The organism is Segatella intestinalis (assembly GCF_029348455.1).
Classification (GTDB): Bacteria; Bacteroidota; Bacteroidia; order Bacteroidales; family Bacteroidaceae; genus Prevotella.
The window spans coordinates 115,344-221,296 of sequence record NZ_JARJVV010000004.1 but is presented as its reverse complement, the minus strand read 5'-3'; the positions used below and the strand labels follow the sequence as shown (position 1 = coordinate 221,296).

101 protein-coding genes, 2 tRNA genes and 3 pseudogenes (1 of these 106 only partly in view) are annotated in these 105,953 nt (G+C 43.7%); 33 read left to right on the top strand and 73 right to left on the bottom strand.

All coding sequences use genetic code 11. The features are described 5' to 3' along the window. Positions 1 to 219 precede the first annotated feature (219 nt). Both P3T48_RS04165 and P3T48_RS04160 read left to right on the top strand, forming a co-directional pair. A tRNA-His gene (locus tag P3T48_RS04165) sits at positions 220 to 292 on the top strand. A 5-nt stretch (positions 293 to 297) separates the two neighbouring features. After that, positions 298 to 372 (top strand) — tRNA-Thr (locus P3T48_RS04160). Positions 373 to 613: 241 nt separating this feature from the next. On the opposite strand, the pseudogene P3T48_RS04155 reads toward P3T48_RS04160, so the two are convergent. Next, positions 614 to 893: pseudogene (locus P3T48_RS04155) on the bottom strand (hypothetical protein); the annotation flags it as partial. 2,117 nt (positions 894 to 3,010) lie between these two features. On the opposite strand from P3T48_RS04155, the gene P3T48_RS04150 reads away from it, so the two are divergent. The 5 genes from P3T48_RS04150 to P3T48_RS04130 all read left to right on the top strand — a co-directional run bounded on the left by P3T48_RS04150 (position 3,011) and on the right by P3T48_RS04130 (position 7,806). Next, entirely contained in the window at positions 3,011 to 3,388 is a 378-nt protein-coding gene (locus tag P3T48_RS04150; protein WP_118120397.1) for a DUF2958 domain-containing protein, read from the top strand. A gap of 64 nt (positions 3,389 to 3,452) precedes the next feature. Beyond that, complete coding sequence (locus P3T48_RS04145) at positions 3,453 to 4,034, top strand: type I phosphoribosyltransferase (RefSeq protein WP_118081691.1); 582 nt, start codon at positions 3,453 to 3,455, stop codon at positions 4,032 to 4,034. After that, a complete protein-coding gene (locus tag P3T48_RS04140) occupies positions 4,031 to 4,528 on the top strand; it encodes an SLOG family protein (RefSeq protein ID WP_276505753.1) in 498 nt (165 codons plus the stop codon). Before P3T48_RS04145 ends, P3T48_RS04140 begins: the two co-directional genes overlap by 4 nt. A 266-nt stretch (positions 4,529 to 4,794) precedes the next feature. Next, positions 4,795 to 6,195, top strand: a complete 1,401-nt coding sequence (locus P3T48_RS04135) for an alpha/beta hydrolase-fold protein (protein WP_276505752.1) — start codon at positions 4,795 to 4,797, stop codon at positions 6,193 to 6,195. Between the two features lie 45 nt (positions 6,196 to 6,240). Next, positions 6,241 to 7,806 (top strand): alpha/beta hydrolase family protein, encoded by a 1,566-nt coding sequence (locus tag P3T48_RS04130; protein ID WP_276505751.1) that lies wholly within the window; start codon positions 6,241 to 6,243, stop codon positions 7,804 to 7,806. A gap of 210 nt (positions 7,807 to 8,016) precedes the next feature. Here the strand turns inward: P3T48_RS04130 and P3T48_RS04125 are convergent, their stop codons facing one another. Beyond that, on the bottom strand, positions 8,017 to 8,259 hold the full coding sequence (locus P3T48_RS04125) for a hypothetical protein (RefSeq protein ID WP_276505750.1): 243 nt from the start codon (positions 8,257 to 8,259) through the stop codon (positions 8,017 to 8,019). A 163-nt stretch (positions 8,260 to 8,422) separates the two neighbouring features. Here P3T48_RS04125 and P3T48_RS14370 point away from each other — a divergent pair. Next, positions 8,423 to 8,548, top strand: a pseudogene (locus tag P3T48_RS14370) (IS110 family RNA-guided transposase); the annotation flags it as partial. A 24-nt stretch (positions 8,549 to 8,572) separates the two neighbouring features. Here P3T48_RS14370 and P3T48_RS04120 read toward each other — a convergent pair. Beyond that, positions 8,573 to 9,334 carry an MBL fold metallo-hydrolase gene (locus P3T48_RS04120; RefSeq protein WP_153081427.1) on the bottom strand — a complete coding sequence of 254 codons (762 nt, stop codon included), beginning with the start codon at positions 9,332 to 9,334 and terminating at the stop codon, positions 8,573 to 8,575. Between the two features lie 143 nt (positions 9,335 to 9,477). Here P3T48_RS04120 and P3T48_RS04115 point away from each other — a divergent pair, with 143 nt between their 5' ends. Continuing rightward, positions 9,478 to 10,371, top strand: a complete 894-nt coding sequence (locus P3T48_RS04115) for an AraC family transcriptional regulator (protein ID WP_218486631.1) — start codon at positions 9,478 to 9,480, stop codon at positions 10,369 to 10,371. Positions 10,372 to 10,628: 257 nt separating this feature from the next. After that, positions 10,629 to 11,471, top strand: coding sequence for an aldo/keto reductase (locus tag P3T48_RS04110; RefSeq protein WP_276505749.1), 843 nt, complete (start codon positions 10,629 to 10,631; stop codon positions 11,469 to 11,471). A gap of 114 nt (positions 11,472 to 11,585) precedes the next feature. On the opposite strand, the gene P3T48_RS04105 is transcribed toward P3T48_RS04110, so the two are convergent. The 15 genes from P3T48_RS04105 to P3T48_RS04035 form a co-directional block, all read right to left on the bottom strand. Continuing rightward, positions 11,586 to 11,792, bottom strand: a complete 207-nt coding sequence (locus P3T48_RS04105; protein WP_119227930.1) for a DUF3791 domain-containing protein — start codon at positions 11,790 to 11,792, stop codon at positions 11,586 to 11,588. Then, entirely contained in the window at positions 11,789 to 12,022 is a 234-nt protein-coding gene (locus tag P3T48_RS04100; RefSeq protein ID WP_119227931.1) for a DUF3791 domain-containing protein, read from the bottom strand. The genes P3T48_RS04105 and P3T48_RS04100 overlap by 4 nt, the downstream gene beginning before the upstream one ends. Positions 12,023 to 12,318: 296 nt before the next feature. Beyond that, positions 12,319 to 12,759, bottom strand: coding sequence for a M14 family metallopeptidase (locus P3T48_RS04095; RefSeq protein WP_276505748.1), 441 nt, complete (start codon positions 12,757 to 12,759; stop codon positions 12,319 to 12,321). A 13-nt stretch (positions 12,760 to 12,772) separates the two neighbouring features. Beyond that, positions 12,773 to 13,336, bottom strand: coding sequence for a type IV toxin-antitoxin system AbiEi family antitoxin domain-containing protein (locus P3T48_RS04090; protein WP_276505747.1), 564 nt, complete (start codon positions 13,334 to 13,336; stop codon positions 12,773 to 12,775). A 122-nt stretch (positions 13,337 to 13,458) separates the two neighbouring features. Next, a complete protein-coding gene (locus P3T48_RS04085) occupies positions 13,459 to 14,139 on the bottom strand; it encodes a DNA alkylation repair protein (protein WP_276505746.1) in 681 nt (226 codons plus the stop codon). Between the two features lie 45 nt (positions 14,140 to 14,184). Next, positions 14,185 to 15,045: an aldo/keto reductase gene (locus tag P3T48_RS04080; protein WP_276505745.1), complete on the bottom strand. Its 861-nt coding sequence runs from the start codon at positions 15,043 to 15,045 to the stop codon at positions 14,185 to 14,187. 23 nt (positions 15,046 to 15,068) lie between these two features. Continuing rightward, on the bottom strand, positions 15,069 to 15,584 hold the full coding sequence (locus P3T48_RS04075) for a pyridoxamine 5'-phosphate oxidase family protein (protein ID WP_276505744.1): 516 nt from the start codon (positions 15,582 to 15,584) through the stop codon (positions 15,069 to 15,071). Between the two features lie 2 nt (positions 15,585 to 15,586). Next, complete coding sequence (locus tag P3T48_RS04070) at positions 15,587 to 16,255, bottom strand: AlkZ-related protein (RefSeq protein ID WP_276505761.1); 669 nt, start codon at positions 16,253 to 16,255, stop codon at positions 15,587 to 15,589. Between the two features lie 40 nt (positions 16,256 to 16,295). Next, positions 16,296 to 17,039, bottom strand: coding sequence for a YczE/YyaS/YitT family protein (locus P3T48_RS04065; protein ID WP_276505743.1), 744 nt, complete (start codon positions 17,037 to 17,039; stop codon positions 16,296 to 16,298). Beyond that, complete coding sequence (locus P3T48_RS04060) at positions 17,039 to 18,079, bottom strand: winged helix DNA-binding domain-containing protein (RefSeq protein ID WP_276505742.1); 1,041 nt, start codon at positions 18,077 to 18,079, stop codon at positions 17,039 to 17,041. The genes P3T48_RS04065 and P3T48_RS04060 overlap by 1 nt, the downstream gene beginning before the upstream one ends. Positions 18,080 to 18,102: 23 nt before the next feature. Then, the gene (locus P3T48_RS04055; RefSeq protein ID WP_218486624.1) at positions 18,103 to 18,378 is read right to left on the bottom strand and encodes a DUF1294 domain-containing protein; all 276 of its coding nucleotides are present in this window, start codon (positions 18,376 to 18,378) and stop codon (positions 18,103 to 18,105) included. A 27-nt stretch (positions 18,379 to 18,405) separates the two neighbouring features. Beyond that, positions 18,406 to 18,783 (bottom strand): YccF domain-containing protein, encoded by a 378-nt coding sequence (locus P3T48_RS04050; RefSeq protein WP_276505740.1) that lies wholly within the window; start codon positions 18,781 to 18,783, stop codon positions 18,406 to 18,408. A 4-nt stretch (positions 18,784 to 18,787) separates the two neighbouring features. Next, on the bottom strand, positions 18,788 to 19,423 hold the full coding sequence (locus P3T48_RS04045) for an HAD-IA family hydrolase (RefSeq protein WP_276505739.1): 636 nt from the start codon (positions 19,421 to 19,423) through the stop codon (positions 18,788 to 18,790). 16 nt (positions 19,424 to 19,439) lie between these two features. Continuing rightward, positions 19,440 to 20,243: a YqiA/YcfP family alpha/beta fold hydrolase gene (locus P3T48_RS04040; RefSeq protein ID WP_276505738.1), complete on the bottom strand. Its 804-nt coding sequence runs from the start codon at positions 20,241 to 20,243 to the stop codon at positions 19,440 to 19,442. 22 nt (positions 20,244 to 20,265) lie between these two features. Then, the gene (locus tag P3T48_RS04035) at positions 20,266 to 20,895 is read right to left on the bottom strand and encodes a recombinase family protein (protein WP_118192252.1); all 630 of its coding nucleotides are present in this window, start codon (positions 20,893 to 20,895) and stop codon (positions 20,266 to 20,268) included. A 547-nt stretch (positions 20,896 to 21,442) separates the two neighbouring features. Between P3T48_RS04035 and P3T48_RS04030 the strand changes: the two genes are divergently transcribed. From P3T48_RS04030 to P3T48_RS03980, 11 genes are all read left to right on the top strand, one after another. After that, positions 21,443 to 22,321: a hypothetical protein gene (locus P3T48_RS04030; RefSeq protein ID WP_259323042.1), complete on the top strand. Its 879-nt coding sequence runs from the start codon at positions 21,443 to 21,445 to the stop codon at positions 22,319 to 22,321. Between the two features lie 12 nt (positions 22,322 to 22,333). Beyond that, positions 22,334 to 22,789 (top strand): hypothetical protein, encoded by a 456-nt coding sequence (locus P3T48_RS04025; RefSeq protein WP_094880475.1) that lies wholly within the window; start codon positions 22,334 to 22,336, stop codon positions 22,787 to 22,789. Further along, on the top strand, positions 22,790 to 23,152 hold the full coding sequence (locus P3T48_RS04020) for a hypothetical protein (RefSeq protein ID WP_118192254.1): 363 nt from the start codon (positions 22,790 to 22,792) through the stop codon (positions 23,150 to 23,152). Then, positions 23,142 to 23,552 carry a hypothetical protein gene (locus tag P3T48_RS04015; protein WP_118192256.1) on the top strand — a complete coding sequence of 137 codons (411 nt, stop codon included), beginning with the start codon at positions 23,142 to 23,144 and terminating at the stop codon, positions 23,550 to 23,552. The genes P3T48_RS04020 and P3T48_RS04015 overlap by 11 nt, the downstream gene beginning before the upstream one ends. 13 nt (positions 23,553 to 23,565) lie before the next feature. After that, positions 23,566 to 24,063, top strand: a complete 498-nt coding sequence (locus P3T48_RS04010; protein ID WP_118192258.1) for a hypothetical protein — start codon at positions 23,566 to 23,568, stop codon at positions 24,061 to 24,063. Positions 24,064 to 24,130: 67 nt separating this feature from the next. After that, positions 24,131 to 25,036, top strand: a complete 906-nt coding sequence (locus P3T48_RS04005) for a hypothetical protein (protein WP_276505737.1) — start codon at positions 24,131 to 24,133, stop codon at positions 25,034 to 25,036. A 266-nt stretch (positions 25,037 to 25,302) separates the two neighbouring features. Continuing rightward, positions 25,303 to 26,760: a MobV family relaxase gene (gene mobV / locus P3T48_RS04000; protein ID WP_276505736.1), complete on the top strand. Its 1,458-nt coding sequence runs from the start codon at positions 25,303 to 25,305 to the stop codon at positions 26,758 to 26,760. 49 nt (positions 26,761 to 26,809) lie between these two features. Then, positions 26,810 to 28,150, top strand: coding sequence for an OmpA family protein (locus P3T48_RS03995; RefSeq protein WP_276505735.1), 1,341 nt, complete (start codon positions 26,810 to 26,812; stop codon positions 28,148 to 28,150). 122 nt (positions 28,151 to 28,272) lie between these two features. Next, positions 28,273 to 29,355 (top strand): hypothetical protein, encoded by a 1,083-nt coding sequence (locus P3T48_RS03990; RefSeq protein ID WP_144153319.1) that lies wholly within the window; start codon positions 28,273 to 28,275, stop codon positions 29,353 to 29,355. Beyond that, positions 29,349 to 30,125: a hypothetical protein gene (locus P3T48_RS03985; RefSeq protein ID WP_094880467.1), complete on the top strand. Its 777-nt coding sequence runs from the start codon at positions 29,349 to 29,351 to the stop codon at positions 30,123 to 30,125. Before P3T48_RS03990 ends, P3T48_RS03985 begins: the two co-directional genes overlap by 7 nt. Before the next feature lie 2 nt (positions 30,126 to 30,127). After that, a complete protein-coding gene (locus P3T48_RS03980) occupies positions 30,128 to 30,910 on the top strand; it encodes a metallophosphoesterase (protein WP_144153317.1) in 783 nt (260 codons plus the stop codon). A gap of 117 nt (positions 30,911 to 31,027) precedes the next feature. Here P3T48_RS03980 and P3T48_RS03975 read toward each other — a convergent pair whose 3' ends face one another. From P3T48_RS03975 to P3T48_RS03900, 16 genes are all read right to left on the bottom strand, one after another. Further along, positions 31,028 to 32,536, bottom strand: a complete 1,509-nt coding sequence (locus tag P3T48_RS03975) for a zincin-like metallopeptidase domain-containing protein (protein WP_276505734.1) — start codon at positions 32,534 to 32,536, stop codon at positions 31,028 to 31,030. A 9-nt stretch (positions 32,537 to 32,545) separates the two neighbouring features. Next, positions 32,546 to 33,160 (bottom strand): hypothetical protein, encoded by a 615-nt coding sequence (locus P3T48_RS03970; protein ID WP_117695426.1) that lies wholly within the window; start codon positions 33,158 to 33,160, stop codon positions 32,546 to 32,548. 28 nt (positions 33,161 to 33,188) lie between these two features. After that, positions 33,189 to 34,781 carry a glucosaminidase domain-containing protein gene (locus P3T48_RS03965; RefSeq protein WP_276505733.1) on the bottom strand — a complete coding sequence of 531 codons (1,593 nt, stop codon included), beginning with the start codon at positions 34,779 to 34,781 and terminating at the stop codon, positions 33,189 to 33,191. 12 nt (positions 34,782 to 34,793) lie between these two features. Further along, the gene (locus tag P3T48_RS03960; protein WP_276505732.1) at positions 34,794 to 37,241 is read right to left on the bottom strand and encodes a MutS N-terminal domain-containing protein; all 2,448 of its coding nucleotides are present in this window, start codon (positions 37,239 to 37,241) and stop codon (positions 34,794 to 34,796) included. A 19-nt stretch (positions 37,242 to 37,260) separates the two neighbouring features. Beyond that, on the bottom strand, positions 37,261 to 37,701 hold the full coding sequence (locus P3T48_RS03955; protein ID WP_117695423.1) for a DUF4494 domain-containing protein: 441 nt from the start codon (positions 37,699 to 37,701) through the stop codon (positions 37,261 to 37,263). Positions 37,702 to 37,713: 12 nt separating this feature from the next. Beyond that, positions 37,714 to 39,105, bottom strand: coding sequence for a hypothetical protein (locus tag P3T48_RS03950; protein ID WP_443217164.1), 1,392 nt, complete (start codon positions 39,103 to 39,105; stop codon positions 37,714 to 37,716). A 10-nt stretch (positions 39,106 to 39,115) separates the two neighbouring features. Further along, positions 39,116 to 39,397, bottom strand: a complete 282-nt coding sequence (locus tag P3T48_RS03945; RefSeq protein WP_094880505.1) for a hypothetical protein — start codon at positions 39,395 to 39,397, stop codon at positions 39,116 to 39,118. Between the two features lie 23 nt (positions 39,398 to 39,420). Further along, on the bottom strand, positions 39,421 to 40,251 hold the full coding sequence (locus P3T48_RS03940; RefSeq protein ID WP_276505730.1) for a M23 family metallopeptidase: 831 nt from the start codon (positions 40,249 to 40,251) through the stop codon (positions 39,421 to 39,423). 26 nt (positions 40,252 to 40,277) lie between these two features. Next, positions 40,278 to 40,955, bottom strand: a complete 678-nt coding sequence (locus tag P3T48_RS03935; RefSeq protein WP_276505729.1) for a hypothetical protein — start codon at positions 40,953 to 40,955, stop codon at positions 40,278 to 40,280. A 63-nt stretch (positions 40,956 to 41,018) separates the two neighbouring features. Further along, positions 41,019 to 41,717: a hypothetical protein gene (locus P3T48_RS03930; RefSeq protein WP_276505728.1), complete on the bottom strand. Its 699-nt coding sequence runs from the start codon at positions 41,715 to 41,717 to the stop codon at positions 41,019 to 41,021. Positions 41,718 to 41,742: 25 nt separating this feature from the next. Next, a complete protein-coding gene (locus tag P3T48_RS03925; protein ID WP_276505727.1) occupies positions 41,743 to 42,456 on the bottom strand; it encodes a hypothetical protein in 714 nt (237 codons plus the stop codon). After that, on the bottom strand, positions 42,437 to 42,928 hold the full coding sequence (locus P3T48_RS03920; RefSeq protein WP_276505726.1) for a PH domain-containing protein: 492 nt from the start codon (positions 42,926 to 42,928) through the stop codon (positions 42,437 to 42,439). Before P3T48_RS03920 ends, P3T48_RS03925 begins: the two co-directional genes overlap by 20 nt. A gap of 5 nt (positions 42,929 to 42,933) precedes the next feature. Next, entirely contained in the window at positions 42,934 to 44,406 is a 1,473-nt protein-coding gene (locus P3T48_RS03915) for a toprim domain-containing protein (RefSeq protein ID WP_276505725.1), read from the bottom strand. Between the two features lie 21 nt (positions 44,407 to 44,427). Then, entirely contained in the window at positions 44,428 to 46,065 is a 1,638-nt protein-coding gene (locus P3T48_RS03910) for a hypothetical protein (protein WP_276505724.1), read from the bottom strand. Positions 46,066 to 46,100: 35 nt separating this feature from the next. Next, positions 46,101 to 46,310 (bottom strand): hypothetical protein, encoded by a 210-nt coding sequence (locus tag P3T48_RS03905; protein WP_117695413.1) that lies wholly within the window; start codon positions 46,308 to 46,310, stop codon positions 46,101 to 46,103. 31 nt (positions 46,311 to 46,341) lie between these two features. Beyond that, a complete protein-coding gene (locus tag P3T48_RS03900; protein ID WP_218486598.1) occupies positions 46,342 to 47,094 on the bottom strand; it encodes a DUF4099 domain-containing protein in 753 nt (250 codons plus the stop codon). Positions 47,095 to 47,365: 271 nt separating this feature from the next. Between P3T48_RS03900 and P3T48_RS03895 the strand changes: the two genes are divergently transcribed. Then, on the top strand, positions 47,366 to 47,977 hold the full coding sequence (locus P3T48_RS03895) for a M23 family metallopeptidase (RefSeq protein WP_276505723.1): 612 nt from the start codon (positions 47,366 to 47,368) through the stop codon (positions 47,975 to 47,977). Positions 47,978 to 47,990: 13 nt separating this feature from the next. Here the strand turns inward: P3T48_RS03895 and P3T48_RS03890 are convergent, their stop codons facing one another. The 16 genes from P3T48_RS03890 to P3T48_RS03815 form a co-directional block, all read right to left on the bottom strand. Next, positions 47,991 to 48,389: a lipocalin-like domain-containing protein gene (locus P3T48_RS03890; RefSeq protein ID WP_276505722.1), complete on the bottom strand. Its 399-nt coding sequence runs from the start codon at positions 48,387 to 48,389 to the stop codon at positions 47,991 to 47,993. 21 nt (positions 48,390 to 48,410) lie between these two features. Continuing rightward, on the bottom strand, positions 48,411 to 49,094 hold the full coding sequence (locus P3T48_RS03885) for a DUF4468 domain-containing protein (RefSeq protein ID WP_144153291.1): 684 nt from the start codon (positions 49,092 to 49,094) through the stop codon (positions 48,411 to 48,413). 32 nt (positions 49,095 to 49,126) lie between these two features. Continuing rightward, positions 49,127 to 49,702, bottom strand: coding sequence for an outer membrane beta-barrel protein (locus P3T48_RS03880; RefSeq protein ID WP_144153289.1), 576 nt, complete (start codon positions 49,700 to 49,702; stop codon positions 49,127 to 49,129). A gap of 45 nt (positions 49,703 to 49,747) precedes the next feature. Beyond that, positions 49,748 to 49,996 (bottom strand): hypothetical protein, encoded by a 249-nt coding sequence (locus tag P3T48_RS03875; RefSeq protein ID WP_217745562.1) that lies wholly within the window; start codon positions 49,994 to 49,996, stop codon positions 49,748 to 49,750. Between the two features lie 147 nt (positions 49,997 to 50,143). Continuing rightward, entirely contained in the window at positions 50,144 to 51,472 is a 1,329-nt protein-coding gene (locus P3T48_RS03870; RefSeq protein WP_276505721.1) for an McrC family protein, read from the bottom strand. Beyond that, entirely contained in the window at positions 51,462 to 53,453 is a 1,992-nt protein-coding gene (locus P3T48_RS03865) for an AAA family ATPase (protein WP_276505720.1), read from the bottom strand. Before P3T48_RS03865 ends, P3T48_RS03870 begins: the two co-directional genes overlap by 11 nt. Positions 53,454 to 53,574: 121 nt before the next feature. After that, a complete protein-coding gene (brxL, locus tag P3T48_RS03860) occupies positions 53,575 to 55,653 on the bottom strand; it encodes a BREX system Lon protease-like protein BrxL (RefSeq protein WP_276505719.1) in 2,079 nt (692 codons plus the stop codon). Between the two features lie 12 nt (positions 55,654 to 55,665). Continuing rightward, positions 55,666 to 58,206 carry a PglZ domain-containing protein gene (locus tag P3T48_RS03855; RefSeq protein WP_276505718.1) on the bottom strand — a complete coding sequence of 847 codons (2,541 nt, stop codon included), beginning with the start codon at positions 58,204 to 58,206 and terminating at the stop codon, positions 55,666 to 55,668. 4 nt (positions 58,207 to 58,210) lie between these two features. Further along, positions 58,211 to 61,042, bottom strand: coding sequence for an SIR2 family protein (locus P3T48_RS03850; RefSeq protein ID WP_276505717.1), 2,832 nt, complete (start codon positions 61,040 to 61,042; stop codon positions 58,211 to 58,213). A 14-nt stretch (positions 61,043 to 61,056) separates the two neighbouring features. Further along, a complete protein-coding gene (gene pglX / locus P3T48_RS03845) occupies positions 61,057 to 64,773 on the bottom strand; it encodes a BREX-1 system adenine-specific DNA-methyltransferase PglX (protein WP_276505716.1) in 3,717 nt (1,238 codons plus the stop codon). A gap of 13 nt (positions 64,774 to 64,786) precedes the next feature. Beyond that, positions 64,787 to 68,410 (bottom strand): BREX-1 system adenine-specific DNA-methyltransferase PglX, encoded by a 3,624-nt coding sequence (gene pglX, locus P3T48_RS03840; protein ID WP_276505715.1) that lies wholly within the window; start codon positions 68,408 to 68,410, stop codon positions 64,787 to 64,789. 23 nt (positions 68,411 to 68,433) lie between these two features. Continuing rightward, positions 68,434 to 72,057 carry a BREX system P-loop protein BrxC gene (gene brxC, locus P3T48_RS03835; RefSeq protein ID WP_276505714.1) on the bottom strand — a complete coding sequence of 1,208 codons (3,624 nt, stop codon included), beginning with the start codon at positions 72,055 to 72,057 and terminating at the stop codon, positions 68,434 to 68,436. Positions 72,058 to 72,060: 3 nt separating this feature from the next. Then, positions 72,061 to 72,672: a BREX protein BrxB domain-containing protein gene (locus P3T48_RS03830; protein WP_276505713.1), complete on the bottom strand. Its 612-nt coding sequence runs from the start codon at positions 72,670 to 72,672 to the stop codon at positions 72,061 to 72,063. Position 72,673: 1 nt separating this feature from the next. Next, positions 72,674 to 73,297 carry a BrxA family protein gene (locus tag P3T48_RS03825; RefSeq protein WP_276505712.1) on the bottom strand — a complete coding sequence of 208 codons (624 nt, stop codon included), beginning with the start codon at positions 73,295 to 73,297 and terminating at the stop codon, positions 72,674 to 72,676. Positions 73,298 to 73,326: 29 nt separating this feature from the next. Beyond that, entirely contained in the window at positions 73,327 to 74,361 is a 1,035-nt protein-coding gene (locus tag P3T48_RS03820; RefSeq protein ID WP_276505711.1) for a helix-turn-helix transcriptional regulator, read from the bottom strand. Between the two features lie 17 nt (positions 74,362 to 74,378). Further along, on the bottom strand, positions 74,379 to 74,576 hold the full coding sequence (locus tag P3T48_RS03815; protein WP_094881851.1) for a helix-turn-helix transcriptional regulator: 198 nt from the start codon (positions 74,574 to 74,576) through the stop codon (positions 74,379 to 74,381). Between the two features lie 262 nt (positions 74,577 to 74,838). Between P3T48_RS03815 and P3T48_RS03810 the strand changes: the two genes are divergently transcribed. From P3T48_RS03810 to P3T48_RS03780, 7 genes are all read left to right on the top strand, one after another. Next, positions 74,839 to 75,510: a hypothetical protein gene (locus tag P3T48_RS03810; protein ID WP_276505710.1), complete on the top strand. Its 672-nt coding sequence runs from the start codon at positions 74,839 to 74,841 to the stop codon at positions 75,508 to 75,510. Between the two features lie 2 nt (positions 75,511 to 75,512). After that, the gene (locus P3T48_RS03805; RefSeq protein WP_276505709.1) at positions 75,513 to 76,211 is read left to right on the top strand and encodes an exodeoxyribonuclease X C-terminal domain-containing protein; all 699 of its coding nucleotides are present in this window, start codon (positions 75,513 to 75,515) and stop codon (positions 76,209 to 76,211) included. Between the two features lie 25 nt (positions 76,212 to 76,236). Next, positions 76,237 to 77,859, top strand: coding sequence for an A1S_2505 family phage non-structural protein (locus P3T48_RS03800; RefSeq protein ID WP_276505708.1), 1,623 nt, complete (start codon positions 76,237 to 76,239; stop codon positions 77,857 to 77,859). Positions 77,860 to 77,865: 6 nt separating this feature from the next. Then, entirely contained in the window at positions 77,866 to 78,537 is a 672-nt protein-coding gene (locus P3T48_RS03795; protein WP_276505707.1) for a radical SAM protein, read from the top strand. A 6-nt stretch (positions 78,538 to 78,543) separates the two neighbouring features. Continuing rightward, positions 78,544 to 79,749 (top strand): HIRAN domain-containing protein, encoded by a 1,206-nt coding sequence (locus tag P3T48_RS03790; RefSeq protein ID WP_276505706.1) that lies wholly within the window; start codon positions 78,544 to 78,546, stop codon positions 79,747 to 79,749. A 61-nt stretch (positions 79,750 to 79,810) separates the two neighbouring features. Next, positions 79,811 to 80,377, top strand: coding sequence for a DUF6642 family protein (locus tag P3T48_RS03785; RefSeq protein WP_094881626.1), 567 nt, complete (start codon positions 79,811 to 79,813; stop codon positions 80,375 to 80,377). A 32-nt stretch (positions 80,378 to 80,409) separates the two neighbouring features. Beyond that, on the top strand, positions 80,410 to 80,979 hold the full coding sequence (locus P3T48_RS03780; protein ID WP_141241336.1) for a hypothetical protein: 570 nt from the start codon (positions 80,410 to 80,412) through the stop codon (positions 80,977 to 80,979). A gap of 268 nt (positions 80,980 to 81,247) precedes the next feature. Here P3T48_RS03780 and P3T48_RS03775 read toward each other — a convergent pair whose 3' ends face one another. From P3T48_RS03775 to P3T48_RS03700, 16 genes and pseudogenes are all read right to left on the bottom strand, one after another. Further along, the gene (locus P3T48_RS03775) at positions 81,248 to 81,769 is read right to left on the bottom strand and encodes a phosphoribosyltransferase (protein WP_276505705.1); all 522 of its coding nucleotides are present in this window, start codon (positions 81,767 to 81,769) and stop codon (positions 81,248 to 81,250) included. After that, entirely contained in the window at positions 81,766 to 82,299 is a 534-nt protein-coding gene (locus P3T48_RS03770; RefSeq protein ID WP_276505704.1) for a glycoside hydrolase family protein, read from the bottom strand. Before P3T48_RS03770 ends, P3T48_RS03775 begins: the two co-directional genes overlap by 4 nt. Continuing rightward, on the bottom strand, positions 82,296 to 84,482 hold the full coding sequence (locus P3T48_RS03765) for a type IV secretory system conjugative DNA transfer family protein (RefSeq protein WP_276505703.1): 2,187 nt from the start codon (positions 84,480 to 84,482) through the stop codon (positions 82,296 to 82,298). The genes P3T48_RS03770 and P3T48_RS03765 overlap by 4 nt, the downstream gene beginning before the upstream one ends. Before the next feature lie 36 nt (positions 84,483 to 84,518). Beyond that, complete coding sequence (locus tag P3T48_RS03760; protein ID WP_276505702.1) at positions 84,519 to 85,166, bottom strand: Lcl C-terminal domain-containing protein; 648 nt, start codon at positions 85,164 to 85,166, stop codon at positions 84,519 to 84,521. 5 nt (positions 85,167 to 85,171) lie between these two features. Further along, positions 85,172 to 85,687, bottom strand: coding sequence for a hypothetical protein (locus tag P3T48_RS03755; protein WP_276505701.1), 516 nt, complete (start codon positions 85,685 to 85,687; stop codon positions 85,172 to 85,174). Between the two features lie 4 nt (positions 85,688 to 85,691). After that, a complete protein-coding gene (gene traN, locus P3T48_RS03750) occupies positions 85,692 to 86,543 on the bottom strand; it encodes a conjugative transposon protein TraN (RefSeq protein ID WP_276505700.1) in 852 nt (283 codons plus the stop codon). A gap of 17 nt (positions 86,544 to 86,560) precedes the next feature. After that, on the bottom strand, positions 86,561 to 87,760 hold the full coding sequence (traM, locus tag P3T48_RS03745) for a conjugative transposon protein TraM (protein WP_276505699.1): 1,200 nt from the start codon (positions 87,758 to 87,760) through the stop codon (positions 86,561 to 86,563). Beyond that, positions 87,738 to 88,160, bottom strand: coding sequence for a hypothetical protein (locus P3T48_RS03740; RefSeq protein ID WP_118191483.1), 423 nt, complete (start codon positions 88,158 to 88,160; stop codon positions 87,738 to 87,740). Before P3T48_RS03740 ends, traM begins: the two co-directional genes overlap by 23 nt. A gap of 1 nt (position 88,161) precedes the next feature. Continuing rightward, on the bottom strand, positions 88,162 to 88,776 hold the full coding sequence (gene traK / locus P3T48_RS03735) for a conjugative transposon protein TraK (RefSeq protein ID WP_118079520.1): 615 nt from the start codon (positions 88,774 to 88,776) through the stop codon (positions 88,162 to 88,164). Between the two features lie 28 nt (positions 88,777 to 88,804). Further along, positions 88,805 to 89,935 (bottom strand): hypothetical protein, encoded by a 1,131-nt coding sequence (locus P3T48_RS03730; RefSeq protein ID WP_118191485.1) that lies wholly within the window; start codon positions 89,933 to 89,935, stop codon positions 88,805 to 88,807. Positions 89,936 to 89,938: 3 nt separating this feature from the next. Next, positions 89,939 to 90,718 carry a DUF5045 domain-containing protein gene (locus P3T48_RS03725; RefSeq protein WP_276505698.1) on the bottom strand — a complete coding sequence of 260 codons (780 nt, stop codon included), beginning with the start codon at positions 90,716 to 90,718 and terminating at the stop codon, positions 89,939 to 89,941. A 26-nt stretch (positions 90,719 to 90,744) separates the two neighbouring features. Further along, entirely contained in the window at positions 90,745 to 91,488 is a 744-nt protein-coding gene (locus tag P3T48_RS03720; protein WP_276505697.1) for a hypothetical protein, read from the bottom strand. Continuing rightward, positions 91,466 to 94,027 carry a hypothetical protein gene (locus P3T48_RS03715; protein ID WP_276505696.1) on the bottom strand — a complete coding sequence of 854 codons (2,562 nt, stop codon included), beginning with the start codon at positions 94,025 to 94,027 and terminating at the stop codon, positions 91,466 to 91,468. Before P3T48_RS03715 ends, P3T48_RS03720 begins: the two co-directional genes overlap by 23 nt. A 27-nt stretch (positions 94,028 to 94,054) precedes the next feature. Then, positions 94,055 to 96,625: a TraG family conjugative transposon ATPase gene (locus P3T48_RS03710; RefSeq protein WP_276505695.1), complete on the bottom strand. Its 2,571-nt coding sequence runs from the start codon at positions 96,623 to 96,625 to the stop codon at positions 94,055 to 94,057. Between the two features lie 121 nt (positions 96,626 to 96,746). After that, positions 96,747 to 97,049: a DUF4133 domain-containing protein gene (locus P3T48_RS03705; RefSeq protein ID WP_228113653.1), complete on the bottom strand. Its 303-nt coding sequence runs from the start codon at positions 97,047 to 97,049 to the stop codon at positions 96,747 to 96,749. 29 nt (positions 97,050 to 97,078) lie between these two features. Further along, positions 97,079 to 97,168 (bottom strand): annotated as a pseudogene (locus P3T48_RS03700) (DUF4134 family protein); the annotation flags it as partial. 362 nt (positions 97,169 to 97,530) lie between these two features. On the opposite strand from P3T48_RS03700, the gene P3T48_RS03695 reads away from it, so the two are divergent. Genes P3T48_RS03695 through P3T48_RS03680 form a run of 4 tightly spaced genes read left to right on the top strand, consistent with a single transcriptional unit; the run spans position 97,531 to position 100,917 of the window. Next, complete coding sequence (locus P3T48_RS03695; protein WP_217348435.1) at positions 97,531 to 97,728, top strand: helix-turn-helix transcriptional regulator; 198 nt, start codon at positions 97,531 to 97,533, stop codon at positions 97,726 to 97,728. A 2-nt stretch (positions 97,729 to 97,730) separates the two neighbouring features. Continuing rightward, positions 97,731 to 98,846 (top strand): DNA cytosine methyltransferase, encoded by a 1,116-nt coding sequence (locus tag P3T48_RS03690; protein WP_217348434.1) that lies wholly within the window; start codon positions 97,731 to 97,733, stop codon positions 98,844 to 98,846. Position 98,847: 1 nt separating this feature from the next. Next, on the top strand, positions 98,848 to 99,927 hold the full coding sequence (locus tag P3T48_RS03685; RefSeq protein ID WP_276505694.1) for a restriction endonuclease, SacI family: 1,080 nt from the start codon (positions 98,848 to 98,850) through the stop codon (positions 99,925 to 99,927). A 6-nt stretch (positions 99,928 to 99,933) separates the two neighbouring features. Further along, entirely contained in the window at positions 99,934 to 100,917 is a 984-nt protein-coding gene (locus P3T48_RS03680) for a DUF4238 domain-containing protein (protein WP_276505693.1), read from the top strand. A 46-nt stretch (positions 100,918 to 100,963) separates the two neighbouring features. Here the strand turns inward: P3T48_RS03680 and P3T48_RS03675 are convergent, their stop codons facing one another. The 7 genes from P3T48_RS03675 to P3T48_RS03645 all read right to left on the bottom strand — a co-directional run. Continuing rightward, positions 100,964 to 101,569, bottom strand: a complete 606-nt coding sequence (locus tag P3T48_RS03675) for a hypothetical protein (protein WP_276505692.1) — start codon at positions 101,567 to 101,569, stop codon at positions 100,964 to 100,966. 12 nt (positions 101,570 to 101,581) lie between these two features. Further along, positions 101,582 to 102,814, bottom strand: a complete 1,233-nt coding sequence (locus P3T48_RS03670; protein WP_276505691.1) for a relaxase family protein — start codon at positions 102,812 to 102,814, stop codon at positions 101,582 to 101,584. Positions 102,815 to 102,816: 2 nt separating this feature from the next. Then, positions 102,817 to 103,206, bottom strand: coding sequence for a plasmid mobilization protein (locus P3T48_RS03665; RefSeq protein ID WP_276505690.1), 390 nt, complete (start codon positions 103,204 to 103,206; stop codon positions 102,817 to 102,819). Between the two features lie 310 nt (positions 103,207 to 103,516). Next, on the bottom strand, positions 103,517 to 104,317 hold the full coding sequence (locus P3T48_RS03660; RefSeq protein ID WP_276505689.1) for a hypothetical protein: 801 nt from the start codon (positions 104,315 to 104,317) through the stop codon (positions 103,517 to 103,519). A gap of 64 nt (positions 104,318 to 104,381) precedes the next feature. Continuing rightward, complete coding sequence (locus tag P3T48_RS03655) at positions 104,382 to 104,693, bottom strand: hypothetical protein (RefSeq protein ID WP_276505688.1); 312 nt, start codon at positions 104,691 to 104,693, stop codon at positions 104,382 to 104,384. Positions 104,694 to 104,701: 8 nt separating this feature from the next. Continuing rightward, the gene (locus P3T48_RS03650) at positions 104,702 to 105,019 is read right to left on the bottom strand and encodes a helix-turn-helix domain-containing protein (RefSeq protein WP_004302115.1); all 318 of its coding nucleotides are present in this window, start codon (positions 105,017 to 105,019) and stop codon (positions 104,702 to 104,704) included. 140 nt (positions 105,020 to 105,159) lie between these two features. Beyond that, positions 105,160 to 105,953 carry the 3' portion of a site-specific integrase gene (locus tag P3T48_RS03645; RefSeq protein WP_276505687.1) on the bottom strand. Its footprint extends 475 nt past the window's final position, so 794 of the gene's 1,269 nt are visible here — the last part of the coding sequence; the start codon falls outside the window, past its right edge; the stop codon is at positions 105,160 to 105,162.

The following is a 105,953-nucleotide window of genomic DNA, read 5'->3' as shown; positions in this document are numbered from 1 at the left end:
AGTCATTTTAATTTGACTGCAAAGTTACGAAATCAAGTCCGTTTCATTCCCAAACACCACCTAATAGACTGTATTTCAATTAATTCAAAGAGCGATTAGTCCACTTTAACGGGACAGTAGTGGGGCGACAAGTTAAAAAAACAACTCCATGGTGTAATTGGTAGCATACCAGATTTCAGATCTGGAGGTGGTGGTTCGAATCCATCTGGAGTTTATATGGAGTTTGTAGCTCAGTTGGTAGAGTGCCAGGTTGTGGCTCTGGTGGTCATGGGTTCGATCCCCATCAAACTCCCAAATGCTTCAATAGCACAGTGGTAGTGCAGCTCCCTTGTAATGAGCAGGTCGTAGGTTCGAATCCTACTTGAAGCTCCACATAAAAAAGGCTTCTCTTCAGGCAGTTTTGCTTGAAAAGAAGCCTTTTAGCTTTCTTGTAAGACGATGTCTCGTTGATGTTCATTCATATTTTTCCTCCTTTATCCTTACACAAAGTTCAGAATAGATTTGAGTCTGTCCTGTACCTTGTTGAGCACCTGGATGGTGTCTTCGTTGTTCTTATCCTTCTTGTTTTCAAGAAGAATGATAGCCTTCTTTATCAGCTTGCAGTCCTCTATGGATAAAGGCATTTCAGTGATAGAGTAGTCTGGATCAGCGTATCTGTAGTATATTCTATCATAAACCTCGATAGGAGCATTGTAGCCCAGTTTGTCAGATCTCATAATCTGTATGTCCATCTGTACAGTTCTGGCGCATACTCCTTTGGTGATTCCCTCCATGTCGTAGAGAGCATCGCTGCATGCTTCCACGAGATCATCGAGAGTCCATCTTCTGTATCTGTTTCTTAAACAGTTGTCTATAGTTTTGTACCTTATTAAGGCATTCTTATTTGCTGGCATAGTTCTTTCATTTAAACGTAAAAAATGGTTGGATTTCATCCAACTTTTTCTCGTCATGTCAGAGCAGATGCAAGCAGTTGACTAAAAGAAAAAGTTGGATTCTCCCGGCAAGGAAACTCCAACTCTTTCGTATTATCTTTGTTCTCTGTGGGGCACGCTGCTACGATGCCCGATAGAAATAACTATGCGAATAATGATGTGGGAATCCTATACCGGCTGTATCTGATGTACTTGATGTATGTACATAACTATTCCGTTCAAAGCGTCGATAGCTCTGAACGAATGATTGTGATGTTATGTGCATATTTAAATTCATTTCCGTATAGGATTTTTATATTTTTACTTTTTATTTGTCTAATTCGGGTGCAAAGATACAAAAATAGTGCGAAATCTTTTTGCGTAGCAGCAAAAAAATGGTATAAACATGCGGATTTTAAGCAAAAAGAGCAGTTCTGATAGTGATAATCGACTGATTTCCCTGATAATGCTTCGCCCCACACCATGAAGAATGCTACTGGAGTTCCACCTGATAGACTTTGCATTTATGTCAGCAAAGCATGACGTAAGTGCAAAGTCCCTCAGTCGGAAGGTGCCCACGAAACGACATCCGGTAGCTTACAAACTGAGTAGGTGGGACGCAAGCGATTCCCACTTAATCAGTTTGACACTACTGCATGTCCATTCGTCGAGAAGGGCACTGGCTCACAGCATCAACCTTCATTTTCCCTCCCTTCCACCTTATTATAATATAATGGTATTCCTCTTTTAAAATGTATTCATGTGGACGTGAATACATATATACATGGATAGGTGTGTACGTGTACACATGAATACAACTTGAAGCCCTCATACCATGATGAGTAGCAGGCCTTTATAGATTTGCATTTTTATAAACAAGATGATAATGCTTCGCCCCACACCATGAAGGATGCTACTGGAGTTCCACCTAATAGACTTTGCATTTATGTCAGCAGAGCATGATGTAAGTGCAAAGTCCCTCAGTCGGAAGGTGCCCACGAAACGACATCCGGTAGCTTACAAACTGAGTAGGTGGGACGCAAGCGATTCCCACTTAATCAGTTTGCCACTACTGCATGTCCATTCGTCGAGAAGGGCACTGGCTCACAGCATCCACTTTCATTTTCCCTCCCTTCCACCTTATTATAATATAATGCATTTCGTTTTTATAGGCATTCTGTCATTTCTCCTTCTAATATGTATTCATGTGGACGTGAATACATATATACATGGATAGGTGTGTACGTGTACACATGAATACACCTTAAACCCTCATACCATGATGAGTAGCAGGCCTTTATAGATTTGCATTTTTATAAACAAGATGATAATGCTTCGCCCCACACCATGAAGGATGCTACTGGAGTTCCACCTGATAGACCTTGCATTTAGGTCAGCAGAGCATGACGTAAGTGCAAGGTCCTTCAGTCGGAAGGTGCCCACGAAACGACATCCGGTAGCTTATAAACTGAGTAGGTGGGACGCAAGCGATTCCCACTTATTCAGTTTGACACTACTGCATGTCCATTCGTCGAGAAGGGCACTGGCTCACAGCATCAACCTTCATTTTCCCTCCCTTCCACCTATTATACTATCCTGGTCTTCCTCTTTATAAGCATTCTGTCTTTCCTTATAAATCTTTCGGTTTTCCTTCTTTATAATCTTCGCCCACGCCATAGTCCAGTAAGCATGAACAGTTAGCCAGGGTGTTGTTCTTTCGCAGGCCGATTATATCGACTTACGAAGGAACAACACGCTGGCTTTTTAAACTGTTGATACTTGCTTGGACTATTCCCACCCGGCTTTTCTATCCCTGCAGTCATTCCCTGTTATACTTTTTCTTCTTACTGAAACCAGAAGTCTTTGATTCCGTATCGTCTTTGGGATTTCGGGATTCTTTTTCTGCAAAGTTATCGCGTATCTGGCAAATAGCAAGTCGTGATTCGGTAACAATCTTCCTTTTCCATGAAACATGCAAAAGAGTATTCTTCCCATCAGACTTGCCTTATTGCCTTGTACGCACTTTGAAAAGCAGAAAAAGCTTCCCGATCCCAAGTCCGAAAGGACTTAACGAAAGGGAGAAAATAAATTTAGAGACTATGGCAAAAGATTTCAACAACCGCCTGATTACTCCAGAATTGGAGAAGGCAATGCAGGACTATCCGCTTTATTCTCAGGATAGTAAGAAGAAGGATGCAGTTTGCATCGCAGTGTTTTTCATCGGCAATGCTCGCTGGTACATTCTTGAAGGACAGCGAGAGAATGATGATTTTGTGCTCTTTGGCATCGTTGTAGGTCTGGCTGAGACTGAGTACAGCTACATTTCTGCCAATGAAATGGCAAGTGTGGAGTTGGATGCAACCAAGTTCGGACTCGGCAAGGTCAGAGTGGAGCAGAGAAAGCCATTCCAACCATGTCAGCTTTCTGAAATCATCGACAGAGAGTTGCAGTCTTTCCTCAGCAGACTTTACGATTGAAAACATTTTTCTCGGTGGGTAGAGGCTGATGGCTGCTACCTCCCATGTAACAACAATTAAAGCAATGAACATGGTACAGGTTTACATCAAGGGACAGGAGGATAAGGAGTTGAGCAGCTTTTTGCGCTATTATCCGGTACGTATCAAGAACATCGGTATGGATGCATTCTTCGACCGCCAGGTTATCTATGATTTCAAGGATGGTCGAAACCATGCTGATGTGGCGAAGTGCGTGGCAAAGATGCTTGTCAAGAAGTTTGGTCGCAAGGTTCGCAGCGTAGTCTTCTCTTGTGTTCCTGCAAGCAGTCAGGAGCGTAACGAGGCACGCAACAAGAACTTCTCTGAACTTGTCTGCAAGTTTTCTGGAGCAATCAATGGCTTTTCCCATGTCAAGGTTGTTGGCGAACGTACTGCTGTTCATGGCACTAAGGTCAAGAAGGATGAGCGAGAAAAGCGCTTGAAGGAAAAGAATAATATTGAGGTGGATGCGAACTTCTTCAAAAACAAGATAGTCTGCATTTGGGACGATGTGGTCACTACCGGCACTTCATTCTGTGCCTACACCGCACAATTGGAACAAGTAGGGGCGCACGTAACAAACGGCATTTTCCTCGGCAAGACATCATATAAATATGTACAGCAATGAAAAGAAAGAACATGACAAAGTTTGACAAGGCTGTTTCGGCAGCCTTTACAGGTCATCGCTTTTACAACTTCTCTCAGCAGGAGGTCATAAGAGAGCAATTGACCAAAGCCATTCTCGAAGCTTACGAGCATGGCATCAGTAATTTTATTTCGGGATTCGCCATCGGTATTGACTTGATGGCAGCCGAGATTGTGCAGTCGCTGAAACCTTCCTGCCCAGGAATGACGCTTTCCGCAGCCATTCCTTTCAGAGGTCAGGCAGATAGGTTCAAGCCCAGTAATAGGGTGGTTTATGATGGATTGATGGCTTCTGCAGATGAGGTGATCATCCTTTCAGAATACTATTACAACCGATGTTTCCTTGACCGAGACGAGTTCATGGTTGAGAATGCGTCCCTTCTCATTGCCTTCTATGATGGGAGAGAGAAGGGTGGAACCTACTACACTTTCAAGAAAGCCAACAGTTTGGGCGTTCCAGTGGTGAATATATATTGAATAACTCGCTAAATATCAAGCTTATGAATGAATTTGTTGACATTATCGTTATCTACGTTGTTTTCCGTGCCATCCTCGCCTTCCTGGGCGCATGGTGGCATGGAGACGGACGCAACGATTTCAGACGAGACCGATAGGAATGTAGAGATGATGAAGTATGGAAAACTCGTTAAATATCGTTAATGCAATAAACCTTACCGAGTTTTGTGAGTCAAAGAAAAGGTTTTGGTAGGAATCATGACTTTTGCTTGATGATGGTTCTGAGCTTGGAAAAGACATCAAAGGCAATCATCGGAAACGTGCAGCGAGGACTGCACCATAGCCTTCGTGGCACTCTCAAAGATACAAGAATTTTATATTTTGCATTTATGAAAAAGAGAACAATTATCACAATGGTTCTGGTAGGAATCCTCGGCTTGGCACAAGCCCAAAACAACTCCATAAGTGACAAACACTTGCAGTCTGTTACAGCGATAAGTCGCGTATTAGGAGACGGTAGAAAAGTTGAAACCGTTGTACTTCAATACGACACACCTATTAGTAACAAAAGTCTTTCTGCCGAAAGTTATCGTGTAGAAGATAAGGAGGTGACACGCATATATGCCAACAAGGTTCCCGAACGAGCACAACAAGGAGTAGACGGACAGTATGTCATCATTGAAGTAAAGGCAGAAGTAGATTTGAATGCTCAGCCTCAAAAGCCTACCGAAGCGGACAAAGAAAAGAAACAGGAACGCGATCGTATGCAGGGAGGCCCGGGATTACGTGCAGGATGGAGTACTGGGGGAAATGACAAATATCCTGGTAATGCTGTAGTAACGCAAATCGCCGATATAAAAACCAGTAAAGGAAAAAACTACAAGGCAAACACCTTGCCAATAGAAAGTACTTCCGAGAAATGCCTCGTTGCAGATGATTTCAGACAAGAAGAATTTATAAGTCCGTACAGCGGACAAGTATTACCTTATAATATATACTTGCCGAAAGACTATAATCCGGCTGAACACTATCCTTTGGTACTCTTCATCCACGATGCGGGAGTGGCCAGCGGAGACGTCACGCACACACTTTATCAGGGAAACGGTGCAACTTCGTGGGCAGAGCCGGAAGCACAAGCACGTCATAAGTGCATCGTTGTTGCCCCGGAGTATCCGGTCATTACGATAGATGATAACTGGAATTACAGCCACCACCTTGATGCTACCATTGCTTTATTAAAAGAGCTCCAGACTAAATATTCCATAGACCCGAAACGCATTTATACCACAGGGCAGTCAATGGGATGCATGTCATCCATTGTATTGATGTTAAAAGAGCCGGATTTGTTTGCCGGTGCACTACTTGTAGCAGGAAAATGGAATCCTTCCCTAATGGGACCGTTGGACAGACAGAACATCTGGATTATTTCATGCGAAGGCGATACTTCGTCCAATTCATTACAAGGACAAGCCGTAGAATTGTGGCGTAGTCAGGGTACCAAGGTATCAGAAGCAACATGGGATATGACGTTGCCAAAGGAACAGCTCTCCGAGGAAGCAAACAAAATGCGTGCTGAAGGCAACCATCTGCTGTTTACCCATCTTACAGGTGGCAATCATCGCGCCACATGGTTCGTGGCATACGGCATAGAAGGTGTGCAGGATTGGCTGTTTGAGCAACATAAATAATAAGCATCCCTTTTTCAAGGAAAAAAAACGTTATAAATAACAAAAATGAAGAATATTATAATAGTATCATTTGCACTCCTGTTCGCCATGAACATCTGTGCAGCTAAGAAATCAAAGGTTACGCCTTTGCAGTTTAATCCTGATAATGGTGTAAAAGCGTCATTGACTATGACGGATGGTAAAGTGGTAAACTATACTGCTTACACCAAACTCTATTTCGTGACCAATGTGGAGGATTCCACCTATCAGTATATGAACATCTTTGTGCCTGAAGGAGCTACACACCAGTCGCCTATGTTCCTCCGCACCTATGTGGGAGGTTATATGGCGAGTGAAGCAGGTTATCCTCAGGCGCAGGATGCCAGCGGACGAGCTTTGGCTGAGGGTTATGTGCTTGTCATTCCTGGCAGCCGTGGCCGTACATCAACCGTAAAACAGGGAAAGAAGACCATTTATACCGGTCGTGCTCCAAAAGCATTGCTCGATCTGAAGGCAGCAGTCCGTTATCTTCGTCATTTTGACAATGTGATTCCTGGAAATGCTGAGAAAATCATCACCGATGGAACGAGTGCAGGAGGAGCCATGTCGAGTCTGCTGGGCGCAACAGGTAATCATCCTTCTTACGCTCCTCTGCTCAAAGCTATGGGAGCAGCCGATGAACGAGACGACGTGTTTGCCTCTGTATGTTATTGCCCGATAACAGATTTGGATCATGCCGACATGGCGTATGAGTGGTTGTATGTCAATACAGATAGTCGCAAGAGCCTGTCTGCCAGCAAGCAGGCCTTATCTCAGGAACTTGCAGCTCAGTTTCCTTCCTACATCAATTCCTTGGGTCTGAAGAAGGCTGATGGAACAGCTCTCAATGCCGAAAACTATCTCGATTATATCAAGCAGATTCTCATCAAGAGTGCCCAGGAAGCAAAAGATGCTGGCGCAGATATTCCAGATTCTTTAGGGTTCAGTTTCAGCAGTATGGCTGCATTCCAGGCACCAGTTAATGGCCAGAGCAGCCGTCCGGGTATGGGAAACAATAGAGCAGAGGGAATGCCTGGAGGCGAAAGAAGACCATCGGTAGGAAGACCAGGAGGTGGCAGAAAGCCATCAGCCGGAATGCCTCCTATGAGAATATCTGGCCGCAAGATGGTGGGCGAATACATTACAGATCTCGACATGGGAAAATACCTGAATTATGTGGTCAGTACCCAACCTCTGAAAGGTGTACCTGCATTCGACAGTTACAATGTTGATGGAGCTGCAGCAAGTGGTGAGAATGGAGAATTCGGCAATGCTCAGGGTTCAGATGTCAACTTCACATCTTGGAGTGCCGAGAAAGCCGGAACCGCTGTTTCTGAGGAAGTCAAGGAGAATGTCCGTCTGCTGAATCCGATGTATTTCATTGGCGATGGCGTTTCATCAGTAGCTCCTCACTGGTATATTCGTCATGGAGCCCGCGACAGAGATACAGCCTTTTCTGTTTCCATCAATTTGGCTGCAAAACTGCAGAACTCAGGCAAGGACGTAAACTTCAAGCTGCCTTGGAACCGCCCTCACAGTGGCGACTATGCCTTGAACGAACTCTTTGCCTGGATGGCAGAAATCGTAAAATGATAGTATGAACGAAAATTGTGTGGACTGCTTTCAAAGAGATGAGATGAAATAGCATGTAACTTCTGAAAAAATAAACCGACTGATAATAGGCTATCTTTAAGCGAAGGACCTATAGTCAGTCGATTTGTTTATTCCTGCTGATTGCACGATTTTGACTCCGGCAGAGTTATGTCTTTTATCTGGTATCTTACAAACCTTATTTTCCCTCTCTTACAATCCAACTTTCAAACCACGTTGTTTGAAGTTGAATTCGTCAAAGACGTCACCTGCTTCCACTTCCACTTTCATAAAGCGGTTTGCATCCAGTGTTGTAGGCTGAATGGTTACAGTCAATATATTTCCTACACTTTTAGCAGTCAGCCAATCTGTGGTAATGGATGCATCCTTGTTGTCATCATAGTTAGGAGAAAATCTCTTTACTTCACCTCCAGCTTCTTTTTCTGTAGCCGACACTACCCAAAAAGAACTATAGTTTGTGCAATATAATATCTCCGAGTGCTCGCTGCTTGCGTTAAAATGTCAAGACCGACACACCTAAAATCTTGCATCAACGTGCTCTAAGTCACAAATTATATTTATCTTTGGGTGAAATTTTACCCCCAAAATATGCAAGCCTATGAAAGCAGTATGCGGTCTTGACGTGCACAAAGATAACGTTTATCTTTGTATTTTGAATGAGTTTGGAGAACTTATTGAAAAAGTTCTCGGAGTTTTAACTTTTCAGTTGGAAGATATGCGTGATGAAGGCTATCAGCCCATCGTGGAGCTACAGATCTATAATCTCTCCATCTTCGGGAATATGAATGCGGTCTGCCTTGCCGCACTTCAAGACTTCTTCTCTCATGGCAGCACGGGTGACTTGATTGTGGTTGACACCTTCAAGATGGGTTGCCACGAAGGTTGCCCAAGGAGCATAGTCCATTGACTTTATAACATCAGGAATGTGCATGATGACATGTCCGCCTATATAGAATTTGTTTCCTCCAGCGTTCACGATAATAACCTGCGGATGCCAGCGGTCTATGTTTCGGCGTACTCCGCTGTACCAGATGGTGTCACCTGCCAGATAGCAGACCGGTTCTGCCTCATGACGCAGCACATAGCCGCAGGTGTGACCTGCCAAGGGGAGCATCCACCAGTGACCGTGACGGCTTTCTGTCTTTGACAGACGGATGTCGCCGAAACGTGAGTCTTCGCCAATGATTTCCACGTTGGTAAATCCATGACTCTTAACAGTATTCCTATCTTGCTCGTCTTGCACAAAGATGTGAACCTTCTTGTTCAGCAGCTTGTAGGCGGTATTGTCGATGTGGTCAAGGTGCAGATGGGTAAGTAGCACGCAGTCTATGTTGTTGACAATTTCTTCTGCCTTCATGGGCAGGTCGTGTAGCGGGTTTCTCAACTCCTGATGGTGAGAGAACGGAAAAGGAGCAAACGACCCTTTCTCGCCGAGCACGGGGTCAACGAGAAATCGCTTTCCCGCATACTCGATAATGATGGTGGCATTTCTAATCTGTTGAATCTTCATAATCTTAATGTTTTATTTCTAACTATGGTGCAAAGGTAGCCTGAAATGTTAAATTTATCTATACCATTTCATTCTCCAGTTGTGCCATTTTGATAAATCATCGAAAAAATGTACCTTTGCATAAAAAATAACTGATTAAGATTATGGCAAAGCAAAGACAGCGTCTGGTAGAAGTGCCATTCAGCAAGACGGACTGTGGCGTAGATTTCTACATCAACACAGCTTATGGCGGCGAGTGCCCTTGGGTGCTAACGGAGCATGAAGTGTTCAAGACCGACTTCTTCGAAATATTTTTCATCAAGAAAGCCAATGGCTACGTGCTGATAGACTACAGGAAGATAAACCTGAAAGACGGCATGGTGCTTATTGTGAAGCCTCACCAGCAGCAGGAATGGCACATCGATGAGGAGGCTCTCGACTACGAGTTTTTGATATTTCGCGAGGATTTTATGCGAACGTTTATTGCCGACAAATTCTTTGTCTATCGTCTGCAATACTGCCAGCAGACCGAAATACCGCCCTATTTGATGTGTTCGGGAAATGAATGCGAAGAATATCAGCGGCTGCTCAAGAAAATACGGACAGAACTTCGGCAGCCGCAAGCCGACAGCTACAACATTATCGTCAGTGTGCTCTACTATCTGTTGGCAATTATGAATCGCCATTATGCCCTTGAGTATCAATTGCCTCTGGCTGCTCCTAAGAATTATTATGCCTTTCAGTTTGTGGAATTGATGGAAACCCACATCCGGAAGTTGCAGCGTGTGCAGGACTACGCCTCGCTACTCAAGATTAGCCGCATCACCCTGAACCATAGCGTGATGGCGCAGTATGGAGTATCGGCTACCTATCTGCTGAAACAGCGACTGTTGGCAGAAATCAAAAATGAACTTCTATTCACCAGCAAGTCTATAAGTGAGATAGCCTATGCTTTCAACTTCTCCGAACCACCCCACCTGATGCGTTTTTTCAAGCAGCAGACGGGCAAGACATGTAGAGAATTCCAAGATGACTATAAGAATGGTGTGTATGAATGAGAATGATTTATCATTTTGGCGTTTTGGGCGTTCAGAAATGAGCGTGGGCATTGCTTGTCGGATGAGTCACAATTAATTCTTTTATCAAAATGGTAGAGAAGAAATTGTATATGGTATAATGTGTCTTTGTTTTATGCACTACCTTTGCACCGTAATCAAAACAAATAGAAATATGACAGAAATACTTATTGAAGCGAAAAAGTCAGTAACTTTGCACCGTCAAAAGAATAGTTGAAATTTAAAAGATTAGTTTAATTATGGAAAAGGAAATATTATTGAATAATGGAGTGAAGATTCCTACACCGGGCTTCGGAACGTTTCTCACTCCTGATGGAGCAACCTGCGTTGAAGCTGTGAAAGCTGCCATCGCTGCCGGCTACACCCACATCGACACCGCTGCTATATATAAAAATGAGAAGAGCGTGGGCGAGGGAATCAAGGAAAGTGGAATCAAGCGTGAGAATCTCTTTGTTACCAGCAAGGTTTGGAACACGGAGCGTGGTTACGACAAGACCTTGAAGGCGTTTGATAAGACTTTGAGTGATTTGCAGCTTGATTATCTCGACCTCTACCTCATCCATTGGCCAGCCAACGAGTTGCAGTTTGGCAAGGATGCAAATCAGCTGAATGTAGATACTTGGAAAGCGATGGAGCGTCTGCATGAAGAGGGCTTGATTCGCTGCATCGGTCTTTCCAACTTCATGCAGCATCATGCAGAGCCAGTAATGGCGAAGGCAAACATCTGTCCGATGGTTGACCAGATAGAGTATCATCCGGGATTCACCCAGAAGGAGTGTGTTGAGTTCTGCAAGAAGAACAACATTCTTGTGGAAGCATGGAGCCCATTGGGAAGAGGCAATGTCTTGGACAATCCTCTCTTGAAGTCAATTTCTGCCAACCATGGCAAGAGCGTGGCTCAGGTAGTTATCCGTTGGGTGATGCAGACAGGCGTGCTGCCACTGGTAAAGTCGGTTACTCCAAGCCGAATCAAGTTAAACTTCGATGTATTCGATTTTAAACTCTCTCAGCAGGAAATGTTTGAAATCGCATCGCTGAAGGCTGAAAGAATAGGTTCAGACCCAGATACATGTGACTTCTAATACTGTATAGATTTGGAGCGAAATGTCCCCAAAACATATAAGATGAAAATGTAAAAAGTTACGGAGAATGTGGATTATCTCCGTAACTTCTTACCTTAAGCCCCATTTTTAATGTTATTGAGTTTCCCTCAGTTCTTCTATGAGATTTTCAAGAATATAATCATCGCTCATAAGCTGTAAGCCATATTTGGGGTCAGACAGTTGCTGGTACACCTTAGTAGTGTAAAACAAGTTGAGTGCCCTTTCTGCATCAATATGCAGAGCTTCTGCAAGCATCATTATTATTCGGCTTTGTTTGCGCCATAATACAGAATCCCTCATACTTCTTTCTCCCAGTTCAATAAAGTTTCACTAATGTCGTCTGCCACCCAGTCAAGGCTTTGTGTATGAAGGTCTTCATAACGTTTAATCAGCCTACGATGAATCAGTCCCTGCTTCAGCAGGCGGTCGTGCATCTCCTTTCCGGAAATGCCCAGTTTCCGTGCTCCACTCTCTATTGCCATAACGGCGAAGTGAATATGTCTGTATGTATCGTTGTCTGAATATGCCATATTCTGTAATCCGTTTATTTCGTATTCTTTATTGTTTCTTCATGCTCTAATCATTTGATAGATATGCGCCTGAATCTATGGGATAAGCCAAGTTCAACCCCATATTGGCACTATATATCTGCAAAAATACAAAAAATATTCAGAAAAGTGATTTAATGAATGAATTTTGTTTGCAGGACGAACTTGATTTAACCTTATTTATATGCTAGAGGATGTTGATGGCATCTTGAATAATCAGAAATCCTTAATGACCTTAATGACCTTGACCTTAATGACCGGAAACGCCCCCTAAACATTCATCTATTTTTCTGATGAAACTCCTTTCTTGTCTTTGCCATTGCTTCCGTAGCCATGTCATGGGTTTCTATTAGCAATGGACTCTTGTGATATTGTACGATTTTGACTACGACAGAGTTGTGCCTTTTCTTTTCCTCGATGCATTGGACAATCAAGTCCGGGTTGGCAGACTTTGATGTTGGAGTCTTGTCAAAATTCTGAATATAGGCAGCGTTGGTCAGGAAGAGAATATCAGAACCTTCCGGGATTTTCTGCATTACCTTCACCATGAGGGTTAGCATCATTCGGAACTCCGTGGTGTGTAGGTCGCTGATTACATCACGGCTGATGATGCTTCCATTGTTCTCAATCACAACGGCAGCACCACCAGCTCGCTCTTTATGGCCATAATCACATGAGCCACCTATCCAAACGTAATATGTAGATGTGTCTTGTGTCATAATTATTCTTTACTTACAGTTTCATTTGTAGATAATTTCCCAGGATGTTGCCAACACGCAATTGTCGGGCATAATCCATTAGTTTACTGATATTTCTTCCTGGTCTGGAAAGATAGTTATCGATGATTTCAGAACAGACGTCAATGCCCACCTTATTGCGGAACTTTACTGCATCGTATACGCATCGTTCTACATCATATACCTTTACCTTAAATCCATCTATGACTTTCTCCATCACGCCGATTTCAAGAATGTTGGAAGTATAGTGATGGAGCTCTATCTTTGGGAATGAAGGAACTTTTACTTTTCTATCCCTTTTGATAGCGACATGATAAGCTTGCGGCATGGATGTCGTAAGCTGATGGATATTCCAGGCAGACCAAAGGCAGAGGATTCCGCTGGGAACAATAGACTCAATATCAACCATACATGCTGACAATTGGTCTATGTTAGCATATACGCCACGGCAAACCTGAATCAGTTCACCTTGACGAACGGCTTCCAGCATCTTGTAGTAAGCTGTTCGTCCTTGTACTTTGACACTTGCAGATGATATGAATGAATTCTTTGTTTCCATAATTGTTCTCCTAATTTTGGTACAAAAGTACCACAAATATTACTAAGTGTGGTAGTTTTGTACAGGATATTAAAAAGGCTCTTTCTCCAATGTATGGTTATTCGTTTTCTAAATTTTTCCTTTTATTTTATCTTCAACGTCCGTAGGTATTCCTTCTGCTCGGGTGTGATTCTGTAGCTCTCGATGGCTTTCTGGATGGTCTTGTTGTGCGTCCAGGGAGCAAGACGGTTTTGCTCGATGTAGGGAATCGTTGCGTCCCATTGCTTGGCAAGGGCGGTGGCGAAGAACCAGGCAACCATCATCTTTACGTAATACTCTTCGCTCCTTACTGATGCAGGAATTTCAAGATATTCTGCCTTGAAGTCTTTATCCAGGTAATGAGACATAAGTGTCTCTATTCCAAAGCGACAAGTATAAACGTGTGATGATTTACTCCAAGTCTTGATCTTCGCCAATAGTTCCTTCTTGTGTTTGGCAAACACCTTCGGAGACATGATGTCGCAAACTGCCCAGTTGTCCACGAATGGCAGGAATTTATCTGTAAGACGGATGCATTCCTCGTAGTCTTTCACCTCGGAAATGAGGAGTCCGTGAAGCATGTTCTCATCGTAGTACTGATGAGGAAGCTGATGCAGAAATTCCTCGCATTCTTTCTCCTTTGTAAACTCTTTTGCGAACTTGCGGAGCACAGGCACACGAATGCCTATGAAACTCTCCATAGGCACTCCCGGTGTCAGTTTGGCTTGGAAAGCAGCATACTGCTTATCCTGCATGGCGAACAGTCTTTCTTGAAATGAAGTCATAAATTCTTTGTTTTATATTGAGCCTTAGTTGGAGTGATTGTCACATTATTCTGTAGGTTTCACCACAGCTCTCCACTCCATAAACTGCTTGGTCGTTTCTCCGCTATGATGGTCTAGGAAGAGACTATGGGCGGTGTCGAGCTTGGCAATCGCCTGCATGTCTTCAGCATCAAGTTCGAAGTCGAAGAGATTCAGATTCTCCTGCATTCGTTCCTTGTGAACGGTCTTCGGGATGATGATAACATCGCTCTGCAACAGCCAGCGCAAGGCTACTTGTGCAGCAGTCTTTCCGTATTTCTCGCCAATCTGGGTGAGGGTAGGGTTGGTGAACAAGCCGTTCTGACCTTCTGCCAAAGGAGCCCATGCCATGAGCTTGGTGCCAAACTCATTCATGAATTTTCGGGTCTCGTGCTGCTGGTTGAACACGTGCATCTCCATCTGGTTCACCATCGGTGCAATCTCCATGTTTGAAGCCAGATCTATAAGGTGATCAGGGAAGAAGTTGCTCACTCCGATGGCACGAATCTTTCCTGCCTTGTAAGCTTTTTCCAAGTCACGATAAGCACCGTAGCGGTCGCAGTAAGGCTGGTGGAGGAGCATCAGGTCGATGTAGTCGGTCTGCAGTTTGCGCAGACTCTCGTCGATGCTCTTCATGGTCTGTCCCTCGCCATAGTTGGAATGCCAGACCTTGGAAACGAGGAAAATCTCATCACGGCTAATGCCGCTCTTCTTCCATGCGTTGCCCACGGCTTCCTCGTTGAGGTAAGCCTGCGCAGTATCTATCATCCGATAGCCCACGCTGAGAGCATCCACCACACAACGCTCACACTCATCAGGTTCCACCTGATAAACACCATATCCCAGTTGTGGCATTTCCACGCCATTGCTTAACTTTATCTTCTTCATAATCAATATGTTTTAAAGTTCGTTTATTCCATTCTGCCATATTTCATTTCCACGCCCTCCTTATCATACTGCTTGCGTTTGCCGGTTGGCGGCTCAGTAAGTGTGATGCGAACTACAGCCGTGCGTGATAGAGAACGGGCGATGCTCTGATCGAAAGCATCCATGTGTTGAGGAAGGAAACGCTCACAGATTAGTCGGAGACCATGAATCTTCTCTGCATCCTCGGTCACGATTTCTGCCTTGCCGAATGCAATGGCTGATTTGAATTGCAGGGTGAAACTGCCGTCCTTCGGACCAACTGTAGGCGCACAACGGGTTACGGCCGAAAGGCAGACCTCAGGATGAGTCTTGATTGCCTCCAGTTTCTTGCCCTCCAAGGCACCATGAAAATACCAGTTCACATCATCATCAGATGCGAGCGACAGCGGTAAGCCGTAAGGTTTGCCGTCTTCGTCAATAAAACTTACTGTTATATACGGAGCCTTGTGCATTACTTCCAAAGCCCACTCACTATCCATTGCTCTTGATTTCTTTCTCATTTTTATCCAATTAATTTTATGATCTGTTTATCCGAAGCATCAGGCAGGATTTCTTTCAGATGTTGGAAAATCCTCTGATAAGATTCCTGGGGAGTGCGATTGCATTGGCAAGTCTCCCTGCCATAGAGATCTTCGGGAGTATTGAGTAGCGACCATCCCCAGCCATATTCGTGATTGTGCTTGTCACGAGGGTAGATGAAATCCTCGGTCACGATGTAAGTCGCCATTTCCAGTCGGGTGAGATAACCGTCAAACTTGCTTCTCATTCCCTTACCCGTAAAACCGCAGGCAGCTCGAAGTTCCCTTGTAATGAGACTGCCCGATGATTGAAGCGTGCTGAGAATGGCTCCTTCTATCGAGTCATCATCTGGACGGGGGTATTTGCTTCTTCTGTAGTTGCAGAAGTCCGGCCACCATTCCAGACTGATGAATCCCGTTTTCTTGTTGAAGAACTTTCCGTACATACACGGCATTTCCTGCACAATTTCGCCCTTCCATTTCCACAATGGCCAATCCCAACCACCTTCTGGAAGTCTTACATAACCGCAATCCTCTGCCACGATGTCTTCGGCAGAGAAGCCTTCAATTCCACTATCAAGGAGAGGGAGGAAGCCGATTTTCTGAATCAGCTCCATCATGCCTGTTGCTGAGTATATTTCTGGAAAATTCATGTTCATCTATTTTTACCTGTTGTACTTAAATACCTTGACCTTATATCTGTCTTCTTATGTATCTTGCCAGTCCGTAAACATATCTGCGGCAACCTGGGCGATAGTGGAGAAGGCGGTCGAACCACGCAAGATGCTTGTTGAATAGGCGAACCGTAACGCCTACATAGACCATGGCGAAGAGAGTGCCGATTCCCACAATTTCCCATTTCCATGAACCGAGAAGCAGGAAACAGAACACAACGGCTAAGACCACGAGCGTGATGTCCACCCGAATCTTGGCTTTAGGGAAAGGCCAGCCGGTCACCTTGTGGATGGCAATGGAAATGCCCTCGCCAGGCATGGTTACTGAGCCGCACTTCACCTCCATGGCGATTCCGAAACCGAGGATGGTGCAACCGGCAATCTGCACAAGAGCATTGACCAGAATGTTTTCTGAAATCATCCACTGTGTAAGCACCATGTTGAGGTCTATGAGCATTCCGAAGATAAAGCCGATAGCGAGCTGGAAGAGTTGCACCCACTCGAAGTTTCTTCTGAGAATCAGAATCTGCAGCACCACGAAGATTGCGTTCATCATGATGGTGTAGCCGCCGATAGTCCATCCTGGAATGTAGTCAAGCATCTTTCCTGCCGAAGCCATCACGTAAGGGATGGTGGAAATAACGCTTGAACCTAACAGACTCCGCACACATGCAGCGACTCCGAAAGTCATTACATAGAGCGATACGAGCAGCAGAATATGCTGCCATATAAAAGATATAACTTCTTCTTCTTTTTTAATCATTATTTCTTCTTTATCGTTTCTTTAAATATTTTCCATTGCTTCTCAAATGACAAATCTTTTTCTGCCGAATCAAAGTAACTGATGTTGAGATTTTTCTCCCAAGGATTCCAGTTGCCGCAAATTCTGCCATCATGGGCGATTACAGGAAAGAAAATGCCATTATTAGTGTATGCAGACGGCATTTGATGCGGATGGATCACTAACTCCCGGCTTTTATAGCCAATCAGATATTCATCAAAAGGAGCTATCAGATGAGACTTTCCACTTCTGAATCCACGTGTTCGACATGATTCATGCAGATAGAACCGATAGTTTTTCCATTTTTCAATCCTCAGTTCTGAACCAAGCAACTCAATGCCTCGTTGGCAATCAGAAGTGCTCAGTCCTGACCACCAGACATAATCTTCGAATGTGGCTGGCGAATGACTCTGAAAATATTTTCTTGCCAGAAGCATCAGCATTTCATCACGTTCCAGCCTGGCTGTTCGGGGAATCTTCTTCTCCGTGAGACTGTATGTTGCCTTTGTGGGAAGAAGATTGCCGCTGCAGAAAGTACCGTTCAATTCGTTAAAACGAATGTGGTAGGATAGGCGATGACTGTCCATAACGATGCCTCTTTCGAGCAAAGCGTCGTTCAGGTCTTTGCTTGTCACAGACTGCAACTCTTCGGTTTTTTGAACAAATATGTCGTGAATCTGATTGAGCTCAGAATCATCGATACTGATTTTGTTACTCTTCATCCATCCTTTTACAACGGAAGTTGCCTTAGGTGAAATCAGGTCCAGCATCCACCAATAGTCTTCATTTGAAACCAGTTGCCAAGTGCCACGCAGCAGGTGAAGACGGACAATCTCACCCTCATCGAATGCTTTTTTGAAAGCTGTAGAAGAAGGTTTGCGGGTACGCATCATCACTGCCCATCTTACCATCCGGTAATCCTGGGCTTGCATGGCCCCAAAATGAGACACCACCTTTTGGGGAGTATCAAATTGAGGGCAGATGAGTTGCTGTGAAAGCAGGCGTATTGCTATTAGATTCATTGTTTTTTACAAGCTATTTGTTATTAATTCATATGTAAATACGCCATCAGCGCAATCTGCATCAGCAGAATGGCAGGAATGCCGTATTTGAATTTCTTGTGCATCGTCTTATGGTGCCAGACTTTCATTCCCATCCATGCTCCGATGCTTCCTCCAAGTACAGCCAGCAACAAAAGCGTGGCTTCCGAAATGCGCCACTTGGCTTTCTTCGCCTTGTACTTGTCAATGCCGTACATGATGAATGCAACTGCATTGATGGCCAGGAGATAGTAGATGAGATAACTATGTAATGTGTTCATACTCTTCAACTGCGTTTTCTTATCTCTTTAAAATCCCAACTCCACATCCTTGCCGAATGGTGCGAGCGAAAGCCCGGCCATTTTAAAATGCTGTTTGCCCCAAGGAATGCCGACAATCGTGATACATAAGAGAAAGCCGAAGAACAGATGCATGATGCAAGCCCACAATCCTCCGAAAATCAGCCAGAGTAAATTCAACGGGATGCGAATGCAACCTGTTGGACTATTCGATTCTCTTACTGTAGAGCCAAAAGGCCATAGGCAGAGCAGACCAATCTTGAATGTCTGTATTGCAAACGGAATGCCGATGATAGTACATGCAAGAGCCAGACTTCCGGTGAAATAACCGATGGCAGCTTCGAGACCTCCGAAGAGCCACCAAAGTAAGTTTCCTATTATGCGCATAAGATTATTCTTTTATATTCTTGTTAATTTCTTGCCATTCCTGATGCTCTTCCAGATGATTGGTCTTTACCAGTACGCTCTGGAAACCAAATCGCTTGCCTGCCTCGGCATTCTCTGAGCGGTCATCGAAATAGAGGGTGGTGGCAGGATTCAATCCTGTCTGCTGCGTCATCTCTTCATAGATTTCGACGGATGGCTTCTCTTTCCGCATGGCGTATGAGAGGAACACTTCATCAAACAGCTCGTCTGTGGAATATCCCAGCTGATTCATCTGACTGACCGATTTCTGCCAAAGCGTATCGTTGATGTTGCTGAGCAGATAGACCTTGTATCGCTTCCGTAGTTTGACCAATGCTTTCAGTCTTTCCACGGGCAGATTGCCACACAGCTCTTCGAGAACTTTTTCAATATCCTCGGTTGTGGTTCCTTTGCGGCAAAGGCTCAGCATTTCTTTCAAAGTCTCTGCTTCCGCCACCAGACCATTAATATATTGGTGCATCAGTCTCTTGATTTTGCGGACATGGATTAGCCGCTTGAACGCCGTAACGCCCAGGCTCTCCATGGCTTTCACAACAGAGGCATCATCAATATTCACGATGACACCTCCATAATCAAAAACGAGTGTTTCTATCTGTTTCATGCTCATTTTCCTGTTGTTAGAATTTATCTATTTCTGTGAAACGATTGAAAGTTCTACCTTCCCTTGTTACTTTCCCGAAGAACATATCTTCCGGTCTTACCCAATAGGCTTGGTCTCCATAGAGAGCCTGATAAACCACCATGCGCTCCTGAGTCTCGGAGTCGAAGGCAGAATGGATGAATTTGTATTTGCCGCCCTTGAAGTGCTGGAAATATCTTTCTTCCTTTGCAGAAAACTCCATCATCATTTTCTGGGCAAGGGGAGCGTACCAGGTTTTCACCTCCTGCTCAGTAGGCGTATGACCGCCAGGGAAATGGAAGGCTTGATTGTAATGCTCTAGGAAGAGAGGGGAGAAGTGAGCCAGGGTGTCCTGCTCACCAAAAAGTCCCCACACACGATTCTTATAATAGGGGTTGCAATGGTCGAACTGCACGGCTTCCAGCTCCGCAAACTCCTCAATCAGCGCCTCGTCAATCACCAGCCGCTGATTGCCGTCCCTTCTCGGTGCCTTGTATTCATGCTCGCCGATTCGCTCCTTCAGAAACTCCGTCATCATGAAATGCGGATTGCCGAGCAGGGCAGGAATGCCCACCACCGGAGCCAGCATCTGGGCGAGGAAAGAGCCGCAGCTGTTGCCCAGAAGCAAGTCGGGCTGCTCCCGGTCGATGATGGAGCGAATCTCCTTCAGTGCCTCCTTGGGGTGCAAGGGAAGGTCGGGAGTCAGCACCACTGCCGTTCCCTCAAATGCCTCTTTCAAGGCTCTCGCCATCGGACAACTGCCCGTGGCGAAGAATCCGTGTAGGAATAATATTTTCTTCATGCTCTAATCTTCAATGTCTTGTTTACTTTGTGTCTCTTCTCTTGATTGGTCCGGAATGATTGCCTCTGTTGAGCTTAATTCCGTGCTTGTTGAGAATGCGGAATACGGAGCTTCTGCTTCTGAATCCGCTGGCTCTCCAGATTTCATCTATCGGATGTCCAGCCACATAGAGGTTCACTACAGTCTTCTCTCTGTCGAGCTTCTGCATCTTGCTGGCAGAAACAGGAGGCAGAGACACAATCATCTTCTCCTGCAGTTTGATTACATGCTCTGCAGATTTCCTGAGAGCAAGGACTTCGTCGGGCAGGGAACCCATCATTACCAATACGTCAGATGGCTTGGTTTCCGGAAACAGGATGTTGCTGGAGTCAATCCGGTCGTGGATGCTGATGATGCGAATGACCTTGACCCGGCAGAATTCCAGGAATATTGCCAGTTCACGACTGCCACGCAAGGCGTTGGAAAATTTCGGAATCACGAGTTCATCGCCTCTTTGCAATGCTGCCATCAGTTGCTTCCACAGCGGTCTGTGACGTTCGTTATCATCACTTTCTTCGATGATTCTTACACAACCGAACTCGTTCATCCATTTGAGGTCTTCTTCCAGTTTGTCATACTGGGATGTAGCCATGATGTAGCCTACTTTTGCCATATCAAAATGTTTTATTGACTGATAACTTGATAGTTATGCGCCTTTTTACGGCAGGATAACACCTGCTCAGGCACGATTCTTCTGCAAAGATACAAATTATATTCAGAAATGGATTCATACTGCCTGGTTTTGTTGGTTCTGCAGACTTGATTTAACCTAATTTATAAAATAGGAGCACATCTTCAAAAATCATACTGCAAAGAGTATGAAACATAAAATAACATAAAGTCTGATTGTAGTGTCGTTAATGTGGAATTTTATCTGTATCTTTGCACGCAAAATTTTCAATTACATGCCAATGGATAATAGGAATACAGTACAGTTGAACAGTTTTGTCGGTTACCTCGGTAACTCTTCAGCAACAGGTCTCAAAAACCAAATGAAAGAAAGTAAAGCAAGTGAAAGAAAAACAACTCAGCAGAGTTTATTCTTTCACTTGCTTTTTTTATGTGCCTTACTCATGATCACCTCATGCAGTGGAAGTCGTCAATATGATTTCAAGTCTTCAGAAGATGCCTTGAAACAGTACCAGGCTTTCTTTCAAACGATGAAAGGGCATTCAGACTCTGATGCAGAGCATCTTGCAGACTACATCAACCAGTGGCGCGAGTATGGAGACACCGTCTTGAACTATATCAGGAAGGATCCTTCGTTCAATGCGCACAGTGGGCTTTCCATGAAGTATGATCTGATTTCAGACTCCATCCGCACAGAACTGCTGGGGATGACTGGCAACTGTACTTTGAGCGATGTGGCTTATGTGAAGCTCCACACCTCTTTATATAAGGACAACAAGGAACTCGGCTCTCTGAAGGAAAATGCCACAAAGTTCTTCGCCACATTGGACAAATCGGCTGTCTATGACCTGGAAGTTCACAGCGCCTTGGCCAACTACTCCAAGTTCCTGCTGAGCACTAAGTCGCATGGCATCAAGTCAAGAAAGGAACTCGTGGCGTTCCTGCATGAGGAAGACCGCCATTTCCGCACGTTCCTCGCTCATATCGATGAATGCTCATCCATCGGAATGACGGAAATCACCAACCATACGGCAGACATCTGCTCTGCCATCTACAAATCCGCTTCCAGGAACAAGCTGCCAGCTTCTGAGACCCTCGTTCTCATGTCGATGCGAACAGACCGCCGTCTGATTCTCAACGCCCAGGTTTGTCGTGACGCTTTGAAGCGAGGAAAAATCAGAGATGCCATCCAAGCCAACGCCTATCTCTGGATGATATTGCAGCCTTATCTCTCAATGGATTCGCTGGCCATTGCCATGCTCACCCCGGAGCAGGCTCAGCTGATGACGGACATCGCCAAGGATTATCCAGCCATCATCACGAGACTTGAAGGCAAACACCTTGTCAACAAGGAAGTGTCCAACAGGATTCCAGCCCAGCTGATGCGTCTTTACATATCAACCCTCTAATCTTTCATTATCATGTTACAGGAAGCTATCTACAAATTCAAGGCATCCGGCCCCATGCTGTTGCCAGAGCTGATTGACAATTATTGGATTGGCGAGATAAAGGCATACGAAGATTATGCCATTCTTCCCTACGAAGTGCATATCCCACAACCTATTGACAAGGTGATTGATATGTTCGAGATGAATGCCGACCTTGCCATTCTCTACCATCTGGAGCCATCAGTCCATACGGTGTTCGGACATGAATGCTGCGCCTACTGCTATCCGGTCACCGAACGGATGTTCAAGATCAACTGCAAGACTTCCGCCGATGGACTCATCCACGAGTTGAATGTGACGATTTACAACTCCATCGAACTCATGTCGGCAGATCTTTTTGAAGACCTCCGGCTGCACGAGCGTCGCGGCACGTTCCGGGCTAAGCGAGAACACGTACAGATCATGAACGATTTCAACTGCGGTCTCTAGATGAACAAACAGACGTATTACCTGATTGCAGACATCATACAAAGATACAGAACATGGATAATAGTTAAAGATACGGAACAGCTGGTAGAGATGAGAATCCTGCAGGATGGGGTATTGAAGACCCTGTTTTACAAGGGACTCTCGCTCCAGAGTTACAGAGATCATTACTCTTTCAGAAAGAAGCGAACCTGGAAAATCAATGAATACGACTTGAACCAGGGTCTGGCAGCTCTTTGTAAAAAAGATCCGAGCGCCAAGGATAGAGTAGAGAAGGGCACTCTTACCCAACGTGATGTCGAATACATTATAGAGAAAGCATCCTTCGGAATCATCAAACTTGAATTAAGCGATTATGAGTACTAAACGAAAAGTATATACCTTCTATATAATAGCCATTTTGGTGATGGTGTCTGCTCTGATGTTATTCAACTTGAACATCATAGCCAAGGCAATAATTGGTCTATTGATAGTATTCTGCATATTTGTGATGCGAAGCATACAGACGGCTTACCATCTACCTGATGACATCGACCCTGATACGATGCAGCCGATAGATACAAGTGTTAATACATCGGCAGCCGTTCCAACGGCGAAGTTAGACCACAATTCCTATGTGGATCTCTATCTCCGTCTTCTCATCGAGGCTGATGAAGAACTGGCGAAAGACCCTACCATTGACCAGATGTCGCCCAGTTACAACATCCAGTTAAATAACAGAATTGCCGAGCGACTTGAATCACTCGACAGAGATAAAAACAAGTAAAATAAAGGAATATATGATACAAATTCTAACCCTCATCCGGTTCGCTTTTCCCTTCCTCTTGCTGACAGCATTCTTCTGTCTTTACAGAAAGGAATATGGATTCATGAAGCGGTTTATGTGGAAAATGACCATGTTTCAGAGTGCAAGAAATCTCTATGCCTACCTGGTCGTGCTGATGCTTATCTTCGTCAACTGGTGTTGCCATGTAACGGCACCCAATCTCTCAGTCGTAGTGTCAACACTCCTGACCCTGGTGCTTCTGAACAGGAAAATTGCAGAAAGCACCTTCCATCTTTTGCATGAGAGAAAAAGACTGTGGTTCGCCACCTTGCTACTCTCGATGGTTTGCTACGCCTTACCTTATATGAATAGCATGTCTCTGTTCCTCTTTGCCGTCAGCGTGGCAGCAGTGTTCTATCCATCTGGAAAAGTGCTCCGCATGAAGAGCCATCCTGAGGCCATCAACAACCCAAAGGATCTGCTTGCGCTGATTATCAAAAATTACTATTAGATGCCACTTACAACTGGAACAATACAATATCCACTTGCTCTACATTCCACATTCAAAAATGACTCAAATGACTCACAATTCAAATCATCACACACCCGAGGCTGATAAGTCTAAAGGTGTTGATCGCTCATTGCTGGAGTTTCTGAAGCCGAAAGCAGAGGAACGTTACAGCAAGCTGGAAGCCTACTGCGACCTGCTTTCGAAAGCATCCTCAGGAGCCTATCAGTCGCCGGGAACCGACGGAGCCTTCCAGCTGCTCCCCGGTCAGTTTGTTGCCACTATTTCCGAACTTGCCCGTCAGTGGCAATGGCAGCGTGCCACGGTTCGCCAGTTTATCTCCGGACTCACCAAACTTGGTCAGCTTTCCGTAGAGCCATACTCCAAGAGCTTCATCTTCTCTGTCAACCTGGAGCAACGTCTGTCTCTTCTTATCGAGAGTCCGGACGACATCCTCGACTTCTGCGCCATGCAGTTCATCCGCTTCATCAAAGGCAGAGCCACCGCCAAAGAAGTGGCCGATTCCTACAGCCGTTATTACGACTTGAAGATGAACATGGCCAAGCAGGAAGGATATGGAGGCATTTCTGCCAGGCGTGTACTCAACCAGCAAGCCCAGGTGTTCGATTCACTGGCAGTTTCCATCCTCCGTTATCTCAATCAGGAGAATGAACTGCCTGAGGAACTTTCCGATTCCGTGAGCCTGCTCTTCGGAAAAGACCATGTCTGGGATTGGCACAAAGTGATCGATTCTCTTGGCATTCTGGCTAAAGCCATCAGTGGCAATACCAAGCCGAGTTATATGGACGAAGTGGCAACCCGATACTCGAAAGCGGAGATAGTACTCCTGGATTGCATCTTCGAGCACTACATCTGCTGCTCCGCATCCAACTACTATGTGAATCCCCCTCGTCCTCTTACTGAGGCCAGGGAGCCATCCGAAAAGGTAGCACCTGCGGAGTCTTCCGACGATTAAAAACAAAAGTCATATTCCCCTTATTCCTTGCGAGGCACGTTGATGCGATCAGGACGCCCGTTAGCACATCGCTGAATGATTTTAAGCAACGTGAGGCAGCGTGCTTGCACGTGCCACTTTTTTTCAGTCTTGGGAAGCCTAATACCCCGACCTACTGAAGTAGTCGGGAGGGCTGACCAGATAAACAGCAAGCTGGGTCAGATTTCCTGGTGTTGCCAAGACTGAAAAAGGCTCATGGAGTAAGGACTATAGCAAAGAAATACGATATGGGAACATCATCAAAACAGGTTATGGACATCAAGGTTACCAAAGGTCTTGCTTCGGTAGGCAACGAAGAGTTGAGAGACTGGACGGAGAAGGGATGGAACCAGGCCATGCGTGAAGGCAACTACGACCGTAGCCGTGAACATCTAAACTTCGAGATCCGTCCAGGTGGCATGGTCGCCCCGATAGACAAGAGCCGTCCGCTTACCAGTCGCATGGCAGAAAATCTCGCCTCACGTGGCATCAAAGACCCTAACGAAGGACTGGCAGAACCACGTTTCCGAACCGTAGTGAATTTCATCTTCGGCGGTTCAACGGAACGCATGCGAGAGCTTGCCTTTGGCAATCAGAAGGTAGATTTTGAAAGCAAAGGTGGCAACGAGCATATCCAGCGAAAGCCCGAAATAGAAAAGTGGGCACAGGACATCTACCGCTTTGTGGCAGATAAATATGGAGAGGAAAACATCGTCTCCTTCATCGTCCACTGCGATGAGAAGAATCCGCACGTCCACTGTGCGCTTCTGCCGATAGACAAGGACAAGAAGTTCGCCTTCAAGAAAATCTTCCATGGTCAGAACCGCATAGATTACAAGAACTATCTTCTTGCCCTACACGACGAACTTGCCAAGGTCAATGAGAAATGGGGACTCACGAGAGGGGTGTCGATTGCAGAGACAGGAGCACGTCACCGTTCTACGGAAGAGTATCGACGATGGCTTGCCAACGAGTGCGTGACGCTCGAAGCCCAGATGCTGAACACCCGGAAAGCCCTCGAAGATTTGAACGTGGAACTCTCCATCGCCCAAAAGAAGCAGAAATCCTTTACCTCTATGATAGAGAATCTGAAGGCTGAAATCAACCGTCTCGAAGCAGAACTCAAACCGCTGAGAGCCTTGCAAGCCAACAGTGACAACATCAGTGCCGACATCGCCCGTAAGATCCAGAGCCTTGAACAGCAGAAGGCAATGGTGGAAGATAAACTGGCAGACAAGGAGAAGAAGCTTTCTGAGACCAACCAGTTGCTTGACACCCTCCGCAAGGACAAGGAAGAGATTGAGAAGCAGGCCAGTGAACTGGAAGACAAAGCCAACCAGTCTGAACTCTCCTGGGCGCACAACATGAGCTATCATCTCAATGGCGTGATGCTCGACACCATGGCACATGAGTTTGCCATTCGCTTCCCGAATCTACCTGACAGCGTGAAACTCGACTTCGACGGCACGCTTCTCTGTCAATTGGCTGAAGACGGCAACCATGTTGTCAAGGTAGCCTTGAACCTCGTGTGCGGTTTCGTGGATGATGCCACGACCATCGCACAGACGCATGGAGGTGGAGGCGGCAGCCCAGACTCTGGATGGGGCAAGCGACCAGACGAAGACGATAGGGAGTGGGCAAGAAGATGCCTGGCAATGGCACGCAAGATGTGCGCTCCATCCGCCAGAAGAAGAAAGAAGATGTAACACCATGCTCATTTGTTTACGCAAGTAATCAATCATCAAAGACAACAACATGAGAAAGAAAATATTATCAATTACAATGATGTGTCTGGCTGCAATGACAGCTTCGGCACAAACTGCCAGACAGAGTTCTGACAGTCTTTATATCCAGAAATCGTACAGTCAGGAGCAGATGCTCATGCCTGTTAATCCTACATATCTCAAGAATGTAAGCGAAGCAGCCAACTGGGGTAGAAATTGGTTTATAGAAGCAAAGGGCGGGGCTTCAGCTTTTCTTGGGACGCCCATTGGTTGCGGTGACGTGTTCGACCGTGTCACTCCTCTCTTGCAGATAGGAGTCGGCAAATGGTTCACGCCCGCAATCGGTGGACGAATAGGATTTCAGGGACTCAGCTTCAAGAACGCAGAGTTCCATACGATGAAGTATCAGTATGTCCATGCAGACTTTCTGTACAACGTCACGTCTGGAATCCGTCAGAATGAAAGCGGAATCCCTCTTTGGGATGTGATTCCATTCGTAGGTGTCGGCATGATCCATAATTCCGACTGGATCAACAACTGTACCTGCCAGGGCGGTTCAAGTGGCAGTCATCCGTTTGCTTTCACCTATGGCGTGGAAGCCCGTTACCGCATCAGCGACCGTGTTCATCTTGTAGGAGAAGTGAGTGGAATGCTGACCGCCAGGAACTTTGACGGCATTGGAACCTCAACCAAGTTTGGCGACAACATGATTTCCGTATCAGCCGGTTTGTCCTTCACGATAGGCAAGACGGGGTGGAAGCGAGTATTGGATGCTACTCCCTACATCGAGCAGAATCTTGCCCTCCAGGATTACATTGCCTACATGAGGGATAGGAACGCTCATCTGGAAAAGCGACTTGCAGGAAATGACGATGGCAAGACCGTCTATCCGAAAAACAGCTACAGTGGTCTCAACTCCCTCCGTGCCCGACTCTCGATGAATGGCAACAGCAAGCAGGGTGCAATGGGCAGCGGTGATGGCAACATGGCAGGCAATGCAGATGGCTATCGCCCAGATTCCCTTTCATCTTCTGACCACCTGAAAGTAAGCATCGGTGTTCCGGTGTATTTCTTCTTCAAGCTCAACACTGATAAATTGGTTGACAAGTCTCAGCTTGTGAACCTCGAAGACATAGCGAAGATGGCCAAGCAGGAAAATCTGAAGATTAAAATATCCGGTGCAGCCGATAGTGCTACAGGTACTCAGTCCGGCAACCGGGATTTGGGTAAACGACGTGCCAAGTTCATAGCCAAGGCACTCATCAAGCGAGGTGTAGATAAGAGCCAGATCAAAGCTTACAACTTAGGCGGAATCGACAAATATGCGGCGAATGAGGCAAACCGCTTCACAACCGTTGTTTTGCTGAAATAGGCTTAAACGTGTATTCATGAATACGTGAATACATGTACACATATATACATAATATATACCGAACGTAGCTTTTGAGTAAAAGCACTAAAATTCTTCTCTCATACATCAAGGGGAGTTTGCTCGTGATGAGTAAACTCCCCATAATTATCTTAAAAAAACTTATTTATTCAATAGAATGTTTTGATATTCAGAATATAATCATTATATTTGCACGTAATATTAGTGGCGATATTATGTGCAATATTAAATATTATATAGATGAAACAGCTGCATATTTCGGCAATATGTTGGGCGAAAAAGTAGCTTTGGAACCAGCAGATAAAGATTTGTTGGAAGGAATCCCTATGAATGTTTCTTCCAGGTTCTCTTTTTATAAAGGATGTATTTTGGGGCAGCACATTTTGATGGCTTACCTAAAGGATGGTGACTCTGTACCACCTGCCCAGTTGAAGAAGCAATTGGATATTATACATCGACAGACACAGCTCTTCGTCGTATTAATCACTCCATGCATTTCATCTTATAATAAGGTAAGATTGGTGGCACAAAAAGTTAACTTTGTTATCCCCAACAGGCAAATGTTCCTGCCATCTCTTTTGCTTGACATCCAGCCAGACAGAAAGGTGGGCTTGGATTTGAAAGAAACCATTCCTCCCTTTGCCCAATGTTTGTTGCTTTATCATTTGCAGATTGAATCCATTGTTGGGACAACTGGTTATGGACTGAGCGATAAGTTTGGCGTTTCTTATGCGACAGCAAACAAATCATTGCGCTGGCTTGTCTCCAAAGATCTGATTAAGTTGGAAGGAGTAAAGACAAAGACGGTGCAAATTGATATAAGCAATAGGGAACTTTGGAATAAAGCATTGCCAATGTTAGTCTCTCCGATAGAGCAGCTTTACTATACGGATGCTATACTTGAAGGACAACAGATAAGTGGGGTGAATGCACTGGCTTCCTACACGATGCTTAATGAAGAATCAAGGCAGTGTTGGGCTGTTACAAAGAAAGAACTGAAAATTTTGGCCGTCGCAACCGACAAGCAGTTCGGAGAAAATGAAATCCAAGTTTGGAAGTATAATCCCAAAATGTTAAGTACAGAAGGAGTAGTTGATAAGCTCTCGCTTTATCTGTCATTGAAAGACAATGAAGATGAGCGAATACAAATAGAGTTAGAACGATTGATAAATGAAATGTCATGGTAAGAGGAATAGATACATTCAAGGAGTTCTTCAAAGGTTTTGAGGACAATTATGTTATAATAGGTGGTACGGCATGCGAAATCCATGAGGATTTGTATGCTCAGGTACCTCGTGCTACTAAGGATATTGACATTATCTTAGTGGTTGAAGCTTTGTCGGCTGAGTTTGTAGCCAAATTCTGGGAGTTTGTAAAGAAGGGCAATTATGAGCAGCGAAACAAGGGTGTTAATGAGAATGTTGAGCCCAAACATGAATATTTCCGCTTCATGAAACCTGCTAATTCTGCTTTCCCATATCAGGTTGAACTCTTTTCACGAAGTCTTGGCTTGATGAATTTCCCAGAGGAGGCTCGTATTACACCGATTCCAGTGGATGAAGACCTTTCAAGTTTATCGGCAATACTCATGGATGAAGACTATTATCGTTTCACGATAGAACATAGCTTGCAGGAAGATGGCGTGCATATCGCCAACATCGAGAGTCTTATCTGTTTGAAAAGCAAGGCTTTCTTGGATTTGAGTCAAAGAAAAGCTAAAGGTGAAAGTGTTGATAGCAAGCATATTGCAAAGCATAAGAAAGATGTTTTTCGTCTTGCAGCAATGCTTACTCCAGCAAGTAGATATGAACTGCCCAATACATTAAAAACTGATGTTTGTGACTTTTGTGATGCTATCATGCAGGATTTGCCTAATGCCGATTTCATCAAGTCTGCAGGTCTTGGCAATGTGACAAGCCTGCAGATTATAGAACAACTTAAGAAATCAATGTTGTAGTCATGGTTAAGATACAATATGCTTCAGATTTGCATTTGGAATTCATGGAGAATACCCTGTATTTGGAGACTCATCCTCTTCAGCCAGTTGCTGACATCCTGGTGTTAGCTGGAGATACTGGCTATTTAGATGATGAAGGCTTTGTCAAGCATCCATTCTGGGATTGGGCTTCAGAGAATTTCAAGGAAGTAATAGTAATACCAGGTAATCATGAGTTTTATTTGGGTTATGACTTGGGGCAACTCCATGATGGATGGTGCATGGAAATTCGGCACAATATCAAATGCTATTATAATGCAGTAATACATCTTTCGGATGATACAGACCTCATCGTTTCTACACTATGGGGATATATAGAGCCGCAGGATGCTTTTTCAACCGAGCGCAGAGTAAATGATTTCTACCGTATTAAGGATTGTGGCGTTGTGATAAATAGTGAACGGTTTAATCAAGAGCATGCTAAGTGCCGTGCTTTCATCGAAAAGGCTGTTAGTGAGAGCCAGGCAAAGCATATTGTTGTGGCAACGCATCATGTTCCATCATTTCAACTGGTGTCTCCGGATTTCAAGGGAAGTCCGATAAACGGTGCTTTCACAGCAGAGCTGGGGAACTTCATTGCTTATAGCCGAATAGATTATTGGATTTATGGTCATTCTCATCGTAACATAGACAGGATAATAGGAAATACTCAATGTGTTTCGAATCAGCTTGGGTATGTGAGTCATGGAGAATCTGAGTCTTTTGATTCAAAGAAATGTATTGATCACTTAAATCGTCGGTCATGACCGACGATTTAATTTTCATTATGAAACTTTACGCTTGCACTCAAAATGACCATGAAAGTATTTATTGCATAAAAAAGACAGCCAACATAGTGACTGTCTTTAATTGAATCGGATGAATTATCGTCCTCGATGGTAATGTTGCTCTTCTTCCTGAGCAACAACCTCTTCTTTTTCCATTTGCTTGGCAACTTCCTTTACGTCGTCTGTTGCATCCTCTGGGAGACTGTAGCGGATGATGTTATCCTTGATTTCCTCTGCGCTTACCTTGCGCATCACATCGTATGTGCCTCCAACAGTCGGATTATATACCACAGCATAATGCTCATCCTCAACAAGGAGGTCATCGCCACGGTATTTAGTTGGTGAAAGATTGATTTTGGAGAGCTCAGGAGCATCACCTTGGTCGTATTCCTTAGCCTCAGTAAGGAGTGCATCGTAGTTGCCGTCATTTTTGAACTTGTCGAGACGGTCTGTAGCATCGGTAGTCTGGAGATACGCCACTGATGCGTAATACATCGTTGGAGCTTTCTCTTGCTTCTGCTCAGCCTCTTGACTTTGTTCCTGGTCTATTTTCAGCTGCATGGCATCGATATGCTGGTTGATCATGTGAGAAGCCTTCTTCACATCGGTAAGCGTAGTCTTGATGAACTCAGGCGATTCTTTCAAACTGTCCAACCAGTTTTTCAGATAGCTGGCACTGTCTTCCTTTAGGTGCTTGGTCATACCGAAACGCTGGGCTACCAGGGCAGCACTCAGTTCAGCAACAAGTTCCTCACGGGCGTATTCTGCGCTTCCGAAAGATGCAGGCTTCAATCTGCCCAAATGGTTTTCTGAACCCGTAGAGTGAGCCATCTCATGTCCGAGATTGGTGTAGAAGGACTCTCCATCCTTGAACTGGCGTTTCTCTGGAATGACAATCTCATTCTTCGAAATGCTGTAGTAGGCATTGTCTCCATAGACAGGCTTGATAGGACAGATCCATCCGTTTTCCTTGATCATCTTATCCATGGCAGGGAAAGAGAAGTCATCACCATGATTCAATGGTCGGTTTACTCCTGCAGCTGCCTCCAGCTTTTTGTAGAGTTCCGGACGAGCTTCCTGCAAGTTGGTCTGCGCCACATTAAACACATTGTAAACCTGCAATTTAGGATATACATTATACTCCTTGCGTCGCTCCTCGGACATCAAGCGGTAGTCATCGTATTTGATTTTCTCCCTTGTCTCTTTGTTCACAACGGTGAAAGTCGTGATGAAAACCGGGAAACTCTTCTCGCCTTTGAGGATTGTCACCTGAGGCAAAGCTTCACCATTATTGTCCTTAACCTGCTGTCTTTTTCCTTGCTTGTCCTTATTGAAGTTCAGACCGGCAACTCTGTCGAAGGTGCAGAACACAGGCAACTTATATCCCTGTTTCTCACAGTGCATCATGAGCATCAGGGCATTCATGCCGTTATACTCACGCCCTGACAGGTTCTTAGGCCATGTCAGGGAACCTTCAGTGAACCAAGGCTTCTTCCAGTCGTTCTGCAAGGTGTTGATCTTCTCAATCATCATCTCGGCAAACTTGTCCAAAGCCCGGTCTTCACTGCTACGGCCATCTGTGTTATATTTCTTGTAATCAGCCATAATCATTCATTATTGGTTGGTGGATGCTGCTTTCTTCTCCCATGGAGTAAGCTCGGTGATACGGCAAGTGAGGTCGAGGCGGTCGTTGTAGGCTCCCACCTGCAAATCACCCTTGGCATTAATGCCTGCCTTAGCCTGTACCCAGTCTGCCTTTGTTGTGTCAAACTGCATGAAACGAATCCAGATGTAGGCATAGTTGTCACCATCCTTCTCGCTGCTGTAGGCAGAGAATAGGGTATAAGGCTTGCCCTTCTTATCGGTCTTCACCTCAACCTGCTTGCCGATGGTTCCTCTAAACTCGATGGTGCCGGTGATTGCGTCCTGGCTTCCAGCATTGAAGGTATTCACTCCCGAAGCCGAGAGATTGAGGTAAAGAGCATCGCCTTTCTTATGGAATTGGAGAACTCCTGCCACCTCGATACGGGAACCTACTGGATAGTTGACCAGTTCAGCCTGGTTGTCACCATCCTTGGCTACGCTGATTTCTACAGTCTTGTTGATACCGGTCTTGGCTTGAACCACTACGCTGATTCCAAACGAGATAAACTGCTTACCTTCCTTGTTGGCACGCATCTGTGCCTGGCGGCACACCGTGCCGCATACGGTTACATTACATTTAATCATAATAAACTTGGCTTATTGTTTTACTTCATTATTTGATTTGAACAGATTCCTGTCTGTCCTGCTGATTGTCAACGCCTTTCTGATAGTTCTGTGACATCTGCTGAGATACCGTCGCTGCCTGGATGATAGAGGCAACACCTCTTCGCTTGTCATCATCGCTCAGATTGGCATTGCCGAGCGTCTGCTGGAGCTTCTTCATTTCAGCCTGTGTCAGTTCTCTTGCAAACTGGACGGTTCCGTTATCTACATGGAGATAAGGCTTGCCATCCTGAATGTTCACGGAACAAGCTTTATAAGAGGGAAGGAGCGAGGAGAGGTCGATGCTCTTGCTGACAACCGAGTCGGTCACAGTCCGCATTTTCTCTTCTTCGCTCTTGTTGTCTATCTGCAGGGCAAGTGCCATGAGAGAGGTGAACATGGTCATAGCCATCTCAATGACAGGGTCTTCTCCTGGCATTTTTACTCCGCTGTCCTCAGATGACAGAAGCTTCTTTATCCAGGCTTCCGGACTTTGTGCCATATCTTGCACTTCGCCTTGCGAGGCAGGATTGCTAACCTTATACTGAGCGGTGATGTCCTTGCCGTTGTGGAGAGTCTGCAACTGGATGTTTCCCTTTTGAGAGATTTCAGCAAGATATGCAGCAGGGTCTATATCCCGTGCCTTGCCATCCGCAGAGATGCTTTTCACTCCAAAATGCAGATGCTCACCAGTGGTTCTGGTTCCCGTATTGCCAGTCACGCCCAATCGCTGACCGGCATTGACGTTATCTCCAGCCTTGACGGCAATGCTGCTCAGGTGCATGTAGGTACATTGATACTTGCTGCCGTCATTTCTGTTGTATTCTACAGTTACAGACAGTCCACCTGCAGTATTCGGATTGTTGTTGACCCGAGTGACCTTACCCTTATCTTCCGTAGCCAGTACATTGTCATGCCTGGCTTGAATGTCTATGCCCTTGTGCATTTGCGTGTTGGCCGGATTGAGCGGATCTTTCCTCATTCCGAAGGGTGAGGTGACGAGCATAAACTCGTTTCTCTTCAAGGGATAGGAATACTTTTCACTCTCCGCAGGCTTTGAAACACTCGTTTTCTGGCTGCTTTGTTCTCCTTGCTGACGAGGATTGGCTTCGGTACCGAAGGATTTGCCTTGCGATTTCATCTCCTTCATGACCATCTGGTCATACTTCTGCAGGTTGTTCTTCTCGATGATGCTCTGAAGACTTGAAGCGTACTTCTTGTTGGAGGCATAACCGGAGTTCTGCAGTCCGTTTGTCCATCCCTTGTAGTCATCGGGGGATAGCTTGAAGAGCGAACTGTATCTCTTGTTTCCTTTCAGAAACTGGGAATGATGCTCGTATGAGTCGCCAACAGAAGCATATTGACAGAACTTCTCGTTGGGACGGTCATCGGTATATACGAGGTACTTGCCACCGTTCTGAACCCAACCAGAAGTAGCCTTGATGCCGAAATGATTGTTTCCCTTTCGGGATAACTCGCTCTGTCCGCTTGCACTCTCGCAGATGCCTTGTGCAAGGGTGACAGAAGCAGGTATGCCATATCGTCGCATCTGCTCCATGGCATACTCTGCATATTGTTCTACATATTCTTGATTCCTTGACATGATGATTACATATTATCTGTGTATTCCTGAAGAATTGTTCTGTTCCTGCTGAGGACTCTCTACCTTGGAGGGAGAAATTTCCTCAGTGGCACGTTTGGGGGCTTCCAACTGGTCGCAGATGGCAACCCGTTCTCCTGCACGGATGAGTTTCGGCAGATAGGTATCGAGAGCATGATATGGGAAACCAGCCATGGCCAGAGGCTTACCGTCAGCATCCTTGGTATGGGAACTCTTGGTGAGTGTGATGCCCAGGATTTTTGAAGCTTTCTCTGCATCCTGGCTATAGGTCTCGTAGAAGTCTCCACAACGGAAAAGTAACACAGCATCAGGATGTTTACCTTTTAGCTCGTAGAATTGCTTTAACATCGGAGTCATTGCTACAACGGCAGCCTTTGTCTCAGCCTTCGTCTTCTCTTCCTTTGCCTTTTCTTCCTTCTGCTTCTGCTCTTTCTTTTCTGGAGTTTCCTCTTTCTGTTCCTCCGTAATCTTGTCTTCCTCTTGCTGAGCGGTGTTCTGCTTTACCTCATTGCTCTTGGCTTCCTGCTCCGATTTTTCAGTGCCTACAGCTACCGCATCGGTCCGGTCTTTGCGCAGTACATCGGCAAAAAGACTGGCAGCAAGGTGTTTCTTGTAATCCTGCATGTTCTCGGCGAGCCACATACGTTGCCACTGGGATGGTGAGATCTCACGAGGTTTGAGCTTTTCACCATTCACTGTAGGCATACAGAGGATGACACTCGGCTGATTGTCCGTCTCTTTGGTCTTGAAGATGTTGACACGTTGGATTTTGTCCACCTCTTCGGCAGGAACGTTGCTCTTGAAGAGGTCAACCTTCATTTCCGGCTTATTGGAAGCTTCCATGTAGTATTTCTGTGCCATGTCCTGACGCATAGTGTCTGTAAGCTCCTCGTCTCCTTGCTTTACAGTGGTGAAGAACAGGTTGACATCGGCCTTGTCTGGATATACGCTGAAAGCCTTTTCATTCTCAGGTTTCAGATAGAGAGCCCACTTGCCTTCATCGTCACGCAGCATGAGAATCTTGTCGAAGTCCACGGCTCCAGAGCGTTTCACTGCATCTGAGACATCAAGCAGGGTGATGGTCTCCAGGCTCCAGTTGTTGAGTCTGGCAACAGAGACTGCCTTACCGTCAAAGAAACTGTCGTCAGGACGGTAGCCCATGGAACCATCAACATTGTAGAAGGTGACAGTTTCATATCCTTCCTTCTGTAGGGCATGCTCGATACGTCCTTTCTTCATGCCAGGGATGTCGTTATCCATACCTAAGGATGCACCTTCCGGAAGGACTACGTCAGCCATCTTACCCTCTGCGTCCTTTACGAGGACAAACTCCTTGGTGGACTTGTTGGGAAGGGTCTTGATCTCGTCAGCCACATAATAGTGCTTTGGAAGGATGCTCTTGATGGCATCTGCCTGATTTCTGGCTGTCTTGCTGTTCAATTCAACCTTTTCGCCACGTTCTGCCTTGTGGAGCATATCCACGGCATTGTTGACATCCCTCTCCAGTATATCAATGAGACAAGGGTTCTCTTTCAGTTCTCTTGACCAATAGTCAGTCATCGCCATACTTTCCGGGGAGAGCTTGGCTGAGATTCCCAATTCCTGAAGCTTTACGGCTGTGGCAACCTCTGTGACCAGACGCTCCTGCTTCATGGCATCCTCTGCAGAGACCTTTCCGTTCTTCGTTACCATACCTTCACGGGCCAGTCGCTGCCCATGCCCAGTGGCTGTAACAAGTAGCGATACTGCATCACGGGCATAATCCTCATAGTGTTCGTATGAAGATGCTTTGGGCAGGAAGACAATGTCTTTCCTACTGTCGTAATGTGCTACACCGGTAGAGTCACTGCGGATTTCGAGCATGTTCTCACGTGCTTTTTCCAGAAGCTTTTCTACACCTTGGCGAATGGCTGTGGAGGCTGACTCTACATCCTTTCGGTCGTTCAACCTGCCATATTCCTGGACTGTAGCTTCAAAGGCGGTCTTGTCAACCATGGGTAGGGTAGTCTGCTCGATATTGAACAAGGCTCTTACTTCACGGCTTCTGATTCCTTTGTAATCTGCTTGCTTGTCTGAAGGGAGAGCCTGGTAGTCTGCACGGCTGATTTTGTCCTCAGGGTTGTGCTTGTTGACATACTCGTTCCAGTTATACCAGAGGAATGGTACTCCTTTCTCTTTTGATTGAACAGACTCGCCACGTTTCTTCGCTTCCGAAAAAAGCGTATATTGGTTGGTCTTGTAGCCGTTTTGAGCGGCGTGCATTCCTAAGATGATGGCATTGAAGGCTGATACCTGCAAATGCTTCTGGTAGAGTCCAGGAGCCTTGCGGCCGTTGTTATCCAGCCAAATGCAATTATCTTCCTTGGCTTTCCCGAACGCCTTGGTGAACAGTTCCACCTGACGTTCTGCAGCCATCTTTTCTTGCTGATTCTTTTCTGTCATGGATATGATGTTTTTGTGATCATTGCTTATAGCCAAGAACACCAAGAACCTTGGTCTCGGCTATGGATTTGATTTCCCACTCTGTCACACTGCTGCTCATGTGCTGACGTAGCATGTGGTCTGCTTCCTTTGTCGAAGGAGCATTGACGTAGATGGTCTGTGGTGAGAACTTCTTTACGCCAGTTTCTTCATCCTCAGTGACAAGGGAGACGACGGTCTTGTACCAGTGGTTGCCTTCTTTCTCGTCTTCTTTCAGGATCTCCGTGATAGGTTCACGTGAGATGGCTGTGATGTCGAAGTCTCTGGTTCCGATAAGCTCAGTAGCAGCTTTGGTGGCACGTTTCTCTGTCTCGGTGAAGCTCTCGGCATCTACCAGGTATTCTTCACTGACTTTTTTGTTCTTTCCAGTGTCAAGGGCTTTGCCGTATTTGACACGGAATTTATACCAGTATCTTTTCATCTTTGTTCTATGTTATCTTTGAGCAAGTGGTCTCTCGATGACTGTCTGTCGTTCGCCAGCCTCGTATTTCTCGGATGCTATCTGTCGCATCTGGTCATTCTTTGCCAGCACAGCATTGGCAAGGGTGTTGAGAGGCAGCGCTCCTTGACGGTAGGCATCCACAACTTTTTCTGGAAGGGCTATGGTACATGGCACTCTGTCAATGGTTGCGATCAGGCAGTTGGCTCTTATCTCCGGATTCTGGATGCGTGCATTCAGAGGCTCTTCGGGATAGATGCGATAGTTGACTCTGCCACCAGCTTGTTGCGGATGATCCTGTGTCTTGAAGTTGTCCAAGGCTTCATGTCCTGCCTTATTGAGAAGATTCATGCCTCCCATGCCTATGAGTACCATTTTGAGAATCGGGTTCTTGACAAACATACCTGCAACAATGCTTGCAATAGGCATCATGTTATCCTTGATATTGATGGACTTGGTCTTACCGGTGAACATGCCGACGAGCATATCTGGAAGCATGGCCAATACATAACCAAGATTATGGCCTATATCGCTGATACCGTTGAGGCCGAATGACGTGAGAAGCCCTTGCCAACCGTTCATGTTAGTCTGTTCGGGCTGCGTGTTGTTGGTTTCACCTTCAGATTGGTTCACTTCTTCTGTTGGTTCTGCCTGTTGTGCTCCTTCCTCAGATTGTGGCTTTTTCTGCGGTTTTTGCTCCGCTTGTTTCTTCTTTTCCTGCTGCGTTCGTCTGTATTCATCCTCCTTTCCCGGTGCAATGATCATGGGAACATCGGAACGGTCATTGAGTTTGTCACCAACATGAGTGACGAGCATGTCGCTTCCTATCCAGGTGGCAGCAGTCTTCAAGCCACCTCCCAATCCTCCCATACAGGCAAGGTCGGTTACAGAGCCAAGGGCTATACCAGCGTTCTTTTCCCAGACCGATGGCTTATACCGCTTCTCTGCCTCCGAGTCTATCTTGTGATCCAATGGCGATTTTGCGACTTCCTGCGGTAGGTAGAAGATGGTACTCGTGGCAGCCTTTCGTATGATGTAGTCGATGGATGATTTCGGTATTTTGTCCTTTATCATCTTGTCGATCATCTTCTGTTCCATGGAGGCATTGACCGTGATATGCTGTCGCTTCAACTCTTTCTTGACCATCACAATATAGTCTTCCGTGGTCTTGGATGTCCATTTGCCTGTGTATTTGAGAGTGTCATTTTGTGCCTGCATGGATGCCATACCACCGTCAGGTCCAGCTGCTGCTGCCATCAGACCTGCAAACGAATTGGAGTTTGACCGCAACTCGTCTGCAAGCTTGTTCTGTAGGTTATTCCGAACTTTATTCATAATCGGTATAACCTTAGTATTGAATATCTTATCCTGTTTTGACTCTACCATAGCTTTATGTTTACAAGTTTAATTGGTTGAGGATTTGTTCTCTGGTCTGTTCGATGGCGTTGTGATAGACTTCCATCTGTTTTGGGAAATATTCCTCCAGCCATTCGTCCTTCTCGATGTTGTCGTTGATGAACTTGATGGCCAGATTTCTTTCTATCTCAATGGCAGCTTCGCCTTTCTCGCTGTTATTGAACCAAGCCTTAGTCCACCATCTGATTCCCGACTTGTCGGGATAGACGCTCACCAGGCGTGGAATGTCGAAGCTTTGAACATCGATGTCCAGTTCTGCCAGTGGGTCAACTATTCCGCTTGTCGCTATTGCCCAGTCTTGTGCTTTTTTTTTTCGATGGCACTCATGCTTGACAGAAAGATCTGATGGCGCAAGGCGAGATAGTTTAGAAAATCTCCAATAAGGAGGTTCTGTACTCGCTCGGCTATTGGAATGCTTCTTGATCCCATTCCCAATGGATTCGCCATGGAAGGCAGGGTTTCATAGAAGTAATTCTTCATGGCCGACATGGTGAAGATGTTGCGAAGTGCAAGTTCCGTATGCTCTGGTAGGGCATAGATGCCTTGGCTCATGTCGCTCATGTAGTCGGGGAAGAAGCGCATCATGAGGTCTTCAATCTCCTTCTGGTCTTTGTCATACATGGTATGAACATCCATGTCAAGAGTGACGAACTGAGGTGCTGCGCCTGGCTTGCCGTTCTGTTCCATCACTTTCAGATTGCTATAGATCATGGTGAGGAACTCCAGTGGATTGAGTTCTTCGCCCTTGTATTTGACTTCTACATGGAGGGAGTCGGCACTGACAGCGATGACTTGCCCTGCCTTTACCTCTTTGCCGTAGTTGGTAAACACGTTGCTCAGGTGGGCATAGGTCACTTCATAGTCACCATATCTCGTAATCTGGTAGATGCCGTGAATAGCATCGTTGCCCAGACCTGTCACCTTGCCGGTAGCTACAGCAGACAGCAGGTAGTTTCTGACCTTGAAGTCAACTCCATGATGGAAAAATGACTCTCCTGTGCGCGGATGCTTCTGTTTGCCGTAACCCAGGGACATGGTCACTTCTCCGTTTCTTTCCTCGAATGGCATGCAATAGCCACTGTCGGAATGCAGTATCATTTCTTGTGTATAGTGCATTGTATAATACTTTGTTATAGTGTTTGTTATCTTCGTCTGCTTACAGTATTGGTTTGTTCTACTTCTTGCTGCTTTTCTTCTTCCTTGTGGTTGTTTGCCTTACGGTCACTGTTGCCACCAAGTAGGCTGCTTAGATTGGCATTGTTGCCTATCATCATCATTCCGAGAACGGCTCCAGCTATCTTGCCTAACCATCCGAAGCGACCGAAGACGAGGAGGGCAGAGACTACAAGTCCTACAAGGCTGAGACCTGAAACGTTGCCTTTGCCTATGTTGCTGAAGAAGTTTCCGAACATGTCACCGCCATGACCAGAGAACATGGCTCTAAGGAAGCCAGACATACCGCTCCACTTGGAATCCACGCTGCTGATAGCCCCATTAACATTGTCAGAGAGTCCTGTAACAGAGTCTTTCAGGTCTTTCACGCCATCGCCAATCCCTGATACAGTGTCGCCAATCTTCTTGGTGGTGTCTTCTCCTATGACGGCATCGCTGACAATGCCTACAACGCTTTTGTCCGTGGTGAGTTTCTCCCAACCAATGTAACCAAGACTTCCTCCGACAATTGCGCTTTTAGTGGCAGAACCTACGCCTTTCAAGGTCTGCTGAGGATGAAGCACAGCACTGCCCACTGAGTGTGCAGTTGCACTGGTCATCCTTCCTCCCAATCGGAGAGTTGCTTTCAAAAATGAACCCCAACCCATAATGTTATGTATTTCTAAATTATTGTATTGTTATTTGTTATCTGATTATGTTGAACCTTTACTTCAAGGTCTTGCATTCCTTCGCCATCGTTCTTTACATCGCTGTACAATGGTAGGTTTGTCCACTTCACTCCTGGCTCCATAGTCTATCTCTGCCCAAACGTCTGACAGTCTGGTGTACTTTACTGCCCGTATCAACCGTTTGAGTTTCTGGTTCATCAGTTTGAGTTTCGGTCGTATGCCAAAGACTATCTCCAGTCGCTGCTTCTCTGTCATCTTGTTATTAGAGAGGCATACCTGCCTGACATCATTGACTATCTCGACACTGCTCATGACAAGTTCCCGATAGAGTTTGTTGCGATTGGAGGACAGAGCCACGGCAAGAGCATTGGTCGTCTGATGGCTGAGCTGGTGGCTGTAGGTTCCGAGTTGTGCCACGAGACGGTCTATCTCGTGATAGAAACCATAGATCTGAGCTGCATAGCTGATGATGCTGTTGAAACGGTCAAGATAGTTATTGAACTCTTTCTGTAGGTTGGTTGTACCTTCCACCTCTTCCTCGATCCATATATGGCCTGTAGATACAAGTTGCATCATCTGTTCCTGCTGCTTCAACTCTTTCTTGGCCTTGTCGGTATATTGGAATATCATACCTGCCAGGACAGGGTCATTGCCCTGGGCACGGAGAAAACTCCCATCCTCCCCATCAAAGGGAAGGATGAGAGAAAAGAGAAGTAATATGAGAGCATAGAGACGTTTCATAAATGTTATCCTCAAATAATATTTCTTATGGTGTTACAACTCTGGCACATCTGCGCCATCTGCCAAGGGCTTGACTGGCTATTTCGGCATTGCTCCGGTCGAGCATTCCTGCCGTGACATTGTTCCAGACATCGGCCATGGTGTAGTATCTGATGCTTAGACATAGCCTTGACAGCTTCTTGTTGAACTGTGCCAGACGGTCGTTCAGTTCCCAGAGGGTTTTGCTTCGTTCTGCACCAGTGAGCATATTCTCATTGCCACCTTTGGCTATGGCATCCTTTAAAGTGGTATATACCGTGACGAGCTCTGTGGCCGTCTCGATATAGAGATTGTTCATGCTCGCTGTCGCCACAATGCCCTGTGGGTTGCTTGCTATGGCCTTCTTCAGATTGCACAAGTTGATGAAGATTCTCACACCGTCGTCATAGAGCGAAGTGCAGGCTTTCAACGTGGAAGCATAACCCGATGCCGTTTTCAGATAGCTGTTGTATTTCTTTTCCCATTTGTGAATCTGCGAGAACTCGGCTGCGATGGTGTTCTGCAGGAATGCAGTCTTCTGCTGGTCTTCTATCTGGTTCTTGATCTGACCATTGATAAGTTCGTTTCCCTCAGCCAAGGCAACATACTCCAATGGATTGCCGGAGGCAACCTGAGCATGAGCTATAGTAGGCAGCAGCATTAACGCTAAGGTAATGGCTGCAACAACCTTGCTTCTTCTGTTATCTGTTGGTAATTTCATATATGCCTTTTCTCTTTTTGTTGTATTCTACACGTTCACGGATGATTCTCACCACGTCCAACCTTTCTTTCACACCGTAGATGTCCAGTTTGGGATTGGAGCGGTCTCCGCTGAATATCCATACTGTCTTCAATCCGAACAACTGTTCCAGGATGTCACGGTTCTCGCTGAAATCCACCACTCGGTACAGCTCTATGTAATCACTGGTTCTGGTCAGTACTCCATGCTGGATGATGAGCTGTTCAGAGGTGATGATATATCTTAGTTTGTAGAGATATAAGCATCTATAGAGCATGATGCAGGTCATCACACCTCCAAGTACCACGAAAGGCATCTTGTAGGTGATGCTGTCATGACCGGCAACAAGGAACAGGGCACAGCTGATGATGAACGATATCCCTTGCGAGATGATATACTGCGCCCAATGAGGGCGTAGGGTGATGATGTTGTATCGTCTGATTGGGTCTGCCATATTCGTTATCGTTTAAATCCATGATGTTTGGTTTCCTCGTTCTCTTCTTGCCGTTCAATGGTTAAGTCCACACCGTTCTCGTCAAATGCGGTCTCTACTACGTCGGTCATAGAGAACTGTTTCTTGTCAAGTAGCTCATCGTTGAAGTCCTTGTAGCCTTCCGATGGCTCTTCCCGTATAATCTTCACGGGAGCGAGGTCTTGGTCTTCGTGCAGGTTGAGCTTCTGTAGCAGTGCATCCTTGAAGTCCTTGAAAGCTTTATTCATCTTGTCAGCAGCTTCCTGCTTGTCTTCTTTACACAAGAAGGGAGAGTAGTGATACTCCAATGCCTCTTCTTTTGCAGAATCGTAAATTAGGTAGAGCTGTTTGAGTTCTTGGGGTAGTAAGCTGTAGTTCTCATCATTGAAACTTAGCAGTTCCTTGATGGTTCTCGGCTGTTTGTCGAAGCTTTCCATGAACTCCCTCATTTCAGCAGGTACATTTCCTGGAGCTACAGGACTCTGTTTGCTTGCTATATCCTCGAAGTTTGCCACAAACTGCTTTCCTGCCACATCCTTGTCAAAGCCAAGGTGGAAGGTGGCTTGGGGTGCAGCTTTCAACAATCCCTGTATCTGCCCATAGCTTGGGTTACCTCCAGTAGAGACATAGACTCCGGCTTTCAGATCCTGCCGTCCACGCTGGTCCAATCCTGATTCCTTGCGCATCTGCAGCTGGTAAAATGCCATGGCATCGTATGCGCTTTCAAAGACAAGTACGATACGGGCATCCTGGAGTGCCGTATTCTTGGGACTTGCCATCCATAATCCTTCGCTGGCGTTGGTGCCGGTAGCCATGCCTTTTCGGGCAGAACCGTCCTTTCGTGGATAGCCTCTTTCCTCTAAGCCTACACATTTGTCATGTTGCCCAGGGATGTGCATGGGGAAGGAGAGATTCTTATAGGTGCTGCCATCTTTTGCTGTTTTCGATGCGAGGAAGAAGCTGTGATGGAAGGCACAACGGGTGGCGAAATCAATTCCTCTTGACTTGAAGAAGGCGTAGAACGGCTTCTGTGACTCGAAGTCTTTGGGATTGAAACGGTCAATCTTGTAGTCATTGATATCAAATGGCTTGCTGCTGACAGTTGGATTATGCACGTCCTGACTCCGATGTTCTACCGGGATGTTAAGCAGGCGTTGGCAGACCTTATGGACAAGGGCTGATTCCTTCATGCCATACTTGTACTCCTTGAAAAGATCTGGATGTTCCCAGATGAAGGAGGTAACAGAGTAGAGCTTGATGGTTGGCGGCTGGAAACAGCAGTTCTTGTTGGGCATGACAATGTACTTGTCTCCACTGATTCTTTTTCCGTCGCTGCCCAGGCGTACATACGCAGTATAGCGCAAGCCATCACGCTTGTAAAACGTGTAGCCTGCGTCCTCCAATACGTCCTTGATGTTAAGACGGCTTCTGTAGTCTGCAAATGTCTGTTCGTCTGTCATCTCTTGAATGTGAATTGTTGTTTATCTGCCATGACCTAAGCCTACACCGTGTTCTCCTGCATTGAGTCCTGCATCGAAGGCTCGTGAAGCAAGGTCTTGCGGTGAATCCACGCTGCCCTTAAAATATACATGTGGCCCATGGGCATGGTCATGATGGTGTTCTACGAATACTGCCGGTGCTGGACGGTCTCTGCCCAGTTCACTCATCACGGCAAGTCCTGCAAGGAGTGCTCCTCCAATCTGAGCCCCGATATTTTTGCCTTCTCCAGGGATGGTTTTCATATCCACCTCCTTGAAGATGTGGGAGAAGAGTTTCATGCGGTGGTAGTCATCGATAGCCATGAACTTGTCATACTGCTTTTGGGTAATCTCATGGCTGATGCTCTCTCCGTTGATGACGGCTGTCATGCGAAACTTGGCGTTGCCTTTCTCATCCTTCTGGATTTCTCCCTGCTCATTACGTAATGGCTCAACCTTGATGTCATCAACTTGAACCTCTCTGCCATGCTTGCCTTCACGGAACCATCCCTTGCTCTCGTTCTGCTCATACAGGCTATTGCCATCTACATGTGCAACACTGCGGTCTTCTGGCTCAATAGTAATCTGGTCGCCATTAGATGGGAGTGTCTGGTCAATCACCATCTGTTGGCGGTTGTTGAGTTCTGCCTCAATCTCTGGTCTGAGCTTCAAGCTGATCTGCTCTTTGGAATTGAGCATATCCATCGTCAGTTTGTCCTGAAAATCGTTTCTGATGGCATTGTTGATGATGTCGATGCGGTTCTGGACTGGTACCTGCTTGATGGAATTGTTGGTCAACTTCTTCACCTCATCCTCAGTGAGATCATAGACAAAGTCCTGCTTGGCAGCTGTGGACTGGATGGTTAGTGTCTTGTTGGCTGCATCTACGATAATGCCATGAGACGAAAGACACTCCTGCCATTTGTCATTGCTGAAATAGACCTTGGAGGTGATGAGTTCTTTGTATGGCTTGGCAGGTTCCTGGGGACGTGGACGAACCACTACAGGGGTAATGACTGATTGCAGGTCTGCCAACACATCCTGCGAAGGTTGCTGTACCATGTTTTGCTGACCACCTTTATAATAGAAGCCATAACCGCCATTTTGCAACTCGCCCGGCTTCATTCTGCCGTCAGGACGTTCTGGTACGATTGGAGCACCCTGCATGAACATGGCTCCTCCAACTCTGCGCATGTGGAATCCTTCCTGGCATCGTGGAGTCCAACCAAGGAATCTTCCGTGATATGGATCCATCATCATGTGGGCATGTCGTTTGTTCCAGGGAAGTCTGCCGTATTCGCCAACGCCTATGCGGTAGCCGTGGAGTCCCATGGCAACACGGCCATTGGCATTTCTGGCATGAACGAAGTCACGTGGCATGTAGAAATCATTCTTCACGAGTTCTGCCACGGTGTTATAGGCTTGCTTGTTGGCTGAGTTTGCTCCCCAGTCAATCAAGGCTCTGTGCTGTTGTGCGGTGATGGCGTAGGTCAGCAGAGGGGAATCGTGACCTTGAACGGCCAATTGATAACCTTCTCCTTGTCTGATGATATGTGCTTGCATACCATTCTTTCTGAGAATCTCCTGAAGCTCTGGTGCCAGGTCTCTGCCTACTGGTAATGCATTTGATCTGATTGACATATTCTAATGCTGTTTATTGATTCTGTACTGTGTGATTATTCGCCAGCTTCAATCTGCTCGCCCTTCCAATCGACAAATTCCTCTGCCGATTCCTCATTGACAATGAGATCCTTCTCTTTGCAGAAGGCAGTGTATTCCTCCTGCCATTCAGGGGAGTGGTGGTTGATGTAGTCAAGCCAGCCATATTCTCCGCTCTGGACTTTCTCCACGAGCACGTCTTCTGGATAGTACTTTACATTTGCCATGAAATCTTGTTTTATGGGTTAATACTTTGGGTTATCGCTGCATCATGCGCATACCCAGTTTCTTCTGTTCGTTCCACATCTCTTCGGTATAGTTCTCTTCTGGGATGTAGTCGAGATTGCCATCTTCATCCATAGTCCAACAGCCGAAGATGCCAAAGTTGAACTTATCCCAGTCACGCTTGGCTTCTCTCTTCCAAACAAGTTCGTTGCCTGCTGCGAAACGGATGCCGGTGTTGGAGTTGAGGTCGATACCGATGGATTGTTCCTCGTCATCCTCTACGATGGTAAGGATGTCACCATTCTGCAACTTCTGCATCTCTGCGCCAGTAAGGTGGTAGCGGTCTGCTACATACTGGATGTTTCTGCCGATGACTGGGGTTGGAACACTGAGCACCTGCTTGCTTTCTGGATCAAGCTGGAAGAAACACTTACTGCCGAGTTCCTTGCCAACCTCGTTGCTCTCCAAATGGCCAACGATAGGCTTTCCTGCAACAAGGTTCTTCTCCTGCTGCTCGTTGAAGAGTTTCAAGTCTAACTCATCGAGCTGTGGATAGAAGAGTACATCAACGCCACCTTCGGCTGTTCTTACCAGGCTGAATCTGGTTCGTGCCTTGACTTCCTCACCATCATCGGCTGTGATATGAACTGGCAGGACTGGCGACTTGCGACCATTGTAGATGTTCTGGAGGACATCGGTGGGTAAGTCGTCAATCATTGTCTGGGTGAGTCCGAAACGTTCAAGGATGCCATAAGGCATCTCGTTCTCATCGAAATTGTAATTCATTTGCTTCTGTTTTATTCGTTTTTTATTTGGTGGCTGACCTATGACAGGTCTTATTCAGACTGGGCCTAAAGCCAAACCGACAACAAAGTTACATTGTAGATATAGAAGAAGATAAATATGTATGTTAGTATCATCAAAGTTTTATAGATAGTTATGAAAGTAGTATGATTATTCTTCAATTATCATACTATAAACATAAATAAAGTTAGATATAATAGGGAAGAGGTAACTTCTTTCGTGTTGTTTTGCTGAGTCTGATTACCTTTGCAACATGAAAGCAATAAAGACACTCATATTGATACTGACAATGATGCTTACAAAGACTCCTTCACATGCCCAATTCAATACGATTGGGTATGTGAAGAAGCATAGTATATCTAAAAAGAAGAGTCCACAAGAAACAACTCATGTTGCTTCTGTGGACTCTGTAATGAAGTCTGATTCCTTGCCTCAAGATTCTTCCAAAGATGTTCTTCCTTATCTCAGGGTTTCGTTTCCGTTGAAAAACATTCAGATCAATTCAAGATTTGGTATGCGTAATCACCCGGTGAAGCACAAGACAATCATGCACAACGGCGTGGATCTGGCAGCTCATTACGAGAAAGTGTTTTCCATGTTTCCAGGGGAAGTGACTGGCGTTGGTCATGACAATCGCTCAGGTAAGTATGTCACAGTCAGAACTACTGCCTATACCATCAGCTATTGCCATCTTTCTGCTTTCTGGGTTTCAAAGGGGATGTTCGTCAATGCAGGAGAGGTGCTTGGGGTATCTGGAAGTTCCGGAATGTCAACTGGCCCCCATCTGCACTTGACAACAAAAAAGGATGGCAAGGTGTTTGACCCTGTCATCCTTCTGAAGTATGTTCAAAGCATTACAAAGTAGTGCTTGATTAGCATCATTGCTTCTTGCATTTTACCCAAATAGCTTCGTCACCTATAGACATTTTCATCTCTGAAACTGTAGATGTCGCAGTAATGATGGTATAAGAAGCAAATAGTTCACCCTCAACATATGTGTTTAGTGTGTTTCCTTTCAAAGACCATGTTCCACGACCAGTTCCGAAATGTCCTGAGCCGTAATAAGAACCGTCAGCATTGAATGTGGCGTAAGTCTTTCTGAAAGGCCAGTCAACATAAGTGCCAGACTCAGATGTCTTTACTGCAGTCATCTCCCAGGTTCCAACAATCATTGACTTATCATAGTCTCCATTGTCTGAATCGTCATCACTGCTGCATGATATGAATGCAAAAGATGCTACCACGAGGGTAAGAAGGAAAAATAAATACTTTTTCATAATGTTCTTGTTATTTTGAATTTACCAATTGTCATTTTCATTACCAGATAAGCCATTCTTGATGCACTCCTCAATCTTATCCATTACAACATTAGAGTAGGCATGAGCCATGACAAGTGCTTTGCAGGAAGTCTTCTTGTGAGAGTCCTTCTTGGCAAAAGGATAACATTTATCAAGTGGCCAATTCTGATCAGAACGGGTAGGGATAGTGCCTCCCATTGCACCCATCCAACCGCCACCAACGGCAACATTGACAGAATAGAATGGTACTGTGTAGGTAACACGAACCTTATTGTCCTTTATATCACATTTGATAACAGGGCGTAAATTAACGTTGTAAGCGTTAGTACCACCTGCATGTTGTGCAATACTCTCTACAAAACCCTGTGCGATGATGGTTCCCAATTCCTTGTCATTCAATTTGATGACGGAGTTCGCATCATTGAAAGTTGCGGTGAACCAATAGTTAAGCAACACATAAAGCTGATCTTTGGTCTTGCCTTCAGCAGGGATTACCTGAGTATAGGTGATGGCATTGTTCTTATCCAATGTCAACTGGGTACCGAGATTGGTTGCTGCATCAACCCATTTCTCTCCATACTTTTCTTTTGCGTACTTTTCCAACTCATCTGCTCGAAGAATTTGAGCATCGACAGCACTGCATACAAACAATGCAGCAAGTGCAACTAAAATAAACTTTTTCATTTTTCTATATTGTTTTGATAGACATTATTCTTTTAAAAATCAAATCCGAGTTTGACGCTAACTGACTCTGTATCATATGTATCAGGCTTGCGAGTATAACTCATATCATATCTGCCATTGAAACGTTCAAATGTTTCAAATTCAAGTTTCTCTGCAGCATATCCTACAGATAAGCTAAGTCCCTGTTTGCTATTCAGAGCATATCTTACACCCAATGAAGCCACCACGTATAGACCACCATTATTGGTTACAAACGTTCCTCCTTTGATGTCAAAGAAAGGCGAAATCTTGCCTTTCGTGAAATTGCTGCGGAAGTTTGCGAAAACCGGAATATCTACTTTACTGTCTCTTACATCAAGTGGTATTTCCATATCACCAGTTTTGTAAGATGACATAAAATGCAAGCCAGTACCAGCACCAAGGAAGATATAAGGATTCACTTGATAGCCATGGGTTGTGTTGACTTCAAAACGACCAAAGTCATAGTCACCGATACCAACAGAATAACCTGCGTCAACATGGCCTTTATAGCCAGATTGCATACTTTGCGCATTGCTATTGATGGCGAAAGCCATTGTAGCTGCTAAAAGAATTGCTATTTTCTTCATGACCTTATAATATAATAATGTGAAAAATCTATTTTCAGAAGGTAACTACCAACCGCAATTATCGTCATAGCACTCATCATTCTCGATGCCTTCATACTCATCACGATCACAATAACTACTATCATGATAGTCTTCATAAGAACAATCATGGTCGCAGCAGCAATCGTCATAACCATCTTCATAGCCACGAGCATAGTTTTCATGGTCTGAGGTTGTATTATTACCAGCGTTGCGATGCGCTTTCTTTTGGCTGTTTGAAACGCCGCTTGAAAATAAAAAATCGAATAGTCCCATACCTTTTCCTATTAATGTTTAATTTCTGATGCAAAGGTATGAAAGTCTTGTGCAGTCTATCTGCACTATAAAAAGATAGTGCATATTACTGGATAAAAAAAGCAGAAAGAACTGTTTCTTCCTGCTTAAATTAGCTGTTTTGACCTATTATAATTGCCTTAATGTATCTACAAAGTATGCTTCTTTTGCTTTCATCTTTTCACAGAAGTCTGCATAAGATGTGGACGTATGACAAATCTCAATACCTAATATATATAGTGATGCAGATGAGTCCTTCAATCGTGATTTTGGAATTTTCTGCTGTCTTTCAGACAAAGGAGCTATAAAAACTCCTTTCGAGGCCTGTAAGTTAGTGATGTATGTGATTAACTGATGAAGGTCATCACGATTAACTTTTGAAACCTTTTCATAACTTTCAAGCTTCTTGTATTTTGCATCGAGAACAATATCATCTTTATAGAAATCTGGATAACGGATTCCACTATGATCTTCAAACAAATAGATTCCACCTTTATGTTTCTTGTTTTCAGGATGCTTGAAGCCCTCTTTTTGTAGAATGGTATTCAGATACTCTTCCCAAAGCCAGGCTCCATCAAACAGAATACCGCAAATTTCCTCATCCGTTTCTCCGTACTTTACTTCTTCCATTCTTAGAATTTGTAAGCAAAGGCATTGCAGGGGCTGGTATTCCGTATAGTAGGGATGACTCTTATGTCTAAGGTTCTTACCAATAATTGCACCACGCTCATTTTTGTTATATGAAGGAGTTAGTGAAATTATGGATTTTACATTGTCTATAGTTTCCTGGTCTAAACCTAATACGGATTGACCATATCTCTTTGACTTCATAAACTCAATTGTATGACGGATTAACTCTGTCATGTCATTGTCATAGGTATATTCACGAGTGGAGTATGCCACATTTCCTGCAAACGGAATGTTTTGGGCAATATGGCGTCCCCAGTCAATAGTACCTTTTAATTTTGCATCGTTATGTTTGAAGTTCTGATACTCTCTGTATATGCCCTGGCGCATTGCGTTCCTTAGCAAGTGAGGGAACATAAACATGATAAAGTCAAATACATCCTCTTTTTCGTTGTTGTGATTAAGGTCAAAGAGATTGAATGAAAAGACCTTTTGAAGCATGTAATGTAAGAGATAGTCGTCGCGTCCTTCGTCAAAGCGGGATTTAATTTTTATCTGCAGGTTTCCAACACCGATAAACCCCATCACATTTCCTGTGGTAATACGTACCTTTTCAGGGTCACTTGTATTTAGAATGGTCATAACAGAAGCTTCACCGACTTTATCGTCAGAATCCTCTATACTATAGGGAAATATTAGCAGATTCTCATTTTCATGACATAATTGAGCTATTGTCTTGTCGGCAATAGGAAATAAAGCTGAGACATCTTTACGAAGAAATATCCCAGCTTTCACCTGTCCAATATTATTGTCTGTTAAGTTAATTCTCATCGACCAATTCGTTATCATTAATATTTGAGTTGCTTTCTTTGGTATCGAAGTAAGCATTTCTCAACTTTTCCATGATTTCTTCTGATTTGCGGAAACCACGGATATATTCTCGAAGCAATGGTTCGATATTCATATTCCACAGCTTTTCAAAGTTTCCACCTTTATCACCCAACTTTAAGAAGTATGATGGTCCAACCTGGTAGGCAGGTCCCAGCCCTTCAATCTTGGATATCTCATTATTCAATCTTACCATAACATTTTTTGCCTTAGTAGCACATTCGAGTTTGTCGAGCATAGATTGTGTATCTTCTGGCTTTATCTCCTTCCAGGTGAATCTGCGACGCATAGCAAAGTCCATGCTCTCGATACTACGGTCTATATCATTCATTGTACCAAGAATGAATACGTTTTCTGGAATATAAAATCCTTCTGCAAATACATCTGTTTCAGGGACAAGGTTCTGATATTGAGTCTTTACTCGAATATCTTTCTTGCCTCTATAACCAGGGTCTATGGCATAGAATAGCTCTCCAAATATTTTTGAAGCTTCTCCACGATTGATTTCATCAATGATAAAGACAAATGGCTTACGCTCAATTTTGTTTGCTGATATAACTTGCGTCTTATATTTCATTTCACGAATAGCTTTCGTAATAATGAATGCATAAGAATCAGGTTGTGTACCAAATTTTCTGTTAAAATAGGTACGGATATCACGCACTATATTTAGTGGAACATCATTGGTCAGCAACTCTATTATTTCATCAGCGTTTATAGGAATAAGTGGCGTTTTAGGGTTACTATCATTATGAGCTATAATGTTTCTCCCTTTGATTTCATCTATCGTAAACTCACTTCCATTTGATAATTTAAATTTTGTGTCGTTGTCTATAGAATCATCAATAAATTGCTGTAACTTATTTTCCCAAGATAATTCTTTAGAGAGATTTTCAATACTCTTTGCAGAATCAATCAAGTTCTTGATAGCTTTTTTGCAAAACTCTTTAAAAATTCCATCTTTACGTTCAAATCCCATCTGTCCTTCTGACATCATGATAGGTCTCAGTCCTTCTACAAAATCAGTATAGTCGTAAGACGGATGAAATTGCACAAAGCACATTTCGTCTTTACCACATCCCATTTCTTTTGCTATGGCCTGTGCCATAAAGGTCTTACCTGTACCAGGAGCACCAGTCAGAACTAAGTTCTTGCTTTCCTTAAGCAAATCAATATATTTTTGATACATCATAGTGTTGTCTATTTTTGTTTCAACAAGATCATTTTCATTATCTTCCTTGTCAGTATCTGTGTTTTTTAATAATGCTCTATTATAGTACCATAATACGGTTTGGGCAGTAAGTGGCATACTTTGAATACATCCATTATTCTTTATTTCGTCATTGATGGACAAAATCAATTCATCCTCTTTCTCAATCTTTGGAATAACGTATTGATCCAGTAATTCGTAAAAATGAACAAGCTTTAGACCTGCCTTTCGTGGCTTAACCTCTAAAAGTTTACATAAATTCTTATATACGTCATTTTTATAAAAAGTATATTTCTGAGGATTATGGAATGCCAAGAAACAACTGATAAGTCGTTCATCGCACATTGCACTCGTATGATTGGTAAACTTTGCTTTAATCTTATCATCCCATAATGTTTTGCAACTTTCAGTAAAATTTTCTACTCTTTCTTGCAGAAGGATGTTTTCATCAAACAGTGCTCTAAAGAGTTTTCTATACTCTTCTGGTTCATATTTCGCAAAATTTCTAATTGCGGTAATCTGTGAACTGAAACATAGATTCTTAAATTCTAGAGAATTAATCTCTTTAGAAAAATCTATAGCATTAGGGTCTGGGTGCCCATTTTGTTTGGACACCAATTCCCATTTATATAATTCTTCTAAATTAGAATCACCATTTAGTCCATATTGGATTTGGTGATTCTTGAATAATGTAACTATATCTTTTAAACTCATATTTGTTCTTTCTGATTAAAATTAAATTTCCTCCAGAGAACTCTACCTTATCAGTTCTATAAATTACAATTAGGGCAGCCTTTTGGTATTCATTGAATACCGTGGCTGCTCTGATATTGTGTTACGCATGTTTAGTCTTCATGAATGTCGCAGTAAACTCCTTACACTTGCGCATGTCCTGTTTTGATGATGCAATAGAGTAGGGACTATACTTTTCAAACATGTCAAGACCACGTCCAAGTGTAATTGTCCATCCTGTATCTGTTTTGATACATCTGTCATGGAAGTCTCTGAACTTGTATGTAAACTCAATGCCATAAGAAGCAAGGTCATCCTTGATGTCATCAAGCTTGTCAATCAAGTCTGGTATCTTGTCTTCCTCTTCATTAGTGAAAAGGTTCAGTTTCAAGTCATCCACAGGACGTGTGTTGATAAGCATCAGAGCAAACTCCATGAAGTTCTTGATTTGCCATGAAGCACGTATATATGGATCTTCAACGGTTATTTCCTTTGCTTCTCTCATATAAGGTGCAAATAACTTCTCATAACTTACGCCTGTTTGTCCCATTCTGAATGACATACTCTTTTCTTGTAGAATAGGAATGCGTGGACGTTTGGTCGGATGCTGATCCGAACCTCCCTCTGCATTGGCAACTACAGTAGATATCTCATTGTTTTCTGTAGAAGATTCAGCTTCTTCTGTATTATCTTCAGTCGTAGTATGTTCTACTACCTGATTGCTTACTCGTTCCAATGTCTCTATGCTCACTTCGAAACCTGTTTTCAAGTTGATGTACTTGAACTTTGCTGGCTCTGCCATGAAAGTTTCATCAATCACATAGAGCTGATCCTTCACACGTTTACGCCCTTCGGCAGCAAAGTCAACCAACTCATAAGCCTCTTGGTCAGTCATCTTACCATCGGGATAGATGAGTTTCATCATACCAGAGAAAGTCTTGCGTATAGCAAGATGGTCACGCTCAGAAAGTGAACCGTCAAACTTCGCATAGTCATTCAGCACTGCAGTTCTGTCATCATTGCGCATTTCGTGAAGTACGGCAGCAATGTAGTCAGTAATAAGACCATATCCCTTGGAAAAACTGTTCTTCTTCAACATCTTGATTTCCCAACCTGGATTGTAGAGATGGATTCGGTCGAGGAACGCACCCTTGATGAATGATGTAGGAATGCTCTCAAACAGATGGCTGTTCTTCAGCATGTATGGAACAGTATGCTTGGTATTACCGACAAAAGACATAGATGCACTCGCCTCATGGGTTCCCTTACCACGGTTGAACGACTTGTTGGCAAGATAGTTCTGCATCGTGTCGATGAGCACAGCATCCACATTACGGCCTTTCTGCTGCTCAAACTCGTCCCATGCCACTACATCCCAATAGCCTACCAATCCGAGAATCTCCTTGTTTCCCTGGATTTTCACGAAAAGTCGGGCTGAGGTTACGTCACCACCGCTGACAAGTACGCCATAAGGAGACAGTTCCTGGAACACATGAGACTTACCTGTTCCCTTTGGACCCAATTCTATGAAATTGAAGTTGTTCTCAACATGAGGGAGAAGACGAGCCAAAGTGATGAACTTCTCACGGCGGTTCATTGCCTCAGGGTTCAGACCCACTGTGTGCATCAGAAAGTCAATCCACTCCTCTGTAGTGAAGTTTTTACGTTGGTCGATATATTCCTGCAGGTCGATATTTGAAATCTGGATAGGCTTCAATGTCTGGATTTCCCATCTCACCTTGACGCTTTCACCACTGATATAGCCAATGGTAACAATACACCAAACGCCATTGCCACTAAGCAGTTTGGGGTTCTTACGCACGTAGTCTGTACCGATAGGCACACCTGTCAATCCCAGATTGGCAAATGTTGCCTGGTACTCATCGTTTTTCTCGTTGAGCACAACGGTCACTTTGTCGATGATGCGATGTCTGCCGTTCTCACGTATGATACCTTTTACCGATTCTGCTTCAGCACGGTGAACATAGTTGTTTTGGATAACTTGCTTCACCTTTTCCAAACCTTCGTTGATGATTTCTTCATCATCACTGGCGCAATACTGCCCCAGCAGGTATTCCAACACGTATGTAGGAACAGGCAGACCTCCCTTCACGAGGAAAGCCAAATCCTTTCTTACCACTTTGCCTATGAAGGCATTCATTACTTTCTGTTGTAAATCCATATGCAGTATTCCTTAAAAATCTTGTTCTATCATTGTATTGTTCTTCACTGTCTCACGCACAAGTGGGTTCAGTTTGTCATCCACATCGTAGATTCTAAGCTGTAACATACTTGCATTGACAGATTTATTCAGATTGAGTGTCACTTCAAACACGCGATTGTTCAAGTTCGTTGCATCAGTGCTATTCAGTGTCACTTCCTTCTCCTGGGTTACAGGATCGTCACCATTATAAATACAGCAAACCACCTTGCGTTCCATCACGGTCATGCTTACTGCTTCCGACTGTATCATCTGGAACTTCAGGCGGCTACTCACCATATTCAGGTTGCGACTCATCAGAGCTACGCCCACCTTTTCAGTCTTGTTCGTTTTCTTACGCACGCTCTTAATAATTGGAATAATCATTTCCTGGAGTGAAGCGCCACCATGAGCAAAGTTGTAGCCACCTGGTGCAGCCAGACGATTAGTTCCGATAGGTACTACAACCTGCAAAGGCGTGGTACTCTTGATAGAAGATACCTTGTCAAGAGGGAATTTTACAATATCCTCAAAAGTATCGTTGCTATCTGTAAGATAATATCTTGTCTTTTTCTCTATAGCAGAGTCTGTAATGCTATGTTTGTCCTTATCTTCAAACTTCATGTCATTATAGAGGAAGCCATGATCTGCTGTAAGAAGTACATTTGTTACATTCCATGTTGCATGCAGACGTTTTACCAGTACAGTCAGTTGCTCAATGGCTTTTCTGCAAGCACTGATTACCTCGAACGGACTTTGTGAATGACCGGCTTCATCTATTGTATCATAGAATATATACACCAATGAACGTTTGAAGAGTTCACGCATGGATTGTGCGTCGCCATTCATCACGTCTTCATAGCGTGTACAGATGGCTCCTTCCCGATATTTTCCCAAATGTGCAGTCCTCTGTTCTGTAGTTGTCAGCAATGTTCCATCCACCATCATGTCTGTGCCATTCAACTCCAGCAAGTGATGAGGGAGGAGGGCAGGCTTGCAATACTTGGTTTCCGTAGGGAGCATTGCCTGGTATGCATCTATCGTTGCAATATGCTTCTCTTTGGCCAGTTCCTGCATCAGTTCCTTTGCTACCTCATATCTAAGCGCATCACATACGATGACAACCTGCTTCACACTGGTATCTGACTCGTTCTTGTAGAAATCCTCTTGACGCTTTAATCCGGTTTCAGTAAACCAGGCACCCTTTTCCCCGACGCATGTCAGCCATTCGAGGTTTAGTACATTAGTAATCTTGGCATATTCCAAATCCAGCTGATGCTTGGCATCATTAAATGTCTGTCCGATAGGATTCTCCTTTGTGATGAGTTCGTGGTATGCTTCAAGTGTACGACGATAGTAGAGATCTATAAGATAGAACTCTTCTGTATATTTCTCAACATACTCCTTGGTACTATTGAGTTTCAGCGTTCCAAGACCTCTTACCTGAGCATAGTATAAAGCCGACTGCTCTATGAATCGGATTGCAATCTGAATGTCACTATCTACAGGAAGCTTCAAAGACAACTCACGCATGCGGTCATTTACCTGCTCTGGGTCTGCCATCAGCTTTTCTTCTACAATCTCTTTGAGTATTGGCCAGCAGAGTGACTCTGTAAGATAGTAGTAGTTGGCATCAATACCATAGATATTGATGATTTCCTCTTCCTTAATGTCTGTTGCCAAAATACTCATTGCCTGGGCAAACTTCTCTGACAGTAGTCGGTCGTGTGTACCCAACTCATAGATTTTGTTCACCTGGTCAAGCACTACAGAATTGCTGATTTTGTACTGATTATAGGTGTCTCCCGGTACTGCGTCTAAAAGCTGAGTGATGCTATTGTACTTCAAACTCTCAGCCACGTTTTTCATCTTGATGGCTGCGTTAAAGTTAGGAGTTAAGCCAAAGAGCTTATCCAACTTTTCTGATAAAGCCTTTGAAGCATCAAAATTCTTGCTGAGCTTATACCAGAAGTCAGTACGCTTCTTCTCTTCTGCTATTCCATCCAGAATAATCATCTTGATAATGAGCAGTTCCCATTCCTGCAGCTTCTTCTCGCCAAGATAATTGGAAATGAAGGCACGGCAAACCATATCCTCGCTGAACGATGTACTGTCGATATGTCCATTAAGGATGTTGCTTACCTTAGACGACATGATTTCGCCAATGTTCTTCTTCACGAAACTACGGAATTTTTCAGGAAGATTATACTGCTGCATGAAACTGGCATAGTCTTCTTCCTTATACTCCATGTTGGCTTTCAGCATATCGAGTAGGGGGAAACTGAGCTGCTGTTCCTCTGTATGTGGATAAACCTGTTCCGGGAAGAGCAGAACCACATGCTTGTCCTTCCAATCGTTCTCGATGGCATATTTGGCATTGAACCACGCACCATCAAACACCTTATATATATAGTCGTCATTCCACTCCTTCATCTCATCAAGTTCGTTCTGGATGATGTTCATCCTGTCGAAGATGAATAGCACATGAAGTTGTGGATTGCGCTCAAAGTAGTTGTATATTCTATCTTGTACCATAACTTTATAAATACTTCAATAATTTTTGTTTCTCACCCTCTTGAACCAGAGGATCGCAAATATACTGTTTCAGTTTGTTCTTATATACTTCCTTTTTAAACAACTTTTTACGGTTGTCTTCGTCAAAAGTTAGAATCCAAGGAACTTCAACATTTTCATTCTGCTTGTAATCATACGGCGATAAGAAAAAATTCATGCATCCATTATTTTTTGCGAACTCGTCAATATAAGTATGAATCTCATGAAACAACGGCTTCTTTCTTAGTTCAGCTAAGATATAACATATCCTATCTAAACTTAACTCAGATTTATTCTGTTCCATCAAATATTTAAAACGTTCTACTGAATATTCGTTGATGTCATTATAGTTAATGAAATGGATGTAATCATACAAATTGTCTATTCTTGCCAAAGAGTAAGTCAAAGCACGTTTCTGCTCAACTCCTTGCAAAAGTGGATATATGTAACTTATCTCTGCACCCAAGAAATCTCTGCTCTCAAAAGCATTCAAAGTAAAGGTTTCCAATTTATGATTTTCCTTTTTGAGCCGTTTTGCTAAACTATAGATACAATATGCATATTGCTTATACTCCGAAGAGAAATTGAGCAATTTAACAATTAATAGTTTTGCAGTGTCAGTATTTGGTTCATAATTCTTTATAATTGACATAAGGATGTCGCTTTCAAAATGTCTATTATAATTATTATTATTCAAATATTTAATTACTACATTATATATTTTTACAGCATCAATTCGTTCGTCTTTAGCTTTGCTTATTATTAACAAAAGGTTGTTCAGTGAAGCGAAAAACAACTTTTCGTCAACAAACATATTTTCTGTTTTCTCTAATAAACCATCAAGACATGAAGTAATATAATTCACGCCTTTTTGACTAAATGACAACGTTTTTATATCATAGCCCTTTATAATTTCTCTTAACCTTTTATGGTCTATGCTAAATATTAATGATTCCAGCATAAAAGCATCAAGTGCACATATACGGGTATTTTGCCCATACCCTCCAAACATAGATGAAGAAGGTGTGGCGAAACTATTCAATATGCCTAGAGCATTGTTTTCACTAAGTTGCTTAAAATATGCGTTATTGTCCCATATAATGAAATTTGCCCATGAGAACAAAGATTCTCTATAAAATTGAGACATCAGATTTGGAATGAAGCTATTTATAGAACCTCCACCATTTTCTGCATTTTTTCTTTGTTGATAAATTTCTTCTTTTAGATGTACAGTATGAAGAGTGCGGTCTCCTATTGACCTATAAGAAATCATATCTTGAAGTATCATTTTTATCTCAGACTCTATAGGCAGTTTTGCCAATATGGTATCAAGATTTGTGCTTGATGCCAATTCTATTTCCTTATCTTCATCATACTTATCATTAAGCCATAATTGGTTACAAACACAATAGCGAATTGTCCACATATTATGTCTGCAAATGAAATATAAGATGTATTTCTTCTTATTCCAGTATTCTGTAAGCAAATCACCATAAAATTTATAGGCGCTATACGCATCACCAAGAGTGTATAATATGTATGGTAGTTCTAAATCTTCTATAGTGTAAGTAATCCGTCTAACTCTTAATTTTTTTACAATCTGGTTGACTTTTGCAGAATCAAATTGATGGATATAATCAAGAGTTGAGGCTTTGAAATCTTTTATATTCTCTATAAATTTTGCATCAAGAATGGTAAGCCCATCTATTTCAAATAGATAGTTATAATACGCTAATTTCATAAGAGTTCGCAAATTGATTGCGGGATTTTCTCTAAGAAATTTTCTTTTAGCTTCATTTGTTGCTAAATCCTTTGCAAGTTGCTTAAAATAATCAGTAAATGTTTGCAGACCAGAAGAATGAGCGTTCCAGTGTAATCTCATTTTCGGGAAAAAGTATTGAAGCCCATCCCCAAAAGAGCGCATTTCACTCATATATGGTACAATACGATTATAGAGATATAAAGCCAAATTATCTTGTGGTATGGCACTATAGTTTTTGATTGCATACAAAAGTTTGTCTGTATGCAATCCTATTCCGCTTAAATCTTTGCTTTGGTATTTACCATCATTAAGCAAATCAACATCAGCTTCAGAAATATAAACTATATTAACACCTTTCTTTACAAAATAAAGTTTTGTCGCATAGCTTGGCTCATCACATGATAGCAGGTATGGTCTTTGCATTTTATCTGAAAGAATATTTTTAAGTTCATTAAGAATAAACTTAAGATTTAAATCTGCAAAAGAGAAACCTACAAATAATATCAATTTACTTGCAAACAAAGATTGTACAAACGCCCTTGTTAATGGAAAATTTTCCTTATAATTATAGTAATCATCTTCTGTGAGTACTATGTTATCTGTAACATAATCCCCATGCATCTTTACAAGAGTATTAGGATATGTCATTTGTGGTATGTCCTTATCCTCTCGTATTATATGATACTGTAAAAAATCCTTGGAAAGTTCTTGCTCTATCAAGTCGTCATAGTTTGTTGTAATTATATGACATGGATTCAGTGCTAATATACTTTTATGTAATGGATTTGGTACAGCTTTGTTATAAAGTAAAATATCTTTCACTTTATCCATATACTCTTTATGTCCGCGGGAATCTTTATAAATCTGAGCAATTTTAAGTGCGTCAGTTTCTTCCGAGAACTCATTTGGTAACTCAGCCTTCATTCTATTGGTCAGTTGATTCCATGAAGGAACGCTGGAGTTCATAGAAACTCCAGCACCAACAAAGATTACCAATCGATTTTCACGACTTGCTCTTTGGATATTTAATAAATTTGCTATTTGCTGATTATCCATTACTAATTTTCTGTCTATTTAATTTTCTGTAATATATCACCGAACTTGGCGTAATTCACTACCACACCATCATCAAGGTCGAAGCTGATGGCTTGTTCAGCTACTACCTGCAGGCGCTCGTGATACTCACGGCACTCGTCGAGTTGCTTCTGCAGAGCCTGCAGTTGCTTGGACTCTTTGGTAGAGAGTTCGGCACGGCGAGCATCGAGCTTGTCGATTTCAGCCTCCAGGTGTTCGATGTAAGGGAGGAGATACTTCGAGCGCACTCGTTCTGCGGTGTAGGCATTCATGCGATGCATGTAGGCGATGACCTGGAAGGCGCCCTTCTTGGATGAGAACAGCCAATAGATAGGGCGGTTCTGATACATCTTCTTATGGCCTTTCCAGAAGTCCTTTACGAAGTATTGCTCCAGCGGCTTGCCCAGGCATTTTTCCACGTAGTTCAGGTTTGCCACATGCTCCTCGTTGCCCAATGCCACACGGATGAAATCGGCAAAGCGGGCTGAGGCGTTGTCAGAGAAGCCACAGTCGTTTGGCATGAGCGGCATGATTCCGTCGTCATCTATTTCCCATTGTTCACCATTGTATTCGTAAGGAGCAATCTCCTCATCGGTTGGGTTAGGGTGGGCGATGTGGAGTCCCGGTTTGTCGAGGCGGTAGCGTCCGAGCATGCAGCCCACAGCATAGCTGATGAGTTGCTTGGTCATTGCATCCTCGTTCCAGGTAATACCATTATCTGTTACATCAATCTCTCCCTGCTGAAGGATAGTGATTTCGTTCAGTGGAACGTCAGGAGTCAGCTCGTCTTGCAGGCCATAGATGTCGATAAACTGGCGGTTGAGCTCTTCCTCGTTCTTATGCAGCTGCATGAACTTGCGCTCCCACTTCGTCTTGTATTGCTCCATGCGCCATTCCAGACTGCCTAACTTTGGGGCAGCAGGGGAGATGCTGATATGTTCACCCGTCTCCTCGAAATGCTTCTCTATCTTGTAATCGATGTTCTCCATGTAGGTGGAGGTGTCGATAGATAGAAGCTCGTTGCGCTGGAAATCCCAAGAGGTTTCGTGGGCGTCCCAGTCGGCGCGGGAGATAGTGATATTCTGTTGAACATTATCTGATATATATAAACTTCTTCGTGAGTCATAAATAAATGGAACTTTAGAAACAACTTCGGCACCATTATGTAAGGTTGGATTCATAAGTGCTAAATATTTCGCAAGTATAGGAGTATTTAATAATCCAAGATAGTAGTATTTGTTTTCATTTGGAAACATGCTAACACCTGAATGCTCAAATAATAATCCTTGTGGATAATACCTTGCACTAAACGAACTAGAAGTAACTTCATTCCATGTTAGAGCTTCATGAAAATATAATTGTGAATATGTCGTACGTGGACGATGCATTTGAGTTGTATCTGACCAATTTACAACGGAATATAAATTCCCATACCATTTTCTGTAGCCTCCTCCTGCCGTGAATGGGACATATTTAATTTTGGAAGAAGAATAAACATTAATTGATGGAAAGTCGAATTTTTCCTCAGATTTTGATATTTCATACCAATTTCTAATGTATCTGTCATTGTTTCCTGTTGAAAAGCCAGATCGTGCAATAGAATTCTCCCCTAAATTTGAGCCTTCAAATTTAGATATAAATTTCTCACTCACCCAATATCCAATCGGACTTCCTGGAATTTTCTCAAAGTTCTTCTGTGCCACATTAGGATAATAAATGCGGTTACCATCCTCATTTCTATCCTTATTTGCAAGGAACATCTGCTCTTTATCGGCACAGTTCTTCCCATCCACCAAGCGATAATAAATGCCTTTTGCTTCACGGATATTCTTTTTGAATTCGCCAGAGTCCACTTCCTCCATCAACTTGTTAACAATATTCTTTCGCTCTTCTAACGGTTTGGAAGCCAGTTCAAGACTTGTCGTCATTCCATACTCGGAAAAACGAGGCTTGGTCAGTACAAAGGCTGTGTTCTGCACCACCTCGCCACTCAACTCGTCGAACGTGCGAGGGCCGAGATGCAACATGCTGTCGATGACATAATTGTACAAGAAAATGTCACGCAACTTCTCGAACGAAGAGAGGAACATCCAGCTCTGCATGTTGATTTGCGCCATCTTGCCACCAAAGATCAATCGTTTCATGCCCATGTCCATGAACACAGAGAAGAGGTCGGCTTTCGCCTCCTCATAGTTGTCCTTCACATACTTGCTCAATACGCTGTTCATCTTGCCTCCACCCATGTATGGAGGGTTCATTACCAGTGCATGATATTTCTCTGTAAGGGCGAGAATAACCTGAACACCAGGAAGTAGTTGCTTGATGTTCTCTGGACAATCATCCGTGCCACTCTCTGTCCATTCTGCATACTGGTGGCGGAGCATGGACAAATATTCCTTGTCGTCGTTAAAGCACATGATGCTGCCCAGATCTTCTGCTTCTTTGAGAAGTTCAAAATCCTCAGCCAGCATTTCGCCAGCCACATCTTCATAACCACCCATAAACTCCAGGCAAGCCTCAGACAAAGTTTTATCATCCATCTTCGGACTTACATGAGCCATATCCATCACATGAGGAAGAATATGTGCATCAGCAAAGGCTGCATCCTTCTGGCAAGCCTTCAGCAGGAGGGCAAACTGGCTCAACTGCTTGGCACGAGTGTCGAGGTCAATACCCGTAAGGTTGTGGCTGAAGATATTCTCCACAGCCTCTCCACGACCATAGCCTTCGGCAATATAAAGGTCATAGAGCAGGTCGAAACATTCGTTGAGAATATGACCGGAACCGCAGGCGAGGTCTGCCACCTTCAAATTCTCTAATTCGTTGTACTTCAAGAAAGTATCATTGCTTGGCTTTTCTGAAGGTTCAACCAAATACTGCCATTTCTTTTGCAGCTGAGTCTCGTATGGATTATTGTCCAGATAGATTCTTCCCAGTGTGTTCTGCACCATGTACTTCACAATCCAGTTAGGGGTGAAGATCTGGGTGGCTGCAGGAATCTCATCAGCCTCGAACTTGCCCTTCTTGGCAAACACCTCGTCCTTGCGCTCAGAGATATAGAACTGGTAAAGCCATCCAATCAACTCCGGTGACTGGAAGTCTTCATCGGTAATAAATTCTGTATGGTTAAGCATATCCACAAAACCGCCTGCTGCTAGAATATTGTTTGGCAGGAGCAACTCGGTGTAGTCGGCAATACTGCCGAAACACTGATTGATGATAGGGTTGTCGTGGCACCAGGCTGTGATGAGGATGGCAAACTGCTCTGTCACCTTGGTGTCGTCATCGAGAAGTTCCACGAGTCGCTGGCGCATCTCTTCCTTCATCTGCGGAATGCGTCCCTGTCGGGCTTCATCCACGATGACGGGAGTGCGTGCAGCATCAGCATACGCCAGAACCGGACTGCAGAGATTGTTCTTCTGCAGGATTCGGATGGCGCAGAGACGATTGAACCAGGTGTAGGCTGCTTCCTCATACACCTCGTTGATACCTTTCTGCTGAATACGGTTATAGAGGGACATCCACTGGTAGTAGAAGCCCTCTGTCTGCAACTGTTCATTCCAGAGAGAACCGCCCTGCATCAGCTGAGGCTTGTTCTCTTCTGCAACATTGCCGGTCTTGTCGAAGCCAAGTGTCGTAATCTTGGCAGCGATACCGGCTTTCAATATATTTCGTGCTTCGGTTGCGAAGCGTTTGATTCTGTTTGTGTCCACTTTTGATAATTTATTATTTTATTTTCTGTAATATATCACCAAACTTGGCGTAGTTCACTACCACTCCGTCGTCGAGGTCGAAGCTGATGGCTTGCTCTGCTACTACCTGCAGGCGCTCGTGGTATTCACGGCACTCGTCGAGTTGCTTCTGCAGAGCCTGCAGTTGCTTGGACTCTTTGGTAGAGAGTTCGGCACGGCGAGCATCGAGCTTGTCGATTTCTGACTCCAGATGTTCGATGTAAGGGAGGAGATACTTGGATCTTACTCGCTCTGCGGAGTAGGCATTCATGCGATGCATGTAAGCGATGACCTGAAAGGCACCCTTCTTGGATGAGAACAGCCAGTAGATTGGACGGTTCTGATACATCTTCTTGTGGTCTTTCCAGAAGTCCTTTACGAAGTATTGCTCCACGGTCTTGCCGAGGCATTTCTCCACGTAGTTCAGGTTTGCCACATGCTCCTCGTTGCCCAATGCCACACGGATGAAATCGGCAAAGCGGGCTGAGGCGTTGTCGGAGAAGCCACAGTCGTTTGGCATGAGCGGCATGATTCCGTCGTCATCTATTTCCCATTGTTCACCATTGTATTCGTAAGGAGCAATCTCCTCATCGGTTGGGTTAGGGTGGGCGATGTGGAGTCCCGGCTTGTCGAGGCGGTAGCGTCCAAGCATGCAGCCCACAGCATAGCTGATGAGTTGCTTGGTCATTGCATCCTCGTTCCAGATAATACCATTATCTGTTACATCAATCTCTCCCTGCTGAAGAATAGTGATTTCGTTCAGTGGAACATCAGGAGTCAGCTCGTCTTGCAGGCCATAGATGTCGATGAACTGGCGGTTGAGCTCTTCCTCGTTCTTATGCAGCTGCAGGAACTTGCGCTCCCACTTCGTCTTGTATTGCTCCATGCGCCATTCCAGACTGCTGAGCTTTGGGGCAGCAGGGGAGATGCTGATATGTTCGCCCGTCTCCTCGAAATGCTTCTCTATCTTGTAATCGATGTTCTCCTCGTAGGTGGAGGTGTTGGTGGATAGAAGCTCGTTGCGCTGGAAATCCCAGGAGGTTTCGTGGGCATCCCAGTCAAGTTTAGAAATTTCAATACAATCTTTGCACTTTAAAAGTATATCATTGGAATTATCTAAATTTTTATATGGTAATTGACCAATCATTCCTGCAGTAAGGTTGATAGTTGGTGCAAGCATATCAAAGAAGGTTTTAGCTACCTTTGTATTAAGATATGCCATGCAGATATACAATTCATCCATATTTTCTGAGAACATGGAATCGCCTGCTTGGTCAAATAAGCATCCTTGTGGAAAAGCTCTTAATGTAATTCCTCTAGAAGCAATCCTATTCCAACTAATTCCAGCATGTAAATAATATTGTTGATTCCTTAGTACAGAACTTTTGCAGTTTTTTATGTCTTCACCATTATTATGCCAATAAATCAAATCAACAAAGTTACCATACCATTTTCTATAATCACCTCCATTTACAAGAGGAAACCATTTACTATTCATATCGTTGCTTGATGTTTCAAACCAAGTTCTAATGAATCTATTGTTGTTTCCCGTTTGTAATCCTGTTGCTGGATTAAATTTTTTCGCAATGTTAGTTCTGCTAATAATATCTATAATATCATCAGAAAAGGTATAACAAAAAGGAAAGTTTTTAATCTTTTTGAACTTGTCTTTAGTGCAATTATACACAATTCGATTACCGTCAATTGTATTTTGAGGAATGAATGATGTAGCAGAATAATCTTTAAATTTAAATCTGAAATCATGGTTCTCCATTGCCTTACGGAACAAAACGCTGATATGTTCAGTTTCAATTCTATAAAACGTTCTTTCATACAATTTAAAAAATAGACCACAGTCAGAATTGCCTGATTCTGATAACGTAAATGCAATAGATCCCCAATCATTTCCAAAATTACCTCTACCCATATGAAGCAAACTATCTATATTAAATTTGGACATCATATATGTTCTTATAGACGTAAAAGATGAATTAACTAGCCATGTTGGTTGAACAATCATGGAAATCTTGCAATACTTGTATATTTTATTCATTGCAACCAACATGAAAGTGGAGTATAAATCCATTGCTCCTGATTCATAATGTGCTAAGACGTAATTTTTTAGACAATTGTTCATGTTTGTTGCTTTCATATACGGAGGATTCATCACCAGCGCATGATACTTCTCCGTCAAAGCGAGAATCAGTTTAAATGCTGGCATTTGTGTACGCACTTCCTCTGGTACAATCTCCTGACTGCACCAGTAATCGGTTGTCTGCTTGATAAGCAGGCGTGTGCTCTCGCTGATGTCGAACTTCATGATAGAACCAAGCGAATCTGCATCCTGCATCAGGTCGAAGCAGGCTGCAATCTCTTCCTTCTGCTCGTTGGTAGCCTCGCCTTGGAAGTAGATATAAAGCATGTCTTGAATAGGACCTTGCGTCTCTTTGTGCCATGGCTTAGGCATTGTGAGCACATTAGGCAGACAATGTGCATCGGCAAATGTCGCATCTTTCTGGCAAGCCTTCAGCAGGAGTGCAAACTGGCTCAACTGCTTGGCACGGGTGTCGAGGTCGATACCCGTAAGGTTGTGGCTGAAGATATTCTCCACAGCCTCACCACGACCATAGCCTTCGGCAATATAAAGGTCATAGAGCAGGTCGAAACATTCGTTGAGTATATGGCCAGAACCACATGCTAAGTCTGCAACCTTTAAATCTGTTAACTCGTTGTATTTTAGTAATGTCTCATCGTTCGGTTTTTCTGAAGGTTCAACGAGATATTGCCACTTCTTTTGCAGCTGGGTCTCATATGGATTGTTGTCCAGATAGATTCTTCCCACGGTGTTCTGCACCATGTATTTCACAATCCAGTTAGGGGTGAAGATCTGGGTGGCTGCAGGAATCTCATCAGCCTCGAACTTGCCCTTCTTGGCAAAAACCTCGTCCTTGCGCTCAGAGATATAGAACTGATAAAGCCATCCAATCAACTCAGGTGACTGGAAGTCTTCATCGGTGATAAATTCAGTATGGTTCAGCATATCCACGAAACCGCCTTCTGCCAGGATATTGTTTGGCAGAAGCAGCTCGGTGTAGTCGGCAATGCTGCCGAAACACTGGTTGATGATAGGGTTGTCGTGGCACCAGGCTGTGATGAGGATGGCAAACTGCTCTGTCACCTTGGTGTCGTCATCGAGAAGTTCCACGAGTCGCTGGCGCAACTCTTCCTTCATCTGTGGAATGCGTCCCTGGCGGGCTTCATCCACGATGACGGGAGTGCGTGCCGCATCAGCATACGCCAGAACCGGACTGCAGAGATTGTTCTTCTGCAGGATTCGGATGGCGCAGAGACGGTTGAACCAGGTGTAGGCTGCTTCCTCATACACCTCGCTGATACCCTTCAGCTGAATACGGTTATAGAGGGACATCCACTGGTAGTAGAAGCCCTCAGTCTGTAACTGATCATTCCAAAGAGAACCGCCCTGCATCAGCTGAGGCTTGTTCTCTTCTGCCACATTGCCGTTCTTGTCGAAGCCAAGCGTAGTAATCTTGGCAGCAATGCCGGCTTTCAGTATATTTCGTGCTTCGGTTGCGAAGCGTTTGATTCTATTTGTGTCCATACTTTATCTTTTGAACATGGATTTTATTTGATAATCATTACACCATCCTGGTCAACAAGCAGTTTTTCGAGCTGCTGGCGCAGACCTTCCAGGTAGCGTTCTATATCCTCTGCATTTGTTATAGGCAACTTTGTCTTAGTCTGCAAAGAAGCCTTGCGGATGCGCTTGTCTGGAGTTTTTGGTGGTTCTGGTTTGCCGCCTCCTTCACCTCCTGGAGGCTGAGGAGGGTTATAAGACATAATCTTATCCACCTGTTCCTGATAGAACGTATCTGTATTGGCGTTATTCTGCAATACCAGTATATTGTTTGGAGTGGTCTTGACACGGATAACTGTTTCACGGTCAGACAGTACACTCTCAGGAACATGCTGTTTCTCGGCCACCTGCTTCAGATAGTCGAACATATCATTATAGGCTGCTTTAATCTTCTCACGGAGTTCATCACGTACACCATCCAATATGCCTGATAACTGGCGTTGCAGCTTGATGTAACCACGAAGACCTGATATTGGCCATGGGTCGTTTTTCAACTTATTGAAGTCGGAAACTGCTCCCTGCATCTCCATCGGAACGAATGGGAAATTATACTGGTTGTCATCCAGGAACTGGAGGAGCTGCTTGTATGTATCAAGCTGGTCGTGAGTAAACTGTGCCACTTCTTTGCACTTATCTATAAGTACTTTGGCTTCATCCTTTGCTGCTATGACAAGATTAAAGAACTTCAGTGGATCACGCTCGTTGAGCCATGACTCGAAGAGCTCAATAGCCTCACGGATAGGTTGGCAGAACTGATAACCTGCGATTCTTTTCTCAATATTTTCTCTATAGCCTTTGATGAACTTGGCAAGACTGCGGTCACTCTCTATGTCTCGGCAGGCACGGAAGAGCTGAGTACTATCTGTGGAACTTGGAACGGCAGAAATACCGAAAATCTCTTTCCATGCAGCAATGAAGTTCTGAATCACCTGCGGAGAGATGACCTTAGCCTGACGCAATGTGAACTTGTTTGACTCGCTGACGATGCGGTTGGCAACTGTTGATGTCTCTACATTAGGATTGTTAGCGTATGAGTAGTCACGATTGTGACGACGTACCAACTCATTGATAATATAGAGCGTACAGATGTTGTCCCATCCGTATGGAGCCTTGGCAAACTTGGCAAGCACGTCAGAAACATTTACCTCAGCAAACTGCTTGTTGAGATAAATCTCCACTTCATGCTCTGCATCTGTAAGAACGGCATTCATTCCATCGTAGTCTCCTGGGTTGACATTTCGGAGAATGGCCTTCTTTAACTGCTCCGTGGTGCGAGGCATACTTGAGTAATCTACCAGATTAGCCTTGGTATAGATGCTGGAAAGATGTTTATCCATCGCCACACGATAGCGATCATTGCCACGCTTCTGTCCCAACTCTGCTTCATCTATTACGCTGAGACCAGAGATGATTGGACAGGTGTCGAGAATCTTCTCAAACTCCTTTCTGATGATTCCATCGTAAAGTTCGTTGGCACGTTTCTCAAACTCATCACGTGCCTTTTTGTTGTCCTCGCTTGTTACCGGAGTAGCCATATAGCGGTTTGCCTGGCAATACCAGTAGAAGGCATTGTACAGACGCTTGTTGTCACGATATTGAGGTCCCACGTAGTAAACCATGCGGTTGACATTGCTGTTCTGCAAAGCCAACTGCTCAGCACTTTCGTAGTCTGCATCCATTACGAACTCTACCTGCACATCAGGATTATTGCTGAGGAAGGTGCGCTGCTTGATGGTAAGACCCACGGAGAAACTGCGTGTCTTGTATTGCTCCTTGTTGCGGAGAGCCGTGATGTAGCGGTTGAAGATTTCCTTCAACTGCTCAGCCTGGGTGTTGTTGTCAACCACCTGGCTCTGAATGAGCTGAGCCACCTTCATTTCTTCTTCACTATAGAAGGCGTAGGTTTCAGGTGCGCCCTGCTTGCCCTGCTCACGACGGATGATGTTGTTGTCGCAAAGGAATTCTATTACCTTCTCTACCTCGTTCTTGATATTGAGGCGAGGAGTCTCCATATCGTTGATAAGGAGTGAGGTTACATTATCCAATGTGGCAGGGAAGACCAGCTGGTCGGTCTGCGAAATATTACAGATCATGAAGAGCACATTAGCTACTCTTACGGCAAGACGGGTGCGCTCTGGGCGATCGGTCTGGTAGGTGCGAGCCATGCGCAAAGCATTATCCACAGCCTTTTGTCCACGAGCCTGCAATCCTTCTTCGAACATATTGTTATAGAGTTCGTCGAAAGAGATGAACTTGCCCAACTCTGCATCTGCATTCGTCTTGGCAGTAGAGTGAATCACCTTGATGATGCTTCGCTCGTTACCCTTTACCTCCTTGGCTACATAGCCGAGGTTGAGGAACGAGTTGAATACCTGCATAATCAGCTTGAACTGATAAGGCACGAAAGGGTAGTAGTCCACGAAATCGTCTTGTGATTCGTAGCTACTATATGATGTTGGCAGCTTGAACTGAAGGTCGAAACCTGCCTTATATTTGTTGTAGAGGGCAGCAAGTTCTGGTTTTACTTCCTCTTTCTTGTCGAGAATACGCTTCTGGGTAATCACCTCTGGCTGTGTGCCTTTCAGGGAAACCTTCACTTCGAAGCGTCCCTTAATCTTACCTTCCTTATCCTTCTCTTCTGCAATCTGGCAATCGTCCATAATCTCAGAAAGGTCTTGCTGGGCGGTACAAGCCACCCATACCTTGTTGTCGCAAGCCTCAGAAAGTTTGGTGATAATCTCCTGGAGGTTGAGATAACGGTCACGCTCTTTGTTGATGAACTGGCTCACCTCATCGGCAAGGAGAATGAGACGGTAGTCATCGCCCTTGTCCTTCAGGTAGGAAGCCAGTTCCATTCCGAAGCGGTCGATGCTCATATTGGTGTCTCTCTTGATGATGCGCTCACGGATGCTATCTACAGAAAGGGTAGGGGCAAGCTCTTTGGCAATATCCAACACCCAATCCAGCTCGTTGTCAATCAAGTCGGCAGCCATACCTGGGTCATTCCAGTCGCCACCTTCCTCAGCAATGCGCTCCTTGAAGGCTTCGAACACGCCTTTCTCGGCAAGAGGCTTTTCCAGGTTCTGTGCGAGGGTGATATTGAACTTGTTGAAGCCACGCTTGCCGTTGAACTCATTCCAGAATACGTGAAGGAAAGCCTTCTTCTTGTCTGTAGAGTTGTCGTAGCTGGTTTCCAGGTTGAAGATGCAAGTGTCGATGGTGGCACGCTTCAACCAGTTAGCGATGGAGAGCAACTCGTCGTAATCGAAACTGAGGTTGTGCTTCTCGTCGAGAGGGTCGATGGCTTTTACAGCTTCCAAAAGTCGGTTTACGGCTCTCTCGCGGGTAGCAGGAGTAATACAGTAGTCGAGATATTTCAGGAAGTGAGATTTACCCGAACCATAGTAACCGTCAATCCAGATACCTACATGGGCAAACGATTTGTTGTTCTTGATGGCATCGAGTATGCGGAAGAGACCATTGATAATCTCATCCGTAAATACGTATTCATCTATTTCTATTCGTTCTGTCTCTGGGTCAAACTTGGTTGCACTGACGGCAGGATTGACAGCACGGTTGATTGGCTTGCTATATAAATCTTTCAGTTTCATAAGTTACTCATTGATAAGTAGGGTTGCACGATAAGTGTGATTGTCTGGGAGCGTATCAAACAGACGGAAAGAGTTCTGGTCACGATGTCCTGGGTAAAAGACGATAATCTTATACTTTCCCGTATCGTTGTAGTCCTCATAGAGGGCAAGAAACTCATTAACTCTCAGATATGGGAACATACTGCCGATGCCATACAAGAAAACGTATGGACGACGGTATTGATCCTTGATGGTGATATGGTCGATAATACGTTGATGAATGTACTGCACGAATTCAGGAGAATGGGCATTACGGGTCAGTGTGTCTTGGGTGTTCTGTGCCTTGGACGGATCGTTCTGCTCTTTCTCCAACTGGTATTTCAGCATGGACGGATGACGCAGGAACTTTTTCTGGTCGAGAAATTTACAAAACTCCTCAAACAGATTCAGCGTAAGTACATCCACATAGTTGATAGGGCGAATGAGATTCGCCTTGAACTCCTGTATCTGCCGACGGATGTCATACTCCTTCTCAGCCGGATATTGGTAAATGAAGAAGTTGTAGAACAGGTCGCCGTTCTCCGTGTCCTGGAAACCAGGGCTGTTCAGTTTGTCATCAAGTTCTTTTATCGTCATATCACATTAATTTCTTTATGTTATCTATTTCGTATGGCTGCAGGAGACAGGCTTCCAAGAACCATGGTTCTCCCTTCGCCAAGTAGTAGTCGTAATTGTTGCAGACCAGGGAATGAAGACGGTTGTCATTGGTCAGCATTCCCACCTTTCTCAGGATGGTGAGGTAGGCTCCTGCCACCTTTCCCTTAGTAGAGTCACTCCATGAGTCAACAAACTCGTCTTTGGCAGCGATTTCATTGAACTCCATCATGAGGTCTTCCTTGTCTATGCTCTTCGAAATGCTGTTCCACTTGCGCATGGTTACATTCACGTGGAAGTCGAAACATATCTTGTATGTTTTAAGTATCACATAGAACAGAGCTATCACCTTGTCACTATCGCTCATTTCCTTGAAATCATTCCAGAATGAAGGAGGCATTGTTTGATAACGCCTCTTAATCTCGTGAATGTTTCTTGAACGAGCTGTTTCTGCATTGATATGCAGCAGATTGTTGTTAACCTTTTCTTCTTGGAGCAGTTCTTCACTGTTCTCAGCCTGAAGTAAAGGCAACAGGGTGAGTGTCTCTTCGAAAAGAAAGCCCCCACCTGTCAATGCTGCTGTATATGGACTATTATTCTTATTCATTATTATTAAATACTTTTGCAAATGTAATACTAATCGGTGCAGTCTATCTGCATTTCATCATAATTCTGCAAATTACGACGTAGATTTGCCAATATCTCCTGTTTGAAAGGCTCGGGTTCGAGTACTTTAACGTCAAATCCAAATGAAAGTATCAATTGCGTAAACTCGTATGTCGGTCGTACTTCAACAGCCAGAATGCGGTTTTCTGCATCTACTATTTCCTGCGAATGATGCAGGGGCTTGGACACGATATAAGGGTATTGCTTTTTTGAGAATTGAAGCAGAACCCTAATCTTTTCAACATCTGATGGCGGTATTGTCACACCGAACACATCATCGAAGTAGTGTTCAAAATCGACCTCTTTATTTGGTATGTATGCCACATCTTCCTCTACATTGAAGTTCTGTATTCGGTCGAGGGCATAGTTTGATATTCTGTCAGCCTCGGCATCATACGCCATAAGGAACCATCGGTTGTTGTATTGCTTGATGTACCAAGGATGCACAACAACAGTGTACTCCTCATCGCAATTCTTATAGTTGCGATACGTGATTCTTACAGCTTGATGGCTTGTAGCAGCATCTATGATGTCAGGCAGTAAGTTCAGTCCCCTGAGATAGGGGTTTTGTTCAAAGCCAATCATGTTCTCCTGCTTGCCTCTAAGTCCAAATCGCCATTCCAGGTTGGAAATGACTTCATCCACCCATGCGTTGCTTGGCAATCCTCTGAAACGCCTGAGGGTAATGATGACAGAGCGAAGCTGTCGTGCTTCATCTTCTGTCAGTGGTTGGGCATTGATGGTAAAGTCAGGATCACTGTATCGATAATAAACCCTTCTGCCATCTTGCTTTCTTTCAAGCGGCACACTCCAGCCTGTTTCACTTTCCATGAATCTGATGTCCTCAAATATCTGTCGCCGACTTACTCCTCCTACGCCATTATAGTAGTAGATGGCCTCTTCGCACTTGTCGATGAGGTCTTCCATGTAGTATCGATGTCGTCTGTCTCGAAAGCATTTATCGAGAGTCTGGTAGCGTATAGCTGCATTCTTGTTTGTTGGCATACTGGGTTCCTTTTACATTATCGAATTAAATCATTGACTGTGACTCCAAGACACTTTGCAATCTCAACAAGATTCTCCAAATTCGGTTGTGCATTGTTGGTACACCACTTGGAGATCGTTGCAGGATCTTTACCTAATTGTTCAGCGAGCCATTTGTTGGTTCTCTTTTTTTCAGCTAGAACAACTTTCAGCCGGTTCAGGTCTTTATTTTCCATAATTGCTTATTTAATGTTTCTACATATGCAAAAGTAGTGTTTTTATTCGAAATATCATAATAAAATTGGAAAAAAAGAGGCTTTACGCTCAAAAAAATGATAAAAACATCAATTTATGTCCAAGTATTTTGTATCTTTGCCCCAAAATTGGGTATTTAAGGCATTCAAGAAGATTTTATCGATTTTTATTTTGAGATGCAGATAGGCTGCATAAATGTGATTTACCTTTGCCAAAGAATTGAGATTTTTAATAAACAATGATATGAAAAAAGCTCAAATAGAATATAATTCTAAAGGCAAAATTGCTTCATGGGATGCCAACAGATTAGTGAGGGAATATATAGGCATCGCCTGGATGACGAATGACACGATTCCTTTTCAAAACCTTCCTTGGGACAGCCAGGTAAGGATTCGTAGGGTAGCAGCTGTAATAAGTGGTTATCTCGATTACAATTTGAAAGAGTCGGATCCATTCGAAATCATCAGCCTTGTATTCTCAAATTTCGACAACAGAAAAGTTCTGTCGGAATCGAATATCGATGTGTCGGACTTTGAGCAACTCAAAAAGAAGCTCTGTGAAGTGTCCGATGAATCATGGCGAATGGAACATCTGCTGAAACAATTTCAGCTAAACGAGGACAGAGAGCAACTTCTGAATGTTCTTCTTCGTTATAGGATTGCTACAGAGGAGTTGGAAAACACTTTCTCTGGCATCTTGGAGGCACGTACAGGAGCATACATTGGTACAAAGGCTCTTCAAGGGCTTTACAATTCCAAGCTCCAAGAGTGTAACAGAAGGGTGGATGATATGATCGTTCTGCTTTTAGGCAGTACTTTCAAAAGAACATTTACGGAACGAGAATTGATTGAGCATTACAACTATCCAACAACAACGGATGATGAATTGCTCGATTGGAGAACAGATAATTTATAAGTATGAATACAGAAGATAAACAGAAACTTGTAGATGCAATAAATTGCAAGTTCCCACAAAACAATATAATGGAGCTCTACTATGATATTGGTAGAGTTCTACCTTTTACTGCCCAAAGGTTTCCTGATGGTAGAGTATCTGATTGGTACAGAAATCAATACGTTCAGGTTGTTAGAGTAGAACCACATGGCAGATTTGGTAAGTATGGTACCGCTTATGGCTTCTATTATCGTAATGGCGAAAGGGCAGATAGTTCAGACACACCAGAATTATGTTGGTGTAAGAAGGACGATACGGAACCTCAGCCAATACCAAACTGCGGATGTGGCTCCTGGGCATTACTTGAAATACAAGGAGAAGGTGCAATAGAGCATGAAGTTAAAGTACTCGGATTGGATGATGTGTTTACATTCGGAAAATATAAGAACAAAACTATTAGAGAAGTTATTGATGCAGACTGGAACTATGTAAAGTGGGCAATCATTGAGTCTCAGCGATTGTTAGCTGATATAGACTCTATAATTGAATATCACAGAAGTAATCTAAAGACATTGCAACCAGATGATTTGATAACATTCGGTAAATATCGGGGTAAAACCCTGCAAAGCGTCTATAACGATGATGTTCAATACTTGAAATGGATGGAAAGTCAAAATCCTGATTTTATCATAGATTGGGAGAAACTGACATCTGAGAGTTAATCATAAACGTAAAAATAGTAAGATTATGAGCAAGAATAGAACGGAAAACCCCAATATAGCTTCGGGTAGAATAGATATGCTTGAAAAGGATGAAATTTTCGTCTTTGGTAGTAATCTTGCAGGAAAACATCTTGGGGGTGCAGCAAAAGCTGCACATAATAAATTTGGAGCTCAATGGGGAGTAGGTGTAGGGTTGACAGGCCAAGCTTATGCCATACCAACTATGCAAGGAGGTGTGGAAACTATCAAACCATACGTTGACGAGTTTGTTGGGTTTGCAAAGGAACATCAGGAGAAGAAGTTCCTCGTCACACGTATAGGCTGTGGCATAGCAGGTTTTAAGGATGAAGAGATAGCGCCACTATTCAAGCAAGCTATAGCAGTTTGTAACATATATCTTCCCAAAGAGTTCTATGACATAATAGTAGCTCCTTATCTTGAACATTGTTTCTACTATGGCAAAAATATTCCGGAGGATTGTGGTGCTCATGTGGGTCATCAATATGAAGGATATTGGGTTAGATTTCATTTTAATAATGATGATTATCTATTGAACGAAACCCTGTGTTACATAAGAGAAGGGCTTGGCGATTTCTGTGCCAATGATGGTGTGCCAATATCCATGAAGGCAATTCTTTACAATCGTTTCTGCCATTGGGGTTGGTGCGAGACGCCTGATACGTTTCGCAGTTGGTACGAAGCTCTTGACTATACTAATGTTTCAAGAAAAAGTAATGAACATCAAAAGAAGCCTGTCAACGAGTACTGCCCAATGCTCATGGGAGCTATATTAGGGGACATTGCAGGAAGTATCTATGAGTTTGATCCGCATAAGTCAACGGATATAAACATCCAAGATAAGAGAATGGACTACACCGATGACACTATAATGACCATTGCTGTGGCTGACTGGATTTTGAACGATAAGCGGCATACCAAGAAGGGATTAGTTGAACGTATGCAGCAATGGGGACGCAAATATCCTAATCCTATGGGAGCATATGGTAACATGTTCTCACAGTGGCTACGCAAAGACAATTCGAAACCATATAATTCATGGGGCAATGGTTCTGCAATGCGTGTGTCTGCAGTCGGCTTTGCATTTGATACCCTGGAAGAGACAATGAAAGTTGCAAAGATATGTGCCGAAGTGACGCACAACCATCCCGAAGGCATTAAGGGAGCACAGGCTACGGCAGCTGCTATTTTTATGGCAAAAACTGGTAACTCTAAGGAGGAAATACGTCGCTTTATCACCGAAACATTCGGTTACGATCTTAACAGAAGTTGCGATGACATACGTCCAACATATGGATTTGACGGCAGTTGTCAAGGTACAGTGCCAGAATCCATCATTGCTTTTCTCGACAGCAAAGACTATGAGGATGCTTTGCGGTTATGTATCTCGTTAGGAGGTGATGCAGATACAATGGGAGCTATAACTGGAGCCATTGCTGGTGCTTATTATAACAAGATGCCTTATGCTCTGTACAACTTTGGCATGGAGAAATTGCCTAAAGACATTCAAAATATTGTTGAGCTGTTTAATAGTAAACATGCACATAGTGTATCGTGTAGATGGCGAAATGCTGAGTTTGATATAGAGGAGCTTATTAGAAAAGTTAAATATGGTAAAATATTCATTTAAGACAAGATGGACAAATATTATATAGAAAAACCAATATTCGGTATAAGCCGACATCGTATGGGCATAGATGGAAATGGGGTTACTACACTCGTTGCCTTCATGGGATGCCCATTGAAGTGTAGGTACTGCCTGAATGATCAATGTCATGCCCCAATATATGAAAATGATGGTAAATCTTTGCAAAAAGGCATAAGGATGCTTACACCAAAGGAATTGTTTGATGTTGTGAAGATTGATAATATCTACTTTCAATCCACTGGCGGAGGTATATGTTTTGGAGGTGGAGAACCTACAATGAATGCGGATTTTATCATTGAGTTTGCTAAACTATGCCCCAGAAATTGGAAACTGACAATAGAGACATCTCTTCATTGTTCATGTGAGACTATAGAGGCTTTGTCCAAATATATAAATGAATGGATTGTTGATGTTAAGGATATGAATGATTCTATATACAAGAATTATACGAAGGTGACTTCTGATATTCATTTGCAACTCCATACCTTAAAAAAGTTTGTCCCATTAGATAAAGTTACAATCAAAGTGCCTCTTATTCCTCATTTCAACACGCAGGTAGATGTCGATAGAAGCATTAATAAATTGAAGAGGATGGGATTTAAGAACATTTCTCAAATCAAATACATAGAACGAGAAGCTAAATTTGATTCAAAACAATAGTTCGATATGAGAAAAGGAAAAGAAAAATGTGAGATACTGAAAGCTATCCGTACTTATGTTGCGGACAAGTATGGCGTGGAATATACGCCTTCAGAATGTAATCATAAAGGTGAGTGTCAAGGCACTTGCCCGAAGTGTGATGGCGAATTGGCTGATCTTCAAGAAAAACTGGAAGCTAAAGGTATTACCGATATTTCAGAAGATGCCAAACTTAGGGAAATTGTAAGAAATTATCTATCCAAAACTAAGGTAGAAGATTATTCTCTTCTTGTTCCTGATGACGATTCCGAAAGAACGCAAGGTATGCCTATGCCTTTACAAGGTGACCTTGCTATTGAAGATGGACTTGTTCCAGACGATCCGATAGAAGGGAATATGGACTTTTTTCCTATAGAGAAAAGAAAATTGTTCCTGGAATGTAACATAGCAGGTGCAGCGTTTTACAACATTGATGATATTTGGGACGAGCTACAAGACGGTTCGAAACTGGTCCTTGTTCGTGAGAAATACAACGTCCATGATGAAAATGCCGTAGCAGTAGCCATTGCAGGTGATGAAGGATCTGAATACGAGGACGTTGGACCAACTCTTGGATATATACCAAGAAAGGTAAATAAGTCGTTGGCTGCACTACTTGATATGGGGTGGCAAGATGTCTTTGAAACAGAAATCAGTGGACTAAGAAAGGATGCGCCTTACAGTGACCGCATTCACATCTCTATCTTTATAAAAAACAAAGATGTCGAAGAAGAGCTTGAAAAAGATGACTTTCGACTACGAATGATGGTTGTTACAGAAGAGGACAAATGGAAACATATGGCTGACGAACTGTGGCAGAAAGGATATACTTATTTTCGTTGGGGTGGTTTTCCTCCTTGGGAGCGTGACTTACCAAATAAAGGTGATAAAGTGGTATTCTTGTATTATGATGGTGAGCAGTATTTCATGTATCTTATGAAAACAATTGCCATTGGTGAACAAACCATGCCATTCCTTGAAGACTTTGAAGATCTGCATCGAGTTGATGACTGTACTGGCTATGTTTTAACGAACGTGGTTGGCCCCGTTATAATGGAGGATTGTGAACTGTATTTGCCAAAAGAACTGCTAAAAGGTAAATATCAACCAGACGAACGCATTTCACAATCACTTACGAATAAACTCATGGATATATTTGTCAGTCATCAATATTCAAGCCTCAATGACTTATGATGTAATGAATAAATCGATTTCAATAATGCAAAACGTGTATGAACTATAAAAATAAAATACGATGAATAAAATATTTTGCTTGGAAACAGAATGGGATCAGAGCATGCACGACTTAAAGAAAAAGTCTACAGTATTGCCTTTGCTTGACTTTCTGGAGAATGCGATTAATATTGAATATACTTTTAGGCAGGTAGCCACAGAATCTGATTTCAATTATTATATCGATCATCTCCAACAGCCAAGTTACAAGGCCTATGACCTTATCTATTTGTGCTTTCATGGACAGAAGAAGTGCATCTGTTTTGCTGACAAGACAGATTTGGCTTTGATGGCTTTCGCTGAGAAAGAGGAGAACCTTGGGATATTTGAAGGTAGAAACGTACATTTTGGAAGTTGCAGTACTTTAAAAATGCGTGAAGAAGATATCAAGATGTTCAAGCAGTTGACAAAAGCAAGAATGATAACGGGATATACCAAAGATGTCGATTTAACATCAAGTTTCATTTTTGAGACTTGGCTGATGGATGCAATCAATAGAAACGAAGGATATGCCGCAAAACGCATAAATGACCTTGCAGAGAAAGAGATGCCATACTTTACAAAGTTATTTGGATTCAAGGCATATTAGATTCAAGGATAAGTATATAAAATTAAGTATTTATGAAACATTTTCTGTTAACTTTATTACTGACATTTATTGTCGGTGTTTGCTCTGCACAAACAGAGCACATGAAATTTAAGGGTGTTCCTATGGAGGGTACCCTTCAGACATTCACAAGCAAGTTGAAGGCCAAAGGATTTATGCCTATTGGCGTTCAAGATGGTGTATCTTTATTAAAAGGTGAATTTGCCGGTTATAAAGACTGCACCATTGGTGCAGTGGCTGATAAAAGCGGAATGATCTGTAAAGTTTCCGTTATATTCCCTGCTATGGATAAGTGGGGAGATTTGGAACGCTGTTATTCCAACTACAAATCCATGCTCTCAGAAAAATATGGAGACCCCAAAGATTGTGTAGAAAATTTCCAACACGATTATGTCAATGATGACAGCTCGAAAAAGTATGAATTGGAAATGGACAGATGCAAATACTATTGTATCTTTAACGGAGATAATGGCGAAATCCAATTAGAGATTACCCATCAGAGCATGACTTGCTATGTAATGCTCAGTTACTTCGATAACGCCAACCAAGAAAAGTTGAGAAAACAGATTATGGATGATTTATAATTTGTCGAATAGAGAGTTGCCTATTGCATAGAACTCTCTTCGTCAAGCCGTTTCACGAAATGCTCACATTGTGGGTCATTAAGAAATATACAATAGCGACCACATTCCTGCTTGTGTGGACAACGACACAGGATAAGGTGGCCGTCTAAAGCTTTACTATGCCAATCGTAACTTTTAGCACAATCCTTACAATGATAGATTGTTGCAGTTACGATTGGCTTTATTTGTTTTCTTCTTGGTTTGGACATAAATTAATCTTTGGATAGTGTTATCGCCGAAGACTTCTGGTTTCTTCTCTTTGTAGAAGAGTGTCACTCATAGCAAATGATGCAACTGTTCCACAGCCAAGTGCTCTGATAGCTGCCTTAGCGGTATTGCCTGTATCTACTACATTATCAATGAGATAAGGAGTACGGTTTGTAGGCAAGTCTTTATGCCTGTAGAACCCCATATCTTCGGCAGAAAGCGTCTGGCCTCTTTTCTTGGCATTATATTGTGAGTTTCGCTCTATGCCACGAAGGGCATCAACGATAGGGAGGTGAGTATATGACGAGATAGCCCTTGCCAGCTCCATGGTTTGTTCGGCTTTGCCATGATGTCCTGGAATTGGAACGAGAACCGCATTTTGAGGTAACAGCTTTGCTATCTGGCGAGCAGCATAGTCTATGGCATCATGGTCTCCATCTTTCAGTTTATGTGCTACCCACCGGTTGATACCATCATAATATCTACCAGTGGATAGGAATGTGATACCGTCTGAAACAGTTTTGATTGGCTCGTTTTCTGTCATGGAGTAAATAATAACATGAGTTCTGCATACCGTCTTCGCTCAATGGAAGGGATTCGTTTCCCTCGCCAATGGCAATGGTTCACATAATCGTCTCTGATGTTCCGGTTGCCTACTTCGAGTTTCTTTAAAACAGAACTTTTAGGGTATTTGCCTTTATATCCGGTCACCTTGTATGGTCCGATATTATATGATAATGCAGCAAGGAGTAGGGAGTCTTGACCATAGGAACGAAACATAGCACATAACTCTTTGAGGTCTTTACGAAGAAGTTGCTCTGCTTCATATGTTGACATATTAGCAGAGTAACGTTCTCCAGGTCTGAGCTTATGTCCATAACCTACATAAGGATAGTCCTTAGCTTGGTGCATGCCTTCATAGAACCTTATACAGCATACCGCACGCTCGAAAGGTGGCAACTCAAAAATGGACGCCGGTGTTGATGCCGGTCGCTCTGTCGGCATTCGAGCCTGGACATTCGCAACCAGACTCAGTGATATAAGCAGGAATAATATTATCTTTCTGAAAGTCATTTTATCTTGAATTTGTTTATCTCGTCAATCATATTCTTGACATCGAGGTTTACACTCATGAAATTCTGATATAGGATTCGTTCCTTGGCATCCTTAGATGGGAAGGTGTAGAACTTCGGTATCTTATAGTTCGCATAGTCAGCTTCTTCCTCAGCAATCTTCTTCATATCGAAGTCCGTCTTGCAATAGAACTTAGAGGTCTGGAACTCTGCTGATTCCTGGATATTCATGCTGTCACCTCGTCCGGTCTTGGTCTTTATGAAGTCGCGAGCTGACTGTCCACAGATCCAACCAGTAGGCATGTCTGAAATTTTACTGGCAGGAACAAGGCTGTCCATGTTCTCATTGAGATTGATGGAAGTCTTGTCACGGTCGATGGTTACACCTTTCTTTAACTGAACTACCTTGCCAAAGATGTCGTTGGAGAGCCATTCCAAAGTCTCTTTTGCTCTTGCTGAACCACTAACCACGTTACCTACAGTTGTGATAACCTTCTGCATACCCACCTTTCCGTAGTCAGATTCAAGCTGTGGCAACTCCTGAAAACCCAGAGCCACGCTAACCTTGTTGCTTCGGGCAGTACCGATAAGTCGGTCTATCTTGTGGAAGTAGAGCGTAGGCAACTCGTCCACGATGATGCTGACAGGGATATTCTTACCTTGGCCAGTATTGACACGGGTGACGAGGCGGTTCAGAATCAAAGCATTCAACGCACCAATAATACTTTCCATCTCTGGGTCGTTAGCGATGAGTAGATATGACGGATTCTTCGGATCTGACACCTTCAAGTCAAAATCATCACCATCCTTGTGGAATATCCAATAAGACTCCTTGGTAGCCAATCGGGAGGTATAGACACGGAGTGTACCAATCATACCTTCCAACTGTTCCATAGCCTTATTCTTCATGGCAGTTTGGAATGGGCCAAGGAGAGGAGCAACCTCAGGATCCGTTTCCAAAACCTCAAAGATGGTCTGGTAATCGAGATTGAGGAAAGAAAGGATATGTGGCATGTCACTGTACTTGCCCAGCCAATACTCTGGTTCCACCTCTCTGCCGGTATGGTCAAAGACTCTGCCAGTAGGTTTCGGACGATGAGTCTTTGGTTCTGTTGTCATCTCTGCAATAAGAGGATTGCCGTTCTTGTCGTATGGCACCTTCTTGTAGTTGACAAAGAAATAGATACAAGCTGCCAGGAAGTTGACCGCTGATGTTTGGAAGAACTGGTCACTACCGCCACCACCTTCTTTCTTACCTTTCTGCAAAGACTCCAAAAGGGTTTCTGCCGTTTCACTGGCTGCAGCAAGGTTACCAATGTATTTCTGCTGAATAGGATTCACACGTCTGGAGTATTCTACATCCACAAAGTTTATGATGTTGAACTTGCATCCTGGTGGTACCTTTCCGGCTTTCTGGTTTATCTTATAGTGATAATACAGCTTCTGCGCAAGCGTAGGGAACTTGTAGTCATAGACAACCATAGCAAAACCCTTGGCACTGTGCTGGCGGATGAACGGCTCAATGATGGAGAAAGTCTTACCGGAGCCAGGAGTACCAACTACCCATGTTCCTCGGAAAGGATTCACGATATTCACCCAACCTTTGCGGAACTTGCCCTTGTAGTAATAGCGCATCGGGATATTTACACTATACTTGTTCTCCTGCAGTTCCTGACATTGCTCAAAAGACTCGTTCTCGAAGTTGAAACGGTCTTTGAGCAATCCTTCCTTCAGGAACTTGGAGATATTGTCGAGGGCAACATGGATGCAGATGGTACCAAGAATAGAGGCAGCCATGTAGAGCCAGATATTCAGACTGATGGTATAGAACCTCATGTCCATATGATGACCGAAAAGCCATATAGACAGTATGGTAACAAACAGTCCACCCACCAGCGGATAGAACACCTGACGGCGAGCATCAAACTCCAAGTGTTTCTTGTTTCGGGTGCCAATGCAGGTGATACAGATAAGCACGATGGTAGCAAGTTTGCTCCATACGAGGTTGCCATCCAGATAGATGAACCACCTCTTTACACGGCTATGAATGTCACAAACAATGCCACCCCAATAGTCAAGCAACGCAGGATCTATAGCATACTCAAAGAACTCCACTATCAATGATAAGTAGATCAGACAGCGGAATATCTTATACATAGTCTGTAATTCTTTTGTTTCCTCCATGAAACCTTATTCTTGTATTATAGTGAATATTTAATGCTAATTATATAAAGTAATGATTGGACGGACTTTATGCGCTTGCGTCTTTGGTGTTTCTTGAAGTGCTCCTGAGGCTAACGAGTACAACCAGGCTTTGGCTGTTTCCTGGTCTTTAACCTCTGTCGAAGTCCAATACCAACACTCATCCGGATTGTCTGGAATCACATCGCCTCCGCACTTGCGAATATACGTATTTACCGCACTGCGTGCTTGATACAAGAGTTTGATCTGAGCAACGGAAGGGATGTAGGCACTCTGACCATATTGCCACATGTCAAAGACTGCTGAAGCTGCAGGTGAAGTGCCAGTGGAATACATAGCATGAGTATTGCCGTTACCGTCAAATGCAGCAATATCAGCTGATGTGTTATGCTTCATTCCGAGAGAGTCAGAATAGGCAAACGGCTCAATGTCCTTTAGATAGACAGCATAGCCTGTGCCTTGGATGTCCTCGTTCTGATTCACATAGAACACCACAGCAATAGGAGTCTTGTTTTGGGACTTAACTTCCTCGAATCTTACGACTTTGCCGTCTGTACAGAGGATGTCGCAGGTCTTCATTGCCGTATCAGGAAAGTCTCGATGCTCATCGCATGAGGCAAATGCTACTGCCATGAGAGTAGCATAAATGATATGTAGTATCTTCATTGTTGCTATTTCTTTAATGTGGGTATCTTGAATCCTATCACGATGCCAGTGCGAAACAAGTCTTCTCGCTTGGGAAGGGTGAGATCACATTTGGCTTGAACAAACAATCCCCACCCATGACGTAGGGCAAAATTATGCTCGTAACCGACATGCAAGCCACCGACAAACTTGTCAGTGTCACTGCCAGCACTTGCGCCAATTCGGAGGTTTCCGTAGTTGTTCCTGTCTCTTGCCACACAGGGTTTGTAGGCAGCACCAACTCCCCATGTACGGTAGTTGTTCCAAAACGACTCTGGGCAGACATGTCCGCATGATGCACATTCATCCCATTTGATGTAACCGTTGATGAAGTACTCCCAAGCGTTGTGGTAGCGTGTTTCATGTTCCCATGAGATTGTGGCATCCAAACCTCTCTGATATAAGGCTCCTGCACCAATGGATATTCGGTCGCTATGGCTCTGGGCGAATGATGAGACTGAAACAAACAGTCCCATCATCAATGATAAAATGTATTTCTTCATCGTCCTATTCCTCCATCATTAAGTATGAGTTGAATGAATCGGCATACAGAACATCTTCATAGTCTATATCCAAACTGATGGTTCTTCCACTAATCTGCTTCTCAGAAATCTCAATAGTCAGCACCTTGTCGTTAGGAAATGTCATCTTTTTCAGGACGAGAACGTTTCTATAACCATATTTGAAGGTCTTGGACTGGTCAAGCACCATAGCTGGCGTAAGCTCAATCATCTGGGCATTAGTTGCCTTGGAAACCTTCTTGTCATTCAGCTTGATACGCATCTCGTCGATGTCAAAGCGGATATTGGTGCGGTTCTCGATGCTGAAATCAATGAAGAAGTATTCTCCAACAGAGTAGATGTTGTTCAACCTCATGGTCATTCTGTGCTGCTTGGTGCTCACATTTCGTATTCTTGCCGGTGAGTTCCAAATCTTTCTTGCATATCTGGTCATATCCTCAGTACTCATTGATACAGAAGGATTATGGTATGGAATCTTCTCTGAGGCAAGAATCTGTTTGTCTGTGACTGCTTCCTGCATTCGTGTAGTGTATATCAGAGCGTACTGGGTTCTGTAACGCTCTGTAACTATCGTCACAATAGCAAGGATGTCACCATCTGCATGTACGGCTGCACCTTCCTTGGGTTTCAGACGGATGGTATTGTTGATTGGCTGGTCACCGACCACTGCATCCGTAGAAATATCAACGAAGCGGACTGGCTCTGAGGCGGTAATGACTGTTGTGACATTCTCATTGATGGTAAGCTGCTCCATTTCCAGATACGTCTGTTGTGCCATGGATGGGAGGGAGGCTAATGCGCATACTGCCAATGCGCAGATTTTCTTGATAGTCTTCATAATCATATATGTCTTTATTATTTATCTTTCTGGTTTGAACGTGAATTGATGAGATACACAAAGGTTCCGTATTTCAGCTTGGCTGAGTTCTTCTTGATGGCTTTGCTAATGGCGTTGCTTGTCTTCTGAACGGCATTGCTAACGGCTTGTGCTCCCCAGCTTGCCAGGTTGCCACCTCCTGTAGATGTACTGTTGGTAAGGGTTGAAGTATTGCTCAAAGCACCGCTTCCAACATCTTTCGTGGTTTCTCTGAACTGGCTGCTTGGTACATATAATCCTTCGAGTCCGTCGGTATCATAGAGCAAAAGGTTTACCTTGACGATGTCATCATCTACCATGATACTCTTGACAGTGCCCTTGACACGCTGTGAACCGAAGCCGCTCATGGTGGCATAGATGTAGGAGCCTTTATGAATGACTGCTTCATTGATGACAATATCATCGAGCAGACGAAGTCTTACTCTTGATCCATCCACCGCCTTGATGTTCTCGTCTATGATAGCCTTGATAAGTCCAGCTTCCTTGTCATTGTCGCACAGGGTGTTGAAGTAGTCGGATGTAACCTTGACCTTCTTGACAACCTCTTGCAGTTCATCGTTGGTCTTCTTCTTTTCCGGAATTTCAACCTTTCCTTCCTTTGCATCTCCAGTTTTGGCAGTCACTTCGGCCTGCATGGATGGGGTAGAGACCTGCTGAGCCTGCATCCTTGCCTGGGCAATGGCTCGATTGAGTTCTTCCATCGCTTCCTGTTCACGCTGTTTGCCACGAGCTAAGCGATCATTTTCTGCCGAATTATTGCCATTGACGATTTCTTGGCCTTTCTGTGCGCTCTCCTGTAGCTGCCTTTGCATCTCAGAGAGCTTCTCGGCTTCCTGGGCTTCGACCAGTTTACGTTCTTCATCTGAGTACTTTGTATCATACTCTTCCTTGGTATCTTCTTCATTGCGTTCAATGTTTCCTACTGCTGAATAATCGTCTATCTTACCGTATGATTTGAGCATACTCTCATACTTGTTACCAATACCGTCTCCCTTCATTTTGGCATCAGGCAGGTCTGGATTAAGATACTCGGTCGTAGTGAGACCATCAGGAATCTCAGCCTTCTCCGTATGAAAGAGGTCAATGACGAAGTAGCCGACAAACAACAGAGGGAAGTAAATGATAAGCGGTATCATATACTTGGGCTGTTTCCAGTTAATCTTTTTCAATGCGTCCATCGTTTTCTATCTTTTCGTTATTATTCTTTTGATTATCTCTATTCATGGCAGGATGCGTGGTGTAGGCTTTTTCAACAGCTTTCCAGACTTTGCTGTGTCGCAGACGCAACATCTGCTCTTGCCTTTCCGTAGCACTTTGTCTTGACTGTTGATGACTATACACCACTACCATCCTGTAGATGTTCAAACCAAAACAGAAGATTATGAAACCAAATACAAGGTAGAGGAACAACAGTTTATGGTCATTAGCAAACAGTTGTACCTTGGCTGCAAGCACATCAAGCTTCATAGTCTTGGCAAACTTGCGTCCTGCCTTCACCTCATTCTCATATCTCTGACGATATTGAGGATCATCTTTGTCCGGCATCTTTTCACCGATAAACATTTTCTTCCATCCCATATCAATATGTCAGTTTGGTCTTTTGTTCTATATCCTTATTGAGAAGGGTTCTCCAGTTGGTAATCAGCAAACCATGTGGGTTGTTGTCAGTACGGGGAACACGCTTCAAATGACCTGCCGTCACAAGTTCTCTGGTAAGAATGCTTGTGCGTCGCTCAATACGCTGTCTGCCATAGTAGGTGAACTCCATCTTCTCCTTGTCGAACTTAATACTGTCACAGAAGATGCTGAACACGGCACTCGTACCCATGATGTTTGAGTAGAAGCCTTTCTCCTTTAATGTATTGTACTGCGCAAGACCCGTTTCATCAACCAGATACATGGCTTTATCCATTGTATATTTGATGTACTTGTCATCTGGCGCAAGAGTGAAGAAGTAATGATGGAACATTTCCACATGGCTCTTTGCCTCCACATCGAGTGTTTCTTCCATGGTGCTGCGCTGAACGAGAATAGGAACATTGCCATCCAGTACATACACTTTCTGATGAGCATCTGAAACCATTTGCTTAGCTGTCCAAATGCTGGAGATACAGATGATGATGCAGCCCACAAGGAAGAGTGAACAGATAATCATCACCAACTTGATTTTGTTTTCGAGATTCTTTATTACCATACCTTATTATATATGTATTATTTGCTGTTTACATCACTTTGCTAATCATGCCTTGGGTTGAAATCTTGGCTTGCTGTGCCACACCTTCACCGAAGTTTCGGGTAGAGAAAGCTGTATCTCCTTCAGGAATCATCCATGCAGCAAGGTCTGGAACGAGGTTCAGACATTTCAACGCCACAATGCTTGCTGCCATCAGATAACCGGCTGAGAAGAACGAGTTCTGCAGATATGCTGCCATCGTCTGCTCACTTTCGGTAATGGCTGTAAGGTTCTCCACCTGAATGCAGAGCACTATATCAAAGAGTAAAAGGACATAAAAGCCCACGAAGTATAGCATTGCTCCATAGAAATGTACCGTGAGATAACGTATCAGCCACTTTGCCCAGGCTCCTTCCCATTTTGGCAAGAGAGAGAATGCCCATTGTATCGGACCGAATATCGTCAGCATACCCAGGAGTATCTGTTGGCAATAGATGGTAGCCCACCAGCCTATACGGAAGACAATCAAAGCTATGAGCATAATCACCTTGTCTATGCCTACCACCGCACCAGCTGTGAGTGATGTGAACCAGAGCTTCGAAGCATCAGTTTCCATGTTTGTCACTTCATCCACACCTGCTTGTTCCATGGTGGACTCTATCAGGTTTGGATCCGATGTGCCAGAATGGGCTACGTCAGCCTGGGCTTGTAATGAGTTATAAAGAGTATCACGGGTATAGATGAGCTCCTGGACTTCTTCAAACTTATCCTCAATCTGTGCGGACTCCGCTTCATACAAGTCGTGGGTGTATGAACCTATGCAGTTAGGGATATAGGAGAGAAAGTCAAGTACACACCAGCTGCTGCCGTTGTTTGTAATGCCGGTATCTGCAGGTGGGTACCACCAACAGAGAATGACACTGACCACAAGAGGCTTGAACAGCTTCATGATGTCTATCGGCTCATGCTTTACCATCATCTTGTAGGCCATACTGCCAGCTACGACTATCGAGAACAGCGCAGCCAGAGCCATACACATCTGCAATATCCACCAAAATGGACCTTGGGAGCCTGTGAACGTGGCATCACAAAGGAACTCGTTGGTCTGGAATATCACATCATCAATCTCCTGTTCGAGGATCTTGATACCGAAATCGGAAAGGATGTTTGAATCTGCCATGTTTTATTGTCTTACTATGTTGTTATCATCGGAGTCTTCAGTTTCTGAGCCTCCAGAGTTATTTCCTACATTCTTTTTGCCTGCTTCACGCCATCTGTTGATTGCTGATGATGCGTGGCTGGCTACATTGTTTCTTCTTTCAAGTCGTGCAGCAAGCAAGGAGGAGGTCTTTCTCTTGTTGCTTAGTTGGACTAAAAAGGAGATAAGTGTCTCATTCTGCTTGGTAATGTCATCATAGATGGCAAGATACTGCTGTTTGCGCTGGGCATTGGGCATATAGGCATCCTGCATCTCCTTGATGGCTGTCTTGTACATCTTGTAGTATTCTGTCCATCGTGTCTTGTCTGAAACAGAACCACCAGCGCTTACTATTCGGTCAATATTCGCCTGAAAGTCCGAGAGCTTGGAGTTGATCTTGTTTCCTTCTGCAAGCCAGGCAATGTCAATCTGCCGGTCTGCAATGTTGAGTGCTTCTATTTCTGCTCGTTGGGTAAAAGATGCTTTGATACTGTCAGCAACATCCACCTGCTGATATGCAGAGACTCCGGTCATGGTTCTGAAAAACTGCTTGTTCTTTTTTGCTGCAGTCTTCTGATAGCTGTTGTGTAAGGCATCATAATAGAATGCAGGAGTGAGACCGCCAGAACCAATCTCCTGAACCGTAATCTGGTTCATCTTGGCTGCATCATGGTTGTAACTCACATAGCCTTGGGCTGATGCGTTAAAGCATAACGTCAATCCACATAGACAAAGTGCTGTCCGTGAAGATATTAAATGTTTCATATTCATTGATTTTTTATTTTATTATCCTAATAGCCTAAATATCCTGCACCTCTCCATCTGCCAAAGGCATCGTTTATGATATCCTCCTTGCTCTTGGCACGGTACACCTGCTTTTTCCAATAGCCGATTCTCACTTGGATATATCTCCATGTTTCGAAGTATGCCTTGTTGAGATGCTTGTTGATGTTGTCGAGCGAGTTGTTGATGTTCGTAATGATGAGAAGCAAATCTGACGTTGAACATGCCGCAGCTCCAGTAGCATATAGCAGCAAATCACTGACTGACCTATAGAGATTGTCGCCTTCATCTGCAATCTTAGCCAAAGCCTTGGTGTTGATGGTGATAATCAGCGTATCGGTACTCATGATGTTTCCTCTTTCCAGGCATTTCTTCCTGAAATCATTGAGCATCTTTCTATAGTCACCGACTTTGTCACTCACATTCTCATAGGTGCTGTACACATTGAGACTGGTACGGAGTGACTGGTACAGAATGTCAATCACGTCAAATGCCCTGGTGTACTTATCCAGTTCCTTGTTGATGTCCCTGAATCCAATGTTGGCATCGCCGCTGTAGTCATGCAGCAGTTTATTGCTTGCCTCTAAGGTGGAACGCACAAGCAGCAGACTGCGCTGTTGCTTGTGGTCTTTGATATAGGCCTCAATAGAAACTGCATCAAAGCCTACCTGAGCCTTTGCTGCTGAAGGCAAAAGAGTCAACAGACAAATGAGTATTGTCAGTATCTTGCTATTCACTGTTGTCTTCTTCATCGTCATCATATTTTCCGTTATAACTATCTGAATGTCCACTATCGGCTGCATGTCGCAACCATCGTTTCCTGCATTGTTCAATGAGAGTCTGTCTTCTGCCTTGCTCGTCATTCAGTGGGGGAGCGACACTCCTTAAAATGTCTATGATGGAATGCTTGTAATGCATCATCTTCTCCAATGACACCAGGTCTGCAAATATCTTGGTGAGACGGCTGTCTATCTGACGTGCAATCTCCAGGCGGTCACTTGACCAGAGCAAATGATAGGTATCATCCGTATTGTCTGATTCCACTGGGTTGCTCTTTGCATATTCTACTGTTGGGTCACAGTCTGGATAGTCACGGGCAATCTCTGCAAGTTTAGCATTTACTTCGGCAGCTTTTTCCTCATCGGTCTTAGCCGGGTCGAGGTTTACTACAGCTACCACTTGCGTATCGCTATATTCCGTGGTCAGAGTCCATGAAATCTGCACAATGGCACGGTGTATCTTGATGCCCATGAAGTACTTGGGCTTTCTTGCTATCGAGACTGTTGCCTTGAATGTGATGACACCATTGATATTCGGCATGGATGCAGTACGGACGAAAGTATTACCTTTCCAAGACCCCGAACCATTCCAACTGAGATTATAGGCAGTCTTGCAATCCTGCATGATGGCCGGTATGCGGTAATAATCATCTGTCACGACATTCTCACCATCAATAGCCTCTTGTTTTGCCTTTTGGTACTGGGCAAGTTCTGATTCGGCAGTACTCTTGTCAGACTTCAATGCTGTAATGCAATCTTTGTTAGCGTTGTACTGTTGACGATACCTCGCAGCATCATTCACATTTGAATTCTTAATTTTTCTAAGAAGTTCCGAATTTTCTGCCTCCAAGTTTGTGATTTCAGACTGGAGAGAAGCCATTTTCCTCTCTGTCTCCGCAATCTTGGAATCAATCTCTGAGGTGTTGACACTTTCATGAGTGACACTTGTGTCCATAGCACACTGCTTGGTGTGACCATTTACGCTACCTCCACAACTCGAACACTTGTATTGGGTCGAAGCTTCACCAAGTTTGGTACCGCCATGGCAGGTAACACTGATGGTTGCAGTTTCACATCCTGCAATTTTCTTGGCATCGGTAGTCTGATAGTATCTCTTTGCATCACTTGAAAGATAGTAGGTGTAACCTTCCTCGTTATCATTGAGTTCTTTCAGTCGTGCATTCAATCCGGCTTTGAACGTGTTCATGTCCATTGTGTAGGAATCAAAGACATCCTCATAGGCAACTTCCTTTTTATACCAGCTCTTTGAAACATGAATCTCGTAAGCATAGGCTTTAGCATATTGACCACTTTTCTTCTTGCTGAGAATATAGCCTGACATATAGTAGGTTATGCTATAATTGAAGCCGTCATTCGAGTTGTTATGCTGCTGAACATCACTTCGACTCCATCCAGCATGGCTTTCTGAGTTTCTCAATGCTGCTTCTCTTTCTGCCGATGTTGGAGTATAGTTTTTGTCCTTTGTGCTGATACGATACCAGTGATCACCTTTGATGATGGCATCATTGTCTGTAGGTGGATAGTAGTCGCCCAGCTTCACATTACCGGCATCAACTCTATAGATATACCATCGCTGGGTGTAGTATTGTCCCATTCCTTCACGGGCATAGTCTGTTACCCAAGAGGTCAGATTGTAGTTCGATAAAGAGAAGAGATTTGCAATGCTGTCCCTTCCTCCAACAAACTGCAAGAGCGTATTGCCTGCATTTGCAGACAGACTGTTGTAGAGTCCATACACATTTTCTGCAATCTCAATGACGCTGCTTGTCTTATCCATCATCGTACCACAGAAACTACTGTTGCCAAGGATTGAGCCTACAGCATTACCAGCTCCAGCAGAAGCAAGGTTGACTCCCATGGCATACAGGTTGTCTATGTCTTCCTTCAGATTCTCCTTCGTAAAGTTGGAACCGAACCCGGAAAAGTTGTCAAACATCGCTTCCCAATCTACGTTGCCCAACTCCGAGAGTTTCAGAATAGCCGCCAATTCCTGGTTGATCTCCAGAAATGCAATATCCTTGAACGAGAGGGTGCTGTTGGTGACGATAGACTCGAACTGATAGCAGAGAGTCTTGGTCTCTTCACATACCTTATATAAATAGCTTCCCCAGTAGAGAGCATTCTGTGGACTTTTGAGCATCATTCCAGCTACAGTCCATATCTTCGGCATGATCTTGGCCGACACCATGTTGTAGATACGGCGGTAATAGTAGTTCTCCGTCGAACTTGTCCATAGTCCCAGATGGGTGAGGGCTTTACGGTCAAGGAACTTTGAAGTAAAGATTCCTGCTGCAGCCACCTCTGCCGCCTGATAGTGTTCACGTATCTTGGCTACCTGTTCGGCATAATACGCCTCAGTAGCTGCCTCTGTTGCAAAAGCGGCTGTCATTGCTTCTACAGTGCGCTTGTCATAGTTTACACTGTAGTACTGTGCCATCGTCGGTACTACGGCACAGAGATAGAGAGTAAGTATTATCAGATAGCGTTTCATTGTTTGAATATTATCGTTTATGACTTGTTACATATACTCATCAAATTTCCTCTTGGGTTTGAGGTTCAGCACATGGCCAGTCTGGTTCACCTTCTGGGCAAATGGTAGGGATTTGGTGATTCCTGACAGTTCCCAGTCTCGGCAATAGGCTTCGATGGCATGCTGATGGTCGCATTGCAACTCTTTCTTGTAGAGTTTCAGCGCTTCCTTTTCTGCTCGCTCGGTGGTATAGGTCATATAGCACTCGTGAGGTTCCTCAACTCCAAACACGCCTCCGACACTTCCTCTTCGGATAAAGACTTCTCGGAAGAAGCTTCTGCCTTCCTTGTTTTCAAGTCGGTTGATGGTGAAGATCTTCTTGCAGTCCACATCTGTCAAGCCAAGGATTGCCTTGATCTCGTCGAAACGTTCACGGAACTTGCTTTGGTCAAGCAGCATCACCACATCAGAGTTGTTGATGATGGCTTCCTTCACGATAGGACTTCCCACGATGTCCTGGATCTCCTGAGTAACCACACCCACCGATGCCCAGAACTTACGGGCTGTCTTGTAGAGGTACTTGATATATTCTGCCATCATTGGCGAAGCTATGGCTTTCCATGCCTCCTCGATGACAAGCACCTTTCGGTTCTTCTTGATACGCATCTTCTGAATGAAAACGTCCATGATGATAAGTGTAACAAGAGGGAAGAGGAGAGGGTCATCCTTGATGGAGTCAATCTCAAAGACGATGAAGGTCTCATCAAACAGCTTTGTGTCAAGGTTCTCATTGAGTGTAAGCTCATGACTACCGCCCTTATAGAAGTCCTTCAGCAGATAGTTGTAGGATGCCAAGTCTATTCCTGCCAGATTGTTCTCCTTTATAATCTGAGGAATACGGACTTTACTGTACTCGTAGAATGTGTTGAACGACAGGTTCTCTATCTGTTTCTTCATGAAGTATTCATCGAAGTATTCCGTGATAACCTGCTCTATGAGACGGTCTTCCGTCTTGGTGACTTCACCTTGGGTTCCTTTCCAGATGAGCATGACCAGATTTTTCAGGAAGCCTATCTTCTCGATGTTCAACTCCTCACGCTTGATGGCAAAAGGATTCATCGTGATAGGATGCTCGTCTGTGTAGCTGATATACTTGCCACCGACATATTCGCAGAGTCCTTCGTACGAATTACCGGTATCAACCATCACAACGTCGGTGTTCTGTTCCCACATCTGACGGACTACACTATTCATGTGGAAGGACTTGCCGCTTCCAGACGGACCGAGGCAGAAGAAATTGGAGTTATCCGTTATCTTGTTCTTTCCTTCCTTACCACTGATGTCGATGGCAACAGGCACACCTTGGCGGTCTGTATAGTAAATCTTCAACGGGGTTTCCTCACTATGCTGAATGTGCTCTTTGTACATGAGACAGGCGGCTGCATCACTGAGAGTCAGGAAGCGGTCATACTCTGGGTTGGTGGAGTAGCAATTACCAGGGAATGAGTTGACAAACAGCTCCAGCTGGTTGTAGGCTCTTTTGCTGATATGAATGCCCAATCGACCAAAGGAGTTCTCCAGATGGTTGGTACATTTCTGAATATCAGCATCTATAGGTACTCCAACGACAAGGTTGAAGTGAGCATATACCAACTGTTTGTTTTCTCTTGCTATCACATCCTGCACCTTCTTGATGTCCTCCACGGCTATCTGGTTGCTTGGATTTGGCATACTGGCATGACGGTTTTTCTTCTTGTCGAGTAGGGAGAGTTCTCTTTTCTGGTTGGGAATGAAGAACATTTGATTATACACAACTACATCGGCAGAAGGAATGCTGTCAACCAATGATACCATGTCCACTGGCATGGAAACATTGTTCACCTCAATGTTAGTGAAAGGACGGACTATAGATGGTGTGCTGACACAGTCAACATCAACAAGACTATACACCTTGCATCGTTTGTTACCCATGCTGATAGACTCTTCATCAACTTTGAAGTTTGTCATTGACACAGTCTTGTCGTTGAAGTTCATGGAGAAATAGCGGTCAACATATTCACGAGCCGTATTGCCATCGAGGTAGGATGCTTCCATGCCGGAATCTTTCAACTGGTCTTTGACCTTGCGAATTTTCACCATAAAGTCACGCCATTTCTTACTGTCAAAAGAGAAGATACGGCTTTTCTTGTTCTCCTGGGTGATAATCAGGTATGTCTGACTATCTGTATAGGAACGTCCGTTGAAATACTTGAAGTATGACTCAGACAAAAACTCATGGTTGTCGTTGCTCTCGTCCTTGAACTGCTTGCGAACAAAAACATCCTGCTTGTGAATGGCATAGCCTTCACCAAGAGTCTGGGCAAGTGCGGTAATAAGATGGTTGAACTCATAGTAGCTATCAATGTTTGCAGAATACTTCTGCACCGGGTTCTCCATCTTCAAAATGGCTGAGTATTCGCCAGTCTTGGTATAGAGCACGCCAATTCCATCCACATCCTCAACAGAGAAGTAGATGTCCTGAAAGATCTTCTTGCGTTTGCCTCCGGTTCCAAAGGCAGAGACTGAGATAGCCATGCCTATGAGTATAGCTACAAATGCTATGATTACATATATGATCATTGTTATTTGCTCTTTTATCAAATGAAGATAGGCTCATCCTTGCGAGAGGGTGAGCCTACCGATTTACACTATTCAGATTTCAACACACTTGCTCATTTGTTTACGTTTGAATTTTGTTTGATTACATTCTATGCGAACAGGCATAGATGAACACACCATGCTCTTCCTTCTTGGTATGCAACCCTTTCTTCTGTTTGAAGAAGATGAGGGCGGCTCCCGAACAGAGGGAAACAGCAAGAACCACAAGACCAACCACAAAGCCGAGAATGCAATATGCTATGATAAAGCCGAGGATGGCTCCACCAACGGCACAGGCTGCCCAAGTGATGTAGCGTCCCTGGAATCCCATAAATTCAAGGGGCTTCTGGAGACCCTTGAACATGGGATAGCTTACGTACTGATTTTCGTTTACTTCTCCTGACATGATGTATTCTTTAATGCTTGAACGATAGATTAGAGACCGAAGAACAAAGGCAGAGCCTGAGCTGCAGCAACGAGGAAGATACATGCGCCAACAACCATCATGATCTTCTTCTTGAAATCTTACTGATTGCTCGTAATATACTGATAATCAATACTAATTGGAATGACAAAATGACGAAAGAAACAAATTAGGAACAACAAAATCAAGAAACCCCAAAATGAAAGCATGAGAAAACAAAAATTAACACAGAAAACAATGGTAATTTTCCGATTCTATCATTAAGAGACGAAGTTGGATTGTGTATGAATCTCATATTGAACCTCTATTATGTAAAGCTATGAACTCACTAAAAAGCAGTAGTCACCTCCCTCATTGATAACATATTTGAAATAGAACACATGCCTAACAAAAGTTAAAGTTATCGTTTTGTGTTAATATATTAAATTAAATTGCTAACTTTGTAGACTAAATTGAATAGCAAATGCAGTTGGTAAATAGACTTAAAATTGTTCTTGCTGAAAAAAATATTACAAACAAATGGTTAGCAGGACAACTCAATAAATCTGTGATTACAATAAGTCGGTGGTCTCAGAATAAATCTCAGCCTTCTCTTGAACAGTTAAGAGAAATTGCTAAAGTTTTAAATATAAGTCCAAAGGATTTAATTAATGATTTGTAAATATGAATCTTAAAGAGTTAAACGAATTAAATAATATAAAGACAGTATCTTTATTCTCTGGTGCTGGAGGATTAGATATTGGTGCCATTATGGCTGGAGCCCATATTGTTTTTGCCAATGACATGATGAAAGAAGCTTGTATGTCATATCGTGAAAACATAGGTAATCATATAGTTCAGGGTAATATCAATGAAATACTTGAACATTTTCCTGTTATAAACGATGCTGATTTACTTATTGGCGGTCCTCCATGTCAAGGTTTTTCTGTTGCTGGAAAAATGGATGCTAATGATGTAAGAAGCCAACTTATTTGGAGTTACCTTAAGGCTATATCTATAGTTATGCCAAAGGCTTTTGTAATGGAAAATGTTAAGGCTTTAGGCACATTGGAGAAATGGAAGCCGATACGTGAAAAATTATTGGCTGAGATGAGAAATTTAGGTTACTCCGTAAACTACATGATTCTTAATGCGTCAGACTTTGATGTGCCACAAGCCCGAGAGCGCATTTTTGTTGTTGGAGTGAAGGGAGATAGTAAAAGAAAGCCTGATTGGCAGGACATGATTACGAAGTACTCAAAAAAGGCTCCTACTGTAAGAGAAGCATTGAGCATTCTGGACAAAGCAGGGTCTGGGAATAATAAAGGAACTTGTAAAGCCAAAATAACTTTGGCTGCTAATCCTGTAATGCGCAAATCTCCTTATGCAGGAATGCTGTTTAATGGATTAGGTCGTCCAACAAGACTTGACGGATATAGTGCAACTCTTCCTGCATCAATGGGAGGAAATAAAACTCCAATCATTGATGAAAAAGAACTATACGAAGGCAAAGAAGCGTGGGTTAAGAGCTATCACGATAAGATTTCAAAAGATTTAAGTCAAGCGAAATTCCAAGAAGCTCCACCTTTTCTTAGAAGAATGACAGTTCAAGAAGCTGCTGTTTTGCAAACATTCCCATTGGATTATAATTTTCAGGGGTCTCAATCATCCCAATATACACAAATCGGAAATGCTGTTCCATGCAATATGGCAAGAGCCGTTGTTTCTATGGTTATAGACATCATTAGAAATAACAAGCCAATATCGTATTGCTATGTACAGCCAAACTTATTTGATTAACATGAAAAAAGTATCTGAAGAATCTGCAAAGGCATTGTTAGAAAGCCTTTTAGATAATCCAAAATATCTCTGTGACCCTATAGGGCAAGAGATTAGGTCTGTCTTGGAAGGAAGCCATAAGACTTATAAATACGTTCTGGTTACTGCGTTACTTGCAAAAGCAACAAATGGTGACATTGATCCTTTGAGTCTCCAAGCGAAAGATGAATCAGAAGGTGCATTTGACGCAAGAAGTTTATGTCATCATGTTGTCGTGCCTTTTGAAAGAGACTTTCTTCCCAATAGTTTAGGAGGGTCTAACGAGCCATTCCTTAATAAACCAGCCAGGTATCCAAGATTGACAACAGAGAATGCTGTTCGTAAAGGGCATGATATGGAAACACTAAAATCATTGATTTCCATTCTATCAAAGATGCGTAGTTCTTTGATTGCAAGAAAATATTTATCATCGGCTATCTATAACATGAAATCCATCGCAGCTTCCGTTGCAGAAAAATATGAACTGCCAGACATCGGCATGGATAATCTTTCTGGACCGCAGATAATACTTGATTTCGTATACCAAGTTACCGAGTCAAGATTTGAGGGGGAAATATGTCCTCTTGTAGTAGCAACAATCGAACATTTCTATTATGGAGGAAGTAGAATAGTTGTCCCTCATAAGGTAAACGAAAGTGGATCTTCTTCCAAAGAGGTTGGCGATATAGACATTTTCGATGATAAAGGAAAAATTGTATCATCAATAGAAGTCAAAGATAAAGATTTTGCAAAGATTGATGTGGAACACGCAATAAAAAAATTTGCGTATGCTCGTTTGACCAAGACTCTATTCATTTTTGGACGAGCTGTGATGTATGATGCAGAAGAGGTTCATGAAATAGCTTCAGAGTATGGACGGAACGGATATTTCTGTTCAGTTGTTTCTGTTCTCGATTTTGTTAAAATTCGTCTAAGCTCAATACAGCAATCGATTTCCTTGCAAGATTTTTCTTCAACCATGCTCTCATATGCAAAGAAAATCAATGCAAAAGACGATACAATAGACTGGATAAAAAACTGCACTATAGAATTTTACCTTTAAAAAGATATGAGTGTGAAACATCATTTTCTTCCACAGTTTTACCTTAAAAGATTCGTTGGAGAAGGCGAAAAACTGTATTATTGCAAAAAGAAATACGATACATATAGAGGTGTTGCAACTGCTGGAATTTACTATGCGAATGACTTGAATAACATTGATTTTGGTCAGTATGGCGTATATGATTTAGAAAAAGAATTTTTTCTCGAAAAAGATAATCAATACGCACAAGCATTCGTTGATATGCGCAACAAGTATGCATATGATATTTGTGCAATGCCTGCTCAAACAAAGGCAGATATTGTTGAGTTTGTATTAGGATTATATTGGAGAACTCCTGGAGGTTATGATCATGTTGCTGATCTCATTGAGAACGATGGACTATTGACTGGAGATTTACATCTCTACAATAAAAAGACCAATCAGTATCTCAGGGATGAAGACATACCAGATATTGTGGCAAACATCAAATCCAACACTACAAACAAAAAGTCTTTCATGCCAATTTTCTACGAAGAGAACGTTCGTAAACATGACTGGTCAAAACTTGAAGAAAAGTTTTTAATATGGGAGACTTCAAAACCCATGATAATAGGAGACATCCCCTATATACCATTAAAGTCAGAATGTAAAAGAGGAAAAATTCTTGAAGAATTTGTTATACCTTTAGACAGGAATCATTTACTTGTCTATGCGGAAAATAAGCCAACATTCCTTGAAGAGAATCTTTATCAACATATCAACCTATCTATCATAGATGGTGCTTCTGAAAAAATATCTTGTAATGACATAGACTTCTTAAAACAAGAAATGGAATTTGCAAGAAACAGAATAAAACGATTGGCATTGTTAGGGCTTTCTCCAGTCTCTCGATATCTTAACGTTATCATGCAATTTCAATGCCGTTTCAAAACTTATGAAGAGTTTGAGACATTTTACACAGCTCAGAACTATGGTGATAGACAATATTTTTTCACCGAAAAAGGATTGTAACATGAGCCGACTGATTCTAAGCGAAAGCCTAAGGTCAGTCGGTTTTTCACTTCCCACAATTCTGTGCAATCATCATTCCTACACCACCAGCGACCACAAAGATACCAATCGTGAAGAAGAACCAGAAGAACCATTGGGCATAGTGACCGAGGTAGCAACCATCATATTCCTTGTATCGTTCACGAACTTTCTTCCGTTCATTAGCAAACATGGAATTGACCTCACGGATATGCGTCTGCATCTGTGCGGTCATCCATTGGCGTTCTTTGGCAAACAGTTCTTGGATCTTCTGCCAGTCTGCATCATTGACATTTACAGACACCTTTAATTTTGTGGAAGTATTTTCCAAAACTTTGTCTATGTGCTGATTGATGGTATCAACCTTTTTGCTGATAGTAGTCACAGCACCACCTAATTTGGTTTCTGCACGCTGATACTGCTGAATGGCAGACTCCAGTTCAAGTGTGGCATTGATGAAGGTGTTTGTAGCTTTGTCAATGTCCTCACTCAACTGCTTCAACTCAGGAACACGGTTTACAAGTCCGTCTTCGGCTTGCTGTTCCTCGACCTCGTTTTCGACATCATTCATCATGTTGTCGAAGTCGGATCTTTCTTCTGTGTCTATGTTTATCTTGCTTTTTCTGATTGCCATATTATCATTGATTTATCGGTGGAAACTTCTGCTGCGTGGTTTAGGCTTGCACATGGCATGAGCCATCTGTGCGCAACGGTGGGCAAACTTCCAGTCATCTTCATCGTCTTTCTTACCCCAACCAGAAGAAGGAGCAGAACCGCCACCGCCACATGACTCAGACATGGAAGTGGCTGCGTCAATGTACCCTGCAAACAACAGCATCGCTACATGAGCTACATTCTCTGTTGTCGCTATATCATTGTCCTCTGGAATCTGAACTTCATTAGTAAAGACATCTTTGACAGAGTTCGGAATCCACACCTTTTTGACTTCATCGCCAATGTTGATTGTGAATGCAGTTTGTGTAATTTGAGGTTGCGCCTTTGGTTGTGATGCTGTTTGAGTCTGAACGACAGGACGAACTGGGCGAGGCGCAGGAGCAACGGATGGAGAAACAGGCTTTGTCTTGACTTGTGTAGGTTGTGGGTGCAGTTTCTTCCATGTGTCTTCAATCTTTGATGCCATGAACCTTCTGCCTATCTCCGAAGCCTTGAACACGGAAGCATTCTTGCCGACTGTGTAGCCGACAAGTTTCCGTTGTTTGTCGTAGCGTGGCTTTACCTCATAGCCTTTCATGCGCAACAGATTGAAGTATCTGTCTATGTTGAACTGTTGCATATCTTTGAGGGTATTTTCGCAATCCTCCGCAAGTTCCACTTTCCGCATATTCCGTATCTCCTGCGGTTGTTCCCACCCATGACGCATATTGATGATTTCCGCAGCCTTCATTGCCCGAAGATGAATGTCGTGTACATCATTGGTGTTACCCTCCATATCCACACGACAGCAGTCAATGTGAAGGTGCAGCGTTCCTGACTTGGAGTCAGAGTGCAGTCCACCCACATTCATAGAATTGGTGAAATTGGTCTTTATCTCATTGGAGAAACCATTGGGTTTAAGACCAACAGAATCCAAAACTTCCAAAGCTTCGTCTTGAAGGTTCGCCCAATCTACCATCGTGAAGTTGGCAGACTCTTCCTTTGATGGGGAAAGTACAAAAGTGGTCATGAACCTTTCCAACTTTCTGCCCACCGTCCTTTCCGCCTGATGATACTGGCAATGATGCTTCATCATGTACCAGATGGCGGTAGGGTCAAGACCATCAGGCATATTGTTCACCTTGACCGTCTTTGCATTCTCCTTTTCCAATGCGTACCTTACGGAATTGCCTCCATACGATACTACCTTTGCAAGCATAATCATGATTACTCCTTTGATTTGGTCTGTGCGTTTGTTGCGATATTCTCTTCAATGCTATACCAATGTTGGATAAGTACTGCAACGGCATCAATCCACCAACGCATGAACTTCTCATTCTTGAAGAACCGAGCCTTTTCCTCAGCCGTTTTCTTGGATAGCACGTTGCTGATTTTTATCAAATCCGTCCTTGCGATGGCGAGAGTGTTGAGAGCGTCCACCTCTTCCTTGGTGAGCCTCATGCGTGGACGGTGCTTCAAGCCAGTCTCAACGACATAGCGGCTCAGACTAATTCCACACTCCTTGGCAAGTGCCTGGAGTTGTTTCAACTCTTCTTTCGTACATCGGTAGGTATGGACTTCCGTAGGCGGTTTCCTTATGATTTTCTTCTTTCTCATTTGTCCTTGTCTCTGATTAAAATGGGATGATTACAAGCACCTTGCAAAGGTGGTCACGACTGCGAGCCTGCGAGTAGTCCGAGAAACTTTTATGAATACAGAAAGACGGACACGGCTTCTGTATTACAAAAGGATTTCTCGAAAAGTACCTATAAAATGACGGCACTTTTAACAGCGTCCGTCCCCAAGGCTGCTTAAACGTATAACAGTTTGGCAGTAGCCTATGGCGGTCAATCGTCCTTTGGGATGATTTCTCTGTATGGTGGCTCATTAGCCTCTGTATGCCTATTGACTGCCGTTATGGTAGCTGTTAGGCTTGTAAACCATTGTCATTAGAACCGTTAGACTGTTGTGTTTGTCCTCCTGCCAGATGCTGTGGATATGTGTTGTGTTCTCCCTTATTCTGTTTGGCATCTGCTTCTTGCAGGGAAGAAGGATTGCCAACAGACTGTCTGGAGTAATTCTGTTGTGGGGAAATTCCACCTGTAACAGCATCGGAAAGATTGCCATTCGTTCCGACCTTACCCACGCTTCTGTTGTCATTAGATGAAGCCGAATTTAGGGAAGAAGAAATATCTGCTGTAGAAGAATTGCCCTTGTTGTCAGTATCGTATATTCCATTGGCAGAATGCCCATCTTCCTTGTCCGACTTTGTATCATCCTCCGTTGTCGTAACAATTACTCTTGCTTGTGGAACTTCCGTGTGGATGATTGCTGAGCCATCCGCATTGCGCTTCAATGAAAAGCCGTTCTTGACAAATCTTCCGTCCACATACCAACCAGAGAGGGAATGCAGGGTAATGATGCGGTTGTCTCCAACCTTTTGTGAAGAGGAAATGCCCACAGCCTCCATAGCCTTTAACAGTTTGGGTACGGTCTTGCGGTCTTTGTCCCAGAGTTTGGCAAGTTGGGTATTGTCAACCAGACATTGCCCACACAAGATTTCCACTTGTTGAGTCTTGCTGATAGAAACAAGTGTTGTTTCACGTTCAGCAAGAGAGGCAAGAGACATGAAGCATTCCATGCGGTCAATCTTGTACTTCTTGCAGCGAAGATACTCCATCTGTACATCGGACAGCGTGAAGCAGTAATGTATCTTTTGTTTATCCATGTTCCGTGAATTTTGAATATTATAACCATAAATGGCAAGACTGTTTTTCTCAGTAAAGAGAAAATCATCTGTACCATCCTCTCCTTGGGGAAATGTCCTCTGCGATAACATAGAGCTCGTCTTGCAACCTGTCATTAGAATGGCTGCTTAATCGTGAAATGCACTCAATGCAAACAGACTGGGCAAGAAGTTTTCTTCTGCCGACAGTTGCTTCATCATTGATGCCCTTGTTGGCTCCGCATTGCTCGGCAAGTTGATTGAAAGCATCACGCACCCGAAAATAGCCGTTGCCAGTATTGATATAGCTCACGGCAAGGTCAGCGACATTCGCCAACTTGCTTCTGTACTCCTCATGGGAAATATCGTTCTTCATCATCGCCATGTCTATTTACAAAGTTCACTCATGTGCTTGGTCGCTGCAGCCTTGGTCTCAGCCTCGGACATACTGCGGTTCTGGCGCATCCAGTTCAAAAGCTCTGACTTTTCAAAGTATATAATCTTGCCGTTGGGACGGAAGAACGGAAGTTCATGCTTGTGTGTCATCTTGTAGAGACTGCTCTTTGATATACCCATGAATAAGGCTGCTTCCTCCAGTGTCAATACTTGCTTGGCATCACGGAGTAGGTTCTCCATTATCCCAATGCGGTGCTCATGTGACTCTACCTTCAAGAGAAGAGTCTCGGTGTCGATAGTTTTGTTCATTATCCTGTAATTTAATTGTTTGTGATTCGTTGTACTGCTTGTTTTGAAAGTGTAGTTCCCCAAGGCAGAGAGAAATCCTTGCCCGAAAAATGGGGACTACAAAAGTGAAATTAACTGATTGTTATCCTGAAAAGTTCTGTTTACTTGTTATCCTGTATAAAAGTTATTCTGCGTGGATGGGTGTTGGTGGCTGCTGTCCGCTTTGTCCTCGGTATCTGCTTGTTCTCCTCACGCTGTTTGCGACCTCGAAAGGCTTTCTTCGTGTTGTCAACAGCCTTGACCTTTTCATTCGTCAGCACATCTGCATAGATGGCGGTGGATTTGAGCGACTTGTGTCCCATCAGCTTCTTGGTAGTCTCTATGTTGCCGGTAACCGCCTGCACCAAAATTCCGAATGTATGTCGGGCGCAGTGAAAAGAGATATTCTTCTCAATGCCCACCTTCTTGGCTATCCTTTTAAGGGCTGCATCCACATTAGCCTTGGCAGGAAGGTGAAACACAAAATCATCATCGCCTTTGGGTGGCATCCATGACAAGGCGGTATTGCCGATTGGTACGGCATTGAGAGCCTTTGTTTTCTTTTGGACGATTACAAGCGTGTTCGTTTCCTTGTTTCTCTTGATGTCACTCCATCGCAGAGCCTTGATGTCGCTGATACGAAGTCCTGTCAGACAGGCAAAACCGAAAGCCTTTTGTGTCTCTGCAACTCCTGGACTTCTCTCATCTGAAGCCATGAACCTTTTCAGTTCATCGGGAGTGAGATACTGCTTATGTGATGTCTTTGGCTTGGGGAAGATGTCTGATTTCTCCAACTGGTAGAAAGGGTTAGCCTTCAACTTGCCGAACTTGACCGCCTTGTTAAACACAGCCACTATGCGCTGTTGAACATTGTGAAGGGAGCCTTCACACAAAGGCTTGGCTTCAACTCGTACAT

What these genes read in the sequence shown, in the direction of transcription:
- traN (WP_276505700.1), bottom strand. Translation starts at nt 86,543, where the DNA reads ATGAAGACTATCAAGAAAATCTGCGCATTGGCAGTATGCGCATTAGCC.
- P3T48_RS03770 (WP_276505704.1), bottom strand. Translation starts at nt 82,299, where the DNA reads ATGACTTTCAGAAAGATAATATTATTCCTGCTTATATCACTGAGTCTG.
- P3T48_RS03930 (WP_276505728.1), bottom strand. Translation starts at nt 41,717, where the DNA reads ATGAAACGTCTCTATGCTCTCATATTACTTCTCTTTTCTCTCATCCTT.
- P3T48_RS03660 (WP_276505689.1), bottom strand. Translation starts at nt 104,317, where the DNA reads ATGGATAAACAAAAGATACATTACTGCTTCACGCTGTCCGATGTACAG.
- P3T48_RS03985 (WP_094880467.1), top strand. Translation starts at nt 29,349, where the DNA reads ATGGTAAGAGGAATAGATACATTCAAGGAGTTCTTCAAAGGTTTTGAG.
- P3T48_RS04055 (WP_218486624.1), bottom strand. Translation starts at nt 18,378, where the DNA reads ATGAACACATTACATAGTTATCTCATCTACTATCTCCTGGCCATCAAT.
- traK (WP_118079520.1), bottom strand. Translation starts at nt 88,776, where the DNA reads ATGGTAATAAAGAATCTCGAAAACAAAATCAAGTTGGTGATGATTATC.
- P3T48_RS03935 (WP_276505729.1), bottom strand. Translation starts at nt 40,955, where the DNA reads ATGGGTTGGGGTTCATTTTTGAAAGCAACTCTCCGATTGGGAGGAAGG.
- P3T48_RS03815 (WP_094881851.1), bottom strand. Translation starts at nt 74,576, where the DNA reads ATGGAAAATAAAGACCTGAACCGGCTGAAAGTTGTTCTAGCTGAAAAA.
- P3T48_RS04025 (WP_094880475.1), top strand. Translation starts at nt 22,334, where the DNA reads ATGTTACAGGAAGCTATCTACAAATTCAAGGCATCCGGCCCCATGCTG.
- P3T48_RS03970 (WP_117695426.1), bottom strand. Translation starts at nt 33,160, where the DNA reads ATGATTAAATGTAATGTAACCGTATGCGGCACGGTGTGCCGCCAGGCA.
- P3T48_RS03775 (WP_276505705.1), bottom strand. Translation starts at nt 81,769, where the DNA reads ATGACAGAAAACGAGCCAATCAAAACTGTTTCAGACGGTATCACATTC.
- P3T48_RS03820 (WP_276505711.1), bottom strand. Translation starts at nt 74,361, where the DNA reads ATGCCAACAAACAAGAATGCAGCTATACGCTACCAGACTCTCGATAAA.
- brxC (WP_276505714.1), bottom strand. Translation starts at nt 72,057, where the DNA reads ATGAAACTGAAAGATTTATATAGCAAGCCAATCAACCGTGCTGTCAAT.
- P3T48_RS03885 (WP_144153291.1), bottom strand. Translation starts at nt 49,094, where the DNA reads ATGAAAAAGTTTATTTTAGTTGCACTTGCTGCATTGTTTGTATGCAGT.
- P3T48_RS03655 (WP_276505688.1), bottom strand. Translation starts at nt 104,693, where the DNA reads ATGATGAAGAACGATATTTCCCATGAGGAGTACAGAAGCAAGTTGGCG.
- P3T48_RS04100 (WP_119227931.1), bottom strand. Translation starts at nt 12,022, where the DNA reads ATGGCATATTCAGACAACGATACATACAGACATATTCACTTCGCCGTT.
- P3T48_RS03995 (WP_276505735.1), top strand. Translation starts at nt 26,810, where the DNA reads ATGAGAAAGAAAATATTATCAATTACAATGATGTGTCTGGCTGCAATG.
- P3T48_RS03720 (WP_276505697.1), bottom strand. Translation starts at nt 91,488, where the DNA reads ATGAAGAAGACAACAGTGAATAGCAAGATACTGACAATACTCATTTGT.
- mobV (WP_276505736.1), top strand. Translation starts at nt 25,303, where the DNA reads ATGGGAACATCATCAAAACAGGTTATGGACATCAAGGTTACCAAAGGT.
- P3T48_RS03680 (WP_276505693.1), top strand. Translation starts at nt 99,934, where the DNA reads ATGAGTGTGAAACATCATTTTCTTCCACAGTTTTACCTTAAAAGATTC.
- P3T48_RS03950 (WP_443217164.1), bottom strand. Translation starts at nt 39,105, where the DNA reads ATGGTAGAGTCAAAACAGGATAAGATATTCAATACTAAGGTTATACCG.
- P3T48_RS04010 (WP_118192258.1), top strand. Translation starts at nt 23,566, where the DNA reads ATGATACAAATTCTAACCCTCATCCGGTTCGCTTTTCCCTTCCTCTTG.
- P3T48_RS04120 (WP_153081427.1), bottom strand. Translation starts at nt 9,334, where the DNA reads ATGAAGATTCAACAGATTAGAAATGCCACCATCATTATCGAGTATGCG.
- P3T48_RS03875 (WP_217745562.1), bottom strand. Translation starts at nt 49,996, where the DNA reads ATGGGACTATTCGATTTTTTATTTTCAAGCGGCGTTTCAAACAGCCAA.
- P3T48_RS04115 (WP_218486631.1), top strand. Translation starts at nt 9,478, where the DNA reads ATGGCAAAGCAAAGACAGCGTCTGGTAGAAGTGCCATTCAGCAAGACG.
- pglX (WP_276505715.1), bottom strand. Translation starts at nt 68,410, where the DNA reads ATGGACACAAATAGAATCAAACGCTTCGCAACCGAAGCACGAAATATA.
- P3T48_RS04060 (WP_276505742.1), bottom strand. Translation starts at nt 18,079, where the DNA reads ATGAATCTAATAGCAATACGCCTGCTTTCACAGCAACTCATCTGCCCT.
- P3T48_RS03800 (WP_276505708.1), top strand. Translation starts at nt 76,237, where the DNA reads ATGAGCAAGAATAGAACGGAAAACCCCAATATAGCTTCGGGTAGAATA.
- P3T48_RS03830 (WP_276505713.1), bottom strand. Translation starts at nt 72,672, where the DNA reads ATGACGATAAAAGAACTTGATGACAAACTGAACAGCCCTGGTTTCCAG.
- P3T48_RS03940 (WP_276505730.1), bottom strand. Translation starts at nt 40,251, where the DNA reads ATGCACTATACACAAGAAATGATACTGCATTCCGACAGTGGCTATTGC.
- P3T48_RS04130 (WP_276505751.1), top strand. Translation starts at nt 6,241, where the DNA reads ATGAAGAATATTATAATAGTATCATTTGCACTCCTGTTCGCCATGAAC.
- P3T48_RS03755 (WP_276505701.1), bottom strand. Translation starts at nt 85,687, where the DNA reads ATGAAGAAATACATTTTATCATTGATGATGGGACTGTTTGTTTCAGTC.
- P3T48_RS04085 (WP_276505746.1), bottom strand. Translation starts at nt 14,139, where the DNA reads ATGACTTCATTTCAAGAAAGACTGTTCGCCATGCAGGATAAGCAGTAT.
- P3T48_RS04050 (WP_276505740.1), bottom strand. Translation starts at nt 18,783, where the DNA reads ATGCGCATAATAGGAAACTTACTTTGGTGGCTCTTCGGAGGTCTCGAA.
- P3T48_RS03900 (WP_218486598.1), bottom strand. Translation starts at nt 47,094, where the DNA reads ATGAATTACAATTTCGATGAGAACGAGATGCCTTATGGCATCCTTGAA.
- P3T48_RS04080 (WP_276505745.1), bottom strand. Translation starts at nt 15,045, where the DNA reads ATGAAGAAGATAAAGTTAAGCAATGGCGTGGAAATGCCACAACTGGGA.
- P3T48_RS03905 (WP_117695413.1), bottom strand. Translation starts at nt 46,310, where the DNA reads ATGGCAAATGTAAAGTACTATCCAGAAGACGTGCTCGTGGAGAAAGTC.
- P3T48_RS03955 (WP_117695423.1), bottom strand. Translation starts at nt 37,701, where the DNA reads ATGAAAAGATACTGGTATAAATTCCGTGTCAAATACGGCAAAGCCCTT.
- P3T48_RS03910 (WP_276505724.1), bottom strand. Translation starts at nt 46,065, where the DNA reads ATGTCAATCAGATCAAATGCATTACCAGTAGGCAGAGACCTGGCACCA.
- P3T48_RS04035 (WP_118192252.1), bottom strand. Translation starts at nt 20,895, where the DNA reads ATGGCAAAAGTAGGCTACATCATGGCTACATCCCAGTATGACAAACTG.
- P3T48_RS03920 (WP_276505726.1), bottom strand. Translation starts at nt 42,928, where the DNA reads ATGGCAGACCCAATCAGACGATACAACATCATCACCCTACGCCCTCAT.
- P3T48_RS03705 (WP_228113653.1), bottom strand. Translation starts at nt 97,049, where the DNA reads ATGTCAGGAGAAGTAAACGAAAATCAGTACGTAAGCTATCCCATGTTC.
- P3T48_RS04090 (WP_276505747.1), bottom strand. Translation starts at nt 13,336, where the DNA reads ATGGAAACAAAGAATTCATTCATATCATCTGCAAGTGTCAAAGTACAA.
- P3T48_RS03965 (WP_276505733.1), bottom strand. Translation starts at nt 34,781, where the DNA reads ATGTCAAGGAATCAAGAATATGTAGAACAATATGCAGAGTATGCCATG.
- P3T48_RS03690 (WP_217348434.1), top strand. Translation starts at nt 97,731, where the DNA reads ATGAATCTTAAAGAGTTAAACGAATTAAATAATATAAAGACAGTATCT.
- P3T48_RS03785 (WP_094881626.1), top strand. Translation starts at nt 79,811, where the DNA reads ATGAATAAAATATTTTGCTTGGAAACAGAATGGGATCAGAGCATGCAC.
- P3T48_RS03725 (WP_276505698.1), bottom strand. Translation starts at nt 90,718, where the DNA reads ATGAAACATTTAATATCTTCACGGACAGCACTTTGTCTATGTGGATTG.
- P3T48_RS03760 (WP_276505702.1), bottom strand. Translation starts at nt 85,166, where the DNA reads ATGAAGATACTACATATCATTTATGCTACTCTCATGGCAGTAGCATTT.
- P3T48_RS04110 (WP_276505749.1), top strand. Translation starts at nt 10,629, where the DNA reads ATGGAAAAGGAAATATTATTGAATAATGGAGTGAAGATTCCTACACCG.
- brxL (WP_276505719.1), bottom strand. Translation starts at nt 55,653, where the DNA reads ATGGATTTACAACAGAAAGTAATGAATGCCTTCATAGGCAAAGTGGTA.
- P3T48_RS04070 (WP_276505761.1), bottom strand. Translation starts at nt 16,255, where the DNA reads ATGAATTTTCCAGAAATATACTCAGCAACAGGCATGATGGAGCTGATT.
- P3T48_RS04005 (WP_276505737.1), top strand. Translation starts at nt 24,131, where the DNA reads ATGACTCACAATTCAAATCATCACACACCCGAGGCTGATAAGTCTAAA.
- P3T48_RS03780 (WP_141241336.1), top strand. Translation starts at nt 80,410, where the DNA reads ATGAAACATTTTCTGTTAACTTTATTACTGACATTTATTGTCGGTGTT.
- P3T48_RS03740 (WP_118191483.1), bottom strand. Translation starts at nt 88,160, where the DNA reads ATGGGATGGAAGAAAATGTTTATCGGTGAAAAGATGCCGGACAAAGAT.
- P3T48_RS04145 (WP_118081691.1), top strand. Translation starts at nt 3,453, where the DNA reads ATGAACATGGTACAGGTTTACATCAAGGGACAGGAGGATAAGGAGTTG.
- P3T48_RS03805 (WP_276505709.1), top strand. Translation starts at nt 75,513, where the DNA reads ATGAATACAGAAGATAAACAGAAACTTGTAGATGCAATAAATTGCAAG.
- P3T48_RS03960 (WP_276505732.1), bottom strand. Translation starts at nt 37,241, where the DNA reads ATGACAGAAAAGAATCAGCAAGAAAAGATGGCTGCAGAACGTCAGGTG.
- P3T48_RS03810 (WP_276505710.1), top strand. Translation starts at nt 74,839, where the DNA reads ATGAAAAAAGCTCAAATAGAATATAATTCTAAAGGCAAAATTGCTTCA.
- P3T48_RS03710 (WP_276505695.1), bottom strand. Translation starts at nt 96,625, where the DNA reads ATGATCATATATGTAATCATAGCATTTGTAGCTATACTCATAGGCATG.
- P3T48_RS03855 (WP_276505718.1), bottom strand. Translation starts at nt 58,206, where the DNA reads ATGGTACAAGATAGAATATACAACTACTTTGAGCGCAATCCACAACTT.
- P3T48_RS03795 (WP_276505707.1), top strand. Translation starts at nt 77,866, where the DNA reads ATGGACAAATATTATATAGAAAAACCAATATTCGGTATAAGCCGACAT.
- P3T48_RS04015 (WP_118192256.1), top strand. Translation starts at nt 23,142, where the DNA reads ATGAGTACTAAACGAAAAGTATATACCTTCTATATAATAGCCATTTTG.
- P3T48_RS03665 (WP_276505690.1), bottom strand. Translation starts at nt 103,206, where the DNA reads ATGAGAAAGAAGAAAATCATAAGGAAACCGCCTACGGAAGTCCATACC.
- P3T48_RS03685 (WP_276505694.1), top strand. Translation starts at nt 98,848, where the DNA reads ATGAAAAAAGTATCTGAAGAATCTGCAAAGGCATTGTTAGAAAGCCTT.
- P3T48_RS04105 (WP_119227930.1), bottom strand. Translation starts at nt 11,792, where the DNA reads ATGAGGGATTCTGTATTATGGCGCAAACAAAGCCGAATAATAATGATG.
- P3T48_RS03695 (WP_217348435.1), top strand. Translation starts at nt 97,531, where the DNA reads ATGCAGTTGGTAAATAGACTTAAAATTGTTCTTGCTGAAAAAAATATT.
- P3T48_RS04040 (WP_276505738.1), bottom strand. Translation starts at nt 20,243, where the DNA reads ATGAAGAAAATATTATTCCTACACGGATTCTTCGCCACGGGCAGTTGT.
- P3T48_RS03790 (WP_276505706.1), top strand. Translation starts at nt 78,544, where the DNA reads ATGAGAAAAGGAAAAGAAAAATGTGAGATACTGAAAGCTATCCGTACT.
- P3T48_RS03980 (WP_144153317.1), top strand. Translation starts at nt 30,128, where the DNA reads ATGGTTAAGATACAATATGCTTCAGATTTGCATTTGGAATTCATGGAG.
- P3T48_RS03915 (WP_276505725.1), bottom strand. Translation starts at nt 44,406, where the DNA reads ATGACAGACGAACAGACATTTGCAGACTACAGAAGCCGTCTTAACATC.
- P3T48_RS04065 (WP_276505743.1), bottom strand. Translation starts at nt 17,039, where the DNA reads ATGATTAAAAAAGAAGAAGAAGTTATATCTTTTATATGGCAGCATATT.
- P3T48_RS04095 (WP_276505748.1), bottom strand. Translation starts at nt 12,759, where the DNA reads ATGACACAAGACACATCTACATATTACGTTTGGATAGGTGGCTCATGT.
- traM (WP_276505699.1), bottom strand. Translation starts at nt 87,760, where the DNA reads ATGGACGCATTGAAAAAGATTAACTGGAAACAGCCCAAGTATATGATA.
- P3T48_RS03730 (WP_118191485.1), bottom strand. Translation starts at nt 89,935, where the DNA reads ATGGCAGATTCAAACATCCTTTCCGATTTCGGTATCAAGATCCTCGAA.
- P3T48_RS03925 (WP_276505727.1), bottom strand. Translation starts at nt 42,456, where the DNA reads ATGAAATTACCAACAGATAACAGAAGAAGCAAGGTTGTTGCAGCCATT.
- P3T48_RS03650 (WP_004302115.1), bottom strand. Translation starts at nt 105,019, where the DNA reads ATGAACAAAACTATCGACACCGAGACTCTTCTCTTGAAGGTAGAGTCA.
- P3T48_RS03715 (WP_276505696.1), bottom strand. Translation starts at nt 94,027, where the DNA reads ATGAAACGCTATCTGATAATACTTACTCTCTATCTCTGTGCCGTAGTA.
- P3T48_RS03870 (WP_276505721.1), bottom strand. Translation starts at nt 51,472, where the DNA reads ATGAGAATTAACTTAACAGACAATAATATTGGACAGGTGAAAGCTGGG.
- P3T48_RS04030 (WP_259323042.1), top strand. Translation starts at nt 21,443, where the DNA reads ATGAAAGGGCATTCAGACTCTGATGCAGAGCATCTTGCAGACTACATC.
- P3T48_RS04020 (WP_118192254.1), top strand. Translation starts at nt 22,790, where the DNA reads ATGAACAAACAGACGTATTACCTGATTGCAGACATCATACAAAGATAC.
- P3T48_RS03890 (WP_276505722.1), bottom strand. Translation starts at nt 48,389, where the DNA reads ATGAAAAAGTATTTATTTTTCCTTCTTACCCTCGTGGTAGCATCTTTT.
- P3T48_RS04075 (WP_276505744.1), bottom strand. Translation starts at nt 15,584, where the DNA reads ATGAGAAAGAAATCAAGAGCAATGGATAGTGAGTGGGCTTTGGAAGTA.
- P3T48_RS04150 (WP_118120397.1), top strand. Translation starts at nt 3,011, where the DNA reads ATGGCAAAAGATTTCAACAACCGCCTGATTACTCCAGAATTGGAGAAG.
- P3T48_RS03675 (WP_276505692.1), bottom strand. Translation starts at nt 101,569, where the DNA reads ATGGCAATCAGAAAAAGCAAGATAAACATAGACACAGAAGAAAGATCC.
- P3T48_RS03765 (WP_276505703.1), bottom strand. Translation starts at nt 84,482, where the DNA reads ATGGAGGAAACAAAAGAATTACAGACTATGTATAAGATATTCCGCTGT.
- P3T48_RS03865 (WP_276505720.1), bottom strand. Translation starts at nt 53,453, where the DNA reads ATGAGTTTAAAAGATATAGTTACATTATTCAAGAATCACCAAATCCAA.
- P3T48_RS03975 (WP_276505734.1), bottom strand. Translation starts at nt 32,536, where the DNA reads ATGGCTGATTACAAGAAATATAACACAGATGGCCGTAGCAGTGAAGAC.
- P3T48_RS04045 (WP_276505739.1), bottom strand. Translation starts at nt 19,423, where the DNA reads ATGAAACAGATAGAAACACTCGTTTTTGATTATGGAGGTGTCATCGTG.
- P3T48_RS03880 (WP_144153289.1), bottom strand. Translation starts at nt 49,702, where the DNA reads ATGAAGAAAATAGCAATTCTTTTAGCAGCTACAATGGCTTTCGCCATC.
- P3T48_RS03670 (WP_276505691.1), bottom strand. Translation starts at nt 102,814, where the DNA reads ATGATTATGCTTGCAAAGGTAGTATCGTATGGAGGCAATTCCGTAAGG.
- P3T48_RS03825 (WP_276505712.1), bottom strand. Translation starts at nt 73,297, where the DNA reads ATGAATAAGAATAATAGTCCATATACAGCAGCATTGACAGGTGGGGGC.
- P3T48_RS03895 (WP_276505723.1), top strand. Translation starts at nt 47,366, where the DNA reads ATGAAAGCAATAAAGACACTCATATTGATACTGACAATGATGCTTACA.
- P3T48_RS04140 (WP_276505753.1), top strand. Translation starts at nt 4,031, where the DNA reads ATGAAAAGAAAGAACATGACAAAGTTTGACAAGGCTGTTTCGGCAGCC.
- P3T48_RS03850 (WP_276505717.1), bottom strand. Translation starts at nt 61,042, where the DNA reads ATGGATAATCAGCAAATAGCAAATTTATTAAATATCCAAAGAGCAAGT.